103 protein-coding genes and 2 tRNA genes (1 of these 105 cut by a window edge) are annotated in these 113128 nt (G+C 65.9%); 62 read left to right on the top strand and 43 right to left on the bottom strand.

Translation table 11 applies throughout. From position 1 onward, the window contains the following. The 12 genes from oxc to fdhF form a co-directional block, all read left to right on the top strand. On the top strand, positions 1 to 1210 hold the 3' portion of the coding sequence (oxc, locus tag AAFN88_RS16305; RefSeq protein WP_347521470.1) for an oxalyl-CoA decarboxylase. The gene continues 533 nt to the left of window position 1, outside the view; the window shows 1210 of its 1743 coding nt (coding positions 534–1743); the start codon falls outside the window, past its left edge; the stop codon is at positions 1208 to 1210. A 42-nt stretch (positions 1211 to 1252) separates the two neighbouring features. Continuing rightward, positions 1253 to 2530 carry a formyl-CoA transferase gene (frc, locus tag AAFN88_RS16300; protein ID WP_347521469.1) on the top strand — a complete coding sequence of 426 codons (1278 nt, stop codon included), beginning with the start codon at positions 1253 to 1255 and terminating at the stop codon, positions 2528 to 2530. 95 nt (positions 2531 to 2625) lie between these two features. Then, complete coding sequence (locus AAFN88_RS16295) at positions 2626 to 3540, top strand: methionyl-tRNA formyltransferase (RefSeq protein ID WP_347521468.1); 915 nt, start codon at positions 2626 to 2628, stop codon at positions 3538 to 3540. A 63-nt stretch (positions 3541 to 3603) separates the two neighbouring features. Then, positions 3604 to 5277: a formate--tetrahydrofolate ligase gene (locus tag AAFN88_RS16290; protein WP_347521467.1), complete on the top strand. Its 1674-nt coding sequence runs from the start codon at positions 3604 to 3606 to the stop codon at positions 5275 to 5277. A gap of 116 nt (positions 5278 to 5393) precedes the next feature. Further along, positions 5394 to 6254 (top strand): universal stress protein, encoded by an 861-nt coding sequence (locus tag AAFN88_RS16285; RefSeq protein WP_347521466.1) that lies wholly within the window; start codon positions 5394 to 5396, stop codon positions 6252 to 6254. 596 nt (positions 6255 to 6850) lie between these two features. Continuing rightward, positions 6851 to 7849: a tripartite tricarboxylate transporter substrate-binding protein gene (locus tag AAFN88_RS16280; protein WP_347521465.1), complete on the top strand. Its 999-nt coding sequence runs from the start codon at positions 6851 to 6853 to the stop codon at positions 7847 to 7849. Positions 7850 to 8002: 153 nt separating this feature from the next. After that, positions 8003 to 8512: a tripartite tricarboxylate transporter TctB family protein gene (locus AAFN88_RS16275; protein ID WP_347521464.1), complete on the top strand. Its 510-nt coding sequence runs from the start codon at positions 8003 to 8005 to the stop codon at positions 8510 to 8512. A gap of 94 nt (positions 8513 to 8606) precedes the next feature. Then, complete coding sequence (locus AAFN88_RS16270) at positions 8607 to 10133, top strand: tripartite tricarboxylate transporter permease (RefSeq protein WP_347521462.1); 1527 nt, start codon at positions 8607 to 8609, stop codon at positions 10131 to 10133. 237 nt (positions 10134 to 10370) lie between these two features. Then, a complete protein-coding gene (sucC, locus tag AAFN88_RS16265; RefSeq protein WP_347521461.1) occupies positions 10371 to 11546 on the top strand; it encodes an ADP-forming succinate--CoA ligase subunit beta in 1176 nt (391 codons plus the stop codon). After that, positions 11546 to 12421 (top strand): succinate--CoA ligase subunit alpha, encoded by an 876-nt coding sequence (gene sucD / locus AAFN88_RS16260; protein WP_347521460.1) that lies wholly within the window; start codon positions 11546 to 11548, stop codon positions 12419 to 12421. The genes sucC and sucD overlap by 1 nt, the downstream gene beginning before the upstream one ends. Before the next feature lie 130 nt (positions 12422 to 12551). Next, positions 12552 to 14255 carry an NADH-ubiquinone oxidoreductase-F iron-sulfur binding region domain-containing protein gene (locus tag AAFN88_RS16255; RefSeq protein ID WP_347521459.1) on the top strand — a complete coding sequence of 568 codons (1704 nt, stop codon included), beginning with the start codon at positions 12552 to 12554 and terminating at the stop codon, positions 14253 to 14255. A gap of 5 nt (positions 14256 to 14260) precedes the next feature. After that, entirely contained in the window at positions 14261 to 17044 is a 2784-nt protein-coding gene (fdhF, locus tag AAFN88_RS16250; protein ID WP_347521458.1) for a formate dehydrogenase subunit alpha, read from the top strand. Between the two features lie 31 nt (positions 17045 to 17075). Here the strand turns inward: fdhF and AAFN88_RS16245 are convergent, their stop codons facing one another. The 5 genes from AAFN88_RS16245 to AAFN88_RS16225 form a co-directional block, all read right to left on the bottom strand. Next, on the bottom strand, positions 17076 to 18161 hold the full coding sequence (locus tag AAFN88_RS16245) for a diguanylate cyclase (RefSeq protein ID WP_347521457.1): 1086 nt from the start codon (positions 18159 to 18161) through the stop codon (positions 17076 to 17078). A 162-nt stretch (positions 18162 to 18323) separates the two neighbouring features. Further along, on the bottom strand, positions 18324 to 19445 hold the full coding sequence (locus AAFN88_RS16240) for a mandelate racemase/muconate lactonizing enzyme family protein (protein ID WP_347521455.1): 1122 nt from the start codon (positions 19443 to 19445) through the stop codon (positions 18324 to 18326). A gap of 39 nt (positions 19446 to 19484) precedes the next feature. Next, positions 19485 to 20645, bottom strand: a complete 1161-nt coding sequence (locus tag AAFN88_RS16235; RefSeq protein WP_347521453.1) for an iron-containing alcohol dehydrogenase — start codon at positions 20643 to 20645, stop codon at positions 19485 to 19487. Between the two features lie 99 nt (positions 20646 to 20744). Then, positions 20745 to 21965 (bottom strand): multidrug effflux MFS transporter, encoded by a 1221-nt coding sequence (locus AAFN88_RS16230; protein ID WP_347521452.1) that lies wholly within the window; start codon positions 21963 to 21965, stop codon positions 20745 to 20747. Between the two features lie 184 nt (positions 21966 to 22149). Further along, positions 22150 to 23439: a hypothetical protein gene (locus AAFN88_RS16225; protein WP_347521451.1), complete on the bottom strand. Its 1290-nt coding sequence runs from the start codon at positions 23437 to 23439 to the stop codon at positions 22150 to 22152. Between the two features lie 353 nt (positions 23440 to 23792). On the opposite strand from AAFN88_RS16225, the gene zwf reads away from it, so the two are divergent. The 5 genes from zwf to pgi are packed head-to-tail and all read left to right on the top strand — an operon-like array spanning position 23793 to position 30161. Next, entirely contained in the window at positions 23793 to 25268 is a 1476-nt protein-coding gene (gene zwf / locus AAFN88_RS16220; protein WP_347521449.1) for a glucose-6-phosphate dehydrogenase, read from the top strand. 20 nt (positions 25269 to 25288) lie between these two features. After that, positions 25289 to 25987, top strand: a complete 699-nt coding sequence (gene pgl / locus AAFN88_RS16215; protein WP_347521448.1) for a 6-phosphogluconolactonase — start codon at positions 25289 to 25291, stop codon at positions 25985 to 25987. Positions 25988 to 26026: 39 nt separating this feature from the next. Then, positions 26027 to 27871, top strand: coding sequence for a phosphogluconate dehydratase (edd, locus tag AAFN88_RS16210; RefSeq protein ID WP_347521447.1), 1845 nt, complete (start codon positions 26027 to 26029; stop codon positions 27869 to 27871). Then, on the top strand, positions 27868 to 28524 hold the full coding sequence (gene eda, locus AAFN88_RS16205; protein ID WP_347521446.1) for a bifunctional 4-hydroxy-2-oxoglutarate aldolase/2-dehydro-3-deoxy-phosphogluconate aldolase: 657 nt from the start codon (positions 27868 to 27870) through the stop codon (positions 28522 to 28524). The genes edd and eda overlap by 4 nt, the downstream gene beginning before the upstream one ends. Further along, positions 28521 to 30161 carry a glucose-6-phosphate isomerase gene (pgi, locus tag AAFN88_RS16200; RefSeq protein WP_347521445.1) on the top strand — a complete coding sequence of 547 codons (1641 nt, stop codon included), beginning with the start codon at positions 28521 to 28523 and terminating at the stop codon, positions 30159 to 30161. Before eda ends, pgi begins: the two co-directional genes overlap by 4 nt. Before the next feature lie 58 nt (positions 30162 to 30219). Here the strand turns inward: pgi and AAFN88_RS16195 are convergent, their stop codons facing one another. The 11 genes from AAFN88_RS16195 to AAFN88_RS16145 form a co-directional block, all read right to left on the bottom strand. Continuing rightward, the gene (locus AAFN88_RS16195; RefSeq protein ID WP_347521444.1) at positions 30220 to 31140 is read right to left on the bottom strand and encodes a sulfite exporter TauE/SafE family protein; all 921 of its coding nucleotides are present in this window, start codon (positions 31138 to 31140) and stop codon (positions 30220 to 30222) included. A gap of 203 nt (positions 31141 to 31343) precedes the next feature. Continuing rightward, complete coding sequence (locus AAFN88_RS16190) at positions 31344 to 31712, bottom strand: glyoxalase superfamily protein (protein ID WP_347521443.1); 369 nt, start codon at positions 31710 to 31712, stop codon at positions 31344 to 31346. 17 nt (positions 31713 to 31729) lie between these two features. After that, positions 31730 to 32473, bottom strand: coding sequence for an SDR family oxidoreductase (locus AAFN88_RS16185; RefSeq protein WP_347521442.1), 744 nt, complete (start codon positions 32471 to 32473; stop codon positions 31730 to 31732). 20 nt (positions 32474 to 32493) lie between these two features. Then, positions 32494 to 33489: a LysR family transcriptional regulator gene (locus AAFN88_RS16180; RefSeq protein ID WP_347521441.1), complete on the bottom strand. Its 996-nt coding sequence runs from the start codon at positions 33487 to 33489 to the stop codon at positions 32494 to 32496. Positions 33490 to 33529: 40 nt separating this feature from the next. Then, the gene (locus AAFN88_RS16175) at positions 33530 to 34123 is read right to left on the bottom strand and encodes a sarcosine oxidase subunit gamma family protein (protein ID WP_347521439.1); all 594 of its coding nucleotides are present in this window, start codon (positions 34121 to 34123) and stop codon (positions 33530 to 33532) included. After that, positions 34116 to 37082 carry a sarcosine oxidase subunit alpha family protein gene (locus AAFN88_RS16170; protein WP_347521437.1) on the bottom strand — a complete coding sequence of 989 codons (2967 nt, stop codon included), beginning with the start codon at positions 37080 to 37082 and terminating at the stop codon, positions 34116 to 34118. The genes AAFN88_RS16175 and AAFN88_RS16170 overlap by 8 nt, the downstream gene beginning before the upstream one ends. Next, positions 37079 to 37372 carry a sarcosine oxidase subunit delta gene (locus tag AAFN88_RS16165; RefSeq protein ID WP_347521436.1) on the bottom strand — a complete coding sequence of 98 codons (294 nt, stop codon included), beginning with the start codon at positions 37370 to 37372 and terminating at the stop codon, positions 37079 to 37081. Before AAFN88_RS16165 ends, AAFN88_RS16170 begins: the two co-directional genes overlap by 4 nt. Before the next feature lie 28 nt (positions 37373 to 37400). Next, positions 37401 to 38660, bottom strand: a complete 1260-nt coding sequence (locus AAFN88_RS16160) for a sarcosine oxidase subunit beta family protein (RefSeq protein ID WP_347521435.1) — start codon at positions 38658 to 38660, stop codon at positions 37401 to 37403. Positions 38661 to 38781: 121 nt separating this feature from the next. Beyond that, positions 38782 to 39201: a hypothetical protein gene (locus tag AAFN88_RS16155; protein ID WP_347521434.1), complete on the bottom strand. Its 420-nt coding sequence runs from the start codon at positions 39199 to 39201 to the stop codon at positions 38782 to 38784. A 142-nt stretch (positions 39202 to 39343) separates the two neighbouring features. Further along, positions 39344 to 39772, bottom strand: coding sequence for a hypothetical protein (locus AAFN88_RS16150; RefSeq protein ID WP_347521433.1), 429 nt, complete (start codon positions 39770 to 39772; stop codon positions 39344 to 39346). Positions 39773 to 39787: 15 nt separating this feature from the next. After that, complete coding sequence (locus AAFN88_RS16145) at positions 39788 to 40273, bottom strand: hypothetical protein (protein WP_347521432.1); 486 nt, start codon at positions 40271 to 40273, stop codon at positions 39788 to 39790. Positions 40274 to 40425: 152 nt separating this feature from the next. Between AAFN88_RS16145 and AAFN88_RS16140 the strand changes: the two genes are divergently transcribed. Next, positions 40426 to 41769: an FAD-binding oxidoreductase gene (locus tag AAFN88_RS16140; protein WP_347521431.1), complete on the top strand. Its 1344-nt coding sequence runs from the start codon at positions 40426 to 40428 to the stop codon at positions 41767 to 41769. 4 nt (positions 41770 to 41773) lie between these two features. On the opposite strand, the gene AAFN88_RS16135 is transcribed toward AAFN88_RS16140, so the two are convergent. From AAFN88_RS16135 to AAFN88_RS16125, 3 genes are all read right to left on the bottom strand, one after another. Then, positions 41774 to 42280 carry a PAS domain-containing protein gene (locus AAFN88_RS16135; protein WP_347521430.1) on the bottom strand — a complete coding sequence of 169 codons (507 nt, stop codon included), beginning with the start codon at positions 42278 to 42280 and terminating at the stop codon, positions 41774 to 41776. Positions 42281 to 42357: 77 nt separating this feature from the next. Further along, complete coding sequence (locus AAFN88_RS16130; protein ID WP_347521429.1) at positions 42358 to 42918, bottom strand: PAS domain-containing protein; 561 nt, start codon at positions 42916 to 42918, stop codon at positions 42358 to 42360. A gap of 128 nt (positions 42919 to 43046) precedes the next feature. Then, positions 43047 to 44693, bottom strand: a complete 1647-nt coding sequence (locus AAFN88_RS16125) for a glucan biosynthesis protein D (RefSeq protein ID WP_347521428.1) — start codon at positions 44691 to 44693, stop codon at positions 43047 to 43049. A gap of 318 nt (positions 44694 to 45011) precedes the next feature. Between AAFN88_RS16125 and AAFN88_RS16120 the strand changes: the two genes are divergently transcribed. The 12 genes from AAFN88_RS16120 (at position 45012) to AAFN88_RS16065 (ending at position 57535) form a co-directional block, all read left to right on the top strand. Further along, on the top strand, positions 45012 to 47426 hold the full coding sequence (locus tag AAFN88_RS16120) for an FAD-dependent oxidoreductase (protein ID WP_347521427.1): 2415 nt from the start codon (positions 45012 to 45014) through the stop codon (positions 47424 to 47426). 653 nt (positions 47427 to 48079) lie between these two features. After that, positions 48080 to 49219 carry a TRAP transporter substrate-binding protein gene (locus AAFN88_RS16115; RefSeq protein ID WP_347521426.1) on the top strand — a complete coding sequence of 380 codons (1140 nt, stop codon included), beginning with the start codon at positions 48080 to 48082 and terminating at the stop codon, positions 49217 to 49219. Positions 49220 to 49344: 125 nt separating this feature from the next. After that, positions 49345 to 49989 (top strand): TRAP transporter small permease subunit, encoded by a 645-nt coding sequence (locus AAFN88_RS16110; protein ID WP_347521425.1) that lies wholly within the window; start codon positions 49345 to 49347, stop codon positions 49987 to 49989. Then, positions 49986 to 51404 (top strand): TRAP transporter large permease subunit, encoded by a 1419-nt coding sequence (locus tag AAFN88_RS16105; RefSeq protein WP_347521424.1) that lies wholly within the window; start codon positions 49986 to 49988, stop codon positions 51402 to 51404. The genes AAFN88_RS16110 and AAFN88_RS16105 overlap by 4 nt, the downstream gene beginning before the upstream one ends. Before the next feature lie 4 nt (positions 51405 to 51408). Next, positions 51409 to 52755 carry an amidase gene (locus AAFN88_RS16100; RefSeq protein ID WP_347521423.1) on the top strand — a complete coding sequence of 449 codons (1347 nt, stop codon included), beginning with the start codon at positions 51409 to 51411 and terminating at the stop codon, positions 52753 to 52755. Positions 52756 to 52782: 27 nt separating this feature from the next. Continuing rightward, positions 52783 to 52959, top strand: a complete 177-nt coding sequence (locus AAFN88_RS16095; protein ID WP_347521422.1) for a hypothetical protein — start codon at positions 52783 to 52785, stop codon at positions 52957 to 52959. Between the two features lie 652 nt (positions 52960 to 53611). Continuing rightward, positions 53612 to 54430 carry a response regulator transcription factor gene (locus AAFN88_RS16090; protein ID WP_347521421.1) on the top strand — a complete coding sequence of 273 codons (819 nt, stop codon included), beginning with the start codon at positions 53612 to 53614 and terminating at the stop codon, positions 54428 to 54430. 121 nt (positions 54431 to 54551) lie between these two features. Beyond that, positions 54552 to 54863 carry a hypothetical protein gene (locus AAFN88_RS16085; RefSeq protein WP_347521420.1) on the top strand — a complete coding sequence of 104 codons (312 nt, stop codon included), beginning with the start codon at positions 54552 to 54554 and terminating at the stop codon, positions 54861 to 54863. A gap of 433 nt (positions 54864 to 55296) precedes the next feature. Continuing rightward, positions 55297 to 55611, top strand: a complete 315-nt coding sequence (locus tag AAFN88_RS16080) for a hypothetical protein (protein WP_347521419.1) — start codon at positions 55297 to 55299, stop codon at positions 55609 to 55611. Between the two features lie 120 nt (positions 55612 to 55731). After that, positions 55732 to 56106, top strand: coding sequence for a hypothetical protein (locus AAFN88_RS16075; RefSeq protein WP_347521418.1), 375 nt, complete (start codon positions 55732 to 55734; stop codon positions 56104 to 56106). 47 nt (positions 56107 to 56153) lie between these two features. Further along, entirely contained in the window at positions 56154 to 56852 is a 699-nt protein-coding gene (locus AAFN88_RS16070) for a C39 family peptidase (RefSeq protein ID WP_347521417.1), read from the top strand. 11 nt (positions 56853 to 56863) lie between these two features. After that, the gene (locus tag AAFN88_RS16065) at positions 56864 to 57535 is read left to right on the top strand and encodes a hypothetical protein (RefSeq protein WP_347521415.1); all 672 of its coding nucleotides are present in this window, start codon (positions 56864 to 56866) and stop codon (positions 57533 to 57535) included. A gap of 41 nt (positions 57536 to 57576) precedes the next feature. Here AAFN88_RS16065 and AAFN88_RS16060 read toward each other — a convergent pair whose 3' ends face one another. Together AAFN88_RS16060 and AAFN88_RS16055 are read right to left on the bottom strand one after the other, a co-directional pair. Then, positions 57577 to 58902 (bottom strand): transporter, encoded by a 1326-nt coding sequence (locus AAFN88_RS16060; RefSeq protein WP_347521414.1) that lies wholly within the window; start codon positions 58900 to 58902, stop codon positions 57577 to 57579. 22 nt (positions 58903 to 58924) lie between these two features. Continuing rightward, positions 58925 to 60163 (bottom strand): sigma-54 dependent transcriptional regulator, encoded by a 1239-nt coding sequence (locus AAFN88_RS16055; RefSeq protein ID WP_347521413.1) that lies wholly within the window; start codon positions 60161 to 60163, stop codon positions 58925 to 58927. Between the two features lie 406 nt (positions 60164 to 60569). Here AAFN88_RS16055 and AAFN88_RS16050 point away from each other — a divergent pair, with 406 nt between their 5' ends. Both AAFN88_RS16050 and AAFN88_RS16045 read left to right on the top strand, forming a co-directional pair. Further along, positions 60570 to 61520, top strand: coding sequence for a D-2-hydroxyacid dehydrogenase family protein (locus AAFN88_RS16050; protein ID WP_347521412.1), 951 nt, complete (start codon positions 60570 to 60572; stop codon positions 61518 to 61520). Between the two features lie 130 nt (positions 61521 to 61650). After that, positions 61651 to 62487: a DUF547 domain-containing protein gene (locus AAFN88_RS16045; protein ID WP_347521411.1), complete on the top strand. Its 837-nt coding sequence runs from the start codon at positions 61651 to 61653 to the stop codon at positions 62485 to 62487. Between the two features lie 57 nt (positions 62488 to 62544). On the opposite strand, the gene AAFN88_RS16040 is transcribed toward AAFN88_RS16045, so the two are convergent. Both AAFN88_RS16040 and AAFN88_RS16035 read right to left on the bottom strand, forming a co-directional pair. After that, positions 62545 to 63333, bottom strand: a complete 789-nt coding sequence (locus tag AAFN88_RS16040; protein ID WP_347521410.1) for a DUF1194 domain-containing protein — start codon at positions 63331 to 63333, stop codon at positions 62545 to 62547. Between the two features lie 116 nt (positions 63334 to 63449). Then, on the bottom strand, positions 63450 to 63764 hold the full coding sequence (locus tag AAFN88_RS16035; protein WP_347521409.1) for a hypothetical protein: 315 nt from the start codon (positions 63762 to 63764) through the stop codon (positions 63450 to 63452). Between the two features lie 395 nt (positions 63765 to 64159). On the opposite strand from AAFN88_RS16035, the gene AAFN88_RS16030 reads away from it, so the two are divergent. Continuing rightward, positions 64160 to 67075, top strand: coding sequence for an HD domain-containing phosphohydrolase (locus AAFN88_RS16030; RefSeq protein ID WP_347521408.1), 2916 nt, complete (start codon positions 64160 to 64162; stop codon positions 67073 to 67075). A 63-nt stretch (positions 67076 to 67138) separates the two neighbouring features. Here AAFN88_RS16030 and phnN read toward each other — a convergent pair whose 3' ends face one another. From phnN to AAFN88_RS16015, 3 genes are read right to left on the bottom strand one after another with little or no spacing between them, the layout of a single operon-like run. After that, positions 67139 to 67708: a phosphonate metabolism protein/1,5-bisphosphokinase (PRPP-forming) PhnN gene (phnN, locus tag AAFN88_RS16025; protein WP_347521407.1), complete on the bottom strand. Its 570-nt coding sequence runs from the start codon at positions 67706 to 67708 to the stop codon at positions 67139 to 67141. 1 nt (position 67709) lies between these two features. Continuing rightward, positions 67710 to 68309 (bottom strand): phosphonate degradation HD-domain oxygenase, encoded by a 600-nt coding sequence (locus AAFN88_RS16020; RefSeq protein ID WP_347521406.1) that lies wholly within the window; start codon positions 68307 to 68309, stop codon positions 67710 to 67712. Beyond that, a complete protein-coding gene (locus AAFN88_RS16015; RefSeq protein WP_347521405.1) occupies positions 68306 to 69076 on the bottom strand; it encodes a DUF1045 domain-containing protein in 771 nt (256 codons plus the stop codon). The genes AAFN88_RS16020 and AAFN88_RS16015 overlap by 4 nt, the downstream gene beginning before the upstream one ends. Before the next feature lie 339 nt (positions 69077 to 69415). On the opposite strand from AAFN88_RS16015, the gene AAFN88_RS16010 reads away from it, so the two are divergent. From AAFN88_RS16010 to AAFN88_RS15975, 8 genes are all read left to right on the top strand, one after another. Then, a complete protein-coding gene (locus AAFN88_RS16010) occupies positions 69416 to 70216 on the top strand; it encodes a UDP-2,3-diacylglucosamine diphosphatase (protein ID WP_347521404.1) in 801 nt (266 codons plus the stop codon). 14 nt (positions 70217 to 70230) lie between these two features. After that, the gene (locus AAFN88_RS16005; protein ID WP_347521403.1) at positions 70231 to 71238 is read left to right on the top strand and encodes a glycosyltransferase family 1 protein; all 1008 of its coding nucleotides are present in this window, start codon (positions 70231 to 70233) and stop codon (positions 71236 to 71238) included. Between the two features lie 344 nt (positions 71239 to 71582). After that, the gene (locus AAFN88_RS16000) at positions 71583 to 72281 is read left to right on the top strand and encodes a pentapeptide repeat-containing protein (RefSeq protein ID WP_347521402.1); all 699 of its coding nucleotides are present in this window, start codon (positions 71583 to 71585) and stop codon (positions 72279 to 72281) included. A gap of 642 nt (positions 72282 to 72923) precedes the next feature. Continuing rightward, positions 72924 to 75947, top strand: a complete 3024-nt coding sequence (locus tag AAFN88_RS15995) for a molybdopterin oxidoreductase family protein (protein ID WP_347521400.1) — start codon at positions 72924 to 72926, stop codon at positions 75945 to 75947. Continuing rightward, positions 75944 to 76696 (top strand): 4Fe-4S dicluster domain-containing protein, encoded by a 753-nt coding sequence (locus AAFN88_RS15990; protein ID WP_347521399.1) that lies wholly within the window; start codon positions 75944 to 75946, stop codon positions 76694 to 76696. Before AAFN88_RS15995 ends, AAFN88_RS15990 begins: the two co-directional genes overlap by 4 nt. Before the next feature lie 16 nt (positions 76697 to 76712). Beyond that, a complete protein-coding gene (locus AAFN88_RS15985) occupies positions 76713 to 77663 on the top strand; it encodes a DmsC/YnfH family molybdoenzyme membrane anchor subunit (RefSeq protein ID WP_347521397.1) in 951 nt (316 codons plus the stop codon). A 134-nt stretch (positions 77664 to 77797) separates the two neighbouring features. Further along, on the top strand, positions 77798 to 78718 hold the full coding sequence (locus AAFN88_RS15980) for a sulfite exporter TauE/SafE family protein (RefSeq protein WP_347521396.1): 921 nt from the start codon (positions 77798 to 77800) through the stop codon (positions 78716 to 78718). A 1-nt stretch (position 78719) separates the two neighbouring features. Beyond that, positions 78720 to 79463 (top strand): TIGR02186 family protein, encoded by a 744-nt coding sequence (locus AAFN88_RS15975; RefSeq protein ID WP_347521395.1) that lies wholly within the window; start codon positions 78720 to 78722, stop codon positions 79461 to 79463. Between the two features lie 802 nt (positions 79464 to 80265). Here the strand turns inward: AAFN88_RS15975 and mdoH are convergent. From mdoH to AAFN88_RS15960, 3 genes are read right to left on the bottom strand one after another with little or no spacing between them, the layout of a single operon-like run. Next, positions 80266 to 82347 carry a glucans biosynthesis glucosyltransferase MdoH gene (gene mdoH, locus AAFN88_RS15970; protein ID WP_347521394.1) on the bottom strand — a complete coding sequence of 694 codons (2082 nt, stop codon included), beginning with the start codon at positions 82345 to 82347 and terminating at the stop codon, positions 80266 to 80268. A gap of 20 nt (positions 82348 to 82367) precedes the next feature. Continuing rightward, on the bottom strand, positions 82368 to 82871 hold the full coding sequence (locus tag AAFN88_RS15965; protein WP_347521393.1) for a hypothetical protein: 504 nt from the start codon (positions 82869 to 82871) through the stop codon (positions 82368 to 82370). Next, positions 82868 to 84412, bottom strand: a complete 1545-nt coding sequence (locus tag AAFN88_RS15960) for a glucan biosynthesis protein G (RefSeq protein ID WP_347521392.1) — start codon at positions 84410 to 84412, stop codon at positions 82868 to 82870. The genes AAFN88_RS15965 and AAFN88_RS15960 overlap by 4 nt, the downstream gene beginning before the upstream one ends. A gap of 927 nt (positions 84413 to 85339) precedes the next feature. On the opposite strand from AAFN88_RS15960, the gene AAFN88_RS15955 reads away from it, so the two are divergent. Continuing rightward, positions 85340 to 85732 (top strand): hypothetical protein, encoded by a 393-nt coding sequence (locus tag AAFN88_RS15955; RefSeq protein WP_347521390.1) that lies wholly within the window; start codon positions 85340 to 85342, stop codon positions 85730 to 85732. Positions 85733 to 85966: 234 nt separating this feature from the next. Here the strand turns inward: AAFN88_RS15955 and AAFN88_RS15950 are convergent, their stop codons facing one another. Next, a complete protein-coding gene (locus tag AAFN88_RS15950) occupies positions 85967 to 86932 on the bottom strand; it encodes a patatin-like phospholipase family protein (RefSeq protein WP_347521388.1) in 966 nt (321 codons plus the stop codon). 220 nt (positions 86933 to 87152) lie between these two features. On the opposite strand from AAFN88_RS15950, the gene AAFN88_RS15945 reads away from it, so the two are divergent. The 4 genes from AAFN88_RS15945 (at position 87153) to AAFN88_RS15930 (ending at position 93004) form a co-directional block, all read left to right on the top strand. Beyond that, a complete protein-coding gene (locus AAFN88_RS15945) occupies positions 87153 to 88106 on the top strand; it encodes a metalloregulator ArsR/SmtB family transcription factor (RefSeq protein WP_347521387.1) in 954 nt (317 codons plus the stop codon). An 83-nt stretch (positions 88107 to 88189) separates the two neighbouring features. Beyond that, the gene (metF, locus tag AAFN88_RS15940) at positions 88190 to 89083 is read left to right on the top strand and encodes a methylenetetrahydrofolate reductase [NAD(P)H] (protein ID WP_347521386.1); all 894 of its coding nucleotides are present in this window, start codon (positions 88190 to 88192) and stop codon (positions 89081 to 89083) included. After that, positions 89080 to 92592, top strand: a complete 3513-nt coding sequence (metH, locus tag AAFN88_RS15935; protein WP_347521385.1) for a methionine synthase — start codon at positions 89080 to 89082, stop codon at positions 92590 to 92592. Before metF ends, metH begins: the two co-directional genes overlap by 4 nt. Before the next feature lie 34 nt (positions 92593 to 92626). After that, positions 92627 to 93004 carry a hypothetical protein gene (locus AAFN88_RS15930; RefSeq protein WP_347521384.1) on the top strand — a complete coding sequence of 126 codons (378 nt, stop codon included), beginning with the start codon at positions 92627 to 92629 and terminating at the stop codon, positions 93002 to 93004. A 15-nt stretch (positions 93005 to 93019) separates the two neighbouring features. Here the strand turns inward: AAFN88_RS15930 and AAFN88_RS15925 are convergent, their stop codons facing one another. Further along, positions 93020 to 93577, bottom strand: a complete 558-nt coding sequence (locus AAFN88_RS15925; protein WP_347521383.1) for a GNAT family N-acetyltransferase — start codon at positions 93575 to 93577, stop codon at positions 93020 to 93022. A gap of 88 nt (positions 93578 to 93665) precedes the next feature. On the opposite strand from AAFN88_RS15925, the gene AAFN88_RS15920 reads away from it, so the two are divergent. Further along, positions 93666 to 93980, top strand: coding sequence for a hypothetical protein (locus tag AAFN88_RS15920; protein ID WP_347521382.1), 315 nt, complete (start codon positions 93666 to 93668; stop codon positions 93978 to 93980). A gap of 249 nt (positions 93981 to 94229) precedes the next feature. On the opposite strand, the gene AAFN88_RS15915 is transcribed toward AAFN88_RS15920, so the two are convergent. Then, positions 94230 to 94439, bottom strand: coding sequence for a cold-shock protein (locus AAFN88_RS15915; protein ID WP_347521381.1), 210 nt, complete (start codon positions 94437 to 94439; stop codon positions 94230 to 94232). A gap of 582 nt (positions 94440 to 95021) precedes the next feature. On the opposite strand from AAFN88_RS15915, the gene AAFN88_RS15910 reads away from it, so the two are divergent. The 5 genes from AAFN88_RS15910 to AAFN88_RS15895 all read left to right on the top strand — a co-directional run bounded on the left by AAFN88_RS15910 (position 95022) and on the right by AAFN88_RS15895 (position 96972). Then, a complete protein-coding gene (locus tag AAFN88_RS15910; RefSeq protein WP_347521380.1) occupies positions 95022 to 95600 on the top strand; it encodes a hypothetical protein in 579 nt (192 codons plus the stop codon). After that, positions 95597 to 95905 carry a hypothetical protein gene (locus tag AAFN88_RS15905; protein ID WP_347521379.1) on the top strand — a complete coding sequence of 103 codons (309 nt, stop codon included), beginning with the start codon at positions 95597 to 95599 and terminating at the stop codon, positions 95903 to 95905. The genes AAFN88_RS15910 and AAFN88_RS15905 overlap by 4 nt, the downstream gene beginning before the upstream one ends. Beyond that, complete coding sequence (locus AAFN88_RS15900) at positions 95902 to 96099, top strand: hypothetical protein (protein WP_347521378.1); 198 nt, start codon at positions 95902 to 95904, stop codon at positions 96097 to 96099. Before AAFN88_RS15905 ends, AAFN88_RS15900 begins: the two co-directional genes overlap by 4 nt. Before the next feature lie 85 nt (positions 96100 to 96184). Next, positions 96185 to 96361, top strand: a complete 177-nt coding sequence (locus AAFN88_RS21955) for an FYDLN acid domain-containing protein (protein WP_367576143.1) — start codon at positions 96185 to 96187, stop codon at positions 96359 to 96361. A gap of 260 nt (positions 96362 to 96621) precedes the next feature. Then, positions 96622 to 96972, top strand: a complete 351-nt coding sequence (locus AAFN88_RS15895; RefSeq protein ID WP_347521377.1) for a hypothetical protein — start codon at positions 96622 to 96624, stop codon at positions 96970 to 96972. Here AAFN88_RS15895 and AAFN88_RS15890 read toward each other — a convergent pair. The 4 genes from AAFN88_RS15890 to ggt form a co-directional block, all read right to left on the bottom strand. Beyond that, positions 96969 to 97826 (bottom strand): putative zinc-binding metallopeptidase, encoded by an 858-nt coding sequence (locus AAFN88_RS15890; RefSeq protein ID WP_347521376.1) that lies wholly within the window; start codon positions 97824 to 97826, stop codon positions 96969 to 96971. The genes AAFN88_RS15895 and AAFN88_RS15890 overlap by 4 nt on opposite strands. Next, on the bottom strand, positions 97781 to 98038 hold the full coding sequence (locus AAFN88_RS15885; protein WP_347521374.1) for a zinc-ribbon domain-containing protein: 258 nt from the start codon (positions 98036 to 98038) through the stop codon (positions 97781 to 97783). Before AAFN88_RS15885 ends, AAFN88_RS15890 begins: the two co-directional genes overlap by 46 nt. A 102-nt stretch (positions 98039 to 98140) precedes the next feature. Continuing rightward, positions 98141 to 98845 carry a ribonuclease activity regulator RraA gene (locus AAFN88_RS15880; protein ID WP_347521373.1) on the bottom strand — a complete coding sequence of 235 codons (705 nt, stop codon included), beginning with the start codon at positions 98843 to 98845 and terminating at the stop codon, positions 98141 to 98143. 30 nt (positions 98846 to 98875) lie between these two features. Next, positions 98876 to 100471, bottom strand: a complete 1596-nt coding sequence (gene ggt, locus AAFN88_RS15875; protein ID WP_347521372.1) for a gamma-glutamyltransferase — start codon at positions 100469 to 100471, stop codon at positions 98876 to 98878. Positions 100472 to 100746: 275 nt separating this feature from the next. On the opposite strand from ggt, the gene AAFN88_RS15870 reads away from it, so the two are divergent. The 9 genes from AAFN88_RS15870 (at position 100747) to AAFN88_RS15830 (ending at position 108415) form a co-directional block, all read left to right on the top strand. Continuing rightward, positions 100747 to 101019, top strand: coding sequence for a hypothetical protein (locus tag AAFN88_RS15870; protein ID WP_347521371.1), 273 nt, complete (start codon positions 100747 to 100749; stop codon positions 101017 to 101019). A gap of 102 nt (positions 101020 to 101121) precedes the next feature. Continuing rightward, positions 101122 to 101688, top strand: a complete 567-nt coding sequence (rfbC, locus tag AAFN88_RS15865; RefSeq protein ID WP_347521369.1) for a dTDP-4-dehydrorhamnose 3,5-epimerase — start codon at positions 101122 to 101124, stop codon at positions 101686 to 101688. Between the two features lie 75 nt (positions 101689 to 101763). Continuing rightward, complete coding sequence (gene rfbB, locus AAFN88_RS15860; RefSeq protein ID WP_347521368.1) at positions 101764 to 102837, top strand: dTDP-glucose 4,6-dehydratase; 1074 nt, start codon at positions 101764 to 101766, stop codon at positions 102835 to 102837. Further along, positions 102838 to 103734, top strand: coding sequence for a dTDP-4-dehydrorhamnose reductase (gene rfbD, locus AAFN88_RS15855; RefSeq protein WP_347521366.1), 897 nt, complete (start codon positions 102838 to 102840; stop codon positions 103732 to 103734). Between the two features lie 10 nt (positions 103735 to 103744). Continuing rightward, positions 103745 to 104614: a glucose-1-phosphate thymidylyltransferase RfbA gene (rfbA, locus tag AAFN88_RS15850; RefSeq protein ID WP_347521365.1), complete on the top strand. Its 870-nt coding sequence runs from the start codon at positions 103745 to 103747 to the stop codon at positions 104612 to 104614. A gap of 123 nt (positions 104615 to 104737) precedes the next feature. Then, positions 104738 to 105007, top strand: coding sequence for a MoaD/ThiS family protein (locus AAFN88_RS15845; protein WP_347521363.1), 270 nt, complete (start codon positions 104738 to 104740; stop codon positions 105005 to 105007). 6 nt (positions 105008 to 105013) lie between these two features. After that, positions 105014 to 106090: a hypothetical protein gene (locus tag AAFN88_RS15840; protein WP_347521361.1), complete on the top strand. Its 1077-nt coding sequence runs from the start codon at positions 105014 to 105016 to the stop codon at positions 106088 to 106090. Positions 106091 to 106148: 58 nt separating this feature from the next. Further along, a complete protein-coding gene (locus AAFN88_RS15835) occupies positions 106149 to 107249 on the top strand; it encodes a tryptophan 2,3-dioxygenase family protein (RefSeq protein ID WP_347521360.1) in 1101 nt (366 codons plus the stop codon). Then, positions 107246 to 108415 (top strand): aminotransferase class V-fold PLP-dependent enzyme, encoded by a 1170-nt coding sequence (locus AAFN88_RS15830; protein WP_347521359.1) that lies wholly within the window; start codon positions 107246 to 107248, stop codon positions 108413 to 108415. The genes AAFN88_RS15835 and AAFN88_RS15830 overlap by 4 nt, the downstream gene beginning before the upstream one ends. 154 nt (positions 108416 to 108569) lie before the next feature. Here the strand turns inward: AAFN88_RS15830 and AAFN88_RS15825 are convergent, their stop codons facing one another. The 6 genes from AAFN88_RS15825 to AAFN88_RS15800 all read right to left on the bottom strand — a co-directional run bounded on the left by AAFN88_RS15825 (position 108570) and on the right by AAFN88_RS15800 (position 112499). After that, a complete protein-coding gene (locus AAFN88_RS15825) occupies positions 108570 to 109061 on the bottom strand; it encodes a histone H1-like repetitive region-containing protein (RefSeq protein WP_347521688.1) in 492 nt (163 codons plus the stop codon). Positions 109062 to 109165: 104 nt separating this feature from the next. Next, positions 109166 to 110656 (bottom strand): glycosyltransferase family 39 protein, encoded by a 1491-nt coding sequence (locus AAFN88_RS15820; protein ID WP_347521357.1) that lies wholly within the window; start codon positions 110654 to 110656, stop codon positions 109166 to 109168. A 163-nt stretch (positions 110657 to 110819) separates the two neighbouring features. Beyond that, complete coding sequence (locus AAFN88_RS15815; RefSeq protein ID WP_347521355.1) at positions 110820 to 111119, bottom strand: lipid-A-disaccharide synthase N-terminal domain-containing protein; 300 nt, start codon at positions 111117 to 111119, stop codon at positions 110820 to 110822. Further along, the gene (locus AAFN88_RS15810) at positions 111116 to 111913 is read right to left on the bottom strand and encodes a glycosyltransferase family 2 protein (RefSeq protein ID WP_347521354.1); all 798 of its coding nucleotides are present in this window, start codon (positions 111911 to 111913) and stop codon (positions 111116 to 111118) included. The genes AAFN88_RS15815 and AAFN88_RS15810 overlap by 4 nt, the downstream gene beginning before the upstream one ends. A gap of 243 nt (positions 111914 to 112156) precedes the next feature. Beyond that, positions 112157 to 112232 (bottom strand) — tRNA-Asn (locus AAFN88_RS15805). A 141-nt stretch (positions 112233 to 112373) separates the two neighbouring features. Beyond that, complete coding sequence (locus tag AAFN88_RS15800; protein ID WP_347521353.1) at positions 112374 to 112499, bottom strand: hypothetical protein; 126 nt, start codon at positions 112497 to 112499, stop codon at positions 112374 to 112376. Between the two features lie 315 nt (positions 112500 to 112814). Between AAFN88_RS15800 and AAFN88_RS15795 the strand changes: the two genes are divergently transcribed. Then, a complete protein-coding gene (locus AAFN88_RS15795) occupies positions 112815 to 112958 on the top strand; it encodes a hypothetical protein (protein WP_347521352.1) in 144 nt (47 codons plus the stop codon). Positions 112959 to 113011: 53 nt separating this feature from the next. On the opposite strand, the gene AAFN88_RS15790 is transcribed toward AAFN88_RS15795, so the two are convergent. Then, positions 113012 to 113085: transfer RNA gene (locus tag AAFN88_RS15790), tRNA-Cys, on the bottom strand. Positions 113086 to 113128 lie beyond the last annotated feature (43 nt).

Here is a 113128-nt window from a genome sequence, read left to right as displayed (position 1 = left end):
TCTGCCGGCCAAGTTGATGGGCCAGGTCATGGACGCCGAGGCCGGGCGCAAGTCCCTGGTCAAGGTGATCGACGCCGCGCCGGCGCAGATCCCGGCGCCGGACGCCGTCAAGCGGGCGCTCGATGTGCTGAAGGGCGCCAAGAAGCCACTCATCATTCTCGGCAAGGGCGCGGCTTATGCGCAGGTCGACGACGATATCCGCGCTTTGGTCGAGAAGAGCGGTATCCCCTACCTGCCGATGAGCATGGCGAAGGGGCTGCTGCCGGACGACCATCCGCAGTCGGCGGGCCCCGCACGCTCGCTGGTGTTGAAGGAGGCCGACGTCGTGATGCTGATCGGCGCCCGCCTCAATTGGCTGCTGTCGCACGGCAAGGGCAAGCAGTGGGGCACGGCGCCGAAGAAGTTCATCCACATCGACATCGATCCCAAGGAGATGGACAGCAACGTCGAGATCGCGGCCCCGTTGGTCGGCGACATCGGCTCCTGCGTTTCCGCCCTGCTGGAAGGCATGGGCGGCAACTGGGTGCAGCCGCCCGCCGAGTGGATCAACACGGTGAAGGAAAAGAAGGACGGCAACATCGCCAAGATGGCGCCGCGCCTGCGCAACAACAACGTGCCGATGGATTTCCACGGCGCGCTGGGCGCGCTGCGCGACATCATCGCCGAGCGGCCGGACACCATCCTCGTCAACGAAGGCGCCAACACGCTCGACTTCGCGCGTTCCATCATCGACATGTACAAGCCGCGCAAGCGCCTGGACGTCGGCACCTGGGGCGTGATGGGCATCGGCATGGGCCAGGCCGTCGCCGCGGCGGTGGAGACCGGCTGCCCGGTGCTGGCCGTCGAGGGTGACAGCGCCTTCGGCTTCTCGGGCATGGAGATCGAGACGATCTGCCGCTACAACCTGCCGGTCTGCGTCGTCGTCTTCAACAACAACGGCATCTATCGCGGCACCGACGTCAATCCCTCCGGGGGCAGCGACGCCGCGACCACGGTTTTCGTCAAGGATTCGCGCTACGACAAGATGATGGAGGCCTTCGGCGGCGTCGGCTATTACGCCACCTCGCCGGACGAGCTGAGCCGCGCCGTCAAGGAGGCCCTCGACTCCGGCAAGCCGTCCCTGGTCAACGCGGTGATCGACGAGAAGGCCGGCACCGAAAGCGGCCGCATCGGAAATCTCAACCCGCAGAGCGTGGTTTCCAAGAAATAATCGGGCTCGCGCGAGCCAGCTATTCAGATACAGGAGCAAAAGATGAAAGCTCTCGAAGGCGTCCGTATTCTCGATTTCACCCACGTCCAGTCCGGCCCGACCTGCACGCAGCTTCTGGCCTGGTTCGGCGCCGACGTGATCAAGGTCGAGCGTCCGGGCGTTGGTGACGCCACCCGCGGCCAGTTGCGCGACATTCCCGATGTCGACAGCCTCTACTTCACCATGCTGAACCACAACAAGCGGTCCATCACGCTCAACACCAAGAGCGAGAAGGGCAAGGAAGTGCTGACCAAGCTGGTGCAGTCCTGCGATGTGCTGGTCGAGAACTTCGCTCCCGGCGCGCTGGACCGCATGGGCTTCGGCTGGGACGACGTGCAGAAGATCAACCCGCGCATGATCTACGCCTCGGTCAAGGGCTTCGGCCCGGGCCCCTATGAGGACTGCAAGGTTTACGAGAACGTCGCCCAGTGCACCGGCGGCTCGGCTTCGACCACCGGTTTCCTGGACGGTCCGCCGACAGTCACCGGCGCTCAGATCGGCGATTCCGGCACCGGACTGCACCTCGCCCTCGGCATCGTGACGGCGCTGTTCCACCGCGAGAAGTCCGGCAAGGGCCAGCGCGTCCTGGCGGCCATGCAGGACGGCGTGCTGAACCTCTGCCGCGTGAAGCTGCGCGATCAGCAGCGCCTCGAGCACGGTCCCCTGAAGGAGTACAGCCAGTTCGGCCAGGGCATCGAGTTCGGCGACGCGGTGCCGCGGGCCGGCAACGACTCCGGCGGCGGCCAGCCGGGCTGGATCCTGAAGTGCAAGGGCTGGGAGACCGACCCCAATGCCTATGTCTACTTCATCACCCAGGCGGCCGTCTGGGGCAACATCTGCGACCTGATCGGCAAGCCGGAGTGGAAAGAGGATGCGGGCTACGCCAAGCCGGAGGCGCGCCTCGACAAGATCCCGCAGATCTTCGACACCATCGAGGAGTGGACCAAGACCAAGACCAAGTTCGAGGTCATGGAAGCCTGCAACCCGCTCAACATTCCCTGCGGCCCGATCCTCTCCATGAAGGAACTGGCCGAGGAGCCGAGCCTGCGCGAGACCGGGACCATCGTCGAGGTGGACCACCCGGAGCGCGGCAAGTACCTGACCGTGGGCTGCCCGGTGAAGCTGTCCGCCTCGCCGGCCGATGTCCAGCGGTCGCCGCTGCTGGGTGAGCACACCAATGAGATCCTCAAGGATGTGCTCGGCCTCTCGGACGAAGAGGTACAGGAAACTTGGGCGAGCGGAGCGCTCGGCGACACGCCGGAGCAGGCTGCCGCCGAGTGAATAATTCGCGTCGCGGCGGGACCAGACGCCGCGATGCGAGGTAATGCTCATCGATAACCGAGAGCATTGGTCTAGAGAGATACGGGGAATACGGGATGCGGATTGTCGTCCACGGCCAGCAGGCCTTCGGAAAAGCGGTGCTCGAGAAGCTTCTCGAGCGAGGTGAGAACGTCGTCGGCGTGTTCTGCGCGCCGGACAAGGAGGGGCGGCCGACCGACCCGTTGAAGGAGTTCGCGCTGGAAAAGGGCCTGCCGCTGCACCAGCCGTCGTCGTGGAAGACGCCGGAAGCGGAGGAACTGATGCGTTCCTTCAACCCGGACCTCTGCGTCATGGCCTACGTGACCCTCTTCGTGCCGCAGCCCGTGATCGACCTGCCGACCAAGGGAACCATCCAGTACCATCCCTCGCTGCTGCCGCTGCACCGTGGCCCCAGTTCGATCAACTGGCCGATCATCATGGGTGCGAAGCAGACCGGGCTGACCATCTTCGAGCCGGACGAGGGCCTGGACGAGGGGCCGGTCATCATGCAGAAGACGGTGGACATCGGCCCCGACGACACCCTGGGAACGTTGTACTTCAACCACCTGTTCCCGATGGGCGTCGACGCCATGTGCGAATGCGTCGACTTGGTGCGTGACGGCAAGGCTACCAAGACGCCGCAGGACCACAGCAAGGCGACCTACGAAAGCTGGTGCCGCAAGGCCGATGCCGAGATCGACTGGTCGAAGCCTGTGGACGAGGTCTATAACCTGATCCGCGGCACCAACCCGCAGCCCGGCGCCTGGACCACTTGCAACGGCAACGAGCTGAAGGTCTTCGACAGCCGCAAGGTCGACGGTTCCGGCGAGCCGGGCACCGTCCTGGCAGTGGACGGCGACAGCTTTACGGTTGCCGCCCAGGGAGGCGCGATTCGGATCGAGCGTGTGCGTCCGCACGACGACAAGAAGATCTCCGCCGGTGACTTCGCGGCGAAGTCCGGCCTTGCCGAAGGGGCAAAACTCGGCGGCTGAGCAGGAAGCGTTCCGGCCCGCCGAGACAGACAGCAATCATTAGAGAACAGGCAGAATAGCGCTATGCCCAAGTCCGACATCGAAATTGCCCGCGAAGCCAACATGAAGCCGATCACCGAGATCGGCGCCAAGCTGGACATGCCGGCGGAGGCCCTGATGCAGTACGGGCCGACCAAGGCGAAGGTCAGCTTCGACTATCTGGAGTCCATCAAGAAGAACAAGGACGGCAAGCTGATCCTGGTGACGGCGATCTCCCCGACGCCGGCCGGCGAGGGCAAGACCACCACGACCGTGGGCCTGGGCGACGGCCTGAACCGTATCGGCAAGAAGGCCATGATCTGCCTGCGCGAGCCTTCGCTGGGCCCCTGCTTCGGCATGAAGGGCGGCGCCGCCGGCGGCGGCTATGCCCAGGTGGTGCCGATGGAGGACATCAATCTTCACTTCACCGGCGATTTCCACGCCATCACCTCGGCCCACAACCTGCTCTCGGCCCTGATCGACAATCACATCTATTGGGGCAACGAGCTGGGCATCGATGCGCGCCGGGTCGCCTGGCGCCGGGTGCTGGACATGAACGACCGGGCGCTGCGCGACACCATCACCTCCCTGGGCGGAGTGGCCAACGGCTTCCCGCGTCAGACCGGTTTCGACATCACCGTGGCCTCGGAGATCATGGCGATCTTCTGCCTGGCCGACGGCCTGGCCGACCTCCAGAAGCGCCTGGGCGATATCGTCATCGCCTATACCCGCGACCGCAAGCCGATCTATGCCCGCGACGTGAAGGCCGACGGCCCGATGACCGTGCTGCTGAAAGACGCGCTGATGCCGAACTTCGTGCAGACCCTGGAGAACAACCCGGCCTTCATCCATGGCGGCCCCTTCGCCAACATCGCCCACGGCTGCAACTCTGTTTCCGCCACCAAGGCGGCCCTGAAGCTGGCCGACTACGTGGTCACCGAGGCAGGCTTCGGCGCAGACCTGGGGGCGGAGAAGTTCTTCGACATCAAGTGCCGCAAGGCCGGCCTCAATCCCGAGGCCGTGGTCATCGTCGCCACGGTGCGGGCACTGAAGATGCACGGCGGGGTCGCCAAGGACGCTTTGGGCGACGAGAACGTCGACGCCTTGAAGAAGGGCTGCGCCAACCTGGGCCGGCACATTGCCAACGTGAAGAAGTTCGGTGTTCCGGCCGTGGTCGCCATCAACCGCTTCATCAAGGACAGCGAAGCGGAGCTGGCGGCGATCCAGGAATTCGCCGAGAGCCAGGGCGTCGAGGCGGTGATCTGCGAGCACTGGGGCAAGGGGTCCGAGGGGACCGAGGAACTGGCCAACAAGGTGGTCGGCCTGCTCGATGCCGGCGGCGCCAAGTTCGCGCCGCTCTATGACGACAAGCTGCCTCTCTTCGAGAAGATCGATACGATCTGCAAGGAGATCTATGGCGCCTCCGGGGCCATTGCGGACAAGAAGGTGCGCGATCAGCTCAAGCAGTGGGAGGACGAGGGCTACGGTAACCTGCCGGTCTGCATGGCCAAGACGCAGTACAGCTTCTCCACCGATCCCAACCTGCGCGGCGCGCCGAGCGATCACGCGGTGCCGGTGCGCGAAGTGCGCCTTTCCGCCGGAGCCGGCTTCATCGTCGCCATCTGCGGCGAGATCATGACCATGCCGGGTCTGCCGCGCGTGCCCTCGGCCAACAGCATCCGGCTCGACGATGCCGGTCAGATACAGGGTCTCTTCTAGGGGCCGCTTACAACCCTCGGCGGCCGGCAAAGGGATGGCGAGAAATCCCGGCCGCCGAAGGGGCCGGTTGACACCTGCAAGAATAAGCCGAAGCAGGCTTACAGGGAGGAATCTGGATGACTTTGCGTTCGATCTTGGTGCCGGTTCGTGGCGACGGTAAGGGGGAGGGCGTGCTGGATCATGCCTTGAGCCTGGCCAAGCGTCACAATGCACATCTGGAAGTGCTCCATTGCCGGCCGAAGCCCGAGGACATGATCCCTTACGGCGTGCCGATCCCCTCCAGCCTGCGCAAGAGCATCGTGAGCTCCGCCAGCAGCCTCGCCGACGAGGAAGAGGAGAAGATCCGCAAGCTGTTCGATGACTACTGTGCGGATCGCGGCCTTCCGGAGGTCGACGGTTTTCCGTGGCCCCAGGACGCCGTATCCGCCACCTGGCGGGAAGCCACCGGCAAGCAGGCGAACGTGATCGGCCTGCGTGGGCGCCTGGTCGATCTTATCGCGGTGCCGCAGCCCGACCACGAGCAAGGCTTGGGCCTCAACACCCTGCAGGCCGCGCTGCTGGAGTCGGGCAAGCTGGTACTCATGTGTCCGGCGAAGCCGGTTTCGCAGTTGGGCGCCAAGATCGCCATCGCCTGGAACGGCAGCGGCGAGGCGTCGCGCGCCATGACCGCCGCCTTGCCGGTCTTGAAGAAGGCGGATGCGGTGGTGATTCTCGCGCCTTCGGGGAAGGCTCTGCCGATCTCCGCCGAGGAAGCGAAGGTCTACCTGGAAACCCACGGCGTTTCCTGCAGCTTGCAGACGTTCGAGCGGGGCTCTTCCTCGGTGGGCAAGGCGCTGCTCGAAGTCGCCAGGAACGCCGGCGCCGACTGCCTTCTGATGGGCGCCTACGGCCAGAGCCGGCAGCGCGAACTGATCATGGGTGGAGTGACGCAATATGTTGTCGATCACGCCGACCTGCCGATCCTGCTTATGCACTAGAGGGCGGAGGCGTTCCGACCTCCGCCGTCGGCCGCTCCGCGGGGCGGCCGCAGAGGGCAGGTAATGCCGTACCGTGCGACACCGGCCGTCCGGCCTTGTCCGCCAGGCGGGACGGCCTTGCCGGCTGCGTCCCTATCAACTTGTGGTTTAATTTTCAGACCAATGTCATTCCTCGCCGCTCGCGCCGGGTCGGCGTATGCTTATGCCCGGCGCGCGGCCGGCGCATTCGATGGTGCGCCTGCGAAGGGGTGTGGTCGCCCCGCGCGGGAAGCGGTGCCGGGGTATCCCGGAACATGCGGTCTAACTATTTGCTCAGTATTGAGAAACACAGAGAATGAGACATCTCTAAGGCTCAAAGTCGTAAAATGCCGCAGTGCAATAAAGGCCGCTAATTCCTGTTTCGACGATAAGAAGAGTAGACCTGGACCAAACTTGCCGGTATTTTGTATACCACACACCATGGATGGTCGTGTTGCGCCTATGGAACGCTAAGAAATAAGGAAAAGGATAAGGTTCAAGGTTCAGTTTGTTCTAGGGTTTCAACCCTATGGGGAATACCCTGAACGCCTATCCAAAACCACGGGAGGTAAATCAGCATGACAGTTACGAGAAGAGCTCTGACCGGCTGCGCGCTTGCGCTGGGCCTGAGCGTCGCGGTGTCGGGCGTCGTAACGCCGGCCCAGGCGTGGGAACCGAAGAAGCCCGTTGAGATGATCATCATGGCGGGCACTGGCGGCGGCGCCGACCAGCTCGCGCGTCTGATCCAAGGCATCATCGACCAGAAGAAACTGTCGCCACGGCCGTTCATCCCGATCAACAAGCCTGGTGGTTCGGGGGCCGAGGCCTTGCGTTATCTCCAGGACAAGGCTGGCGACGATCATACGGTTCTGGTCACGCTGAACAGCTATTACACCACACCGATCATCAACGAGGGCCTGGGTGTCGACGTGACGAAGTTCACGCCGATCGGCCTGATGGCGCTGGATACCTTCCAGCTTTGGGTGACCTCCGACAGCGGCATCAACTCGCTGGACGACTGGGTGAAGGCGGTGAAGGCGGCTGATACCTGGAACGTAGGCGGCACCGGCAAGGGCCAGGAGGATTCGATCCTCTTCGCCATGCTGCAGGCCGAATACAACATCAAGAACATCACCTACATTCCCTTCCCGGGTGGCGGCACCGTGGCCAAGAACCTGATCGGCAAGCACATCGCTTCGACGGTCAACAATCCCTCCGAGCAGATGGCTTTCTACAAGGCGGGACAGAGCAGGCCGCTGGTTCAGTTCACGGACGAGCGTCTCGCGGCCTTCCCGGACGTGCCGACGGCCAAGGAACTGGGCCACGACATCGTCTACTTCATGCAGCGGTCCTTCAATGCGCCTCCGGGCATGTCGAAGGAAGCTCAGGAGTTCTACATCGGTCTCTTCGAGAAGGTCTTCAAATCGGACGAGTGGCAGAAGTTCTGCACCGACGAAGGCCTGATGTGTGACAACTGGGTTGCCGGCGACGATTTGGCTGAATTCCACAAGAAGCAGCTGGCGCGCCACGAAGCTCTGATCGCGAAGGTCGGAGCCAAGGCCATCACCGGCGAGTAACTCACGTTATGGGGAAGGGGGAGTGACCTCCGGATCGCTCCCCCGTTCCTTGCGCAGTTGCAGCGGCCCTGCGGCCGCATCCGGACCCAACTCAAAGCTGTTCAGGTCTGTTCAGATCGTACTCGAAGCTGTGCGTTTTAAGGAGGCGCCGGTATGACGGTTCGTACTGCCGAAATCTTGGTCGCGGTCATCCTCGCCATCATGTCCGCCGGGATCATGTGGAAGAGCACGGAGCTCAACATCGGCTGGGTGCCTAAGAGCGGCCCTGGCGGCGGCGCTTGGCCTTTCTGGCTGGCAACCGGAATGCTGCTGTGCTGCCTCTGGACGATCTTCAGGTGGTTCCGCCGGGTGACGCCGCAGTCGCGCTCGGAGGAGCCCTTCATCTCCATCGATGCTTTGGCCGTCGTGGCCCCCGTCGCGGTGGGCTTGGTGCTGCTGTTGCTGGCGACGCACTTAGTCGGCATGTACATCGCGGTCTTCCTGTTCATGATCGCCTTCGTCCGTTTTCTCGGCCGTCATTCCTGGACCATGACCATGTCGCTGGCGATCGGCGCACCGGTGGTCATGTTCTGCCTGTTCGAGTGGGCGTTGAGCACCCCCTTGCCGAAGGGCCTGTCCGCACTCGAGCCGCTCTACTACCCGCTCTACGACCTCATCTACTGACTTCTGGCTCGGGCATATCGGTGGTATGCGCCGGGGCCGATGTCCGGGTCGCATACGCAGAGATCAAATAAGGAAACGCAGGCGGTAATCGGACATGGAAACTATCATCGAACCACTCATGGGCGGCCTGCTGGAGGCTGTTCAGCCGATCAACCTCACGATGATGGTCGTGGGCTGCATCGTGGGCCTCTTCGTCGGCGCCATGCCGGGCCTGGGCTCCGTGAACGGCGTCGCCATCCTGTTGCCGCTGACTTTTCTGGTGCCGCCGAATGCCGCCATCATCTTCCTGGCAGCGATCTACTACGGCGCCATGTACGGTGGAGCGATCTCATCGATCACGCTTGGGATTCCGGGAGCATCGACGGCCGTGGCGACGGTCTTCGACGGAAGACCTCTGGCCATGTCGGGCAGGGGCGACCAAGCGCTGATGGCCGCCGCCTTGGCGTCCTTTATCGGCGGCACAGTGTCCGTCGTGCTGTTCACCCTGGCCGCGCCGCCGCTGGCCGCCTTCGCCCTCAAGTTCGGCCCGCAGGAGGAATTCGCCCTCATGGTGCTGGCCTTCGCCACCTTCGTAGGCCTGGGCGGTGACGACATTCCGAAAACCCTGTTCTCGATCTTCATAGGTCTGGTGTTGGCGACGGTCGGCTTCGACATCATCTCCGGCAAGCCGCGCCTCGTCTTCTTCGACCTCTCCGCCTTCCAGCGCCAGATCAGCTTCCTGGTGCTCGCCATCGGCATCTACGGCATCGGCGAGATCCTTTGGACCATGGAGACCAGCGGCGGCAAGATGCAGGTCAACTACGTGAAGTCGACCTTCAGAAGCATCGTCGAGAACGTGAAGCGGGCCAGGGAGTACTTCTTCACCGCGGTGTGGAGCGGCCTGCTGGGATACTTCGTGGGCATTCTGCCGGCGGCCGGCGCCACGCCGGGCTCGCTGATGGCCTACGGCCTGGCGAAGACCTTCTCCAAGAACCCTGAGGCCTTCGGCAAGGGCAACGTCACCGGCGTCGCGGCGCCTGAGTCGGCGAACAACGCGGCCTCGACGGGGTCCATGCTGCCGATGCTGACGCTGGGCATTCCCGGCTCGCCGACCACGGCGATCCTGCTGGGCGGCATGATCATCTGGGGTCTGCGCCCCGGACCGCTGCTCTTCGTGGAGCACCCGGACTTCGTCTGGGGCCTGATCGGCTCGCTCTACATGGCAAACATCTTCACGGTCATCATCAACATCGCCTTCATCCCGGTCTTCGTGAAGGTGCTGGTGATGCCTTTCACCATCCTGGCGCCGATCATTTTCGTGCTGTGCCTGGTCGGCGGCTATTCCCCGAATGCGCTGCTGTCGGACGTCTGGCTGATGGTGCTCTTCGGCGTTGCCGGCTACATCCTGCGCAAGCTGGATTACCCCGTGGCGCCGGCGGTGCTGGCCATCGTGCTCGGCACCCTGGCGGAGCGCTCGCTGCGGCAGTCGCTGCTGTCCTCCCAGGGCGATCCCATGACCTTCGTGGAGCGTCCCATTTCCGGCATCATTCTGCTCTGCGCCGTCGGGCTGATCCTGGTGCCGGTGATCCGGAAGTTCCTGCCCAAGAAGGAGGCCGCTACGGCCGGCGCGTCGGAAGGTTGAGAAGGCGGGGGCGGGCCCGCGGCTGTGCGGGCCTGTCCCTCCCCAAAAACACCCTGGTCGCGGGCCTGGCGGATCGGATATCCATGGGTCCCGGTCAGCGTTCGAGGGGATAAAACGATTGCTGGTGGGAGGGCTTCTGGTATACCATATGCCAGAAAGCCAAATGCCGGGACCTCGTGAGAAAACGCTGTCTTAGTCATTGATTTTGCTTTCAAGGATGATGAGGCGGGCGGATCCATGAACCTCCATGAATACCAAGCCAAGGAACTGTTGCGGCGGCATGGTGTGAACAGCCCCGCCGGCCGGGTAGCGCGCAGCGCTGATGAGGCGGCTGAGGCCGCCCGGGCCATCGGAGGCGGCCGCTGGGTCGTCAAAGCGCAGATCCACGCCGGGTTGCGGCAGGACGCCGGCGGAGTGCAGCTCTGCGAGTCGCCGCAAGCCGTGGCCGACGCGGCGGCGGGCCTCCTGGGGCGCCGCCTCGTGACGCCGCAGACCGGCGCCAAGGGCAAGCTGGTGCGTTCGGTCTACGTAGAGCAAGCCGTCGATCATGACCGCGAGATCTACCTGGCGGCCCTGGTCAACCGCTCGGCGGGGCGGGTGGCGATTATCGCCGCGCGCGAGGGCGGCAACGATATCGAGGCGCGGCTGGCCGCGGCGCCGGACAAGATGCTGACCCTGGAGGTCGATCCCCTGGGCGGATTGCAGGACGCCGCCGCGTCGGCTCTGGCCGGAAAGCTGGGGTTGGAGGGCGCGGCCGCCGATCAGGCGGTCGGCCTGATGAAGGCGCTGAACGCGGCCTTCCAGGACTTCGACGCCAGCCTCATCGAGATCAATCCGTTGGCGGTGACCGCTGCGGGGGAACTCTTGGCCCTGGACGTCAAGATGGTGCTGGACGACAACGCCCAGTTCCGCCACGCGGACCTGGCCAATCTGCGTGACGAGGAGGAGGTCGATCCGGCGGAACTCGAGGCGCGGGACTACAACCTCAATTACGTCCGCCTGGAAGGCAATATCGGCGTCATGGTCAATGGCGCGGGGCTGGCGCTGGCCACCGTCGATCTGCTGACGGAGCAGGGCGGCGAGCCCGCTGACTTCATGGACGTGCGCCCGGAGGCGACCCGCGCGCAGATCACCCATGGCTTCAAACTGCTGCTGCGCAATCCGGAGGTGCGCGCCATCCTGGTGAACATCTACGGCGGCGGCATCCTGCGCTGCGACACCGTGGCGGAAGGCATTGCCGCGGCCTGCAAGGAGGAAGGGCTGCGCGTGCCGCTCATCGTCCGCGCCGCGGGGACCAACGGCGAGTTGGCGCGCAAGATCCTCATGTCGCAGGGCGTTCCCGTAACCTTTGCTCAGAGCTTGGGCCAGGCAGCCGCCAAGGTGGTGGAAGCCGCCGGCAGGAAGGCGGCGTGATGGCGGTTCTCATCGACAGCGACACCAAGGTCATCTGCCAGGGCTTCACCGGAGCCCAGGCGACCTACCACATGGAGCGCGCCATCGCTTATGGCACCAAGGTCGTGGGCGGGGTGGTTCCGGGCAAGGGCGGGCGCGGGCATCTGGGCCTGCCGGTCTTCGACACCGTTGCCGAAGCCCGTGCGGCCACCGGCGCGACCGCCTCGGCGGTCTTCGTGCCGCCGCGCAACGCGGCCGACGCCATCATCGAATCGATCGATGCCGGCATGGAGCTTCTGGTTTGCGTGACCGAGCGCATTCCGGTGCTGGACATGGTGCGCGTGAAGCAGCGCCTGGAAGGCTCCAACACCCGTTTGATCGGCCCCAACTCCCAGGGCATCATGATTCCGGGGCGCTGCAAGATCGGCGTCATGCCGGCGCACCTGGAGCGCCCGGGCAAGGTCGGCATCGCCTCGCGTTCGGCCTCGCTCACCTCCGAGGTCATCGAGCAGATATCGACCTACCGGCTCGGCCAGTCGGCCTCCATCGGGATCGGCGGAGACCCCGTACACGGCATGGGTTTCGTCGATTGCCTGAAGCTGTTCTTCGAGGATCCGGATACCGAGTGCGTTGTACTGCTGGGAGAGATCGGCGGCAGCGACGAGGAAGAGGCCGCCGCCTTTCTGAAGGCCAACCCGGCGCCCAAGCCGGTCGTCGCCTACGTCGCCGGCCTGCACGCCCCGACGGAGCGGCGCATGGGCCATGCGGGTACGGTGAACGTCTTCGGCCAGGGCGATGCCGCGGCCAAGATCGGCGCCTTGCGGGCGGCCGGTGTCACCATCGCGACCTCGGCGGCGGAAATCGGCCTGACCGTGCGTCAGGCGGCACGGGCCTGAGAGATCATTCTCCCAGGGCGGCGTGCAAATACGGAATAAACGGTCGGTATCGGTGAAGTCCGCAGCGACACCGATCGGCAGGGTAAGACGGCCTCCTGCGGGGGGACGTACAAGGATCGGAGACTAGTCTATGCCAGAGGGAACGCCGCGCCCGTTCGAGCGGCAGATTCATCCGGGTTCGGGACGCCGCAAGGCGCCGTTCACGCCCAAGGGCCGTCAGCTCGATGCGGACGCCCTGGAGGAGATCCAGGCGCTGCTCGGCGCCGCGCCGCGGCGGCCCGATTTGCTGATCGAGCATCTTCACCTGATTCAGGACAAGTACGGCCATCTCTCGGCGCGCCATATGCGGGCGCTGTCGGAGGAGATGAAGCTGCCGATGTCGGCGGTCTACGAGGTGGCGTCTTTCTATGCCCACTTCGACATCGTGCTGGATGGTGAAGCTCCGCCACCGCCGCTGACCATCCGGATCTGCGATTCCATCACCTGCGAGATGATGGGCGCCCAGGATCTTCTGAAGGCGTTGCCCCAGGAAGTCGGCAGTCAGGTCCGCGTCGTCGCCGCCCCCTGCATGGGACGCTGCGCCTGTGCGCCGGTGGCCGAGGTCGGGCACCGCCACGTGGACAACGCCACCGTGGAGAGCCTGACGGCGGCCGCCGCCGGCGATCATCACCCAGTCGTTCCGGACTACACGGACTTCGCGGCCTATGAGGGCGAGGGCGGCTACAAGCTGTTGCGCGCCTGCCTGGCCGGCGAACGCACGCCGGAGGAACTGATCGCGGCGCTGTCCGATGCCAGCCTGCGCGGCCTTGGCGGCGCGGGCTTCCCCACCGGCAAGAAGTGGGAGATCGTGCGCGGCTATTCCGGTCCGCGCCTCATGTCCATCAACGCCGACGAGGGCGAGCCCGGCACCTTCAAGGACCGCCATTACCTGGAGAGCGACCCGCACCGTTTCCTCGAAGGCGCGCTGATCGCGGCCTGGGCCGTGGGCTGCGAGCGCTGCTACATCTATCTGCGCGACGAGTACCCGGCGGTGCGCGAGATCCTGACCAAGGAGATCGCCAAGCTGGAGGCCGCGGGCCTCACGAAGCACTGCCCGCTGGAGCTGCGCCGCGGCGCCGGTGCCTACATCTGCGGCGAAGAGTCGGCGATGCTGGAATCCATCGAGGGCAAGCGCGGTCTGCCGCGCCACCGCCCGCCCTACATCGCCGAAGTGGGCCTCTTCGGCAAGCCGACCCTGAATCAGAACGTCGAGACGATGTTCTGGGTGCGCGACATCGTGGAGAAGGGGGCCGAATGGTTCGCTTCCCACGGCCGCAACGGCGGCAAGGGGCTGCGCTCCTATTCCGTCTCGGGCCGCGTCAAGTCGCCCGGCGTGAAGCTGGCGCCGGCGGGTATCTCGGTTCAGGAACTGATCGACGAGTTCTGCGACGGCATGGCCGAGGGTCACACCTTCCGCGCCTATCTGCCGGGTGGCGCCTCGGGCGGCATCCTGCCGGCCTCCATGGGCGACCTGCCGTTGGAGTTCGGCGCTCTCGACAAGTTCGGCTGCTTCGTCGGTTCCCACGCGGTGGTGATCCTCTCCGACAAGGATGACTTGAAGGCCGCGGCGCTCAATCTCATGCGTTTCTTCGAGGACGAGTCCTGCGGCCAGTGCACGCCTTGCCGCAACGGAACGGAGAAGGCGGTGCAGTTGATGAGCCGCGCGACCTGGGACGTCTCGCTGCTGGAGGAACTGGCGCAGGTCATGCGCGACGCCTCGATCTGCGGTCTCGGCCAGGCCGCGCCCAATCCTCTGTCCTCAATTCTCAAGTACTTCCCGGAGGAGCTGAAATGACCGGCATGAGCTCAGCACCGAAGACGGAAGTGGTTCGCTTCACCCTGGATGGACAGGACGTCGAGGCCCTGCCGGGCGAGACCATCTGGGAAGCGGCGGCGCGCTACGGCACCAAGATCCCGCACCTCTGCTACTCGCCGGAGCCGGGCTACCGCGCCGACGGCAACTGCCGCGCCTGCATGGTGGAGATCGAGGGGGAGCGCGTGCTGGCCGCCTCCTGCATCCGCGAGCCGCGCGACGGCATGGTGGTGAAAAGCGCCAGCGATCGCGCCGAGAAGGCACGCGAGATGGTCTTCGAACTGCTGGTCGCCGACCAGCCCGCGCGCGAGACCTCGCACGACCCGGAGAGCAAGTTCTGGAACTGGGCCTCCGACATCGGCGTTACCGAAAGCCGCTTTCCGGCGCGCGAGACCTGGGCGCCGGACAACAGCCACACCGCCATGGCGGTGAACCTGGACGCCTGCATCAACTGCAATCTCTGTGTGCGCGCCTGCCGCGAAGTGCAGGTCAACGACGTCATCGGCATGGCCTACCGCGGCCACGGCGCCAAGGTGATCTTCGATTTCGACGATCCCATGGGCAGTTCCACCTGCGTGGCCTGCGGCGAGTGCGTGCAGGCCTGCCCGACCGGGGCCCTGATGGAAGCCAATCTGCTGGACGACAAGGGCACGCGGACCGAATATGCGGACCGTTCGGTGGACAGCGTCTGTCCCTATTGCGGTGTCGGCTGCCAGACCACGGTCCACGTCAAGGATGACAAGATCCTCTACATCGACGGGCGCGACGGGCCGGCCAATCAGAATCGGCTCTGCGTCAAGGGGCGCTTCGGTTTCGACTACATCTACAGCCCACAGCGCCTGACCAAGCCGCTGATTCGGCGCGAGGACGCGCCGAAGAAGTGGAACGACCAGGTCGATCCCCTGAACCCCTGGACCCATTTCCGCGAGGCGAGCTGGGACGAAGCGCTGGACAAGGCGGCGGCGGGCCTGAAGAAGGTCTATGACGAGATGGGGCCTTCCGGCATGGCCGGCTTCGGTTCGGCCAAGGGCTCCAACGAGGAAGCCTATCTGTTCCAGAAGCTCATCCGCACCGCCTTCCACACCAACAACGTGGACCACTGCACCCGGCTGTGCCACGCCTCCTCGGTGGCGGCGCTAATGGAAGGGATCGGCTCCGGCGCGGTGACGGCGCCTTTCACGGCGGCCAAGGACAGCGACTGCATGATCATCATCGGTGCGCGCCCGGAGCAGAACCACCCGGTGGCCGCCACCTTCCTGAAGAACGCGGCGAAGCGCGGCGCGAAAATCATTCTGATGGACCCGCGCGGCCAGCAGATCAACCGCTACGTCTACAAGCACCTGCAATTCACGCCGGGCCGCGATGTGGCGCTGCTGAACGCCATGCTGCACACCATCATCGAGGAAGGCCTCACCGACGAGCAGTACATCCAGGCCCACACCACCGGCTTCGAGGATCTCAAGAAGACGGTGGAGGACTTCTCGCCCGAGGCCATGGAGTCGGTCTGCGGCATCGACGCGGCGACGATCCGCGACGTGGCGCGCACCTACGCGCGCTCGGAGCGGTCGATCATCTTCTGGGGCATGGGCGTCTCACAGCACGTGCACGGCACCGACAACTCGCGCTGCCTCATCGCGCTGACCATGACCACCGGCCAGGTCGGCCGTCCCGGAACGGGCCTCCACCCGCTGCGGGGGCAGAACAACGTGCAGGGTGCCTCCGATGCCGGCCTCATTCCCATGGTCTACCCGGACTACAAGTCGGTGGAACTGGATGAGGTGCGCGAACACTACGAGAAGTTCTGGGGCACCAAGCTGGATCCCAAGCGCGGCCTGACAGTGGTGGAGATCGTTGACGCCATCATCGCCGGGCAGATCAAGGGCATGTACGTCATGGGTGAGAACCCGGCGATGTCCGATCCCGACCAGGCGCACGCCCGAAAGGCGCTGGCCAAACTGGATCATCTGGTGGTGCAGGACATCTTCCTGACGGAGACCGCTTGGCACGCCGATGTGGTATTGCCGGCCTCCGCCCATGCAGAGAAGTGGGGCAGCTTCACCAACACCAATCGCGAGGTGCAGATCGGGCGGCCCGTGGCGCCGCCGCCTGGCGAGGCGCGCCAGGACTGGGAACTGACGCAGGAGTTGGCGAAGCGCCTTGGCCTTGACTGGACCTACAGCCATCCCAAGGACGTCTTTACCGAGATGACCGAGGTCATGCCTTCGCTGGCGAACATCACCTGGGATCGCCTGGTGCGTGAAGATTCGGTGACTTATCCTTGCGACGGTCCCGACGTGCCCGGCAACGAAATCCTCTTCGCCGAAGGGTTCCCGACCGCCGACGGCCGCGCCAAGATCGTGCCGGCCAAGCTGGTGCCGCCGGACGAATTGCCGGACGACGACTATCCGCTGGTGCTGACCACCGGGCGCATGCTGGAGCACTGGCATACCGGCGCGATGACCCGGCGTGCCACGGTGCTGGACAATCTGGAGCCGGAAGCCGTGGCCAGCCTGCACCCGCGCCAGCTCAGGACCATGGACCTGGAGCCCGGCGACATGGTCAAGGTGGCGACGCGCCGTGGCGAGATCGCGCTCAACGTGCGCTCGGACCGCGACGTGCCGGAGGGCATGGTCTTCATTCCCTTCTGCTTCAACGAAGCGGCGGCCAACATGCTGACCAATCCGCAGCTCGACCCCTTCGGAAAAATCCCGGAGTTCAAGTTCTGCGCCTGTAAGGTGGAGAAGCTGAAAGCCGCGGCGGCGGCGGAGTAGGGCGCCGCGGCGGGAGACCGGAGGCCGCCGTCTAGGCGTCGGGCAGTTCCTCGGCGAAGACGATGCGGTTTCGTCCTACGGCCTTGGCTTCGTACATGGCCTTGTCCGCCTGCTTGAGCAACTCGTCGCGACTGCCGGCGTCGGCGGGGAACAGGGCGACACCGATACTGGCCGTGACCGAGAGGGGCTGGCCGGAGTCCTGCACGGAAATGTTGAGCGCCTCGCGCAGGCGTCCGGCTACCACGCGTATTCCGTCGATGCCGCTGCCCGGCTTCATGCCGGCAATCACGGCGAACTCGTCGCCGCCCAGGCGCGCCACGAAGTCGCTGTCGCGCAGGCAGGAGGTCAGCCGCAGAGCCACCTTCTTCAGCAGGGCATCGCCCTCGTCGTGGCCCAGGATATCGTTCACCGGCTTAAAGTTGTCGAGGTCGATGAAAAGCAGGGCCTTCGGCGTATCCGCCTGGCTGGCGACCAGCAGGGATTGTTCCAGGAATTCGGTGAAGTAGCGCCGGTTGGGCAGTCCGGTAAGCTCGTCATGGCGGGCCTGGAAATCGCTCTGCTTGCGGCTGGCCTCGATCTCCTTGTTCTGCACGGCGAGCTGTTCGGCCATGTCGACGACCTGGACGGCCTGCTGCTCGACCATGGCCCGTTCCAGCTCCATGTCCTCGAGGTGGCGGGTGAGTTCCCTTTCCTTTTCCTCCAGGGCTTCCTTGGCCCGGGTGATCTCGGTCACGTCGGCATAGGTGGTGACGAAGCCGCCGGAGGCCAGCGGCGTGCCGATGATCTCCAGCACCGTGCCGTCCGGGCGTTCGCGGCGGAAGTTGTGCGGTTCGAACTTCCGTGCCAATGCCAGGCGTTCCTCGACCATCGCGCCGATGTCCCCCTCGCCGTACTCGCCGCGCTCGGCATTGAGGCGGAAAAGCGCTTCCAGGGGCGTGCCCGGCCGGCCCATCTCCGGCGGGAACGCGAGCAGGGTCATGAAGGCCTTGTTGACGGTGATCAGCCGCAGGCCGGCATCGAAGATGGAGATGCCGATATGCATGGCATCCAGGGCTTCCAGCACCGAAGCCTGGCAGCGGACCTCTTCGTCCGCGTCGAATGACTTTCCGTCGAACACGCGCGGTCCCCTTCGCGTGAAGCCCATCGTGCTGCATCGCAGCATTGTTTCTTTCCCGGCCCTGCTTACCGGGGGTGGGCATATTGACGGATTTGGGTGAATCCACCCTTAATCAATGCAACGAGAGGTTCTGCGCGCAGTGATTGTAATGCTGGAGATGACTCATCCGATTTTTGTGGCCGCCAGGGTGGCCTCGTCCAGCTCCACGCCGAAGCCGGGGGCCTCGCCGAGTTGTAGCCAGCCGTCCTTCTGGGCGAAGGGCTGGGTCAGCAGATAGTCGCGCCGCTCGAGGCTCCACTCCGGCGGATCGAAGGGGAACTCGATGAAGGCGGCTTCGCCCAGCCCGGCGGCAAGGTGGGTGTTGGCCACCACGCCGAAGCCGTTGGACCAGGTGTGCGGCGTGAAGGCGATACCGAACTCCCGCGCCATGACCGCCACCCGGCGCAGGCCGGTGATGCCGCCGACCAGGGCGCAGTCGGGCTGCACCACATCGAGGCAACCCTCGGCGATGAGGTCGCGGAACTCGTAGAGCTCGCGCGTCATCTCACCGCCGGCGATGCGCAGGTCGACGGAATTCCGCAGGCGTTTCAGCCCGTCGCGGTCGGCGCGGTGCAGCGGCTCCTCCATCCAGTAGACGTCCAGGCGCTCCAGTTCCCGCGCCACGGCGATGGCGTCCTTCAGCGTCCAGGGGGCCTCGGTGTCCCAGGGCATGCGCCAACCCTGGTTGCAGTCCACCATCAGCTCCAATCGAGCACCGACCCGCTCGCGCACGGATTCCAGCGCCGCGATGTCGTCGCGCCAGTCGCCCCCGCGATGCCCTCGATGGAAGCGGACCTTCATGGCGCCGAAGCCGGCTTCGGCGAAGCGCTCGGCGGTCTCCGCCATGGCCTTGGGGTCGCGCAGCACGCCGGAGGAGGCATAGGCCCGCACCCGGTCGCTGCGCCCGCCCAGCAGGCGCCACACCGGCTCTCCCGTGATCTTGCCGGTCAGGTCCCAGAGCGCCAAATCCAGCGGCCAGCAGCGCCCGTAGTGGAACTGGATGTGGGACAGCACCTCGTAGTGGCGCTCCACGCGGCGGGGGTCCTGGCCGATGAAGAGGTCCTCGTGTCCCTGCAGGCCGAGCAGCAGGTCGCCCGAGCCGATGCCGACGCGCCCCTCGTTGTCGGTGACCCGCACCACGGTGACGTCGAAGTGCTGGCGCGGGCGGCCGTCCCAACTCGCCACGAAAGGCGGGTCCAGGGGCAGGCGGTGGTGGCTGACGTCGATGCGGGCGATGATCGTCATGAGTAGGTCCGCTCTCCTTCGGCTCTCGGTCGGGCGACTCTAGGCGAGGGCCATCATAGCGCCGGCAAAGCGGTCGATGTCGGCTTCCGTGACCTCGCGGGCGCTGGCCAGGCGCATAGGCTGGTTCTCCGCGGCCCGCATCTCGGCGGCCAGGGCTGCGGCGTCGAAGCTTCGGAAGGCCTCGGGCAGGCGGCGCGCGACGCCGCAGCGGGTCATGAGGCCGCTGTACCAGCCGGGCAGGTCTTCCGCGCTCGTCAGGCCGCAGGCCCGCGCCGCGGCGGCGAAACAGCCGTCATCTTCCGCGGCGGACCAGGCGAGGGTGATTTCCAGGCCCAGGGCGGTGGCCAGGCCGTGGTGGATCGGCGCCAGGCCGGCCAGGGCATGGGAGATGTTGTGAGCGACGGCGGTGCCGCAGTTGTCGATGCCGATCCCGGCGAAGGCCGAGCCGAGCAGCATGTCGCCGCGCGCCGCCAGGTCGCCGGGACGCCTCACCGCCGTTTCCAGCGCCCCGGCGATCAGCGCCAGCGCCTTGTGGCAGGTCGGGCTGTTGCCCGGGTTGGCGTGGCGGTTGGTGCAGGCCTCAAGGGCGTGGACGAAGGCGTCGAGCCCGGTCCAGGCGGTGAGCTGCGGCGGCAGGGAGAGGGTCAGCTCCGGGTCCAGGATGACGCGCCGGGGTTTGGTTTCCTGGCCCCAGATCCACAGCTTCTTGCCCGCGGGGCCGCTGAAGATGTTGGTGGCCGAAAGCTCCGAGCCGGTGCCGGCGGTGGTCGGCAGGCAGATCGCCGGCAGGCCCCCGGCGGGCAGCGGCTGGGCGGCCAGAGCATAGTGCATGGCGTCTTTCCCTGCGGGCGCGATGGCGGCCGCAACCTTGCCGATGTCGAGGGCCGAGCCGCCGCCCAGGGCGACCACCGCGCCGGCGCCCAGGCGGCGGGCCGCTTCTGCGGCGGCGTCGATCTGCGCCGCCTTGGGCTCGCCGGCGATGTCCGCATAGAGCCCGACTGTCGCGCCGCTCTCCTCCAGGTTCCGCACCATTGGCGCGGCTGACCCGAGCTCCACCAGGGCCCCGTCGGCTACGAGCAGAACCTTCCCAGCGCCGGGGGCGACGGCCTGTACGTCGTCAGCCAGGCGGCGGCTGCGGCCGGCGCTGAAATGGATTTCCGGCACGGCGTTGAGGGAGAAGGGAGTGGGAGTCACGGTCATGGCGAGTCCTAAGCCAGGCGGTATCCTTTCCGCCCTTAGCGCAGGGCGCAAGCGGCGGCAAGTCTCTCGGCGACGGAATTTCGCTTTGCGCGCCTGACCTCAGATCTCGCCCTGGCGGCCGCGCCCTGCCGCCAGCACCAGAGCCAGGGAGCAGGCGCCGGCGATGAGGAAGCCGATGGCGAGCGGCACCACCGTCTGGTCGTAGAAGCGCCCGATGACGATGGAGAGGACCACGGCGACCAGGCTGGAGATCGAGGCGATCATTGAAGCGCCGAGCCCGGCGACGCGGCCCAGCGACTGCATGGCCATGGCGTTGAGATTGCCGAACAGCAGGCCGTTGCAGAAGAAGACGGCGAAACAGAGCGCCATGAAGAGCGGGAAGGGCGGCACACCGCCATGGCCGCGCGCCACCGCGAGCAACAGGCCGGCGAAGATGATCAGCCCCGCCAGGGCGGCGGTCGAGAGGCGGTACATGCCGTGTCGCATGACCAATTGACTGTTGGAGAAGGAGGCCAGACCGACGCTGAGCGCGATGATTGCGAAATAGAGGGCGAAGCGGTCGCCGACACCGTAGAGGTCGGTGAAGATGGCCTGGACGGTGCTGAGATACAGCAGCAGCGCGCCGAAGACCAAGCCGGCGGCGAAGGTGTAGGCCATGACCGGACCGTGGCGCAGGATCAGCAGGCCGTTGGCCAGGATCGATGCCAGGGAAAAGCGGATACGCCGCTCAGGCGTGAGCGTTTCCGGCTGGCGGACCTGCAGCCACAGGGCAACCACGGCGGCGATGGCCAGGAAGACGTTGAAGATGCCGCGCCAGTCGGCGACGGCCAGTATCGCCTGGCCCAGCGCCGGCGCCAGCATGGGCACCAGGATGAAGACCATCATGATGAAGGACATGATGCGCGCCATGGCCGCGCCCTCGAACTGGTCGCGGATCAGCGCCCGGCTGGCGATCTTCGGGCCGGAGACGCCGACCCCCTGGACGATGCGCCCCAGCAGCATCTGCTCCAGCGAGCCGGCGGTCATGGCGATGACGGTGCCGGCGCCATAGATCGCGAGACCCAGGAGGATCGCCTTCTTGCGCCCGATGGCGTCCGACAGCGGCCCGAAGAACAGCTCGCCGAAGACCATGCCGAAGATGAAGAGCGTGACGATGAGCTGGGTGTCGTTGGGATCGCCTACGGCCAGCGCCGTACCCATGTCGCTCAGCGCCGGCAGGATCGCGTCGATGCTGAAAGCGATCAGCGAGGTCGTCAGCGAGAACAGCGCGACGAATTCAGGCAGGCGCAGGGCCGGTTTGGCGAGGCTGGTGTCGGACATCTGAAAAGGCTGTCGGCAGGAAATCTTGAACGGCGTCAAGATTACCCGCTTCGGGGGCCCAAGTCCCAATGACGTTGCCGCAACCCCGTCATGCGGCCCGCCGGAAACCTGGGAACCGCGCTTTCAGGACGCGAAAAGGGCCCCGGGAAACGTCATTCCTCGGGGCCCGATGCGATGTGCCGGACTAGTCGGCGCGTGCGGGGCGCGACGGGGTCGGATCGACCGGCACCGCCCGTTTCGGCTTCACGGTGGGGCTGGGGCTGGCGCCGCCGCCCTGCTTGACGCCGCCGACCACGCCGCCGCTGAGGGTCGGGTTCACCTGCGGGGTGCAGCGGTGCTTCCACAGCGCGGCGTCCTTGTACTCATAGTGGCTCGGCCAGATCTGCTCGTCCGCGTCCTTGCCGCGCACGTAGACGCGCAGGTTATGCGCGACCGTCTTGTTAAGGTCGAACTTGGAGGCCTTCGGCGTCTCGATCTCGAAGTCGTAGAACTGCTTGCCGTTCTTCGAGTCGAAGGCGATCTTCTGGGAATCGTGGATGGTGGTGCCGCCATCGTTGATGCGGATGCGGATTTCGCCCTTGCCCTGGCCCATGTAGTTCACCCTGATCTTGGTTGTCGCCGGGCAGGCGCCGACATGGTGCGGCATGTTGGGCTGGAAGCTCATGCTGGTGATCTTGAAGGGCGAGGGACCGGCCTGAAACCCGTTCGGCGTATTGCCGCCGATCTGCGCGTTCAGGACCGGCGTGTCGTTGATCGCCGGATCGCCCTCGTAATGGATGGTCAGCGGCACCATGACGGTCTCCCAAGCGCCGCCGATCGTGTTCTTGTTCGGATTGTTGTAGTGGTACACACAGGTGGCGCCCAGGCTGATCGGACGGTCGACGGAGAAGCTGTGGTTCTGGCGCAGGAAGGCAACCTTGTCGCCTCCGCCGTCCAGGTGGTCCTGGAGTTTTTGATTGAAGATCGCCACCGGGTCGAAGCGCAAGTTGGCGGGGCCGTTCTTGACCTTGGCCAGCGGCACCACGAAAGGATCCTGATCCACCGAAGTGGTCTCCTTATGCGCTTTGGTGATCGGGTTGGCGCGATCCCATCCCGCATGGCTCGGCAGATAGGTCGCCTCGTAGAGAACGTTCTGTTCCCAGACCTGCCCGTGCCCCAGCCCAAGCGTGCCGAAGTACATCTTGGTTCCGTTGGGCGAGAGACGCGATTCGGCGAGCGCCGGTGGCTTCTCGCAGCTCACCCAACCGCTCAAGGAGATGCTGAGGTTCGGTTTCGTGGGCTGAATGTCGACGGCGTTGACGTGCTTGTTTGCCGAGGTGTTCTTGAGGACCACGGTGCCGCTGATCCCGTCCCGGGACAGCTGAATGCTGTAGACGTGGTCCGAGGTCTGGCCCGCCTGGGCCGGGGCGGTCAGGGCCGCAAGGCCCAAGGCAAGGGCCGACGCCCCTTGAGCGAAGGTCTTGAAGGAAGGCATTTTCTACTCCCACAGAAAGGCTGAATTCACGGTTCGGGACAGGAAAATCCCCCCGCTTCTGCCCATAGGTCGGCAAGGGGCGCGAAAAGGTTCAAAAGAAACTACCGACGGACCGGGGGCTTGAGAAGCGGAGCGGGCGCTTGAGGGTCCTGCACAAATTCCCGTCTTGACTGTAGGCGCGCCGGGAGGGGCGATGCGGGGTGGCACGGCGGTTGCCGCGCAGGTTCCTCAAGAAGATTGATTTAATGTCGGTCGAATCGGTGTAGTTTTCGGGGCGCCTTCGGGGAGACCCCTGCCGCTCCGCACCGATCGTTGAATTTCTCCCTGTACCAACAACTGGCAGCTAGACTCTTTTGACCGCACAGACCATTCCCGTAGATCCCTTCGAACTGATCGTCTTCGGCGGCACCGGCGACCTGGCTTTCCGTAAGCTGCTGCCGGCGCTGTTTCACCGTGACGAGGCAGGGCAGATCGTCGGACCTAGCCGGATTATTGCCGTCTCCCGGCGCCGCATCTCGGATGACGAGTACAAGGCCCGGACCCGCGAGGCGATCGAACGCTTCGTGGCCCCGGAGGATCGCGAGCCGGCCCAGGTCGAGGCCTTCGTCGACCGTGTCAGCTATGTTGCCGTCGACGGGGCCGGGCAGGACGGCTGGGAGGATCTGAAAGCCCGGCTCGGCGACACGGACGCCTTCGTCCGGGTCTTCTATCTGGCGGTCAATCCGGAGCTCTTCGGGCCGATTTGCCAGGGCATCGCGCGCAGCGGCCTCAACAGCCCGGACTCCCGCGTGGTCATCGAGAAGCCCATCGGCAAGGACTTCAAGACCGCCCAGTCGGTCAACGAAGCGGTCGGCGCCGTCTTCGACGAGCACCAGATCTACCGCATCGACCATTACCTGGGTAAGGAGACGGTGCAGAACCTCATGGCGCTGCGCTTCGCCAACGCTCTCTTCGAACCGCTGTGGAACAACGCCCACATCGACCACGTGCAGATCACCGTGGCCGAGGACATCGGCGTCGAGGGGCGCGCGGCTTACTACGATACCGCGGGCGCCCTGCGCGACATGGTTCAGAACCATATCCTGCAGCTGCTCTGCCTGGTCGCGATGGAGCCGCCGACCTCCATGGACGCCGATGCCGTGCGCGACGAGAAGCTGAAGGTGCTGAAGGCCCTGACGCCGATCGACGGGCGAAACGTCGAGCGCCTGACGGTACGCGGGCAATATGCGGCCGGAGCCTCGGCCGGCGGCGCCGTGAAGGCCTATGCCGAGGAGATCGGCAACGGTTCCCTGACCGAGACCTTCGTCTCCCTGAAGGCGGAGATCGCCAACTGGCGCTGGGCCGGCGTGCCCTTCTACCTGCGCACCGGCAAGCGCCTGGCCAGCCGGGTGTCGGAGATCGTCGTCGCCTTCCATGAGATACCCCACTCCATCTTCGGCAGCGACGCCGGCGGCGTGGTGGCCAACCACCTGGTGATCCGCCTGCAGCCCGACGAGGGCGTGAAGTTGTGGATCATGATCAAGGACCCGGGCCCCGGCGGTATGCGCCTGAAGCACGTGCCGCTGGACATGTCTTTCGCCCAGGCCTTCGGGGGGCGCAATCCGGACGCTTATGAACGTCTCCTCATGGACGTGGTGCGCGGCAATCCGACGCTGTTCATGCGCCGCGACGAGGTCGATGCCGCCTGGCGTTGGATCGACCCCATCCTCGAGACGTGGAGGAGCAAGGGCGATGCCCCCAAGCCCTACACCTCGGGCACCTGGGGGCCCAGCGCCTCGGTGGCGCTGATCGAACGCGACGGCCGTACCTGGTACGAGGACGTGGCCTGATGGGGCTGCAAGGCCCTCAGATGACTATACCGCGTCGCGACTTCGAGACGCCGGATGGCTTGGCCGCGGCGCTGGCGGAAGCGGTGGCCGACAAACTGCGGGCGGGGCTGGCGGCGCGCGGCACGGCCTGCCTGGCGCTTTCCGGCGGCCGCACGCCGGCGCGCTTCTTCGCCGCCCTGGCGCGCCAGGAACTCGACTGGTCCAAGGTCTCGGTGACTCTGGTGGACGAGCGTTGGGTGCAAGTGGACAGCCCGCGCTCCAACGAGGCCCTGCTGCGCCGTGGCCTGTTGCAGGGGCCCGCGGCGGCGGCACGGGTGGTGAGCCTGGTGACCTCCGATGCCGGCCCGGAAGAGGGGCTGCGCGAGGTGACGGCCCGCATCGCGGCCTTGCCCTTGCCTTTCGACGCCGTCGTTCTCGGGATGGGGGCCGACGGGCACACGGCCTCCTTCTTTCCCGGCGGCGACCGCCTGGCGGAGGCGGTCGACCCGGCCGGCAGCGCCCTGGTGCTGCCGCAGCGCGCGCCGGGCGCGGAGGAGGCAAGGATCACCCTGACTTTGCCCCTCATCGCAGCGGCCCGGAGCGCTTATCTTCACATCGAAGGGGCGGAGAAGGCGGCGGTGCTGGAAACTGCGCTGCAGGGCGGCCCGCTGACAGATATGCCCGTGCGCGCCGTTCTGCGCCATCCCGGACTGCCGCTTGAGATCTACTGGTGCCCTTGACGGCATCGCCGCCAGGGACGCCGAGCGAGGAGGACAGCCATGACCCTGCATGACCGCGTGGCCGAGGTGACGGAGCGCCTGCGCGCGCGCAGCCACGGCAGCCGCCAGGCCTATCTGGAGCGGATCCGCGCTGCCGGGGAGAGCGGCCCGCGGCGGAGCACGCTATCCTGCGGCAACCTGGCCCACGGCTTCGCCGCCTGCGGCCTCGCCGACAAGGCCGCCCTCAAGGGCGATGTGGTGCCGAACCTCGCCATCATCACCGCCTACAACGACATGCTCTCGGCTCACCAGCCCTTCGAGCGCTTTCCGGAACTGATCAAGCAGGCGGCGCGCGACGCCGGCGGCGTGGCGCAGCTGGCCGGCGGCGTGCCGGCCATGTGCGATGGCGTGACGCAAGGCCAGCCGGGCATGGAATTGTCGCTCTTTTCACGCGACGTCATCGCGATGGCCGCGGCGGTGGGGCTGTCCCACAACATGTTCGATGCCGCGGTCTTCCTCGGCGTCTGCGACAAGATCGTGCCGGGCCTGGTGATCGCGGCGCTGTCCTTCGGGCACCTGCCGGCGGTCTTCGTGCCGGCTGGCCCCATGACCTCGGGACTGCCCAATGACGAGAAGGCGCGCATCCGCCAGCTCTACGCCGAGGGCAAGATCGGCCGCGACGAGCTGCTGGAGGCGGAGTCCAAGTCCTACCACGGTCCGGGCACCTGCACTTTCTACGGCACTGCCAACTCCAATCAGATGCTGATGGAGATCATGGGCCTGCATCTGCCGGGTGCTTCCTTTATCAACCCCAACACGCCGCTGCGCGACGCTCTGACGGCGGAGGCGGCCAAGCGGGCGCTGGCCATCACGGCGCTGGGCAACGCCTATACGCCGGTCGGCGAAATGATCGACGAGCGCGCGGTGGTCAACGGCGTGGTCGGCCTGCACGCCACCGGCGGCTCCACCAACCACACTTTGCACCTGGTGGCCATGGCCGCGGCGGCGGGCATCAAGCTTACCTGGGACGACATCGCCGACCTGTCCGAGGTGGTGCCGCTGCTGTGCCGCATCTATCCCAACGGCCTGGCCGACGTGAACCGCTTCCACGCTGCCGGCGGCATGGGCTTTCTGATCGCGGAACTGCTCGACGGCGGTCTGCTGCATGGTGACGTCGCCACGGTCTGGGGGCAGGGGCTCGAGTCCTACCGCCAGGAGCCGAAGCTGACCCATGACGGCTCGGTGGTCTGGGAGCCGGCGGCCAGCAAGAGCCACGACGAAGAGGTGCTGGCGCCACTGGGGCAGGCTTTCTCGGCCAGCGGCGGCCTCAAGATGCTGGACGGCAACCTGGGCCGCGCGGTGATCAAGGTCTCGGCGGTGGCGCCGGAGCGCCACGTCATCGAGGCGCCGGCGGTGGTCTTCCAATCCCAGGACGACCTCATGGCGGCCTTCAAGGCCGGCCAATTGGAGAAGGATTTCGTCGCTGTGGTGCGCTTCCAGGGGCCCAGGGCCATCGGCATGCCGGAACTGCACAAGCTGACGCCGCCGCTGGGCGTGCTGCAGGACCGCGGTTTCAAGGTGGCGCTGGTGACCGACGGGCGCATGTCCGGCGCCTCCGGCAAGGTGCCGGCCGCCATCCATGTGACGCCGGAGGCCGCCGCGGGCGGCCCCATAGCCAAGCTGCGCGACGGTGATATGGTACGTCTCGATGCGGTGGCGGGGACCTTGACGGCGCTGGTTCCGGAGGAGGTCTGGTCGGCGCGTGAGGAAGCCCAAGCCGATCTTTCGGCCAGCCAAGCTGGCCTTGGGCGCGAACTTTTTGCATCCTTCAGGGCGGCGGCGGGGCCCGCCGACCAAGGCGCTCATGTTTTTGGGGGCGCGGACGTTTTCGGAGGGGGATCGTGACGGAAGGCCAAAGGGGGATCGAAGCGGTCCTCAAGCTGGCGCCGGTGGTGCCGGTGCTGGTGATCGACGAGTTGGCGGCGGCGGTGCCGCTGGCGCGGGCCCTGGTGGCCGGCGGTCTCAAGGCCATCGAGGTGACCTTCCGCACGCCGGCAGCGCTGGAATCGATCCGTGCCATCGCCGCCGAGGTCGAGGGTGCGGTGGTCGGCGCCGGGACGGTGCTGACGGCCAGGCAGGTGGAGCAGGCGGTCGAGGCCGGCTGCCGCTTCATGGTCTCGCCCGGCGCTTCCCCGGACCTTCTGGCGACGGTCGAGGACGGCCCGGTGCCGTTGCTGCCCGGGGCGGCCACGGCCTCGGAGGCCATGGCCCTGCTGGAGCGGGGCTACCGCTTCCAGAAATTCTTCCCGGCCGAGCCCGCGGGCGGCGTCGCTTACCTGAAGGCGCTGGCCTCGCCGTTGGCCGGCATCGCCTTCTGCCCGACCGGCGGCATCTCGCGCGCCAGCGCCGGCAGCTACCTGGCGCTGCCCAACGTGGTCTGCGTTGGCGGTTCCTGGGTGGCGCCGGGCGACAAGGTGGCCGCCGGGGCCTGGGACGAGATCGAGGCCCTGGCCCGCGATGCGGCCGGGCTGACAGCCTGCGGACAAGAAGCGTTATGACAGCAGCGGTCGCGAAAGCCTTCGAGGATCTGCGGGCCCATCACTGGGAGATGAAGGGCCGGCGGCTGCGCGACCTCTTCGCCGAGGACCCGGAGCGGTTTACGCGCTTCTCGCTGCAGCTCGACGATCTGCTGCTCGATTATTCCAAGAACCTCGTCCTGCCCGAGACCATGGAGAAGCTTTTGACCCTGGCGCGGGCCGCCGATATCGAGGGCGCGCGCGAGGCCATGTTCGACGGCGAGAGGATCAACAGCACCGAGGGGCGGGCGGTCCTGCACACGGCGCTGCGCAACCGCTCCGAACGCCCCGTGCTGCTCGACGGTCACGACGTCATGGGCGATGTGCGCGAAGTTCTTGCGGCGATGGGCGACTTTGCCGAGGCGATCCGTGACGGCGCCGCCGGCGGGACCACGGGCGAGCGTTTCACCGATGTGGTGAACATCGGCATTGGCGGCTCCGACCTGGGGCCGTCCATGGTGACCCGGGCACTGTCGCCCTATGGACGGCCCGAACTGCGCTGCCACTTCATCTCCAACGTCGACGGTGCGCACCTGAGCGACACCCTGCGGGGGCTCGACCCGCGGCAGACGCTGTTCCTCGTTGCCTCCAAGACCTTCACGACCCAGGAGACCATGACCAACGCCCGCTCGGCGCGGGCCTGGCTGGTCGAAGCCCTGGGGGAGGCGGCGGTGGCCGATCACTTCGCCGCCGTTTCCACCAACCTGGAAGCGGTGGCCGAGTTCGGGATATCGGAAAACCGCATCTTCGGGTTTTGGGATTGGGTCGGCGGACGCTACTCGGTGTGGTCGGCCATCGGCCTGCCGGTGATGATCTCCATCGGCCCGGCGCGCTTCGGTGAGTTCCTGAAGGGCGCTTTCGAAATGGACGAGCACTTCCGCTCGGCCCCTTTGGCCGCCAACCTGCCGGTGGTGCTGGCGCTGCTCGGCGTCTGGTACCGCAACGTCTGGGGTTTCGCTTCCCACGCCGTGTTGCCGTACGACCAGCGCCTGGAGCGCTTCGCCGCCTACCTGCAGCAGCTCGATATGGAATCCAACGGCAAGGGCGTGAGCCTGACCGGCCATCCGGTGGCCGAGGCGACCGGCCCTCTGGTCTGGGGCGAGCCGGGCACCAACGGTCAGCACGCCTTCTATCAACTGCTGCATCAGGGCAGCGACGTCATCCCTTGCGATTTTCTCTTGGCCGCCGAACCGCAGGAGCAATTGGGCGATCACCATGCACTGCTGGTTTCCAACTGCCTGGCGCAGTCCGAGGCGCTGCTGCGCGGCAAGACCGCCGAGGAGGCGCGCGAGGAGCTGGCGGCCGCAGGCCTGGACGCGGCCCACGTCGAGGCCTTGGTGCCGCACAAGGTCTTCCCCGGCAACCGGCCGTCCAACACCCTGCTGTACCGCAAGCTCTGCCCGCGCACCCTGGGCCGGCTCATTGCCCTCTACGAACACAAGGTCTTCGTTCAGGGCCGCATCTGGGGGATCAACTCCTTTGACCAGTGGGGCGTGGAGCTGGGCAAACGCTTGGCGGGCGAGTTGCTGCCGATGGTGAAGGGGGAAGCCGCCGCCGACGGCCGGGACGGCTCGACCATCGGCCTCCTGAAGACCTTGGCGAAGCTGCGCGCTGGCTAGATCGGAGTCACAGGGACGGTGGATCGCCTTGGGCGATTCCAGCCGACCCTGATCTGCTCTAGGAAGCGGTCCCGCTGATCGAGTAGATATCCTCGGGCGGGACCGCCAGCTCCAGAAAAACTTCAATGCTCATGGCCAGCACCATGAGGGCCAGCAGGATGCGCAACTGCTCGGTGCGCAGGCGCGCGCCGACGCGCGCGCCGATCTGTGCCCCGACCGCACCGCCGACCAGCAGCAGCAGGGCAAGCAGGGCATCCACGGTTTGGTTGGTGACGGCCTGCAGCACCGTGACGTTGGCACTGACGAAGATGATCTGGAACAGGGAGGTGCCGACCACCACGGAGGAGGGCATGCCGATCAGATAGATCATCGCCGGAACCATCACGAAGCCGCCGCCCACCCCCATGATGGCCGAGAGGAAGCCGACGAAGAAGCCGACGCCGGCCGGGACCAGCGCCGAGATATAGAGCTTCGAGCGCCGGAAACGCATCTTGTAAGGCAGGTGGTGGATCCAGGTGTGGCGGTGGGCGCCGCGCGCCACCGCCGTGCCGCCCTTGCCCCTGCGGTAGAACATCTTCAGCGCGTCGACCAGCATGAGGGTGCCGAGGGCACCCAGCAGGACGACGTAGCAGAGTGAGATGGTCAGTTCGATCTGGCCGAGGGCGCGCAGCAGGCGGAACACCCAGATTCCCACCGTCGAGCCGGCGAAGCCGCCCAGAAGCAGGATCATCCCCATCTTCAAATCGACGTTGCGCCGCGCCCAGTGCGCCATGCAGCCGGATACGCTGGCGCCGATCACCTGATTGGCCGCCGAGGCCACGGCCACGGGCGGCGGGATGCCGATCTGCATGAGCAGCGGGGTGAGCAGGAAACCGCCGCCGACGCCGAACATGCCTGAGAGCATGCCAACCCCCGCGCCAAGCCCGAGAATGAGAAAAAGGTTCTCGGAGATGCCGGCGATGGGGAGATAGATTTCCATAGAATGAGCTTGGAGCTTTCCCTCGTCAGAGGACGTTACCGCGGTACGCTCAACGCAATTACACCGCCGGCCGGGCCGGCGGTGCCGGGGAGGAGAAGTGGATCGGGTCGGGCCGGGAACCGCAGCGGCTGCGGCGTGGCGGGACCGTCTTTTCTTCTAGTCGAAGCATGGCTGGCTGTCGACCCGTTTGCCCTGGAAGGCGCCTATGCCACCGGGCTGGAGAATGTAAGGCGGTTGCCGAAGGGGTCGCTCAGGGTGATCTCCCGCGTGCCCCAGGGCATCTGTTCCGGGTCGCCGGGCCGGGCGTAGTTGTAGGGCCGGGCCTGCAGCCAGGCGGCGAAGCGGTCGATGTCGTCGCACTCGATGCGCAATCTGGCCCCCGGCGTGGAATCGCCATGATGCTCGGAGAGATGCAGCAGGCAGCCGTCCTTCGACACCTGCATGTAGAGGGGCAGGTTTGCTTCGAAGCGGTGCTCCCAGTCGACGGCGAAGCCGAGCCAGTCGACGTAGAACTCCTTGGCCTTGGCTTCGTCGAAGATGCGCAGGATGGGCACTGGCGTCGAGAGCTTCATGCGGCCTTTCCTTTGCTTTAAAACGCCGCGCCGCCGCCGTCGGCCGGAATGATGGCGCCGTTGACCAGGCTGGCTTCGTCGGAGGCCAGGAAAACGGCCAGTTCGGCGACCTCCAGCGGCTGGCCGGGCGCGACGCGCCACTGCGGGTCGATCTCGTCGGTCATGCCGAGGCCGCGGGTGCGGTCGGTCAGCACCGCCCCCGGAGCGATGGCGTTGACGCGGATGCCCAGCGGCCCGCACTGCAGGGCCATAGCCCGGGTCAGCGCGACGATGCCGCCCTTCGCGGCGGAGTAGGCGTCGGCCCCCCGGGTCCCTTTCAGGGCGCGGATCGAGGCGGTGTTGATGACCGCGCCGCCGCCGGCCTCCTGGATGTAGGGCACGGCGATGCGGCTGGCCAGGAAGGTGCCGTAGAGATCCACCGAGACCGTGCGCCAGAACTCCTCCAGTGGAATGTCGAGGAAACTGCCGTCGCGCGGTGCGGCGCCCCCGGCGTTGTTGTAGAGCACGTCCAGTCCGCCGAAGGTGCCGGCCGCCTCGTCGATGGCGTCCTCCACATCCTCCGGCTCGCTGACGTCGGCCTGCAGGAACAGAACCTCGCCGCCCTCGGCCTCGGCCGCCGCCGCGGCGCGCTCGCCGGCCTCGCGGTCGGTGTCGAGGATCGCCACCTGGGCACCTTCGCGCACGAAGAGCATGGCCGCGGCGGCGCCGATGCCGTTGCCGCCCCCGGTGATGATCGCGCGCTTGCCGTGCAGCCTTGCCATTGTCCCCCCTATATCGGTCTTCAGCCGCGCCCCTGGATGCTGCGCAGTAGCGGCGCGCCGTCTTCCGGCCAGACGATGCTCTCCGCCAACCAGGGAAGAGGCCCGTAAAGCTCAGGCAGGCGGCGGCGCAGGATGTCACGGATGGCGGCGGCCAGCATCTCGGGCGTCGCCCCCAGATCGCCGCGCCGGGCCACCAGGGAAATGGGGCGCGAGAAGCGGCCGCGGCGCAGCGGTTCGATGCGCAGGCGCTCCAGGCGGCCGACTTCCTGCAGCAGGCAGAGCGGTGTGGTCATGCTCCAGCCCATGCCGCCGGCCACCGCCGAGAACTGGCTTATGGCGGTGTCGAACTCGGCGTCGATGGGCACGTTGAGGCGCAGGCGATTGAGCTGTCCCTCGATCTGGCGGCCGATGGCCGAGCGCAGGGAGTAGCGCACGAATGGCATGCCGGTCAGTGCCTCCAGAGGCTCGCTGGGGCCATCGTAGTTCGCGGGGAAGACCAGAACGAAGGGCTCCGTGAGAAGGGCGTGGCTCTCCAGGCCCTCGACCCCGTCCAACTCGTCGGTGGTGGTGACCACCGCATCCACCGTGTGGTTCATCAGCAAGGCGTGATTGTCCGGCGAGATGCCGGCCCAGATGCGCCAGCGTTTGGCGAGGCCGCGCTGTTCGGCGACAAGCTGCGGGCCGACCGAGTTGGCGATGCTCTCGGCCATGGCCAGCGTCAGGCTGGAGAGCTGCTTCAGCTCGCGGTCGCGCAGGTCGCGGTAGAGGTCGCCGGCCTCGGCCAGCATGGCCCGGCCGCGCTCGTAGAGCGTGGTGCCGGCGGCGGTCAGCGCCAGGGGGCGGACCGAGCGGTCGAAGAGGGTGCTGCCGAGCGCCTCCTCCAGATTGCTCACGATCTGGGAGACGCTGGACTGGGTGAGGCCGAGTTGCTTTGCGGCCGAGGTCATGCCGCCGGCCTCCGCCACCATGACGAAGACGCGGATCGACTTCAGGTCGAAGCCCTGCGGCAATTCCATCGAACAATCGGCCCCTTTTAATGAGGCCGTGGGAACGGCCTCAGGCGCTGCCGGGCGGATCGACGCGGTAACCTGTCTCCGCCGCCGCCTCGGTCAGCCATTCCCAGAACGATAGCGCGAAGCCCCGGTAGACATAAAGGTCGAAGCTCTCGGTCCCGAGGCGGCGCAGGATCACGCCCATCTCGTGGGCTGCCGACTGTGCCACCTTCAGCGGCGGGAAGGCTTCGGGGTGCAGGTCGAGGGCGAACCCCTTGGCCAGCACCCAGGCGGCCTTGGGCCCGGCGATCCGGATGGCGATGCGGGCGTGGGAGAGGTCGGTGACGGCGCCCAGAGCCGGCGGGATCTGCCCGCAGAGCTGCTGGGCGAGACGGGGATCGCTGCTCTCCACCAGCCAGCGCCCGGGGCTGAGCGCCAGGATGGCACCTCCGGCACCGCCGCTGGATCCCGAAGGCCCCTGCGGCGGCGCGCAGCCGACCAGGGAGGCGATGATGCCCTCGACCTGTTCGGCGGTTTCCGGCCAGGCGGCTACCTGCACCAGGGAGATCAGCTTGCGCTCGGTGAGTGTGACGCCCGCTTCACCTGTGGGCACGCGGGCTTCGTTATGGCCCTTCAGAGGCGAGAGAACGTCAGACATGCATGCGGCTCCCGTCGGGATCGAAGAAGTGGGAAGAGACCACCTCTACCTCCACGCTGATGTTCTTCAGGGGGTAGGTGGCGAGGAGCTTTTCGCCGATGCGCTCCGGCCCGTTCTCCAGCAGGCCGAGGGCGATGTACTTTTCCAGCGCCGGGCTGTAGGTGGTGGAGGTCACGTGGCCGAGGCTGCGTGGCGGAGAGGCGGCATCCTCGGCGGCGATGAGGTGCGCGCCGGCGCGGATCCTGCCGCCGTCGGCGGAGACGAAGCCGACCAGTTTCAGCCGCGCCGGATCGGAGAGCCCATCGCGCTCCAGCATCGACGAACCGATGTAGTGCTTCTTGCGCGAAGTCATGCCGCCCAGGCCCAGGTCCGCCGCCGTGGTGCGGCCATCCAGCTCCGGCCCGGCGACGTGGCCCTTCTCGATGCGCAGGGTGCCCAGCGCCTCGACGCCGTAGGGGATCATGCCGAAGGGTTCGCCCGCCTCCAGAATGCGGGTCCACACTGCTTCCCCGTGATGGGCGCCGCAGTAGACCTCGTAGGCCAGTTCTCCGGAGAAGGAGAGCCGGGCCACCAGCACCGGCAGGCCGCCCAAGTGCCCCTTGCGCACGCCCATGAAGGGCAGGGCCTCGTTCGACATGTCGACATCGTCGAGGACGGCGGCGAGAACGTCGCGGCTCTTGGGGCCGGAGACAGCCATGCCCGCCCACTGCTCGGTGACAGAGGTGACGGCGACCTTCAGTTCCGGCCAGACCGCCGCCAGCAGGAACTCCAGTTGCGAGAGCACCGGCGCGGCGTTGGCGGTGGTCGTGGTCATGAGGAATTGGGTCTCGCTGAGTCGCCAGGTGGTTCCGTCGTCCCACAGGAAACCGTCCTCGCGCAGCATCAGGCCGTAGCGCGCCTTGCCTTCCGGCAGCTTCAGGAAGCCGTTGGAGTAGACTCGGTTCAGGAACTCCGCCGCGTCCGGACCCTGCACGTCGATTTTGCCCAGAGTCGAGACATCGACCAGGCCCGCGCTCTCGCGTACCTGGCGCGCCTCGCGGATATAAGCCTGTTCCACCGTCTCGTTGCTTCCGGCATAGGTGCGAGGGCGCAGCCAGAGTCCGGCGGCCTGCATCTCGGCACCGTTTGCGAGGTGCCAGTCGTGCAGCGCCGAGCGCCGGGTCGGCCGGAAGTGGGCGCCGCGTGCCTGGCCCGCCAGCGCGCCGAGGGAAACCGGCGTATAGGGCGGGCGGAAGCGGGTGGTGCCGACTTCGGGGATCGAGAGCTTGAGCTCCCGCGCCATGAGCGCCAGCCCGGTGACGTTGGAGGTCTTGCCCTGGTCGGTCGCCATGCCCAGCGTGGTATAGCGCTTCAGGTGTTCCACCGAACGGAAGCCCTCGCGGTGGGCGAGGGAGATGTCCGAGGCCGTGACATCATGCTGTAAATCGACGAAGGCCTTGCCCTTGCCGTGCGGGGGGCGGGCGTCCCAGACCGGCAGCGGCGCGTCGGCCAGGGGTTCGTCTTCCGCGCCCGCCAGGGCCGCCGGATGGGGCGAAAGTCCGCAGGCGCGCGCCGACTCCGACCCGGCTTGCGCACCCTCGGCGAGGGCGGCGGCGGTCCCGAGCGCCCCGTTGCAGGCTCCCGCGGCACGCCAGGGCTGCGAGGCCTCGCCCGGCAGGAAGGCGGTCAGGGTGTCGTCCCAGCGCGCCGGGCCGCCGGCCTGGCTCGCCAGGTGGATGGTCGGGGTCCAGCCGCCGGAGACCAGCAGGCAGTCGGCGCCGATCTGGCGCTGGGCGCCGTCACGCGCGCCTTGGATAGGATCGAAGGCCGCGACTTCTATGCCGCTGAGCCGCTGACCGCCGAGCGCGCGCGTGACCGCCTGACCGAGCAGCAGTTCCGCGCCGCTCTCCACGGCGATGGCCTGCGCCTCGGCGCCGATCTCCCGGCGGGCGTCGACGATGGCGCTCACGGCCACGCCGGCGGTGGCCAGCGCCGCGACGCTGCGATAGGCGCCGTCGTTGTTGGCGAAGAGGGCGACTCGGCGGCCCGGAGCGACGCCGTGGCGCTCGATATAGAGGCGGCCGGCGTCGGCCAGCATGACGCCCGGCTTGTCGTTGTCGCCGAAGACGATGGGCCGCTCGATGGCGCCCGTGGCCAGCACCACTTGCCTGGCGCGGATGGTCCAGTGCCGTTCGCGCGGCTGGCCTTCGGCCGGGGCCGCGACGTGGTCGGCAACGCGCTCCACGGCGCCCAGGGTGTTGTCGTCGTAGTAGCCATAGACCGTGGTGCGCGGCAGCAGGGTGACGTTGTCGAGCGCCGCCAGCTCAGCAAGGCTGTCCTGGGCGCTGGCTGAGCCGCGCAGGTTGCCACCCAGGCTGACCTGCTCGTCGGCGAGGATGACGCGCGCGCCGCTGGAAGCCGCGGCTGTGGCGGCCATGAGGCCGGCCGGGCCCGCGCCGACCACCAGCACATCGCAGAAGGCGTTCATCTCCTCATAGCGGTCCGGGTCGGGCAGCTTGGTCCCGGCGCCGAGGCCGGCCGCCTTGCGGATGAAGTGCTCGTAGAGCATCCAGGCCTTGGCCGTCGGGCCCATGAAGGTCTTGTAGTAGAAGCCCGCCGAGAGGATCGGCCCGGCGAGTTGGTTCATCGCCATGACGTCGAAAGCGAGGGAAGGCCAGCGGTTCTGGCTCGTCGCCTCCAGCCCGTCGTAGAGCTCGATCACCGTTGCGCGGGTGTTGGGCTCGGCGCGCGCGCCGCTGCGCAGCGTGACCAGCGCATTGGGTTCCTCGACGCCGGCCGAAAAGAGGCCGCGCGGGCGGTGATACTTGAAGCTGCGCCCGAAGAGGTCGACGCCGTTGGCCAGCAGGGCCGAGGCCAGGGTGTCGCCCTGATAGCCTTGATAGCGCTTGCCGTCGAAGGTGAAGCTCAGCGGCTTGCTGCGGTCGATCTGCCCGCCGGAAGAAAGGCGATAGCCGCTCATGCCACGTCGCGCCCTTGCTTCGGCGCCGATTCCGCCCAAGGGCCGACGAGCTCGGTGCCTTCGATCTTGTGGGTCACGGTATCGCGCGTCACCTTCAGCCATAGGCGGCAGCCCTGGCCGTGGTGCCAGTACTCGACGTGGCGGCCGCGCGGGTTGTCGCGGTGGAAGACGTAATCGCACCAGTCCTCGGCGCTGGCGCTTTCGGGATCGGGACGCTCCTTGGTGGCGTCGCCGCCGTAGGTGAATTCACCGACGTCGCGCGGGCCGCAATGGGGGCAGGGGATCAGCATTCTTGCGGCCTCCTAATGCAGTATGGCTTTAGTGAAGTTCGGGGCGCGGGCCGGCGCCGCGCTCGTCGATGACGCGGCCCTGGCAGAAGCGCTCCAGGGTGAAGGCGGCGTTCAGCTCGTGCGGGGCGTCGTTGGCGATGGTCGAGGCGAAGCACCAGCCCGATGCCGGGGTCGCCTTGAAGCCGCCGTAGCACCAGCCGGCGTTGATGTAGAGGCCGTCGACCGGCCCCTTGCAGATGATCGGGCTGCCGTCCATCGACATGTCCATGATGCCGCCCCAGGAGCGCAGCAGGCGCAGGCGGGCGAGGTTGGGGAAGAGCGTGACGGCGGCTGCCGCCACGTGCTTCACGATGGGCAGGTTGCCGCGCTGGGCGTAGGAGTTGTAGCCGTCGATATCGCCGCCGAAGACCAGGCTGCCCTTGTCCGACTGGGAGATGTAGAGGTGTCCGGCGCCGAAGGTGACGACGCCGTCGATCAGCGGCTTCAGTGCCTCGGAGACGAAGGCCTGCAGCACGTGGCTTTCGATGGGAATGTTGTTCAGCCCTGCCTTCTGCAGCACTACCGAGGAGTTGCCGGCCACGGCGACGCCGACCTTGCCGGCGCGGATGGTGCCGCGCGTGGTTTCGACGCCGACGATGGCGCTGCCCTCGCGGATAAAGCCGGTCACCTCGCAGTTTTCAATCAGGTCGACGCCCTGACGGTCGGCGCCGTAGGCAAAGCCCCAGGCCACCGCGTCGTGGCGCGCGGTGCCGGCGCGCGGCTGCAGCAGGCCGCCGGCGATGGGGAAGCGCGTGGTCGGGGACATGTCGATGCCGGGCGCGTATCTGGCGACCTGATCGCGGTCCAGCAACTCGGCGTCGATGCCGTGCAGGCGCATGGCGTTGCCGCGCCGCGCATAGGCGTCCATCTGGCTTGGGCTGTGCGCCAGGTTCAGCACCCCGCGCTGGGAGAACATGACGTTGTAATTTAGGTCCCGGGAGAGTCCCTCCCACAGCTTCATCGAGTGTTCGTAGAAATGGGCGTTGGCCGGCAGCATGTAGTTGGAGCGCACGATGGTGGTGTTGCGCCCGACGTTGCCGCCGCCCAGCCAGCCCTTTTCCAGCACCGCGACGTTGGTGATGCCATGGTTCCTGGCCAGATAGTAGGCCGTGGCCAGGCCATGCCCGCCGCCGCCGATGATGATGACATCATAGGCCGGCTTGGGCTCAGGTGAGCGCCATACGCGCTCCCACTTCCTGTTGCCGCTCAGGGCGTTGCCGAGCAGCGAAAAGACCGAATATCGCGCCATATCCAAAGGGTTCCTGGGAACTGAGGTCGGGCCATTAGGCCGCGGCGGCCCGCCTAGGTCCAGCGCCGGGCGGTACTATCGGATTATTCAATCTCGGGAATCGGCAGGGGTGATGGAGGGGCTAGCGGCCCAGATCCTGCTCCGGGCCGAGCGGCCGGGGCTGCTCCCGGATCCGCTGCTCGAAACCGCTGGCTGCGAAGGCGATCCGGCCGTTGTCGCAGTCGATTTCATAGTCCCGGAGGGTGACTTGCCCATAGGGAGAGGGGCGCGGATCGCCGCGCTTCAGCTCCATGATGAAGAGCTGCATGTAGTCTTTGAAGTCGACCCCGGCCTTGAAGTCCGACACGTTCCGGAAGACCAGTTCGCAGGGCGAGACCCAGAACCGGAAGCTGCCGTCCGGCAGCTTTTCCCAGCGGAAGATATAGTCGATATCCAGCGTCAGCCGGTGTTCGCTGTCCGGAAACCGCACAGCGTAGATGCGGCAGTCGTGCCAACCCATCTGGTCGAAGTCCGCATCGGTCCAAAGCTCTTTGACTTCCATGCCTATCGCCTCGGGGTCCTGGGGCAGGGATGCGCTCCCGCTTACACTAGTCGCAAAGCGGCCTTGGTTCCTCTAATTCGCCCTTCCATCAAGGGGGCCGATGAAGGGGCCGGCAGGAGCGGCGGCAAGCCACTGCCCAAACTTAGCGAAAGATCGTGGGCATGCTGAAGCCGTCGATCTCCTGACAAAGCATCGTATCGTAACTGGGCGAAATTCTCTGGGCCACGAATTGCTCGAGCTTCACAGGCAAATCACCCGAAGCTTCCTTGTTCATTGGAACATAGGACAAGATCGATCCGAACTCCGCCATGCCGTTACGCAAAGCGATCATGGCGGAATCATCAGAAGTCACGTAGTAGCGGCCGCCAGGATCGGTGGTCTCAAAGGTCAGACCGGCATTGAGGGCAAAGCCATCCAGGCGGCTTACGAGAGCTTCAGTTTCTTCGATAGTCACGCTGATCGTTACGCAGTAGGTCGCCGGAGTTTGCTCCGCCGCGGCTGCGGAGGGGAGAGCTGTAACGCTCAGGGTAAGCAGGGCCGTAAGGCATTGAAGGGCTTTGGTCTTCATCATCCGCCCCGTCCCATATCACCGACCCGCCAGATCAAGCGCTTCGCGGAGCGCTGCGCCGACCTCCTGCGCCGAACCATCGAGGATCGAAAGCGCGGAGCCTTGCATATCGACGAAGCCACTCTTCGTACCCTGGTTTTCCATCGGCGTGAAGAATGTTGTGTTTTCGCGCTGTCTGAGGCTTACCGACGATGTGTCACGCGCGAAGGTGTTCCATGACTTCACTTTGGCCGCTTTCAGCAGCGGCGTGACGATCTTGCTCCTTTTCGACTGGTTCGGATGAGGCACATTCTCCTTGGACCCGGCCAAGGCTGCGAGGACGGCCTCGCCCAACTCCTGGTCGGACGAATCCGATGCCAGCGTGAGGAAAGGGGCGCAAGCGATCCAGACACCGACATCCGTCTTTGACTGGGAGTGCAAGACTATCTGCGCGTCGCGCAGGTATACCGCCGCACTGGGTTCCTGAGCTCTGCGGGGCCGGGTACCAAAAAACGGAAGCTTCATTCCTGCAGTTTAGCGCGAAAGCGACCTCCGCCACCCTGATTTTACCGGTCATCGCTTCAGCCGATGCAGGGTTATCGTTCTCGCCGATTGTGCGCCCAAGGCCCCGGAAAGATCTTAGTCTCTCCCGGAAATCAGCCCCCTGGAGGAGTTCCATGGCCTTTCCGGACAGCAGCCGCTACGTGATCATCGGCGCCGGTATCCACGGTCTCTCGACCGCGCTGCACCTGGCGCAGGCGCTGGAGGCGCGGGGCCAGGGCGGCGGCAAGGACGTGCTCGTTATCGACAAGGGCGGCATCGCCGCCGGGGCCAGCGGCATCGCCTGCGGGGTGGTGCGCAACAACTACTTCCAGCCGGCCATGCGCGAGCTCATGGCGCACTCGGTCGCGGTCTGGGAGAGCGACCCCAAGGCCTACAGCTACCACCCCGTCGGCTATATGCAGATCAGCCCGGAGGTGATGCACGAGGACGTCGCCTCGATCTACAAGCAGCAGCAGGCCATCGGGTACGAGTCGGTCTTCATCGAGGGCGCAGGCGATTCCGACCGCTACATGAAGGGGCTCTTCGACGACTGGCAGGCCAAGGGCATCACTTCGGTCCTCCACGAGAAAAAGGGCGGCTACGCCAACAACACCGCGGCGCTCTACGGCCTCGCCGGCAAGGCCGAGGCGCTGGGCGTGCGCGTGCTGACCGGCGTCACCGTCACCGGCTTCGAGTTCGGCCACAATTCGGAGGCCGTGGCCGCCGTCGAGACCGACAAGGGGCGCATCGCCTGCGACCAGCTCGTCATCGGTACGGGTCCCTGGGTGCGCGACTTCTGGGACATGCTGGAGCTGCCCAAGAGCGTCGCCATCAAGGGCAAGGACGGCACGCTGCACGAGGACGTGCCCATGTGGCGCTACTGGCAGTTGGAGGAGGGGGTGCTGGGCGTCGAGCCGGGCACCCTCACCACCAACGACGGCGCCATGCCGCCGGTCATGCACGTGGATACCGACGCGCCGCTCCATTCCGACGTCGACGGCTCACTCATCACCGACCAGCTCTGGGGCATCTACTACAAGCCGGATTTCCATTTCAACGGCGTGCAGGGCGGCGCCTCGCCCTACGAGGTCACCACGCCGGTCGACGATGTCGCCATCGACCCCTATGGGCCGTCCTCGCCGGAGTTCGTCGCCTCGCCGGAGTTCGTGCACATGTGGTGCTCGGCCCTGGCGCATTGCCACAAGCGCTTCGAGGGGAAGATCGGCCTCTACAAGAAGGAGCCCTCGGGCGGCATCGGCTGCTTCACGCCGGACTCCTTCCCGGTCTTCGACCGCTTCCGCGAGAACGCCTACGTCATCGCGGACTCCAACCACGGCTACAAGATGATCGGCGTCGGCAAGCTGGTGGCCGAGGAAATGCTGAACGGGACGCCCGAACTGTTGAAGCCCTTCCGCTTCTCGCGCTACGCCGAAGGCGACCTGCACCCGGTCTCCCACAGTCCTTTTCCTTGGAGCTGAGGCCTCAAGGAATCTCTTCGACGGGGATAGCCTTGACGTCGATGGCCCTCATCTCCTCGGTAACCTCGCCCGTCACCCAATTGGCGACCGTCATGCCCAGCAGGCCGGTGACCGGCCCCCCGGCCTCGTCGGCCAGCGGCAGCAGCAGGCGTTCGCCGATCGAGGTCCGGTCGACGCCGTGGTAGACCATGCCCGACATGCAGACGACGCTTTGATCCTCCGCCACCCGCGTCCAGGCGCTTTCGATCAAGGCCAGGCGCTCCGGTTTCACCACGTCGCGTAGGTTCAGCCCCTTGAGGTTGGAGTGCCCGAAGACGCTTGAGACCTCCGTGCCCGCCAGCCGGTAGGTGAAGCCCTCGGCGGGCCGGTAGTCCATGAGGAAGACCCGCGACAGAGCCCAGCCGATATCCAGCGGGTCGATGTCGTTCTTCGACGGCATGAGGCGTCCCCGGCGCAGGGACCGCCAGTAATCGAACAGCCTGCGCAGGTCCGGCTTCTCCAGGAAGGACACGGCGGGAGACTCTCCGGTGCTTGGGCCAGGCCGCTCCCTATTCGCCGCCATGGACGCGCCCTCTCGATGTTGCGATTTCAGGGCAGGTCATCGACCGGAACGAAATGGTCCTTGGGATAACTCATTCCGATGGGGCCTTCCGGAGCGACCGAGTGGACCACGGTCATGCCGAGAATCCCGGTGACCTCGTTCCCCGCGTCGTCGCCGAGCGGCAGGAAGAGGCGTTCGCCCGTGGGCACCCTGTCTGCGCGCAGGTAGATCAGTCCTTTCATCCACATGACGCAGCGCTCCTCGACGACCCGGCGAAAGAGCCCTTCGACCATGACGGCACGATCCGGCGGCAGGAAGTCGCGCGGTTTCAGGCCTTTGAGGTTCGCCCGCCCGAAGACTCCGGCCACTTCCACCCCCGCCAGGCAATACACGAAGCCCGCGGCGGGCGTGTAGTCGAGCAGGTAGATCCGCGACAGCGCCCAGCCGATATCCAGCGGGTCGATGTCGTTCTTCGACGGCATGGAGCGTCCCTGGCGCAGGGACCGCCAGTAATCGAACAGCCGGCGCAGGTCGGCATCCTCGATGCGGACTGAGGTGTCCGTGTCTCCGCCATCCATGGGTTCCTGGGTGGTCTTCTGCCCCGGCATAGATTTTCCGCCCTCAACCATCATCAGATTGATTAATCCAATTGACGATAGTCGGCGTCGCTTGGCCGGATCAAGGCGTATCCCTTGCGTGCTTTGCACGCGGAAGGCGTCTGGGGTGACTTTGCGCCTTAGCTGGGGGGCTCGCGGTCCGGCCGGTACTGGTAGAGCCAGGTCTCGCTGAGCGGCTGGTCGCCCAGCGCCAGATACATCCGCAGTTCCACCGGCTCTTCGCTCCCGATGCCTCCATAGTCGAGTTCAAGATCGAAGACGGCGCGCCACGTATCGCTGCCCGGCACCGGCTCGGCAAAACTGCGGGAAACGTTGCCGCGTGAGGCGGTGACCACCGGTTCCGGCTCGCTTCCGGCCGACAGGCCCGGCAGGCGCCCGCCGTCGAAATCCACCACGAACTTGGTGAGCCCCGGCGGTCGCGGCTTGCCGGGCTGGCCGCCGCGGCCCAGGCGCGAGGCTGTCACCCGGGCGAAGTCGCGGGCCGGATAGGGTTCTTCGGCCAGCCAGTGGAGACGGTAGGTCAGATGCCGGCTGTCGCCCGCTCTTGCCGCCGCTTGCGGTACCCAGCAGGCGACGATGTTGTCGTGGATCTCGTCGTCGGTGGGAATCTCCAGCAACTGGACGCTGCCGGGACCCCAGTCGCCCAGCGGCTCGACCCAGAGGCTGGGGCGGCGCTCGTAGCGGACGCCGTCAAGGTAGTGGTCGAAATCGCGATCGCGCTGCAGCAGGCCGAAGCCGCGCGGGTCGTCGTCGAAGAAAGAGGAAAGGGTGACCCGTTGCGGATTGTTGAGGGGCCGCCAGAGGCGCTCGCCCTTGCCGGTCCACAGCGCCAGGCCGTCGGAATCGTGAATCTCCGGGCGCCAGTCCACGCGGGCGGGACGGTCGCCCTCCGCGTACCAGTACATGGAGGTCAAGGGCGCCAGGCCGAGCCGCGCCACATCGCGGCGCAGGAAGAGGTGCTTCTCCACGTCCATGGTGACGCCCGCGTTCCTCGTCAGGGAAAAGCGGAATGCGCCGGTCAGGCTGGGGCCATCCAGCAGGGCGTAGACAGCCACCGCATCGCCGGGCCGCGCGGCCGGAGCGATATAGAACTCGGTGAAGTCGGGGAACTCCTCGGGGCCCGAGAGCGTCGGGTTCACCACCACGCCGCGCGCCGAGAGGCCGTATTGCTCCAACTCGCCGATGGCGCGGAAGTAGGATGCGCCCAGGAAGGCGATCCAGTCGTGGGTCCGCCAGTCGTCGCGGCCCGTCGATTCCTGCAATCTAAATCCTGCGAAACCGGAATCCTCGGGCAGTTCGCGGGCGACGGAGTCCGGCGGCATCTCGAAATAGTCAGGCGCATAGAGGATCTCCCGCGCGGCCATGCCGCCTGCGCTGTCCCGCAGGTCGTGCATCTTCACCGACTTGCCGAAGAAGCGGCCGAGATGGAAGAAGGTCGCCGGATAGGCGCTCTGCGGTCCGGACGCACCGGGGCCGTAGAGCGCCCGGCCGGGGTCGAAGCGGATCTTGCCGTGAGCCTCGTAGTCGATCTGCTCCACCACTTCCGGCGCCGGGCGATAGGGCGGCCGGTAAGGCCCGGCGGCAGCCTCTTTCGCACGCCCGGTCAGCGCCTCGAAGCTGAAGGGCCGCGCCGGGCCGAAGCGCAGGCCGGCGGTGCTTTGCGCCCAGGCCTCCAGCGGCCCCAGCAGGGCAGGACCGGCGGCGCCGCAGGCGGCCCCCAGGGTGGCCAGTTCCAGCAGCCTGCGTCGGGAAAACGGTCTCGGCATGAGGCGGTCTCGTGTCTCTGTCTGTCGGAGGGGCGGGAAATGCGGGCAGACCCTAAGCGACGGCGCCGCGTCCCGGCCAAGGGCAATTTCCGGGCAAAAGACGGTGGCAAGCGGCCGCAACGGGCGCCGTCGTCAAGACTGACGCCACAGCGGAGGAAATGTTCCATTTCCCGCTGCCGCGCCGCCCCGCGCCTTATCCTCTCCGCGCCACGGATGGTCGCTTGCGGACCTGAAAGGCGGATGGCAGCCGACTATTCCTGGAACTGGCGGATCCCGGGAGGGGAATAGAAGAACAGGCGGTAACACAAGGAAGTTTTTATGAAATCCCATGCTCAGGCCGTTGTTATCGGCGGCGGTGTCGTCGGTTGCAGCGTCCTTTACCACCTGACCAAAGCCGGCTGGCGCGACGTGGTGCTGCTGGAGCGCAGCGAGCTGACCTCGGGATCGACCTGGCACGCCGCCGGCGGCATGCACACGCTGAACTCCGACCCCAACGTCGCCAAGCTGCAGAGCTACACCATCAGCCTCTACAAGGAGATCGAGGCGATCTCCGGCCAGTCCTGCAGCGTGCATATGCCGGGCGGCCTGATGCTGGCGGACACGCCGGAATGGCTGGACTTCCTGAAGGTGACCCAGGGCAAGGCGCGGGTCTTGGGCCTGGAGACCGAGCTCATCTCCATGGAGGAGGCGAAGGATCTGCATCCTCTCATCAACGAGAAGCGCTTCCTCGGCGCGCTCCACGACCCGATGGAGGGCCACGTCGATCCCTCAGGCGTCACCCACGCCTACGCCAAGTCGGCGCGCCTGGGCGGCGCCGAGATCGAGCGCTTCACCCGCGTGGTGGATCTGCAGCCGCTGAGCGGCGGGGGATGGGAAGTCGTTACGGACAAGGGCGGCATCAAGGCCGAGCACGTGGTGAACTGCGGCGGCCTCTGGGCGCGCGAGGTCGGCCGCATGGTCGGCTTGGAACTGCCGGTGCTGGCCATGGAGCACCATTACCTCGTCACCGATGAAATGGCGGAGGTGGCGGGGCGCGACCAGGAACTGCCGCACTGCATCGACTTCGGCGCCGAGATTTACATGCGCCAGGAGCGCGGCGGCCTCGTGATGGGCACCTACGAGCGCAACTGCGTGCCCTGGTCGCCCAAGCAGACACCCTGGGACTTCGGCCATGAGCTGTTGCCGCCAGACCTCGACCGCATTTCCGGCAACCTCGAGCTTGCCTTCGACCACTTCCCGGCGCTGGAGACGGCAGGCATCAAGCAGGCCATCAACGGCCCCTTTACCTTCGCCCCCGACGGCAACCCGCTGGTCGGCCCGGTGCGCGGTCTGAAGAATTTCTGGGTCGCTTGCGGCGTCATGGCCGGTTTCAGTCAAGGCGGCGGCGTCGGCCTGGCGCTCTCCAACTGGATGGCCGAGGGCGATCCGGGCTTCGACGTTTTCGCCATGGACGTATCCCGTTTCGGCGATTTCGCGACCATGGCCTACACCAACGCCAAGGTGCGGGAGAACTACGGCCGCCGTTTCCGCATCACCTTCCCGAACGAGGAGCTTCCGGCGGGGCGGCCGCTGCGCACCACGGCGATCTACGATCGCCTGAAGGAGGAAAACGCCGTCTTCGGCGCGTCCTACGGCATGGAGCACGCTCTGTGGTTCGCCCCCGAGGGCGAGGAGCCCATCGAGACCCCGACCTACCGCCGCTCCAACGCTTTCGAGACCGTGAAGGCCGAGTGCAAGGCGGTGCGAGAGGCGGTCGGCATGACGGAGACGGCCATCTTCGCCAAGTACGAGGTGACGGGACCCGGGGCCGAGGGCTGGCTCTCGCAGTTGCTGGCCAACCGCATGCCGCGGGAGGGCCGTCTGGTGCTGACGCCGATGCTGAACCCCGCCGGCAAGATCATCGGCGACTTCACCGTCGCCAAGGCGGGGCCGGAGCGCTTCTTCATCTTCGGCTCGGGCCCTGCCGAGGACTATCACATGCGCTGGTTCGAACAGCACCTCCCCGACAGTGGAGTGACGCTGCGCGCGCGCAGCCGCGATATGCACGGCTTTATCGTCGCCGGGCCGAAGTCGCGGGAGCTGCTGGCGCGGCTCACCGATGCCGACGTTTCCAACGCGGCCTTTCCCTTCATGGATTTCCGGCGGATGGATCTCGGCATGGTGCCGGCCTGGGTCGGGCGGATCAATTTCACCGGCGACCTGGGCTATGAGCTTTGGGTGGCCCCGGACGATCTGCGCCGCCTCTATGACGACCTCTTGGCGGCCGGCGGGGACCTCGGCCTGCGGCAATTCGGCCTCCGCGCCATTCTCTCCCTACGCCTGGAGAAGAGCTATGGCACCTGGGCGCGCGAGTACCGCCCGATCTACACCCCGGCGGAGGCGGGGCTCGGCCGCTTCGTCGACCTGCGCAAGAACGACTTCATCGGCCGCGACGCGGTGCTGAGAGAGAAGGACGCCGGCCCCAGGCTGCGTCTCGTCACTTTCGTCGTCGATGCGGCCGGCGCCGACGTGGTGGGCGACGAGGCGGTGTGGCACGACGGCGGGGTGGTCGGCTGGGTCACCTCCGGCGGCTACTGCCACTGGGCCGACTGCTCGGTGGCGCTGGCCTATGTGCCGGCGGAGCTGGCGGCGGCCGGCGGCGGCTTTCAGATCGAGATCCTGGGGGACCTCCGTGCGGCGCGACTGCAGCCGGAGCCGCTGTTCGACCCCCGGCGCGAGCGGATGCTGGGGTAGGCGGGGCCGGCAGCCGGCATCGCCATTCTCGCCGGAGCGATTGCGAGATGGCCGATAGCGACGAATAAGTTGTCTTCCGCTATGGTCATGGTTGTGGCGGCGGCGTAGTATTCCGGCCGGCCTTAAAGGGCGTATCGGGCCAAAACTGGTATGGAAAACAACCCGCTGCAGGACCAATTTTCGACCAATTTCTGTTGTGGTTACGAAGATTTGTCGTGCAGTATGAAGCGGGTTCCCGGACTGCGGGAATCAGCCACGGTGAAAGCCTCGGGAAACAGGGGCGGTGGAACGAAATGGTACTTAGGGAGGAAAGCAACAGCGCGCCGCAGGACCTTGGGTAGCGCCGGTATCGCGCGGTCGTGGCGAGGGCTGTCGCACCGCCGGTGACGGTCGCCTGCGACCAGGAATTTCAGTCAATTGATCGCCGCAATACCGCCACGGCGCCGCCACGCGGCCGCTGGTGCGGTGGCCGGGTTGTCGCCTGGTCGGTTCCGTTTCGGTTCTGCGGTATGTTCACGATTTGTGGATTTGCACAAGAATCGAAGGTGGTTTGTGCTAGTTTTGAAGGGTTGGTGACGTCCGGTCTCGATGCCAGCCAAAGTCCGAGGAGGACCGGCCCACGACGGGTCATCAATAAAAATGGGAGGAAAGCTGTGAAGAATAAGTCCGAAACAAAAGCAGTATCGCGCCGCAAGCTCCTGAAAGGCGGCGCCATTGCCGCCGGTGCGACCGCGGCGAGCACGCTGGCGGCGCCGGCTGCCATCGGCCAGGCCCCGCTGGTTGTGAAGATGCAGACGTCCTGGCCGGCCTCCGATATCTGGATGGATTTCGCCCGCCAGTATGTCGAGCGCGTGGAAAAGATGTCCGGCGGCCGCCTGAAAGTCGACCTCTTGCCTGCTGGCGCCGTGGTCGCGGCTTTCCAGGTGCTGGACGCGGTGAACGACGGCGTGCTCGATGCCGCCCACACCGTGCCGGTCTACTGGTACGGCAAGCACAAGGCCGCCTCGCTGTTCGGCACCGGTCCGGTGTTCGGCGGCAGCGCCAACACCATGCTGGCGTGGTTCTATGCCGGCGGCGGCAAGGAGCTCTACGCGGAACTGACCCAGCAGATTCTCGGCCTCAACGTCTATGGCTTCTACGGCTTCCCGATGCCGGCTCAGCCTTTCGGCTGGTTCAAGGAGCCGGTCAGCAAGGTGTCGGACCTGCAGGGCTTCAAGTACCGCACCGTGGGCTTGGCCGCCGATCTCATGCAACGTCTCGGCATGAGCGTGGCCCAGTTGCCGGGCGGTGAAATCGTGCCGGCCATGGAGCGCGGCGTGATCGACGCCTTCGAGTTCAACAATCCGTCGTCCGACATGCGCTTCGGTGCTCAGGACGTGGCCAAGAACTACATGCTGTCGTCCTATCACCAGGCCAGTGAGTCGTTCGAATTCCTCTTCAATAAGGATTTCTTCGACGACCTGCCGGACGATTTGTCGGCCATCCTGCAGTACGGCGTGGAGGCGGTCAGCACCTCCAATACCGCGCTCGCGCTGGATAACTATTCTTCGGACCTGCAGAAGCTGCAGTCCGAACATGGCGTGACCGTCCACCGGACCTCCAAGGAGATCCTCGACGCCGAGCTGAAGGCCTGGGACGAGTTGATCCCGACCCTGGAAGAGGACGCCTACATGAAAAAGGTCCTCGACAGCCAGCGCGCCTGGGTTGAGCGGGTTGTGTTCTACGAGTTGATGAACTCGCCGGACTACGCGCTTGCTTATAACCACTACTTCCCTGGCAAGCTGAAACTGTAAGCTGCGGGATTTCTGCATGACCGCTCCGGCTGCTCGGTCCACAATACCGGCGCCGGAGCGGATTGCTGATTGCCCCCGGCAAGCAGTTGGTTTTCGAAGCATTCAACAATGGCTGAGATGAGGCGATGATCCGCTACATCAGGTTTGCCGACCGGCTTTCGGCCTGGTTCGGCAAGGCCTTTGCCTGGACGATCCTGGTAATGACCTTCGGCATGGCCTATGAGGTTTTCGTGCGTTACCTGCTGAACGCGCCGACCTCCTGGTCGCTGGACGTCTCCTTCATCATGTACGGCACGCTCTTCATGATGGGCGGCGCCTACACGCTGTCGCGCGGCGGCCACGTGCGCGGCGATTTCATCTACCGGCTCTGGCAGCCGAAGACCCAGGCGAAGGTGGAACTGGTCCTCTACTTCATCTTCTTCTTCCCCGGCGTTCTGGCCCTCGTTCTTTCCGGATGGAAGTATGCCGCGCGTTCCTGGGGCTATCTGGAGGTCAGCGTAAACAGCCCCGCCGGCGTCCCCGTCTTCCAGCTGAAGTCGGTGATCGTGGCGGCGGGCCTGCTGCTGGTGGTCCAGGGTATCGCCCAGATCATGCGCTGCATCCTCTGCATCCGCACAAACGAATGGCTGCGGGCAGCCGACGACATCGAGGAAACCGAGGTCATGCTGATGGACAAGAAGGCGCACGAGGTGCTCGACCACGGTTCCGAGGCCATCGACTACGTAAAGCCGTTGGACCAAAACACCGGCCGGGGTGACACGCGCTCATGAGCGATCCGCAAATTGCCCTCTTCATGCTGGGCATCTTCATTATCATCATCTTCCTGGGCTTTCCGATCGCCTTCACGCTGATGGCCATGGGCATCAGTTTCGGCTACTACGCCTACTTCGACGGCCCGCGCATGTGGCGGGCCTATAACCGGGCGGTGGAAGGGGGCGCGGATTCCTGGACCCAGGCGGAGCTCTGGGTCGAAGGCCTGTTCAACAACCGGATTTTCGACCTCTTCATCAATCAGACATACTCGGTGATGACCAACGAGGTCCTCACGGCGGTGCCGCTGTTCCTCTTCATGGGCTATATCGTGGAGCGCGCCAATATCGTCGCGCGGCTGTTCTCCACCCTGAACATCGCCTCGCGGCGGATTCCCGGCTCCATGGCCGTGGCGGCGCTCATCACCTGCACGCTCTTCGCCACCGCCACCGGCATCGTCGGCGCGGTGGTGACGCTGATGGGGCTGCTGGCGCTGCCGGCCATGTTGAACGCGCGCTACGAGAGCAGCTTCGCGTCGGGCATCATCTGTGCCGGCGGCACGCTGGGCATCCTGATCCCGCCGTCGATCATGCTGATCGTCTATGCCGCTTCCTCGGGTGTGTCGATCGTGCAGCTCTATGCCGGTGCGATCCTGCCGGGGCTTCTGCTCTCGGGACTCTATCTTTGCTATGTGGTGGGGCGCGCTATCGTGCAGCCGCAAGTGGCGCCGCGACCAAGGGCCGACGAGGTGCCGGACATTCCTTTCTTCAAGCTCGTCGTGTTGCTGCTGACGTCGTTCTTCCCGCTCGCCTTTCTTATCCTGGCGGTTCTGGGCGCTATTCTCTTCGGCCTGGCGACGCCGACAGAAGCGGCCTCGATCGGCGCGCTGGGCGGCCTGGTCCTGGCCGTCGCTTATCGGGCGCTGACCTGGAATCGGTTGCGGGAATCGGTCTACCTCACGGTGCGCACGACGGCGATGGTCTGCTGGCTCTTCGTCGGGTCCTGGACCTTCTCCTCGGTCTTCTCCTACCTGGGCGGTGAGCAGGTCATCAACGAGTTCGTCACCGGCCTCAACATCTCGCCACTGCAGTTCCTCTTGCTGGCCCAACTCATCATCTTCCTGCTCGGCTGGCCGCTCGAGTGGTCGGAGATCATCATCATCTTCGTGCCGATCTTCCTGCCGCTGCTGCCGCACTTCGGCATCGACCCGCTGTTCTTCGGCATTCTCGTGGCCCTGAACCTGCAGACGTCCTTCCTGACTCCGCCGATGGCGATGTCGGCCTACTACCTGAAGGGGATCGCGCCACCTCAAGTGCAGTTGGTGCAGATATTCAAGGGCTGCTTCCCCTTCCTGCTGCTGGTGTTTGTTGCCATGGCGGTGCTCTACCTGCAGCCGCAGATCGCCTTCTGGCTGCCTGGCCTGATCTACGGGTGAGCCGATGGTTGTGGTGAACGACGATATCCTGAGGCTCGATGCGGTCGAACTGCGCGACCGGCTCGCCGGTGGCGCGCTTAGGGCCGTGGAATTGGCCGAGGCTTGCCTCGGCGTCGTCGGCCGCCGCGAGGAGGACGTCGGCGCCTGGGCCTGGCTGGATGGCGACCATGTGATGCAGCAGGCCCGCCGGCTGGACGAGCATCGCGCGGCCGGGCGCCCCATCGGACCGTTGCATGGCCTGCCGGTGGGTTTGAAGGACGTCATCGACACCGAGGGGATTCCCACCGAGAACGGCACGCCGCTGGATGCCGGCCGCAAGCCGTCAGCCGATGCCTACGTGGTCAAACGTCTGAAGCAGGCCGGCGCGCTCATCATGGGCAAGACGGTGACGACCGAACTGGCCCTGCGCAGTCCGGGCAAGACGCGCAATCCCCATGATCCGGCCCACACTCCCGGTGGCTCCTCCTCGGGGTCCGCCGCCGCGGTGGCCGCGGGCATGGTGCCGCTGGCGCTGGGCACTCAGACCGTGGGCTCGGTGATCCGGCCGGCGTCCTTTTGTGGCGTGGTGGGCTACAAGCCGACCTTCGGCGCGATACCGCGCAGCGGGGTGCTTTCCCAGGCGCCGTCGCTGGATACCCTGGGCGTCTTCGGCGCCAGCATCGGCGCGGCCGCCTTGCTGGCCGACAGCCTCTTCGGCCAGGACGACGGCGATCCGGCGACCGCCCTGATGCCGTCGCCGCGCCTGCCGGAGACCGCCGCGTCCGCGCCGCCGGTGAATCCGGCCTTCGCCCTGGTGCGCCAGCCGGCCTGGGACACCGCTTCGGCCGACGTTCACGACGGTTTCGCCGAGTTGTCGGAGGCCCTGGGCGAGAACTGTGACGAGGTGGAACTGCCGCCGGTTTTCGCACAGGCGCTGCAGCTCTGCGAGTTGGTGCAGCTCGCGGAGCTTTCCAAGTCCTATCACCACTATGAAAGGCGCGGCCGCGACAAGCTGAGCGGCGAGATGCAGCAGGCTATAGACGAGGGCCGGCGTATCCTGGCGCACGATTACCTGGCGGCTCTCGACTGGCCGCGGCTGTTGAACGATGCGCTGGAGGCGATCTTCAGCCGATACGATGCGATTCTCACGCCGGCTTCCCCGGGGGCGGCGCCGGAAGGGCTGAGTTCCACCGGCAGCCCGGCCTTCAACGGCATCTGGACTTTCTGCGGCACGCCCGCGGTGACGCTGCCGCTGTTGCAGGGGGAGAATGGCTTGCCGGTCGGCGTGCAACTGGTCGGCCGGCGCGGCGACGACGGCCGTCTGCTGCGCAGCGCGCACTGGCTGGCCGGATTTCTTGCCGAAGCGGCATAGAACGCGCGATGCAGAGGGTACGAAGATATGATAATTGATAAGGTGATTGGCGTCTTGGCCGTGGCTGTGCTGCTCGGATTCTTCGGTATCCTGGTCGGCTTTGTCCCCGATCCCGAACTGATCGCGGTGATCGTCGTCGTCGCCGTGATGGCGATCTATGAATTCTATGTCATGCTCTTCAAGACAAAGAACGGCGGGCAGTAGAGCAAGGAAACCGCTAGGGCTGATCAGGGCCGGCGGGAATCGCCAGAGGCGATCCACCGCCCCTGTGGATCCGATCTGGTCTCCCTTGTTGTGGCGAATCGGCCTTGGCGCGGTAGAAGGCGGGGCCGGACCTGCTGCTTCCTGTGTTTCACCAAACAGTTTCCTAAAAATTGCGAATGTATTCCGCCGCCTCTGACTTTTCTTTTCATTTCGTACTGCCTCAGGAATATTTTTCGATTACGTTCGCCGGAAAGTCACGTTGCTCCGTGAAAGTCATTGTATTTGTTTCGGCGGCAGCGTTATCCTTCCTGTCAGGAGTATTCGGAAAGCGGAGCCTCGCGCTTCCGAGCAGCTTGGCGGCTGCGGCAGCGCGAAACGTGAGCGAAAGGGCTCATGCCTGACTTTCTGAATGAAGCGGCCGTGCGATCTCCGGTCTGATTATCGCCGGAGCCGCCGCTCCCGGATTGGATCATAGTCGATGCATCAAGCCTACTTGCCTGCCTTGCGGGGGTGCGTGCTGTGAGAAATCGCTTTCGAGAGGGCCCGTATCCGGAACCCCCGGCGGCGCGGCGGCAAACGCTCGTGAACCGGGCGAGATGTCTCTTCCGTAGAACTCCGTAGGCGATGCTCGCAGGTGGAGGAGGGGTGATCGATGAAAGTTGCCCTGGCCGATGACCATGCGCTCTTTCGTGCGGGGCTGCGATGCGCGCTGAGCGATGCCTTCGGCGACGAGATAGAGGTGGTGGAGGCATCCGATTATAACGGGCTGCAGACTATTCTCAGCGGATCCGGCGACCTTGACCTGATACTCTGCGATCAGTGCATGGCGGGAATGGATCCTGACAAGAGCATTCGCCGTCTCGTCGAATTGCGCCCGGAAACGCCGCTTGTCGTGGTCTCCGCTTCGGAGAGGCCGCTCGATGCCCGCCGATCGATCCAGCAGGGCGCCAGGGGGTACATCTTCAAAAGTGACAGTCTCGCGGTCTTGGAGCGGGTTCTGGAACTGGTGTTGGCCGGAGGCGCCTACGCGCCGGTTTCGGCCTTGATGGCGTCATCGGAACCGTCTTGCCGTACTGCGCCGGCCGGTGGCGAACCCGGCGCCGGTGAAGTGGAGAAGCCGGTTCAGTCTCTGAGCCGCCGTCAGACGATGATCTTCGAGCGGCTGGTGGACGGAAAATCCAACAAGCTGATCGCGCGCGAACTGGGCATCGCCGAAGGTACGGTCAAGGCTCAGTTGCGCACGGTCTTCCGCAAGCTGGGGGTTCACAATCGCACCCAGGCGGCGCTTTTCGCCGCGCAGGTCTTCGGGACGGAACGTCGCGGCGGCGGCCGGGCCGCGGACGATTGGGCGGAAGGCGACGGCAGCCAGGACGCTTCGCCGGCCCCGCGGCAGAACGCGGACGGCAGGGTGAGGTTTACGAATTGCCCCGGGGGCTCGGTCTTTCCGGTTGGCCGCGCCGGTCTGGCGTAGCCGCGATGTAGATCCTCGATGGTTCGGACGACGCTGGCACATTGATTGCTTTCGTCACTGCGGGACGACGGGACATCGCGCCGGACAACCGGCGAAGCCGAGCGGAACCGCGGAGGACCAGATGATCAAATGGGCAGTCGCCGCCACGCTGGTGCTTGCGTCGGCTCTGTTGGCGCCGGGCAGCGGCCGGGCTTGGCAAAATCAAACCGGAGACGCTTTGCTGCTGCTGGATGCGGCACCGCTCGACGCAGGGGCATTGAGCCGGGAGGCCGCGCGCGGCGCCGGCCTTGAGATGCAGCCTGTGCCGGGCCCGGTCAACGACTTCGGGGTCATCCTCTGGGACGAGATGAAACAGGGCCGGCCGCCTGCGCCGCAGCCGCGCGTGATGTCCGGCGGGCAGGGAATGAACTCGGTCAGTGCGAAGTCCCGATAAAGGGGCCGGGTCTTCTCCGCCCTTCGCTGAAGGCCGTCAACGCCAACTGCAGGGTCCGTCGTCCTTACACCGTAAAGCTCTCGATACGTTTCAGCCGCGAGACCGGTTGCGGCGCCGGCTGTTGCACAAGCGGACGGACTGTAAAGCCAGATGAACCCCTGCCGTCGGGTTCTGAAACCCCATCGAAGCCGGGGGCCGCGGCGGCCCGTCCATGACCCAAGGGAATCCAGGCCAAAGAGGAGACCGGCGCGCTGTGGCACGGCTGTTGCTTCTTGTCCGGGGGAAGGCGTGCGAAGCAGGCCTTCATGCGGGAGGTCCCACAGGGCGGCCGGCCCCTTCGGGGGTGAAGGCGGCCGGCGAGGGAACCTTCCGGCAAGCCACGCTTCCCGCGTGGAAGCGAAGGACCGGAAAAAGCAACACTAGGAGACCGATCATGAAGAAATCTCTTATCGCAGCCGCCTCGGCTTTCGCCCTGATCATTGGCGGGACGAGCCCGTCCTGGGCCTTCCTCGACGACCAGGAGAATACCGCCGTGGCCGTCAGCGTCCTCGGTCAGACCCACACCAACAACGGGAACGTCAACACCATGAACGCCCTCCTGCAGGCGCAGGGCAACGTTCTGAACAACAACTTCGGCAACAACACCTTCCGCGCCCAGGTGCTGAACCAGCAGAACATCAACTCGGGCGTCAACTCGGCCCTGCAGGGCGCCAACTCGGTGGCCATCGGCGCCAACGTGATGAACTGACCCTTTGAGATCGTAAAACGGCTTCTGCGAGGAGGCCTGTCCGGTGCGCTCCCGTCCGGGGGGCACCGGACCCCCCCGCGGAGACGATCTCGCAACCTGCAATGCTTGGGAGGCGTTGCCATGTTGTCCAAGATGCAAAGGCTCGCCTTTTCGGCAGCCATCGCCGGCGCCGGCGTTCTCTGCAGCGCGGTTCCGGCGGCGGCGGAGAGCGCGTTCCTGGATTGGGGAGCGGTGCCGGCGCAGGAACTGGCCGAGGAGCGCGGCATGGCCCTGGCAATCGATGAGGCCGAGCTCGCCAAGGCCATCGGCGCGCAGCAACAGACCGTCGACATCACCGGAGATGTGCTGGCGGCGGCCGGTGACAACAATTTCGGATCTCATACCTTCGCCGGCCAGATAATGTCGGTGAACATCTTCAATACCGGCCACAACAACGCCATACAGGTCCAGAACGTCATAGCGGTGACCGTGCTCGACAGCACGGTCTCGCCATAGGGGCGGGCGCAATGGGACAGGCACAGAGCATTACGGCCCTTCGGCATGTGGCCTGCCTGCTGACGGTCGCCGGCCTGCTGGCGGGATCGAACCTCTCATTGTCCGTTGCCAGGGGTGCGGAGGCCCGTTTCGTCTCCGCCGGCGGCATGGCGTTCAATCTCAAGGTAAAGAGCTTCAGGGAGCGCAAATGGGAGTCGGTGATCCGGCAGGAGCGCGACTTTTCTTGCGGTTCGGCCGCGGTCGCGACTTTGCTCTCCTATCATTACAATCGCCCCACCCATGAGGAAGAGGTCTTCCAAGCGATGTTCGCCGCCGGGGATCGCGAGAAGATCATGGCCCAGGGATTCTCGCTGCTCGATATGAAACGGTACCTGGACACCCAGGGCTATACGGCCGACGGCTTCCGGGTCTCTCTCGATAAGCTGGCCGAGGTCGGCGTCCCGGCGATCGTCCTGCTGAACATCAGCGGCTATCGGCACTTCGTCGTGATCAAGGGAATCTCCTCAGAGGATGTCCTTGTCGGCGATCCGTCGCGCGGCATTCAACGGTACAAGCGGGCGGCCTTCGAGGAGTTTCTGGAAAACGACATCGTTTTCGTCGTTCGCACCAAGGTCGACGTGGCCAAGGCGAACTTCAACCTCGTCGAGGATTGGGCCGCTCATCCCAAGGCGCCGCTAGGGCCGGCGGTTGCCCAGAGCAACCTGGCGAACATCACGATCTATCTGCCCGGATCGGGCTTGCGCTGAGGAGGCATCCGATGTCCAGCAGAGTCGTACCGACAGCCCATAGAAAGACCTTCGGACGTGCCGGCCGGGCGGTGAGAGGCTGCGTATTGGCGGCCGTGGCGGCGCTGGGCGTGGCAGCCTGCTCCAGCGTAACAAGCCACCAGGCCTTGCGGGCTGCCCAGCCCTGCGGCCCCGGAGACGGCGCGGCCGAGGCCGGATCCGGATGTCCCGGGCAGGGCAACGTGCTGGTGGCCATGGCCAGCGGGCAGCCGATCGCGCGGGACGACGTGGTCGAGCGCCGGGTTCTTGACCAGCAGCGCGGCGGTTACATCGTCGCCGGCGGAATGAGGATCGATTTTGGTTTCAGGTTCGAGACCATCGTCAACGGCGTTCCCCAATTGACCTCGGTTCTGACCTACGATGAGATCCTCGCCAATCACGGGCGTTTCGCGAATCCCAGTTCGATCGTCCTGGGCGGGGGTGAACTGGGAACCACCCGGATCATTCACGCTGTTGGCGGGCCCAATGGGATCGGCACCACGATCATCACGGACCAGAGCGGTATCGATATCCGTAGCGTCTCGGTTCTGGCCATCGATATCCTCAATCTCACGCGGCTCCACAAAGGCGGGCCGAACATCGGCAGGGGGCATCGCCCGCTGCCGCTCGAACTCCACCAGGCCTTCGTCAATTCTCTGCAGTAGTTCGGGCGGGCGATCCGTCGCCGCCGGTCGCCGGGGCCTCGTCAGTTCAGGTCGAAAGTGATGGGGGTGCGCAAGGTCAGCACGACGTCCGGGGCATCCTCGGTAATGCCGACCTGGGTGTTGAGGTTGATGTTGATGTCGTCGGTGAGGGCGTAGGAAAAGCCCAGGCTCAGTCGCCCGACATCGAAGCTGTCGGACTTGATGGTGGTGCCGTCGATCTCCTGCTCCGTCTCGAAGACGAAATCGTGAGCGTAGCCGACGCTGAAGGACGCCTTGTTATTCAGTGCAAATCCCATCCCGAAGCCGAAGCCGACAACGTCGCCGGGCTGAACGTCGCCGACATGAGAGTCGCCAATCGTCTCGTCCACGTCATAGCCAAAACTGTGAGTATAGCTGGCATTGGCGAAAAACACCGCCGGATCGCTCGGATAAATGACCGAGACGCTGGGCTGGACGGCCCAGAAGCCGGATCCGGTGGAAAGCTCCGTCTCGATTCCGTCCTCATCGCGGTCGACGTCGAAGGGGCCGCGCCCGGTGGGAGACTTCACCCGGGCGTTGGCGACGAAGATGGGCCAATCGTCCTGCCCGGAGTTCAGTTGATAGCGGAAGGTGGCTTCGATATCGCCAAGATTGGCCGCATCGAGGCTGCTGGCTTCCGAGCCGCCGCCGCCGCCGACCACGTCGCGGGTCACATCGTCGTTGCGGTAAACGAAGGGGACGCGGACTTCGACTTCCGAGCGGTCGGTCACGCCGTAACGTACCGTGCCCGCGGCGGTTATGGTATCGCGGTCGGCGTCCGATACTTCGATGTCGCCGACCAGAACGGTCTCGATGATTTCGACGCCGTCGAAGAAGAAGCGAGTGCTTGTGGTGTTTTCGTATTCGATCGACGGTTCTACTACCAGGTGGTTCCTGCGGGTCAGGACGCCGCCGATGTCCTGCACGCCGGACACGTCGATACGCCGGCGTTGAGCGTCGGGGTCCTCCTCGCCGACGGGCCGGTCCGGCGTCCCGCCCTGCGCTTGCTGTGGCCCGGACGGAGCGGTCACGTAGATAACGCCCGGTGCCGCGTTGCGGCCGGAGCTGGGCTGTGGGTAAGGAGAGCCGCTATCGGCGCCGGGCGCGATCTGGTAGGGCGGCTGTCCGGATATTCCCCGGATGGCATGTTCCAGTTGGTCGATCCGGAGGCGCTGCGCTTCCAACTGCTCGCGCTGTTTCTCGATCAGATCGTACAACTGTCCGACGGTGTAGATCACCGGCTGGTGCTGCGGGATGTCCTGGGCAAAGGCGGTGCCGGAGAGGAGGGCAATGCCGAGGGAGCTCACCACTGCCGATCCGATCGAGCGTCCGGGATTGACTGTAGGCATGACCACTTCCTCTGTTTCGATTCTAGTTGGCCCGCGTCGGTGCGGCCCTGCTGCGGATGTGATATTTGTCGATCAGCCGGTAGAGCGTGACGCGGGAGACACCGAGAGCCCGCGCGGTCGAGGTCACGTTCTGGGCGTGCCGGCCCAGGCTTTCGCGAACCATCCGTTCCTCCACGCGCGCCTTTACCTGTTCCAATGTGGTTGTCCGGCAGTCGGTGGGGCGCCGCGAGATCTCCTCCGAATCGGGCGGCGCTGCGCGTTCCGTCGCTTGGCCGGCTGCATGATCGTTGGCGCTATCGGGAATCGCGTTGCCGTCGAGCCCGAGGTTGCGGGGCGATAGGAGCGGGTCGTCGGCCATCACTATCGCGCGCCTGACCCTGCTGATCAGCTCACGGACGTTGCCGGGCCAGGAATAGAGGCGAATGGCTTCCACGGCCGGGCTGCTCAGGCGATAGTCGCCACGGTCCATCTCGGCGGAGAAGCGCCTCACAAAGAACTTTGCCAGCAGAATGATATCATCCCCGCGCTGGCGCAGCGGCGGGATGTCCAGCCGCAAGCAGTTCAGGCGATGGAAGAGATCCTCGCGAAACGCGCCGCGGCGCACCTGCTCCTCCAGCTTGTGATTGGTTGCAGCGAGGACCCTTAGCGTCAAGGGCACCGGCTTGTTGCTGCCGACCCTTTCGATGGTCAGTTCCTGCAGGAAACGCAGCAAGTGAGGCTGCAAGTCCAGCGGCATGTCGCCGATCTCGTCGAGCATCAGGGTGCCGCCGTTGGCTGCTTCGATCTTGCCGATCTTGCGTTGATGCGCGCCGGTAAAGGCGCCCTTCTCGTGCCCGAAGAGTTCGGAGGCGACGAGAGAAGAAGGCAGGCCGCCGCAGTTGATCGCCACGAAGGGGCCGGCGGAGGCGTCCGAGCGTTCGTGTATGGCCTGCGCGGCGAGTTCCTTGCCGGTGCCGCTCTCGCCTTCGATGAGGACCGGAGCATCGGTGCGCGCAAAGCGGCGAATCGCTTCGAATACCGCTTTCATCGCTGGGCTCTCGCCGACCATGAAGGGCTCCGCGAAGGCTGAGGATGGTCGCTCGGCAGCGGTCTGGCCGTGCCTCTGCGGCTTCAGCCCGCGCAGCAGGGCGTTCAGATTGGGGTCGGTCTGACACAGTTTGACCAGAAGATCGGCCAGCTCCGCGTGGCCAATCGCCATTATCTCGGACCGCCCCAACTGGCCGTCTGCTTGGGCCGTGCTCTCGATCCGCTCCGGCTTCATGCTCTCCCCTGAACCGGCTGGTATTCGTTCTGCTTCGGTGCCGGTTGCATCAACGCCTGGCTAGTAGCGAAGTGTAGCTTTTATGTGTAATGCTCACGACGGTGCATAAGCGCTATGATTGTTCCGGTGGCGGCGCAAACGGCTCTAAACCTAAACCAAAGGCCTACTTCGCCGGAGGCGGGGGAGGGGGCGGGAAGGCGCTCTGCGTGCTGGGATTGCGGCGCTGCGTGTCCCTTGGATATCGAACGCCGTGACGAACGCCGGACGCGGCGATGGCCTGCCGCGGGAGTATCTAAGGTGCTATTCCTTTCGGCCTTTCCGGTGCCGCCTCGGAGGAGGCCTCGGTACTGGGTCGAGATGGCCGCAGAGCAGGCGGAGAAGCGATAATGAGGTTAGGACGATAGGCATGAAGATCGCACTCTTGGACGATTATCAGGGGGTGGCGTTGAGCAGCGCCGATTGGTCGGCGGTGCACGCCAAGGCGGCGGTGACGGTGTTCCGCGACACCATCGTGGACCCCGATGCGCTGGTGGCGCGGCTGTGCGATTTCGAGGTCGTTTGCATTATGCGGGAGCGCACACCCTTTCCCAGGGCCTTGCTGGAGCGTCTGCCCAAGTTGAAACTGTTGGTCACAACAGGTCACCGCAACGCTTCCGTCGACGTGGCCGCGGCCAAGGAACTGGGCATCGCCGTCAGCGGCACGCCGTCCTCGGCCCATGCGGCGGCGGAGCTGACCTGGGCGTTGATCATGGCGGCGGCCCGGCGCCTGGATATGGAGAACCGTTCGTTCCGCGCGGGCGGTTGGCAGGCTGGCCTTGGACGCGACTTGAACGGAGCCACCCTGGGCGTCGTCGGCTTGGGACGTCTGGGCAGCCTGGTGGCGGGCTATGGCCGTGCCTTCGGAATGAGGGTCGTCGCCTGGAGCCAGAACCTGACGCCGGCGCGAGCCGCGGAATGCGGGGCCGAGGCTGTCGAAAAGGATACGCTGTTCGGTCAGGCCGATTTCATCACCTTGCACCTCAAGCTCAGCGAGCGCAGCCGCGGCTTGGTGGGCGCGCGCGAACTGGCGTTGATGAAGCCGGATGCTTGGCTCGTCAACACTTCGCGCGGGCCGATTGTCGACCGCTCCGCCCTGCTGGCGGCCTTGGAGGCGGAGCGCATCGGCGGCGCCGCCCTGGATGTTTTCGATGAGGAGCCATTGCCGGCCGACGATCCGTTGCGCCGCCTCGACAACGTGGTAGGGACCCCGCACATCGGCTACGTGTCGCGGGAGAACTATCGAACGATGTACCGTGTGACGGCCGACAACGTCCTCTCCTTCCTGGATGGCAGGCCGCAGAACCTTATCGAGCCTTGAGGCGGGGCGCGGCGGCTGTCCGCGCAGTGCCGGCACCCTGTGCCAAACAGATCGCGCAGGATTGAATTTGCGTGGCGGCCGGTGGGCGGCAGACTGAAAGGGCCTTCGTCTCCAGAAATTTGGACGATCCATGTATCGCGCCGCCCTGCTGTTCCTCCTGATCCTCCCCCTTGGCGGATTTGGTTCCGCCGAGAGGCTCTTCGCCCCCTCGGCGGAGCGTTGGCCGCGTTGGGAACGTCATGCGCCGGACAGCCGCGAAAGATTGGAATTCGTCGCCTGGGACGCCCTGCTGCGGCGGGTCGTGACGGGCAGCGGGGACGGGATCAACCGGGTCGACTACCGCAGCCTCGCCGGCGCGGAAGCAGAGACCCTCGCGGGCATCGTTGCGGAGCTGGAGGCGGTTCCGGTCAGCACTCTCAACCGCAGCCAGCAGCTTGCTTACTGGATCAATCTCTACAATGCGGTAACGCTGCAGGTGGTCGCGCGGCACTATCCGGTGGCGTCGATCCGCGACATCGATATTTCGCCCGGCTGGTTTGCCGACGGTCCCTGGGATGCCGCGTTGGTCACGGTAGAGGGCGTGGCCTTGACTCTGAACGACATCGAGCACCGCATTCTACGGCCGGTCTGGAGCGACCCGCGCATCCACTATGCCGTCAACTGCGCCTCTCTCGGGTGCCCCAACCTTGCGCCGACGGCCTACCGGGGCGGGGATGCCGAACGGCAGCTCGCGGAGGCGGCCCGAAGCTACGTCAATCATCCGCGTGGCGTAACCGTCGCTGGCGGCGAGGTCGTGGTCTCGAAGATCTACGACTGGTTCCTGGAGGACTTCGGGGGGTCCGTCGAGGGTCTGCTGGCGCATCTGCGCCGCTATGCGTCGCCGGATCTGGCGGCGGCCCTGGCGGAAAAGAGAGAGATCGGCGGCACGGTCTACGACTGGGCGCTGAACGATACAGCGGACCCCTAGACCGCGAGCCGTAACAGGTGGCGGTAAAGGGGATGGGCAGGCAGGCTCCGGATCGGGTCAGCCGGCCGCCGGCGTGGGCAGTTCCGCGACCAAGTCCTGCCAGAATTTCTTCTCCAGGGCGACCGGCAGGTCCGATGGCTTTCCGACCGTCATCAGGAAGGCGCCGGGGCCGCCGACGATGTTTCGGCGGAAGTAGTCCGGCAGGTCGGGCATGTTTCCGAACACCACGCCGTTGATCGTCACCCCCTGGCGGATCGCTTGATCCCGCACGGCACGCGGGTCTTGACCGTCGTTGTCGACGCCGTTGCTGAGGACGTTGATGACCGAGCGGTGGGCCGGGAAGGGCGCGGCCATGCTGATCTCGAGCGCCGACCTTACGGCTTCGGCGATATCGGTCATCCCGCGGGCGCCATGGTCCATGCTGGAGGGACGAAAGATGCCGTAGCCTCTGCGGTCGATCCGCGGCGCGGCGTCGAGAAGAGACGCGACACGGGTGGCGTCGGCATGGTTTTCGATCACCGTCCAGGGGACGACGATCTTTATGTCGCCGCCGCTGGACCAGGTGAAGGCGAAGAAGCCGACCCGCTGCCGCCGGCCCTCTGAGACGCGGGCAAGGAAACGCGGGTCGACCACGCCGCGTGACAGGCCGTCGTATTGCAGCGCCTCTTCTTGCTGGGTGATCGAGTCGGAAACGTCGATGGCGGTAATGATGTTGATGTCCGTCGCCTCGGGCATCGGATGATCGCGCGAGGCCAGCCTTTCGGCGGCAAGATCCTGTGCCGACGCCGGATAGGCGGCGGCCAGGAACAGCCCGAAAAGAGCGGCGGCAGCGCGTCTGAACATCATGGCCAAGACAGCTTCGATGGTGCTTCTCGGCGTCGAGTACAGCAGACAGATGAGAAAAAGCGGTTAACGGGCCGCTAAGTATAAAGTCCCGCCGGGGGCGGCAACGCCGCTGGGCCTCAGGCGGCCATCCCCGCGGCCGGCCGGGCCTTCGGCAGGCTGAAGCGCTTGGTCAGCGGATTGAACATGATCCGGTAGGCGGCCGCCAGTTTGTCCAGATGGCCGGCGGCAGTCTCCGGATCCAGCCCCGTCGCTTGCGCGATCTCCTCGGCCGTTGACGGCGGCATGTCGGCCAGGACACGACAGATCAGCAGGCGCGGATCCTGGGAAGCGGGTTTGCTGTCCATGTGGAGGCCAACCTTGTCGCGTGAACGGAACTTGCGCCTGGCGAAGCAGGCGCAGAGTGAGACAGCGCGACTTTCAACGGCAAACATATAACGCTTCCTTAACCAAAAGAGCTTTCTCGGCAAATACCCCTTTCGGGTATTCGCGGCAAGCGCGGGTGGGTTTCTGTTCTGAGTTACGCCCGGCGCCGCCACAGGGTTTCACCGGCCACCGGAATTTTCACGTCTCCATAGCGGGAATAATTCATTAGTCAAATCAATTTTAGGGCGTTTTCCGCTCCCGAGGGCCGCGGCGCGAGCCGCCGCAGTCAACCGATAGGCACAGGGGAGCAGCGCGTGCACGCAAGCCACGGTCGTGAATTGCCCTTCACTTCTCTAAATGGATGTGTCTATGCTCTTTTTCACGCTTATGGGGTAGGTGGCGTGAAGGTGTGATTTTGACATTCGGTCAATCGGACCCTTGATCGTGACAAGGACGCGCGCCGATGAGAGCCTTTGCCCTTCCGCTGGTCGTCCACCTGTCGGCCCTCTTCGGTCTCTTGACCGTTATGACCGTCGCGGTGCTGACCTGGGTCGGCTATCAGCGCACGACGGAACTGATGGAAAACGACGGGGCGCAGCTCGCCGAGCGCTCCGCTATGGAAGTGCGCCAAGCCTTCGACAGCCTGGTTGAACCTGTCGAGTTGGGAGTGGCCCTGATCGGCCAGCACCAGGTCAAACAAGAAGCGACGTGGAGAGGGCGCCTCGACCACTTCCCCGTCTTCGCCCAAGCACTGGGATCTTCGCGCGGCGTCAACGCCTATTACGTCGGCTACCGCGATGGCGATTTCTTCTTGGTGCGCAGCCTACGAACGGAGATGGAGCGCTTTCTGTTCGACGTTGCCGACAACGTCCGCTACGTCGTCCAGAGCATCGACCGGGAGCAAGGCAAGGCCGATGGACGGTTCATCTACCTCGACGCTGCGGGAGACGTCGTCGGCCAGGTCGTCAAACCGGATTACCCGGACGAATACGATCCGCGCCGGCGTCCGTGGTACCGCAAGGCGTTGACGACCACCGGCATTGCCAGGACGGAACCTTACATTTTCGCAACGACCCATGAGCTGGGGATGACTTTCGCCATCGGCGGCAGCCAAGGCGACGCCGTCGTGGGGGCGGACTACAGCCTCGCCGCGGTGGCCGAGTTGCTCAGCACACGCAAGCCGACGCCGTCGTCGCGTGTTGTCCTGGCGACCGAGAATGGAGACGTAATCGCCGCCGATGATGCGAGCCGCCTGATCGTGGCCAGAACCAACCACGTTCTGGACATGACGACCCTCGAGAACTACGCCTCGGAGTCGATAAGGGCTTTCAGCGAGCTTGGCCTGGGCGAGGAAGGGCTGCGGCGGTTCGACGTCGCCGGGGAAGCCTATCTCGGTTGGAATTTCCTTGTCCGGTTGCGGGGAGGTGCCGCCCACCACCTGATCATCACCATCCCGGAGCGTGAGCTCCTGGCCGAGGCCTATGACACCATGCGGGAGATGCTGGAGTCCTCGGCCCTGGTTTTCGTGATCGCCCTCTTGCTCACCTTTCTTGCCGCATTTTCGATCAGCCGCTCGCTGGCGAGATTGACGGCCGCCGCCGAGCGGTTCCGGAAGTTCGACTACGGCACACCGCTGCCAAGCCGTTCCCGGATCGTCGAGGTCCGCAATCTCACGGAGGGTTTTCAGTCGCTGCAGGCGACCTTGAACCGCTATTCCCATCTGCTTGACCTGATTTCCCGGGAGAAGGATATCATTTCCCTTCAGCCGACCATTCTCAGTGAGCTGTCGGCGGTCCTGGGCGTCGAGAAAGCCGTTCTTTACGTGATGCCGCAACAGGCCGACGGCCTGGCTCCGGTGGCCTACAAGGACGGCCGGCGCATCGAGCGGATGGAGCTGGAGAAAGACAGGACCTATCCGGTGCCGCTTCTGGTCAGCGAAGCTCTTCAATCCGGGCAGCGCAGCGCGGTGAAGGGCGAGGTCGGCGCCGCCGAGATGGATCTGCCGGGGCTCGCGAAGATCGAGGGCCACGAGTGCTTCGGGAAGGCACTCTGCTATCCGCTGCGTGACCGCAAGAACGAGGCGATTGGCGCCATCCTGTTCCTCGATGCCGGGCAGGCCGGCCCCGGCGCCCAGGCGCTGGTCGGGGCGCTGACCGGCATCGCCGCCGTGTCCTTGGAAACACGGCAGCTCATCGCCTCGGAAAAACTGCTGTTCCGGGCTTTCATTGCCCTCATTGCCGGGGCCATCGATGCGAAGAGCCCCTATACCGGCGGGCACTGCGAGCGCGTTCCGCAGTTGACCAAGATGCTGGCCGCGGCCGCGGAGAAGGCGACTTCGGGACCGTTCCAGGATTTCTCCTTGACGGAAGACCAATGGGAGGCGGTCCATGTCGCTGCCTGGCTGCACGACTGCGGCAAGATCACCTCGCCTGAGTACGTCGTCGACAAGGCGACCAAGCTGGAGACCATCTATGATCGGATCCACGAAGTCCGCATGCGCTTCGAGGTCCTGAAGCGGGACGCCGAGATCGCCAGATTGCTGGCGGTTCTCTCGGGCGAAGACCCGGCAAAGGCCGAGGCGGTGCGGGACCAAACCTGGCGGCAACTGGACGAGGAATTTTCCTTTGTCGCGCAGTGCAACGAAGGCGGCGAGTTTCTCGGCGACGATAAGCTCGGACGGCTGCGCGAGATTGCCCGCCGCACCTGGGCGCGGACTCTGGACGACACCATCGGCACCTCCAAGGACGAATGCAACCGCAAGCGCTCCGCGCCGCGACCGGTACTGCCGGCGGTCGAAGCCCTGCTGGCGGATCGTCCCGACCATATCATCCCGCGGCCGGGGCGGGAGGTGTTGGGCGCGGACAACGAATGGGGCTTCAAGCTGAAGCAGCCGGAGCATCTTTACAACCGCGGTGAGCTCTACAACCTCTCGGTACGGCGCGGCACCCTGAACGACGAAGAGCGTTACAAGATCAACGACCACATCATCCAGACGATCGTCATGCTCTCCGCCTTGCCATATCCGCGACATCTGCGCGACGTGCCGGAACTGGCCGGCGGCCACCACGAGCGGATCGACGGTGGCGGCTATCCACGTAAACTCAAGGGCGACCATATGAGTCCCGTTGCCCGCATGATGGCCATCGCCGACATCTTCGAGGCGCTGACCGCTGCGGACCGCCCCTACAAGAAAGGCAAGCCCCTCTCGGTGGCGATCAGGATCATGGCAGGCATGGCCGCCGAAGGACATGTCGATCCCGACCTCTTCGACCTCTTCCTCACCTCGGGCATCTATCGCACCTACGCCGAGCGCTATATGTCGAAGGAGCAGATCGACGAGGTGCGGATCGACGACTATCTCACCTCGAAGGCGGCGTAGAGGAAAGACCGGCGTCCTCACGGCCTTTGCCCGGAAGCATCCCCAGGCGGCTCCGCCGCCGGATCAGGCGTCTGCCGATGATCTCAGAACGGCGACAAAGCGCTCTACCGCGCTTTCCAGGGGGCCGTCGTTGACGACGGTGACCACCTCGGCTCCATCCGGTAAGGCGGCGCTGCGGTCCAGGCGGCGCGTGACCGCGGCGGCATCCTCGCGCCCGCGCGCCAGCAGCCGGCGCTCCAGGACTTCCGGCGGGGCGGTGACGAAGACGACGGTGGTCATCGGGTGGCGCCGGCAGGCCTCGGCGATCACCTTGCGCGAGACGTTGGCGACGACCGTGCCGCCGCCGGCCAGTGCATCGGCGATGGATCCGGGCAAGGCGTAGCGCAGATCGTGTGCGTCCCAGTGCAGGAAGAAGGCGCCGGCGGCTCGCTGCGCGTCGAACTCCGCTTCGCTGAGGGTGGCGTGATCCTCGCTGCCCGGATCGCTGCGCCGGGTGATTATGCGCCGGGGGAAGGTGAACTGCGGCAGGTCGGCGAGGGCACGGCGTGCACCCTCGATCAAGCTGTCCTTGCCGGCGCCGCTGGGGCCCACCACAAGGAACAGATGACCGGGCCCGCCGTCTGCCTGCGGCATATCAGGCGCCCCGGCGCTGGGCGCGCTCGAGCACCGGCCGGAAGTCCTCCAGGCAGGGCGTCGCCATCTCGGGATCCTTGGCCAATTCATCCCATCGCCTGAGCGCCACCGCGTCCTGAGCGTAGGGGCGGGCCAGGAACTCGGCGGCCTGCTCAGCGGAGAAGGGGCCGCCCTGAACCGCAAGGCTGCGCACGGACTCCTCCGACAGGCGGGCGAAGTAACCCCGCTCGGCGTGGCAGAGGTAGCGTTTGGCGGCCACGTGCTGTGCCACCGGCGCGGTGACTGCCGGCCCGAACCAGCGTGCCAGGTAACCCGCACCGATTTTCTCGTGGGCTGCGTCGATGCCGCGCAGGGTCGCACCTTCATCGTGAGGATTCACCAAGTGGCCGATATCGTGCAGCAGGGCGGCGGCGACCAGACTGTCGGGGGCGTCCGCGCGCTGGGCGAAGGTCGCACATTGGAGCGCGTGGGCGAGTTGTGTCACCTCTTCGCCGCCGTAACGCTCCGCGCCCAGCCGATCCAGCATCGATAGGAGGTGGCTGACGGGATCGCCCGGCATCGCGTCGCCGCCGCGGCGTTCGGATTTGGGGATCTGGGTCATGAGAGCGTTGCTCCTGATGCACCGCCGGCGCTTTTCTCGAAAGGGGCGGCGGGCTCGCCGGCGAGGCGGAACCGGTCCACCAGGGTGAAGGGCGCCTCGGTCGAGTTCTGACTATAGAGGCATATCTCGGTAACCGGAACGGGGTCCGCAAGCACCGGCCGGAACAGGGTTTGCAAATCGTTCCGCAGTGCCTCGCGCCGCCCCTGGTCGGCGATCGGGCCGGTGAGGGTCATATGGAACCGGAACTCGTCCAGCACGTAAGGATAACCCCAGGTCCGCAGCAGTTCCTCCTGGCGGAGCGACAGTTCTGCCGCGAGGCGCCGCTGCAGGTCGGCCTCGCTCGGTGGGGCGCGCAGGCCGTCGAGGTCCCGCACCGATGCTGCGGCCAAGCTCTCCATCTCCGGCGACGCCGTTGAGAGGGTCAAGGCAAGAAAGGGCCCGATGGCCGAGACCTCCAGCGGCGGGGCCAGGAAGGCCTGCCGTCCGGCGGCGAAGGCGCCGAGACTGTCGTGGAGGTGCCGGAGGGAGGCTCCGGGCGCCAGCCGAAAGGGAGCTTTCAAGGTTGCATGGAAGCCATAGTGCCGCGGGCTGCCGGTGAACGACGAGATGTCCTCGGCGGTCCAGCCCTCCAGCAGCGGCTGCTCGAGCGTTTCGCCGCTCTCGCAGTCGCGTCCCAGCCAGCGTTGCGCCAGGCGCCACAAGGCGCAGGCGCGCGGCGGCGCGTAGTAGACCGCATAGCGGGGCTGGGGCGGTTGGGAGACGGTCACGGCAAGACTCAGCTCGTTCTCGGCAGGGGGGAGGCTGACTTCTTGTAGCCAGTGCCGGGGCCGCCGTACAGGCCCCTAACGCTTACCGTTTCGTGACAAGAAGTCCCCGATGCCGATTCGAGACGGCCTTGCCACGGCCGCAGCCCGCCGTCACCCTTTACCGGCCGGAACCCCCCAAGACAAAGCCAAGATGACACTTCAGTGATGGTATCATGACCCTGCCGTTATAATTGCGCCAACTTGGCCCCGGTAGCCTTGTACTGTAACGGGCTGTTGCTATAAGCCGCGGAAAGATCGCTGGTTTTCCTGCGATCCACTCGATTTCTGCGGATCCGGAACATGGACGGCCTGACACGCTATTCCCGACCTTCGCGCTACCGTGCGGTCTTCATCTCCGACATCCACCTCGGGACCCGCGGGTGCAAAGCGGACTACCTGCTGGACTTCATCAGGCACACCGACTGCGAGACCATGTATCTGGTCGGCGACATCGTCGACGGCTGGCGCCTGAAGCGCACCTGGTATTGGCCCCAGGCACACAACGACGTGGTGCAGAAGCTGCTGCGCAAGGTGCGCAAGGGCATGAAGCTCGTCTACGTGCCCGGCAATCACGACGAGTTCCTGCGCGACTACCTTGGGAGTCACTTCGGCGGTGTCGAGGTGAAGAAGGAGGCGGTTCACGAGACCGCCGACGGCAAACGCCTGCTGGTGATCCACGGCGATGAGTTCGACGGTGTGGTGAAGTATGCGCGCTGGCTGGCGCTGCTGGGCGACTGGGCCTACGTCACCATGCTGCACGTCAACACCTGGTTCAACTACCTGCGCCGCAAGCTGGGCTTCGGCTACTGGTCGCTGTCGGCCTACCTGAAGCACCGGGTGAAGAACGCTGTCCAGTTCATCAGCAATTTCGAGGAAGCGGTGGTCGACGAGGCGCGGCGCCGGGGCGCCGACGGCGTGGTCTGCGGCCACATCCACTTGGCGGAAATGCGCATGATCGACGGCATCCTCTATATCAACGACGGCGACTGGGTGGAGAGCTGCACCGCCCTGGTCGAGCACATGGACGGCCGGCTGGAGATCCTGCCCTGGGCGGAGCTGCGCGCCTTCCCGATGCTGGAGCCGGTCACGGTGGCGGCCTGAGGTCTTCAGAACACATGAAAATCCTGCTGGCGAGCGACGCTTGGCACCCGCAGATCAACGGCGTGGTGCGGACCCTGAACCGCGTGCGCGAGGAACTGGAGGCCCGGGGCCACAGCTTCGAGGTGATCTGCCCCGGCCAGTTCCGCACCTTTCCCTGTCCGTCCTATCCGGAGATCCGCTTGGCGGTGCTGCCCGGGATCGGCATGGCCAAACGCATCGAGGCGCTGGGCGCCGATGCCATCCACATCGCCACGGAAGGCCCCATCGGCCTGGCGGTCAGGAACTACTGCGTGAAGCGCGGGCTGCCCTTCACCACCTCCTACCATACGCGCTTTCCGGAGTACCTCAGCGCGCGCCTGCCCCTGCCGGTCTCCTGGGGTTATGCCTTCATGCGCTGGTTCCACAAGCCCTCCAGGGCCACCATGGTGGCGACCGATTCCATGAAGCGCGAACTGGAGGCCGAAGGCTTTCGGAACCTGGCCGATTGGACCCGCGGCGTCGACACGGCGCTGTTCCGCCCCGCGGCGCCCAAGGCGCTGGACGGCCTGAATCTGCCGCGGCCGGTTCATCTCTACGTCGGCCGCGTGGCGGTGGAGAAGAATATCCGCGCTTTTCTGGAGTTGCCGCTGCCCGGCTCCAAGGTCGTGGTCGGCGACGGGCCGCAGCGCGCGGAACTGCAGGCGGCGTTCCCCGAGGTCTATTTCGCCGGCGCGCAGCAGGGCGAGGAACTGGCCGCGCACTACGCTTCGGGCGATGTCTTCGTCTTTCCCAGCAGGACCGATACCTTCGGCCTGGTGATGCTGGAGGCCCTGGCCAGCGGCCTTCCGGTCGCCGCCTATCCGGTGCCGGGCCCGCTCGACATCGTCGACGGCGCGGGGGTCGGGGCGCTGAACGAAGACCTGAGGATGGCGGTCGATGAGGCGATCAAACAGCCACGCTCGGCCTGCCGTTCCCACGCCCTGCGTTACTCCTGGGCAGCCTGCGCGGAGATGTTCCTGCAGAACCTCAGCCCGCTGCGTTGAGCGATGCGGCGCGCCCGCTGGCAAGCGGTCTTTACCCGCGCGGGAACGGCGGTGAGGGGACTTGCGCGGAGCTTCCGGGCCTTCGCCAGGATGCCGAACCCCGGATCGGGTGGAGAGTGGGAGGCCGGAGACATTCAACCCCGGATTTCCACCAGGGCCGCCGCCGGTGGGCGCAAAGGCTATGAAGAGCCTTGCCGAGGCGCGGCGGCTGCAAGGAGGACGCTGAGGGTCTCTTGGGTTGTGAGGGCATTCGATCACGAGGCAGCGAGCATAGCTGTTCAAGGCGGTACTCCTTCGCTACCATCCTTCGCAAGAACCGCAACAGAATGGAGCTCGGCGGCGGCATGAAGTACGCAATTCGCAGTCTCGCCCTCGGCCTGGCGGCCGTGCCGCTTTCCCTGGCTGTCCTGTCCGGGCCGGTGTCCGCCGGCTGCGGCGACAGCCCGGCTGCGGGGGTGGATTGGACGAAGTGCGAGAAACGGCGATTGATCCTGCGGGAGCGCGACCTTAGCAAAGGAACCTTCTTGCGCACTGACTTCAGCCGCAGCGATCTGGCCAAGGCCAAGCTGATGGGCGCCGACCTGACCGAAGCCAACTTCGAACATGCACGTCTGGCGGGGGCCGATTTAACGGGCGCGGTGCTGATCAAGTCCAGCGGGGACCGTGCGAACTTCAGCCAGGCCGTCCTTCGCGGGGCTGACATGAGCAAGGCGGAGATGGCGCGGACCGACTTCACCGGGGCGGACTTCAGCGGTGCCAGGCTGGAGAAGGCCGAATTGGGCCGCGCCGTCATGGTCGACGCCAATCTGGAAGGGGCCAACCTGCAACGCGCCGAGATCGCCCGCGCGGTTTTCAAAGGGGCCAAGCTGGGCGGCAGCGACTTCACTGGCGCCTACACCTATCTGACCCACTTCGAGGGTGCCGACCTCTCGCCGGTGAAGGGGCTCACCCAGCATCAGCTCGATGTCGCCTGCGGCGACGCCGAAACCAAACTGCCGGCGGGGCTGAGCGCGCCGCAGAACTGGCCCTGCGGCGGGGAGTGAACCCGCGGGCTTCCAGGCCTCCGCCAGAGCCCGGTGTTTGGAGCGAGAAAGAGGCAGAGACTCTCCCCGGTGGGTGGAAGTGACCACCGCCCTTGGCGCCGCTCTGCCGTGAACGGTGGCCACTTCGCCTGAAGGCAGGGGAAGTCTCCGCTGCTTCAGTCCCGTGTCGGGGGCCTCCATCCAAAGGGCCGCCCTTTGCCGGCGCCGCGGGGCGAACCCCGTGAGGCCCGGCTGTTCATACCTACGCGGGCAGGCCGCGATAGGTTTCATCTCTGGTGAAGTCTCTTCGTGGCGGGGGAGGTCCGGGCGGAAGCGCCGGGCCGGTGCGGCGGATTCCCACATTTGAGAAAGGCTTGGACTGACGGAAAGGCCGGTGGCGCATTTTCTGTATCCAGGCGCAAACAATTTATGGGGCCAGGGGCTGAATCGCCCGGAATACCTGTTATCTTCGACGAAGCAATTAGATAGAAGCGCCGAACGGGCGTTCGACTAAGCTGTGGTACCGAAGACCGGCCGTGATCGGGCTCGGCGATTCCCTGCTGTGGCGGCGGCAGGGCGCCGGAGCGAGGGTTGGTCTGATGAAGGTCGCGCGGCGGCTTTCGGCGCGGGGCGAACCGGGCCGGGTGGGGACTTGGAGGATCGATGATCAGGAGTGAGTTGGATACCGGGCAGGAAACCGTCAATACCTGTCCGGAAGTCGCCGACGAAATTAAGCAAACCACCTGCTACATGTGCGCCTGCCGTTGCGGCATCAACGTCTATCTGAAAGACGGCAAGGTTCGCTACCTGGAAGGAAACCCCGACCACCCGGTCAACAAGGGCGTGCTCTGCGCCAAGGGGTCGGCGGGGATCATGCAGCACTATTCGCCGGCGCGCCTGTCGAAGCCCCTGCTGCGCACGGGCGAGCGCGGCAGCGGCGAGTTCAAGGAAATCGAGTGGGACGAGGCCCTGGCCCTGGCCACCGAGTGGCTGGGCGAGGTGCGCAGTACCGATCCCCGGCGCTTCGCTTTTTTCACCGGCCGCGACCAGAGCCAGTCCCTGACCGGCTGGTGGGCGATGCAGTACGGCACCCCGAACTTCGCGGCCCACGGCGGTTTCTGCTCGGTCAACATGGCAGCGGCCGGGCTCTATTCCATCGGCGGCTCCTTTTGGGAGTTCGGTGAGCCGGACTGGGATCACACGCGCTACTTCATGCTGTTCGGCGTCGCCGAGGACCACGATTCCAACCCCATCAAGGCCGGCCTCGGCCGCATGAAGACGAAGGGCCAGGCCAAGTTCGTCTCGGTCAACCCCGTGAAGACCGGCTATTCGGCGGTCGCCGACGAGTGGATTGGCCTGCGTCCCGGCACCGACGGCCTCTTCGTGCTGGCGCTGGTGCACGAACTCCTGAAGGCGGAGAAGATCGACTGGGACTTCCTGGGCCGCTACACCAACGCCACCTGGCTGGTGATCGACGATCCCGGGGGGCCGGAAGATGGACTTTTCGCGCGCAACGCGGAAGGCGCCACCCTGTGCTGGGACATGGCCCGCGGGGCCCCGGCACCGACCTCAGACGTAACCGCCAAGGCTGCCGTGGTCGGGCGCTACAGGTTGCCCGACGGCCGCGCCGCGGTACCGGTCTTCGAGATCCTGGCCAAGCGCTACCTCGACCCGGATTACGCGCCGGAGGCGGTGGCCGGGCGCGTCGGCCTTCCTGTGGCGACGATCAAGCGCATTGCCGCCGAGTTGGCGGAGGCCGCCTTCGAAAAGGAGGTGGTACTGGACGTCGCCTGGACCGACTGGGCCGGGCGCAAGCATGACAAGATGATCGGCCGTCCGGTCTCCATGCATGCCATGCGCGGCATTTCGGCCCACTCCAACGGTTTCCACACTTGCCGGGCCATTCACCTGCTGCAGATGCTGCTGGGCTCCATCGACTGCCCCGGCGGCTTCGGCTACAAGGCGCCGTTTCCCAAGCTGATCCCGCCCAGCCCGCAGCCTGCCGGCAAGACGGCGGCGCCGGAGCGTCCGCTGCCCGGCATGCCGCTGGGCTTTCCTCTCGGGCCGGACGACCTTCAGGTCGACGCCGAGGGGCGGCCGACCCGCATCGACAAGGCCTATAGCTGGGAGTTCCCCCTGGCTGCCCACGGCCTGATGCACATGGTCATTCACAACGCCTGGGCGGGCGACCCCTATCCGATCGACGTGCTGATGATGTACATGGCGAACATGGGGTGGAATTCCTCCATGAACGTCCAGGGCACCCTGAAGTACCTGACCGATAAGGATCCTGAGACCGGCGGCTATAAGATTCCCAAGATCATCTACTCCGACGCCTATTACTCGGAGATGGTGCCTTACGCGGACCTGATTCTGCCGGATACCACCTACCTGGAGCGCTGGGACTGCATCTCGCTGCTCGACCGCCCGATCAGCAGCGCCCATGGCCCGGCCGACGCCATCCGCCAGCCGGTCTGCCCGCCCGATCGCGACGTACGGCCCTTCCAGGATGTGCTGATCGACCTGGCGAACCGCCTGCAGCTTCCCGGCTTCGTCTACAACGATGGCGAGCCGAAATACCCGGGCGGCTATCCGGATTATATCGCCAACCACGAGCGTTCGCCCGGCATCGGTCCCTTGGCCGGCTGGCGTGGCCCGGAGGGCAAACAGCAGGGCACCGGCGCTCCCAATCCCGATCAGCTGCAACGCTATATCGACAACGGCTGCTTTTGGGTCCATCACCTGACTCCGGACCAGCTCTACTTCAAACATGCCAACAAGAGCTATCTGAGCTACGCCAAGACCATGGGCTGGATCCCGACGGAAGAGCCCATCGTCATGCAGCTCTACAGCGAGATCCTGCAGAAGTTCCGCCTCGCCGCGCGGGGCCACGGCAAGGTGCAGCCGCCCGCCGGCGACCGTGCCCGCGTCGAGGCCTATTTCGATCCGCTGCCGATCTGGTATCCGCCCCTGGAGGAAGCCGCGGTCGACGGTGAGGAGTTCGTCCTTCACGCCATCACCCAACGCCCGATGCACATGTACCATTCCTGGGGGTCGCAGAATGCTTGGCTGCGCCAGATCACCGCGCGCAACCGGCTCTATGTCCACCCCGACACCGCGGCACACTTCGGCGTCGCCGACGACGACTGGGTCTGGGTCGTCAGCCCCCACGGCCGGGTGAAGGGGCAGGTGCGGCTGATGTACGGCGTCAATCCGTCGACGGTGTGGACCTGGAACGCCATCGGCAAGCGCCGCGGCGCCTGGGGCCTGGACCCGGAAGCGCCGGAGAGCAACCGCGGCTTCCTGCTGAACCACATCATCTCGGAACTGCTGCCGGAGCGTGAAGGCGGCCACCGCTACTCCAACTCCGACCCGGTGACCGGCCAGGCCGCCTGGTACGATCTGCGCGTCCGCCTGGAACGCTGCCGGCCTGGCGAGGAGGGCGCGACGGACCCGCTGATGGACCCCGTGAAGGCGCCGCCGCGGCGCGGCCTGGATGAGGGCGGCAAGCTGCGCTACGGCGCCGACTTGAAGGATCGCCGCCCCGCCGGCGCAGGACAGGGCGTGCGCTTCCGCGAATGGATCGGTAACCGCCACGAGGTTTCGGTCACCGTGCCAGGCGTTGCCGACGGCAAGGGCAACGTGAAGAAGCCGGAAGGCGAGAGCGGCGGAGGAGAGGGCGCATGACCAGTCTGCCGCGCGACCCCGGCCCGGTGAAACTGGGTCTGGTCATCGACCTCGACATCTGCGTCGGCTGTCATGCCTGCGCGGTGAACTGTAAGGAGTGGAACACCTCCGGCCATTCGGCGCCGCTGACCGACAGCGATCCCTACGGGGCCGATCCCAGCGGCGTCTGGTTCAACCGCATCCACACCTTCGAGGTGGTGGACGAGACCGGCGACAGCCGCACCGTTCATTTCCCCAAGTCCTGCCTGCACTGCGAGGACGCACCCTGCGTCACCGTCTGCCCGACCGGTGCCTCCTACAAGCGCCAGGAGGACGGCATCGTACTGGTCAATGCCGAGGCCTGCATCGGCTGCAAGCTCTGCTCCTGGGCCTGCCCTTACGGCGCGCGGGAGTACGACGAGGATGCGGGCGTGATGAAGAAGTGCACGCTTTGCGTCGACAAGATCTACAACGAGAACCTGGACCCGCGCAGCCGCGTGCCGGCCTGCGTCTCGACCTGTCCGGCGGGCGCGCGCCACTTCGGCGATCTCGGCGATCCACAGTCTGAAGTCTCCTTGCTGGTGGCCGCGCGCGGCGGCTACGAGCTCATGCCGGAGCAGGAGTGCAAACCGGTGAATCGCTATCTGCCGCCGCGCCCCAAGCGCCAGACGCCGGAGGCCGGCTCCGGCGCCGCCCTGCAGCCCGCCACGCCCGAGGGTGAGCCGGCGGGGATGTTGGCCCGCTGGGTCGACCGCGTGCTCAGTCGCTAGGAAAGGGGACAGGCTAGTGCATCCGGCGAAATCGGTCATTCTCTTCACCACCGCCTCGGGCGCGGGCTACGGGCTGCTCGCCTGGCTCGGGCTGCTGGCGGCCTTCGGCGGGCTGCCCGCAGAGCGCTGGTTCGGGCTCACGGCCTTCGTACTGGGCCTCGGGCTGGTGGTGACGGGCCTCCTGTCCTCCACCTTTCACCTCGGCCACCCGGAGCGCGCCTGGCGGGCGCTGACCCAGTGGCGGTCGTCCTGGCTGTCGCGGGAAGGCGTGGCCGCCGTGACGACCTTCTTGCCGGTCGGTCTCTTCGCCTTCTATTGGGTGATCGCGGGAACCAACAGCGGTACGGCGGCGGCCGTGGGGCTGCTGGCCAGCCTCTGCTGTCTGGTCACCGTGATCTGCACGGCGATGATCTATGCCTCGCTCAGGACGATCCGCGCCTGGGCCTCCGCCTGGACCCTGCCGGGCTATCTTGTGCTCTCGGCGCTTTCGGGCGCGGTGCTGTTGAATTTGCTGCTGCAGGTCTGGGCCCTGCCGCTCCGGGATGGTTTTCCCTGGCTGGTGGTGCTGCTCTTCGGGCTCTCCGCGCTGGTCAAGCTGGCCTATTGGAGCGATGTGGCCCGGGCGGCGCCCGCCGGGACGGCGGAGTCGGCGACCGGCTTGGGCCCGCAGGGCAGGGTGCGCCTGCTCGAAGCGCCGCACAGCGAGTCCAATTATCTGATGCAGGAGATGGGCTTCCGGATCGCCCGCAAGCACGCCGCCAAGCTTCGCCGCCTGACGCTGCTGCTGGGGTTTCTGGCGCCCCTGCTGCTGACCGGCCTGGGCCAGGCGTTGCCGGGGGTCGGCAGCCTGCTGGCCGCGGTGGTGAGCGTGCCGCTGTTGGCCGCCGGGCTGGCGGTCGAGCGCTGGCTGTTCTTCGCCGAGGCCAAGCACGTGGTCACCCTTTATTACGGAGAGAGCCGTGCATGAGCCGATCCGCGCTGTAATCGGGCTTTGGACGCCTATTTAATAATGCTTTTATTGCAATGCTGTATCTACGAAAGCTAAGCTCGGAACACTAAGTTTAGGCCCTGCCGCGCACGGCCGATCGAAAGCCGATTTTGATGAATATCTATCTGCCCATCGCAGAGATCTCTGTGAATGTCTTTCTTCTGTTGGGCATGGGCGGTGCCGTCGGGTTTCTTTCCGGGTTGTTCGGTGTGGGCGGCGGCTTCCTGATGACGCCCTTGCTGATCTTTATCGGCGTGACGCCCGCGGTGGCGGTGGCCACGGAGGCCAACCAGATCGTCGCCTCCTCGGTCTCCGGCGTGCTGGCGCACTGGCGCCGCGGCAACGTCGATTTCCGCATGGGGTTCGTGCTGCTGATCGGCGGCACCCTGGGCTCTCTGTTTGGCGTCTGGCTCTTCACCGTCCTGCGCGGCCTCGGCCAGCTCGATCTGGTGATCTCCCTTTGCTACGTGGTCTTCCTGGGCATCGTCGGCGGCCTGATGTTCATGGAGGCCAGCCGCGCCATGTTCCGCCGCCGCCGGCAGGTCGACGTCCGCCGCAAGCTCCACCAGCATCACTGGATGCACGGTCTTCCGTTCAAGATCCGATTCCGCAAGTCGAAGCTCTATATCTCCGCCCTGCTGCCCATCTTTATCGGCTTCATCGTCGGTATTCTGGCCGCCATCATGGGTGTCAGCGGCGGCTTTATCATGGTCCCCGCCATGATCTACCTGCTGGGCATGCCGACCTCCGTGGTGGTCGGGACCTCGCTGTTCCAGATCATCTTCGTCACCGCGACGGTGACCTTCCTGCAGGCCTCGCAGAATCAGACCGTTGATGCGGTTCTGGCCCTCATCCTGCTGACCGGCGGGGTGATCGGCGCCCAGATCGGCACGCGGGCGGGCACCCGCCTGCGCGGCGAGCAGTTGCGCATCCTGCTCGCGCTCATGGTCCTGGGGGTCTGCGGCAAGCTGTTGTTCGATCTGGTGGTGACGCCGGACGATCTCTATGCCATCGGCGCGGGAGGGGCGCATTGACATGAACCTCCGTGCCGTCTTCCTCTCGATCGCCGTTTTCCTGCTGGCCATGCCGGGGGCCGCGCAGACCCCTCTGATCGCCGACCTCTCCGAGCATCAGATCCAGATCACCACCGGCTTCGTGGGCACCGAAGTGCTGCTGTTCGGCACGGTGGAGGCGAACAGCAACGTGGTCGTCGTGGTCCGCGGCCCGGAGGAGGAGACGACCGTCTGGCGCAAGGGCCGCTATGCCGGCGTCTGGATCAACGACCGCCGCGTGGTCTTCGAGCGGGTGCCGAGCTTCTATGCCGTGCGCAGCAGCGCGCCCCTGGACGAGATCGCCAGCGAGGTGACGCGCATGCGCCACGGCATGGGGGCTCAGTTCCTCCGCCTGCGCAGCCTCGACGACGATGTCGGCGAGGCTGATCTGGCGAAGTTTCGTGCCGCTCTGATCCGCAATAAGGAGCGCCAGGGCCTCTTTGCCGCTGGCGCCACGGATATTTCCTTCCTGGGCGGGCAGCTCTTCCGCACCCGGCTGCACTTCCCGGCCAACGTGCCCACTGGCTTCTACGACGTGGAAGTCTTCATGCTGCAGGACGGCCGGGTGACGCACGCCCAGACGACGCCGCTGATCGTCCGCAAGGCCGGACTGGGTGCCGACGTCTTCTTCTTCGCCTACAACTACTCGGCCCTCTACGGCATCATCGCGGTGCTGCTGGCGGTTGCCGCCGGCGCCCTGGCGGCCTTCGTCTTCCGGAAAGGCTGAGGGTCGCGTGGTTTCGCGTGCGGGAGGGGGCACGTCATCTGGAGCAAGCGACGTAGTCATTCAGATCGGCATCTGCCTCTATGCCGGCACGGTTCCGACAGAAGTTCGGATTGTCCGGATGGAGGTCACCTATGGCTCTGGCGATCTCGACGATCCGCCGGACGTTCGTGAGGATCGGAAAGCCCCCTGCTTCATCATTCAGTGGGGCTCACCGGGCGAACAGGGCATGTTCCGGGCCGCATCAGAACCCCACGCAACGCTCCAAGAAGCGGTTCGGGCCGCGGAGTCCCTGATGCCAGGAATTAATTGGAAACCTGCTGACTGACCTTGTGGTCAGCAGCTTCTGTGATCGCGCTGGCCGTGCCTTCCCACGCTACACTGTCACCCTCGGGACATGTCCACGGCTGTCCGGTTTAGAACTAGGCAGTTGCTTGAATTGGATTCCGCTTCAGTGGTTTGACGACAGCGGTTGTGACGGAGACAGGAAAGGTGCCTGGCCAGGCTGGCGGCTGGAGGCGGCTAGGGTGTCACCCCCACCCTAGCCCTCCCCCATCGAAGGGGAAGGGGATAATTTGTTGGGGCGCCTGACAAAAGTCCCTCCCCCCTTGATGGGGGGAGGTTAGGAGGGGGGGTGGAGGCCGAAGGCCTTCCTTTCATCTTGCGCCCTAAACCGGACAGCCGTGGGCTTGACCCGAGGGTCCAGGGGCAAGCGCTCGAGCGCCCGCCTCTGGATCCCGGCTCGCGCTCGCTAACGCTCGCTTGCCCGGGATGACAGTTAGAATAGGTGACGGCGACGGGCGTCTCAGGCCGTCACCGCGCCGTGAGGGGCGGTGCCATCGCCCGGCGGCTGGTCCTCGCGTCCCTGCCAGGCTAGGGCGTGCAGGGTGGCCATCGAGGTGGGATCGCTCAGCAGGTCGCGTTTTTCGTCCCGGCTGAGGCAGCCGGGGCCGCCCTCCTGCCAGCGGGCAATCAGGCCGTCGAGGCGCAGGCGTTCGCTCTTGGCGCGCGGCTCACGCTCCAGAAGGGTCCGGTGCAGCGCGTTCATGAAGGGATCGCCGATCGCCTGCTCGAAGAGCGAGAGGCCTTCGGGCGCCTTGGCCTGCGGGTCCTCCGCCGATTTCTCCGCCAGCTCCTCCGCCAAGCGTTGCAGCACTGCCGGCGGCTCGCTCTCGCAGGGCGTGAGGAACAGTCCCCAGTCCCGCAATTTGCGTCCGACGTCGGCGCGGCTGGTGAAGCGTGACAGCGGGATGGAGAGCAGCGGGCCCGCCAAAACCGGAGTAAGCCACCAGAAGAAGTCGGGGACCAAGGCATAGCTGACGCCGCCGGCCAACAGGGCGAAGGCAGTATGGCCGCTGTGCGCGGCGACGGCTTCGCGCCATGACGTCTCGTCGTCGTCGCGCTGCTGCGGCGCCCAGCGCACGCTGCGGCCGGCCAGGATGGAGACGATGAAGCCGCTCTGGAACAGCATGAGAATGGGCGATAGCAGGATCGACATCAGGCTTTCCAGGACGACGCCGAGGGCGGCCTTCAGGGCGCCGCCGTGGGCGGCCAGGCGCCGCCGGTCGCCGAGCAGCGTGAGATAGCCGAAGACCTTGGGCAGGTAGAGAATGCCCAAGGTGATGGCCAGCAGGGTGGTCGCCTCGAAGGCGTAGGATACCGGCCAATTGGGGAAGAGATCGCCGTCGATGAAATAGCTGTGCTCGGTACGCTCCTGGCGCCAGGCCTCCAGTCCGGAGAGGGCCAGCAGCAAGAGCCACAGCAGCGACGAGAGGTAGGACATCACGCCCATGACGAAGTGCAGCCGGCTGAGCGGCCGCAGTCCCCGCGCTGCGACCACGCCCAGGTGCTGCAGGTTGCCCTGGCACCAGCGGCGGTCGCGCTTGGCGTGGTCGATCAGGGTCGGCGGCGGCTCCTCGAAACTGCCGTCTAGGTCGTCGGCCAGCCAGACTTCCCAGCCGGCCCGGCGCAGCAAGGCGGCTTCGACGAAGTCGTGACTGAGGATTTCGCCGCCGAAGGGCTCGCGTCCGGGCAGTTCGGGCAGGCCGCAGTGGTCGGTGAAAGGGGCGACGCGGATGATGGCGTTGTGGCCCCAATAGTTGGAATCGCCCTCCAGCCAGTAGGCGAGGCCGGCGGCAAAGGGCGGACCGTAGACGCTGCCGGCGAACTGTTGGCTCCGGGCGAAGAGGGATTCGCGCAGCACCGGCAGTGGCGGCACCTGGATCAGGCCGACGCGGGGGTTGGCGTCCATGCGGGCCGTCAGTTCGACCAGGCAGGCCCCGGTCATGATGCTGTCGGCGTCGAGAACCACCATGTAGTCGTAGCGGTAACCCCAGGACTCGCAGAAATCCGCGATGTTGCCGCTCTTGCGCGCCAGGTTGCGCGGCCGGTGGCGGTAGAAGACGGAGACGCGGTCTGCAAACTCGCGGTTCAGGCGGCTCCAGGCCAGTTCCTCGGCAAGCCAGGTGTCCGGGTCGGTCGTGTCGCTCAGCAGATAGGCATCGAAATGGCCTTCCGGCCGTTGCGCACAGAGCGAGTTCAGGATGGCGCGCAGACCGGCGACGACGCGGTCGGGGTCCTCGTTGTAGATCGGCATGACCAGGGCAGTGGAGCCGCGGCGCGCGGGGGCCGCGGCCGGGCGGTCGTTCTGCCGCCCGGCAAGACCCAGCCGGCGCACCGCGAAGCCGAGCAGGGAGAGCCAGAAGGCGGTGGTGATCCAGGCGAAAAGCGCGGAGAAAAGAAAGAGGATGCCCAGTTCCAGCAGCGAAAAACCGTCTGCCGCGAGGATGGTGCCGAGCACAAATGCCGCCGCGCCGGTCGATGCCACGACCAGCAGCAGCAGGACTTGGCGCCGGAGGCGGGGGCGTGCGTCTGCGGGATTGGACATCCTTGTCTCGGCCTTGGGCTTCACGGAATGATCAGGACCGCCAGCCAGCAAAGGCAGGCGGCCAGACCCTGCATCGAACGGCTGATCCGATAGCGGTACAGCCAGGCGGCGTCGCCCCGCAACTGCGGCCGCCACAATGAAAGGCTCTGTGCGCGCATATGCCGGCGTTGGCGTGGCGGTGCAGCCCATGTGCCCTCGGCGAGGGTGCCGGTGGCCCGGTCCAGCTTCAGCGCCACCCGGCCGCGGGCGCTCTGCGCGCCGATGCCCGCACCGCAGGCCTCGGCCGCCAGGCAGCTATCGACGGCCGCGATGATTTCCGCCCAGCCGGGCCGGGCCCGGGCGTGTGGCCCTTCGCCGCGCCGCTCGGCCAATAGCTGGAGGGCGGCGGCGAGCAGGCGCCGGCGGCGTCCGCCGTCCTCGGCCCCGGCGGCCCGCAGATAGGCGTCCAAGCGCTCGCTCAAAGCCGCAGGGTGGGATCCGCTGCCGCCGCCGGGCAGGCTCCGATCAATAGAAATGTCGATCAACCGCGTTTCCACAGATAACTCCAGGTTTCGGTGAGGGCATGGTCCCGGTCTTTCAGGAAGGCGCGCAGTTCCACCGCGTCCTCTCCTTCCGGGTCCAACTCGAAGTGGGCGAACCAGCTTCCGGTCGCGGCGCTGCGGCGGCTTTCGGACTTCAGAATCTTGCCGTGTGAGGTGCTGACCACCAACTGTACGGGCGAGTCCGGGGTGAGCTCGCTCAGGGGACCGCCGCCGAACTCGATGGCGAAGCGGCGCAGGCCTTCGTCGCTGCCGCTGGCTTCGCGGGTGGCCAGGGCGCGGCCGTTGGCGGGGAAGTCGGGGTAGCTGCTGGCGAAGCGCAGGCGGTAGGCGAAAGGCCAGGTCTGCCCCGCCTCGACGGGGCGGTCCGGCACCCAGAAGAGGCCGATGTTGTCATAGCGCTCGGAATCGCTGGGGATCTCGATCAGTTGGGCCACCCCCTTGCCCCAGGCGCCCTGCGGCTCGACCCAGGCGCAAGGCCGGCGCTCGTAGTTGAAATCCAGGTCCTGGTAGTGGCGGCTGTCGCGGTCGCGTTGCATCAGGCCGAACCCCCGGGGGCTCTCGTCGGCAAAGGACGAAATTTCCAGGGCGTCGCGGTTGGCCAGGGGACGCCAGATCCACTCGCCATGACCGCTGGCCATAAGCATTCCATCGGAATCGTGGACTTCCGGGCGCAGGTCGTCGATCGGCCGGGAGGTGTTCTCGCCGAACAGGAACATGGAGGTGAGCGGGGCGAGACCGAGTTTCTCAACCGCACTGCGGGTATAGAGGCGGCAGCGCACGTCCATGACGGTTTCGCTGCCGGGGGTGAGGCGGAAGTGGTAGGCGCCGGTCAGGCTCGGGCTGTCCAGCAGGGCGAAGATCTCGATACTGCGCGCGCTGCGTTGCGGCTTGCGCAGCCAGAACTCGCGGAAGTAGGGAAACTCCTCTTTCTTGGCGAGGCCGGTGTCGATGGCCAGCCCCCGTGCGGAGAGGCCGTAGTGCTGTCCGGCGGCCAGCACGCGGAAGTAGCTGGCGCCCAGAAAGACGGCCAACTCGTCGAGTCGTTCTTCACCGTTCAAGGGGTACATGAGACGGAACCCGGCGAAGCCGAGATCCTGAGGCGGCATCTCCGACAGGCCGGCGCCGGAAAAATCGAACACGTCGGGCGAATAGGGCAGCGGCGTGACGCTGTCCCCATCGAGGACGTTCACGGTCACGGCATGGTGGAAGTAGGAGCCGCGAGGAAAGAACTGCACCTCGAATGAGACGTCCTCATCCCGCCACAGGCTCGCTTCGGGGCGAAAGCGGATGGCGTGGTAGTCCTGCGGAGTGAGCTGAGCCATGGCTTCGGGAAGCGGCTTGGCATTCGGGCGCATCGGCGTCTCGGCGAGGGTGGCCGCCATGTCGTCGACCTGCTCGAAGCCGAAGGCGGTGCCGGGCATTGCCGGGGTCCAATTGCTTTCCGCCCGCGCCGCGGCCGGCAGCAGCCAGCCGACACCTGCTCCCGCGAGAAACGTTCGCCGGTCGAAGTAACGAGATGACACGCTTTCCCTTTCACTCTGAATGGCCCATCACGCGGACCCGGGCGCCCGGCCGCTTTGCTCTCCCAGGCGGCCAAGGCTACCGGCGCGGCTCGCACGTCGGCGTGCCCGCTTCGGGCACCGCGTGCCGTTGGGAGTACAGACCGGCGCGCCCCCGGGTTTGTTCCAGGAGATGACAGGCTCCGCGCCGCAAAGCATGGCTAGGCGATTGAAATAACGGCCACTTAGGGGCTTGATTGCATCTTCGGTCCCGATATACGCCGCCGCTGCGAGAAGGCGGAAGAGTCAAGGAAGTGGCATTGCGGGCATTCTCGGCCAGCCGGCTTTGAGGGGCCGACGGCGCCGCTGCTTGGCGCCCATGGGACGCAACTTCCGAAAGGCTTCATAGGGCAGGGGGTGTCCGTCCCGGGAGTGAACGGAAGGCCGTGGCCGTACGCTGCAAGTGTGTTCCCCACGACCGCAATCGGAGTTCTCGGCAGAGTGGCGGGGGGTGGTCTGCCGTCTGCCGCGAAGGCGGGAAGTGAAGGCCGGCGGGTCTCTTTCTCGGACAATACTTCACCGTCTTCGAGAGCTTTGGTGAGGACATTGGCGCGCCTGCCGCCGGTGCCGAATAAGGTGTCCTAGAAGCGGAACGCGAAGCCGCGTGTCGCGACAGAAGTCGCTAAGCAATGCGCCGGTGAAGTTGGTGCGAGACTGCTCGTTCCTCGCCGCCCGTAAAGCATCGGGCGGCGCGCTGTCGGCGTCGAATGGATGAGTCGCTTATCGCGATGTTAAAGATCATCTGGGAAGGTGTCTCACCACTGGTGAGAAAACGCTTGCTCATTGCTTCGTTATGTTCTCTCTTTTCTTGTCAGTGCTTCGTCAAGAGTGCACAATTCGCATCGCAGGGTGGCATCACCGGATTCGTTCTTACGTTAGGGGATTAGACAATTGGCAACCACGACCACGAAGAAGAAGCCTGCGAAGAAGAAAGCGCCGGCTAAGAAACGCGCAGCCAAGAAGAAGACGGCTGTGAAGAAGAAGAGTGCCGCCAAGAAGACGGCGCGGAAGACCACCGCTAAGAAGCGCACCGCCAAGAAGACCGTGCGCAAAGCTGCGAAGAAGCGGCCTGCGAAGAAGGCTGCTAAGAAGAAGGTCGCTAAGAAGAAGGCCGTCCGCAAGACCGCTGCGAAGAAGCGTCCTGCGAAGAAGGCCGCCAAAAAGAAAGTCGCTAAGAAGAAAGTCGCTAAGAAGAAAGCCGTCCGCAAGACCGCTGCGAAGAAGCGTCCTGTGAAGAAGGCTGCTAAGAAGAAAGCGACCAGGAAGAAGGCTGCCAAGAAGTAGGCCGCCGTTAAGGATTGTTCAAAAAAAGGTTTTTAGGACAAGGCCTTATAAAGAATTCAGAGATGGCTTCGCACTGTCTCTGACTACCGGAAACGGTAGAGCGAAAATTGAAATCGGCGGCCATCCTAAGGGTGGTCGCCGTTTTCTTTTTTGGCAGTCGGCGCAGTCATGGAGATGCGGTGTCGTCAATGAGCGACAAGCGCGGGGCTTCGCCGGTACGCCGCGGAGGAGCGTTCAGTTGTCTCCGACGTGCATGTCCTGACCGAAGATCGAAATGGCGTCGTGCAGGTCGGGCAGGACTCGTTCCACCGCCGCTTCTCCTTCGGCGATGATCTCGTCGGCGCGATCGAACTCGAAGAGTCCGACGGTGCCCAGCCGCGGTGTGATGTGAACGTCGGGCGGCTCGCCCGCGAGGCGTGATCGCGAGATGCGGTCTTGAACGATACCGAGAGAGGAGATCATGACTCCGAACATACTCGGGTGCGTCGGCTCGCGCCGGAAAAGGCGTCGGGCCAGAGTCCCGATTCGCGACGGCTTCGAAGATTCTTCGCCCTGCTGGAGCTCATTCAGAAGGTCGAACCCGGCCACCGTCGGCACCGGCGCGCCGGCGCGGCGCTCCTTGCCGATGATGTCGGCGTTGAGGTTCACGGCGATGGTCATCTGCGCGCCGAGCGCCCGGCAGACGGAAACCGGAACCGGATTGACGAGGGCGCCGTCGACCAGCCAGCGATTGTCGCGCTGCATCGGTTCGAAGACACCGGGCAGCGAGAAGGAGGTGCGCATGGCATCGATCAGATCGCCTTCACGCAACCAGACCTCGTGGCCGGTGACCAGGTCGGTGGCGACCGCCGCGAAGGGAATGCCAAGATCTTCGATGCGCAGGTTGCCGAGGTTCTCGCGCAGCGCATCGACCAAGTGACGGCCGCCGATCATGCCGCCGTTGCGCACGCGGAAGTCCATGTAGGAGATCATGCGCACCTTGGTGAGCGAGCGCGCCCAGCCTTCCAAGGCGTCGGCCTTGCCGGCCAGATGAACGCCGCCGACGACCGCACCGATGGAGGTGCCGACGATAACGTCCGGCTCGATGCCATGGCGGCCGAGGGCGCGGATCACGCCCAGGTGCGCCCAGCCGCGCGCCACCCCACTGCCGAGGGCGAGGCCGATACGTGGTCGCGACTGCGGATGCAGAGCTTGGACCATGGCAAATCATACTGCCGTGCGGTTTAACGAATCATAATTAAGCACCGCCCGCGCCTCATACCAGGGCGGGGCGGTTTTCCGGGCAACCTTGGGGTTAATCGCCGGCCCGCCGCCCACGCAAAGAGGCTGCCGGTCAAGCTTCTCCTCTTGACATAACAATATCTTTATATCCTTATTATGGCATCTTGATCCCAGGAGACGGCACCCGGGGAGGGCGCCCATGGACAACCTTCTCTCCGCCATGAAGGCGGCCGCAGATCCGACCCGGCTTCGGCTGCTGGTGCTCTGCGCCCATGCCGACCTGACGGTATCGGACCTGGTTCACATTCTCGGCCAGAGCCAGCCGCGGTTGTCGCGCCACCTGAAACTGCTGACCGAGGCCGGCTTGCTGGACCGCAACCGCGAGGGCAGTTGGGTCTATTTCCGGCTGACCCACGAGGGGGCTTCGGCGGCGCTGGCGCAGACCTTGGTGGATGCTTTGCCGGAAGACGATCCGACGGTGCTGCGCGACCTGGCGCGCCTGGAGGCGCTGATGAGCGAGCGGGCCCGGCGTGCGGAGGACTACTTCCGCAAGGTGGCCGAGCAATGGGACGAGTTGCGTGCTTTCTATGTGCATGACGACGAGGTCGAACAGCAGCTCAGCGCGCTCATCGGCGAAGAGAAGGTGACAGACCTTCTGGACATAGGGACTGGGACCGGCCGCATCCTCGAAATCCTCGCCGACAAGGTGGAGCGTGCGGTGGGCATCGACCTTTCCCCCGACATGCTGTTGCTGGCGCGCTCCAAACTGGAGCGGGCGCGCCTGCGCAACTGCGTGGTGCGCAAGGGCGACATGCACCATCTACCTCTGGGAGAGCGCAGCTTCGACGCCATAACCATTCATCAGGTGCTGCACTATGCCGAGCGCCCGGCGGCCGCCATTCAGGAGGCCGCGCGGGTGCTGCGCCCGGGCGGGCGTCTTTTCATCGTCGATTTTCAGGCGCACGGCCTAGACATCCTGCGCAGCGAACACGAGCATCGCTGGCTGGGTTTCGAAGAAGAAAAGATGGCCGACTGGCTGAAGTCGGCAGGCCTGAGGCCGGAAGGCTGCCGCCGCTTGAAAGGCGATCCCTTGACCATCTGCATCTGGACGGCGCGCCAGCCGCAACTGCGCGACCGCTCCCGGGCGGCGTAAGGGGAGACAGGGTCTTGGCCGACGCTTTCCGCGAGAACCGTACTACCGTATCCGGCACTGCCGGACCCAAGGGAGAATCCGTTTTGCCCCGCTTTTCCTTCGAATTTTTTCCGCCGGCCACGCCGGCGGCCGAAGCGCGTTTCCACGAGGCGGCGGCCAAGCTGTCCGCCCTGGCGCCCGATTTCGTTTCCGTGACCTACGGCGCCGGGGGCACGACCCAGGAGCGCACTTTCAAGGCGATCGACTGGGTGCAGAAGGAAACCGAGTTGGAGCCGGCGGCGCACCTGACCTGCGTCGGCGCCAGCCGGACCCAGATCGACGCCATCGCCGAGCGGTATTGGGCGGCGGGCATCCGCCGCATCGTCGCGCTGCGCGGCGACGCGCCGCAGGGCAGCGAAGGATATCGGCCGCACCCGGAAGGCTATGCCTATGCCGCCGACCTGGTGGCGGGCCTGAAGCGGGTGGCCGATTTCGACATTTCCGTCTCGGCCTACCCCGAGGTGCACCCGGAGGCCCGCGACGCCGTCGCCGACCTGGACAACCTGAAACGCAAGATCGACGCCGGCGCCAGCCGCGCCATTACCCAGTTCTTCTTCGATCCCGACGACTACCTGCGCTTTCTCGACCGGGCCCGGGCGGCGGGGATTACCGCACCGATCATTCCGGGCATCCTGCCCATCGTGAACTTCGAGCGCGCCAGCCAGATGGCCGAAAGCTGCAAGGCCGCGGTCCCGCAGTGGTTGAGAGATCTCTACAGCGACTTGGAGGACGATGCTGCGGTACGTTTGCCGGTCGCGGTCTCGGTCGCCGCCGACCTCTGCCGCTATCTCGTGGCGCGCGGCGTCGAAGACTTTCATATCTACACCCTGAACAGGGCCGACCTGACGGCGGCGATCTGCCGCCTGCTGCGCAACGACAAGCGCTCGGGTCAGTCCCACAACGAGCAGCCAAAGCTCTTGGCCGGAGGCCTTTCGTGAGTCGTTTCCTTGATCATCTTTCCGACCGTGTCTTGCTGTGCGACGGCGGCATGGGCAGCCGCGTCCAGGCCATGGATCTCTCCTTGGAGGAGGACTACTGGAACCAGGAGAACTGCACCGAGGTCCTGAACCTCTCGCGCCCGGATATCGTGCGGGAAATCCACCGCGGCTACTTCGAGGCCGGTGCGGATATGGTGGAGACCAACACCTTCGGCGGCTCCCCGATCACCTTGGGAGAATTCGGCCTCAGCGAGCGTGCCTTGGAGATCAACCGCCGGGCTGCGGAGATCGCCCGCGAAGCGGCGGAGCTCTTTGCCGCCGACGGGCGCGACCGCTTCGTGGTCGGCTCCGTCGGGCCGGGCACGCGGTTGCCGTCGCTCGGCCATATCGACTATGACGCGCTGGAGAGCGCCTTCGCCACCCAGTGCGAAGGCCTCATCGCCGGCGGCGCCGACGCCATCCTCATCGAGACATGCCAGGACCCCTTGCAGGTGAAGGCGGCCGTGAACGGCGCCAAGGCGGCCCGCAAGGCCGCCGGCCCAGGTGTTGAAGCAGATCTGCCGATCATGGTGCAGGTGACGGTCGAGACCACCGGTACTCTGCTTGTCGGCGCGGACATCGCCGCCGCCGCGACGGTGCTCAAGGCGCTCGACATCCCGGTCATGGGCATGAACTGCGCCACCGGTCCGCAGGAAATGGCCCCGCATCTGGAGTGGCTGGCGGAGAACTGGTCGGGCTTCCTATCGGTGCAGCCCAACGCCGGCCTGCCCGAACTGGTCGACGGCCAGACCCGCTATCCCCTGCAGCCCCAGGAGCTGGCCGGCTGGCTCGACCGCTTCATCGAGGAGGATGGAGTGAATCTGGTCGGCGGCTGTTGCGGCACGACCACCGAACACATCGCCGCCCTGGACGCCATGCTGCGCCGCCGCGCCGGAGAGGAAGGCAGGCTGCGTCCGGCGCCCAAGCAGCGCCAGTCCTTCTGGGTGCCCTCCGTCGCCTCGCTGTACAGCCAGGTCGGCCTGCGGCAGGAGAACGCCTACCTTTCCATCGGCGAGCGCTGCAACGCCAACGGCTCCAAGAAGTTCCGCGAACTGCAGGAAGCCGGTGACTGGGACGGCTGCGTCGCCATGGCGGTCGACCAGACCAAGGAAGGCTCCCACACCATCGATGTCTGCACGGCCTTCGTGGGCCGTGACGAAGTGGCGGAGATGACCGAAGTGGTGAGCCGGATGAGAGGCTCCGTCAGTGCGCCGCTGGTCTTCGATTCCACCGAGCTGCCGGTGCTGGAAGCGGCGATGAAGCTGTACGGCGGTAAGCCGATCCTGAACTCGATCAATTTCGAGGACGGTGAGGAAGCCGCGCACCAGCGCCTGGAGCTGGCCCGCCGCTTCGGCTCCGCGGTCATTGCCTTGACCATCGACGAGGAGGGCATGGCCAAGAGCGCGGAACGCAAGCTGGAAGTCGCCAAGCGGCTGCACGACTTCGCCTGCCTGGGGCACGGCTTGCCGGCCAGCGATCTGATGATCGATCCGCTGACCTTCACCATCTGCACCGGCAACGAAGACGACCGAAAGCTGGGTCTCTGGACCCTGGAGGCGATCGAGTCGATTTCCCGCGAGCTGCCGGACTGCCAGATCCTGCTCGGGCTCTCGAACATTTCCTTCGGGTTGAATGCCGCGGCGCGGCATGTGCTGAACTCGGTCTACCTCGACCACGCCATCAAGCGCGGCCTCACCGGCGCCATCGTCCACGTCAGCAAGATCATGCCGCTGCACAAGATCCCTGAGAAGGAGGTCAAGGTTGCCGAAGACCTGATCTTCGATCGCCGCAGGGAAGGCTATGACCCGTTGCAGGCCTTCATGGCCCTCTTCGAGGGGCGCAGCGCGGCGGCCAGCGAGAAGCGCGCCCGGGCCGAGGACGTGGAGACCCGGCTCAAGGACCGCATCGTCGACGGCGACCGCCAGGGCCTCGAGGACGACCTGAACGAGGCGCTCGAAAAGCATTCGCCCCTGGACGTCATCAACGTTCACCTGCTGGCCGGCATGAAGGTGGTGGGCGAGCTCTTCGGTGCCGGCAAGATGCAGCTGCCCTTCGTGCTGCAGTCGGCGGAAACCATGAAGGCCGCGGTGCGCTTCCTGGAACCCTTCATGGAGAAGGTGGAAGGCCAGGAGAAGGGCACCATCGTTCTGGCCACGGTGAAGGGCGACGTGCACGACATCGGGAAGAACCTCGTCGACATCATCCTCACCAACAACGGCTACAAGGTGGTGAACCTGGGTATCAAGCAGCCCATCGACAACATCCTGGCCGCCGTGGTGGAGCATGGCGCCGACGCGGTGGGCATGTCCGGGCTGCTGGTGAAGTCCACCGTGGTGATGCGCGAGAACCTGGAGCGCATGACGCGCGATCAGGTCAAGGTGCCGGTGATGCTGGGCGGCGCGGCCCTGACCCGCAACTACGTGGAGACCGACTGCGCCGCGGCCTACGCCACGGGCCAGGTGGCTTACGCCCGCGACGCCTTTGACGGTCTCTCGCTGATGGACAAGGTGGTCAACGGCGATTTCGGCGCTCTTGTCAGCGAACGTCAGGAAAAGCGCCAGGCGCGTCCGAGCAACAACAACCGCACCCTGGGCAAGCCCAACCGCGCCGACCAGCGCCCCGTCGACCTGGAGGAAACCCGCCTGCGGCGCGACGAGCTGGCCGCCGGGGTGATGATTCCAGAGCCGCCGTTCTGGGGGCCGCGCGTGCTCGCGCGGGTGCCGCTCGACGCTCTGGTGCCTTTTCTCAACGAACGCATGCTCTACCAGTTCCAGTGGGGTTTCCGGAAGCAGGGCCGTTCCCTGGAGGACTACATGGCCTGGGCGCGCAAGGAACTGCGGCCGACCCTGAAGAGGATGTTGGATGTCTGCAAGCAGCAGGACATCCTGGTGCCGCAGGCGGTCTACGGCTACTGGCCGGCCAATGCGGAGGGCAACGACGTCATCCTCTTCGACCCCGCGGAACATGACCGTGAGGTCGGGCGCTTCACCCTGCCGCGCCAGGCCCGCGCCGGCGGCCTCTGCATCGCCGACTTCGTGCGCGACGTCACCTCGGGCGAGCGCGACGTCATCGGCCTGCAGATCGTCACGATGGGGCAGCACGCATCCGACGTGGCGCGCGAGTGGTTCGCCGAGGATCGCTACCAGGACTATCTCTACCTGCACGGCCTGGGCGTCGAGATGGCTGAGGCCTTGGCGGAGTACGTTCACAAGCGCATTCGTGCCGAGCTCGGCTTCGGATACGAGGACTCCCGCGACCTGGATGCCATGCTGCAGCAGGGCTACCGCGGCTCGCGCTACTCCTTCGGGTATCCCGCCTGTCCCAATCTGGAGGACCAGGAACAGCTCCTGCGCCTCTTGAAGGCGGGGGAGATCGGCGTTGAAATGTCCGATGAGCATCAACTGCATCCGGAGCAGTCGACCTCCGCCATTGTCCTGCACCACCCACAGGCCAAGTACTTCTCGGTCTAGCCGGCCCGATGCCTAGATGAAGGGAGTTCCCCCGATGGCCGCAGAAAAGAATGTTTTCGATCTCGAGGCCTACCGCCGGGAAGAGGACGAGGCGGTGCGCGAGGCGGCCCGGGCCTCGGCCTGGTGGGAAGACGAGTGGCTGAGGTTCCCCACCGTTACCCGGGACGCGGAGGGTGGCTGGCACTACTGGAGCGTTCCGGCGGACAGTGGCGTCTATCAGGACGACTGGCCGCTGGGCGAGCGCCTGGCGCGGGAGACCGTGGCCCATATGCGGAGTTTCCCGGAAGGCAGCACGGTGCTGCGCCGCATCCTGCGCGAGATGGACCCGGAATCGACGGTGGGGCAAGGCTTCCTGACCGCGATCGAGGAGACGCTGTGCCAGAGTCCGCCGCCGCCGCTTCAGCAGCTCTGACCCGGCTTGCGGGCGTCAACCGGTCTCGCGGGCCGGGTCGCGGGTAGGGTCGGGGGCCGGGTCGCGGAACGACGCCTCTGACAGCCGCTTTTCCATGTCGGCGGCCGGGATCATCAGCCCGCCGCGGGTGCGCCAGTGGCGGTGCCGGATCACCCTGTAGCCCCGTGATTCGTAGAACGGCAAGCCGACCAGGCTGGCGCCGATGACGATCTTGGCGTGGCCCGCCGTTGCAATGTCCGCCTCGGCACGCTGCAGCAGGGCGGTGCCCAGGCCCAGGCGCGACCAGTCCGGGTCGATGTAGAGGCTGCGAACCTCCTCGTCCTTGTAGGCGCAGAAGCCGACGATGCCGCGCAGCCGTGCCACCGCGACCAGGAATTGTTCCCTGTCCTCACGCATGGCGGCGACGTAGCGTTCCGGGCTGTTGCCCTGGACCCAGCTTTCCACTTGACTGTCGCTGTAGACCCCGCGCGCGAGCTTCCGCACGGCCCGGTCTTGGACAGCGAGGAGGCTCTGCGCATCCGACGGCTTGCCCGGGCGCAGGCGGTAACGAGGTATGAGCTTTCCCAACGCCATGCGCGAAGCCTAGGCAGGGATGTTCACCCAGGCAAGCACGAGAAATGGGGAGGGCGCCGGGTGTTTGGGGTTCTTAAGATCTGTGAGTATGGACCCGGGGCAGGCGCGGCTTGGCGGCTTCGGCTTCCGCGACGGGCTTGGCCTCGGTGGCCGTCTTGGGTCCTGTGTCTGGGATCGTCTCGGGGACGGCGGCGGTTTCGAGAACGGGGGTGGCTTTGTGGGCCGGGGTGTTCTGGGCGTTCTCCGGCTGTCCGGCGGCGGCGGCCTCAGTCGCTTCCTTGGCAAGACGCAGTGCGCGCAGCCGCGCCATGCGGTCGTCGCGCTCGCGCTGGGTCTTCTCTTTTTGCTTGATCAGCGTCTGATCTCTTTTCTGTCCGGCGGCGAATTGCTGCTCGGCCCGTGACCTCGACGGCTTCCACATCGCGATACTCCTTGTTCGGTTCACGCGAATCGGGCGATGACCTCCGTCGGCCGCGCGGGCAGAATGGCCAAGGCTGGACGACCGTGGGGTCGCCGGCACCGGGCCGGGCTGCGGGGCACACAGAGGTGGCGGCGACGAATGCGCCGCCGTATGACCCGGTCGAAACGACCGGGTCTTATGGCCTGGGCTTGAGCGCGCGCCCCACAGTACGAGAGGGGGCGCGGTCAATGCCTAGTCGATGACGGACAGGTTCTCGGCGGAAGACTTGCCGTTCTGTCCCGGCTGCAACTCGTAGGAAACCTTCTGGCCCTCGCGTAGTGACGTGAGGCCTGCGCGCTCAACGCTCGAGATATGCACGAAGGCGTCTTTGGAGCCGTCCTCAGGCTCGATGAATCCGAAACCCTTGGTGGCGTTGAACCATTTCACGGTACCAGTTGGCATGTCGTTTTTTCCTCTGACGGGAGTGTGGGGGCGGCTTTCCGCGATAGGCGAAAGGCGGCCGGTGAAACGCTCACAATGTCATCGGATATCTAAGTCAGTCGGCGTACCGGTGTATTAGGCAGCGTCCGACATATGCGTCGCGTATGCCCGAAAGTTAGACACTATCCCGAAGAAGTCAATCCGATAGGCGAGGGGGAACCGAAACAGGCGAGGCGGTGGTGTTCCCCCGCAAGGCATCGCCACGGAGCATTGGCGGCTGTGAATTCTTGGCTCCCTGGTTCGGGTGACAATCTATTCCAATCTATAGTGCAAAATAAACATCTTAATCTTGATGCTTTTGGGTGCCGATAATATTTAATTTTCACAGAAAATATCAAAGTAATCTTGAAATATTCTATGTAAAGACTATATATTTGAATTGATATTGGCGCCGAACCGCATGGCGGCGGCGCACGGCCTTTGGCCTTCGACCCAAGGGGGACTTCGTGGGGCGGCGTCATCGCGCCTGCTGTTCAGCAGCCGAAACGATGCATCGTTCAGCTTCTGCCCTTTTAGGCAAACCCTCTGGAAAGGCCCGCCCTTATGCACCGAACCCCCTTCCATTGCGGCCTCCCGGCCTTATTGCTGTTGGTGTTCCTGGCCGTTACGGCCACTGGCGGACCGGCGGCCGCGGGGACGGGAAGCCTGCCGGTCAATGCTGCCGCGAAGAGCTACGGTAGCGGCTGGGAATGCAACCGGGGATTCCGTGAATCCAACGGCGCTTGCGTCGCGATCCGGATCCCTGCCAATGCTTTCGCAACGAAGACATCCTATGGGCGTGGCTGGGAATGCAAGCGCGGCTATCAGGAAAGAAGGGATGGCTGCCTGCCCATTCCGGTGCCCGCTAACGGCTACCTCAACGCCTCTGGAACCCGTTGGGACTGCGAGCGCGGTTACCGGGAAGCCGATGAAGCCTGCGTCGCCATCGTGGTACCGCGCAATGGTTTCCTGACGGAATCCAACTACGGGCCCGGCTGGAAATGCGAACGGGGGTATCGTCCGGCTGAGGGCAGCTGCCTTCCCGTGGAGGTGCCCGTGAACGCTCATCTCGACTATGCCGGCAACGAATGGGAATGCGACCGGCCGTTCGAGCGGCAGGAAGACCGTTGCGCGCTGCCATGACCGACAAGCCGGTTGACCTGGACGCCCATCGCGGTTTCGCCGCCATGAAGGCGACCGAGATTCGTCGCCAGCGGCTCTACGAGTTCCAGATCGACCAGGAGGCGCTGCGTGTCCGCCAGGAAGAGCTCGAAAAGGCGCTTTCCCAACCTGCGGAAAGCTGGCTGGAAGCGGCCGGTAAGGCGCAATACCTGCTACAGATTTTCGCCACCACGCCGGAGGCTCAGGATCCGCACCGTCAGGCGCTTATCGCCAGAACGCTCGATGATCTGGCGAAGCTGTGCGAACGCTCGAAGGAGCGGCCATGACCAAGTTCTCGCTAAGCGACCTGCAGGATGATCAACTGGGCCAGGACGATCCCAAGACCCGCCAGTGCCTGCGCTGCCGGGGCGTCTTCGAGAGCCAGTGGGCCGGCGAGCGTATCTGCGCGCGCTGCAAGAGCTCGAGTACCTGGCGTAGCGGCTTGCCGGTGCGGGCTTCCAGTTCCGGCGGTCGGCGCTAGCATTTCCGGACCCGTGCCGACGCGAAGCGGCCGAAGCCTGCGGTTCCGCGACCGGCGTCTTTCACGACCAAAAAGGATTCAAGAGATGGATAGATCGGACCGCGGGCGCAAGCATCTCTGCCCCGACTGCGGATGCAAATACTACGACATGCAAAAGAAGGTCGTGACCTGCCCGAGGTGCGGCGCCAAGGAGCCGGCGAAGAAGCTGCCCCGATCAGGCAGGCCGCTGCGCGCGGGGCGCGGCTTTGCCTTCCGGGGCTGATGCCGGGCACGGTCCTCCGTCCCATGAGTGCTGCTGCGGAGCCGGCCGGCTGAGGCGTCAGTCTCTGGATGTGGCGAAGTTCATCCTCTTCGGTTCTCCTGGGAAAAATAATAATGACGATACAATTCAATAATATAACTGATAATTATTTTTATTTTTGATACATTTCAAAATAATATCCGTGATCGGTATGTATTTTTCTGTATAGTTGTAAATATACAGGGAGAAATGGTTTTTCCCTAAGTGGAGGACCTCAAGATATGAACGCTCCCGAATGGCTCAAACCCGCAGTCTATGGCGCCGCTGTCGGCGCCATCGCCCTGGCCATCGCAGGATTTTCCTGGGGCGGTTGGGTGACCGGCGGCACCGCCAACAAGATGGCCGCTGAAAAGGCGCGTCATGAAGTGGTCGCCGCCCTGGTGCCGATCTGTCTCGAGCAGTCCAAGCAGGACCCGCGCTTGACCGAGACCCTGGCCCAACTGAAGGCTGCCAGCAGCTACAAGCGCAGCGACATGCTTATGGACGCCGGCTGGGCCACCATGCCGGGATCCGAAGATCCGAACCGTGCCGTGGCAAGTGCCTGCATAGAAAAGCTGGCCGACCAGTTCTAGGTCGTTGCTGGATGCACGAGGCCATGGACAAAGCGAAGCTTGCCCATGGCTTCTGGCGCCAGAACGAAGGGGTAGAGGTCCGGCTGACCCATGCTGTGGTTGAGGCTGTTCACCGCCGAGGTGAGCGTCAGCCAGGCTGAGACCAGCGCGTCGAAGTCGTCATGGCGGCAGGGATCGAAGTCGATCTCCATCTTCAACGGCGCCAAGCGGCCGGCTTTGACGTCGATGCTCAGGCCGAAGGCAGCGGCCGTTTCCAGTGTGTCCACCATGTGCAGGTAGTGCGCCCAGGTCTCCGCGAAGCCTTCCCAGGGATGGGCGCTGGCGTAGCTGCTGACGAAGTGTTGCTGCCAGCCGGGCGGCGGCCCTCCGGTGTAATACGCCTGCAGAGCGGCCCCGTAGTCGCGGCGCTCGTCCCCGAACAGCTCACGAAAACTGTCGTGCCAGGCGCCGCCGCGGACTAGGCGCTCCCAATAGTGATGGCCGATCTCGTGGCTAAAGTGCCCCAGGATCGTGCGGTAGCTCTCGGCCATGTCGCGGCGGTGGCGTTCGCGCTCGACGTCGTCGGCCTCGGCGAGGTTGATGGTGATCTGGCCCTCGGCATGACCGGTCATCACCTGCGGACCTTCATGAAAAGCCGTGCCGCTGTCGGAGAGGAAATCGAAGACGAGCCCCTTTTCCGCATCGTCGTGCCGGCTGCTCAGCGGCAGCCCGAGGCGCAGCAGGGCATAGACCAGCCGGTGCTTGGCGGATTCCATGCGCTGCCAGAGCAAGAGGTTGTCGGCACTGTCGAGGTCGGGGATCGTCCGGTTCAGCCGGCAGGCGCGGCAGAAGGCGTCGCCGCTATCCGCCGGCACCAGCCAGTTGCAAGCATCGTAGTTGGAGTTGGCGCAGAAGCGGAACAGGTTGCGGGGACGGCCAGGGCGTACCAGGTGTTATCTCCGCTCGCCGCCAGGGCGCTCAGCTCGGCAAGGTCGCTGAGGTAGCCGAGCAGCCGCCCGCAGTGCTCGCAGCGCGTATTCTCGAAGAACAGCAGCTGACCGCAGTCCTGGCACTCGAAGACCTTCATGCGGAGACTTTAGCTCCTGGGCCTGCCGGGTGCGATGTTAATCCGAACGGTCCCGGCGCATGTCGGGTCCGCGACCATCCTTTCCCTTGCTTTCCGGGAAGTTCAGCCGCCCTTCTTCATTTCCGCTTCGTAGCGGGCGCGGGTTTCCTCGTTCATGGGGTAGAGGCCGGGCAGGCTGGCGCCGTTTTGGACCTCTTTCATGATCCAGGCTTCCTGGCGCTCCTGCTCGATCCCCAGTGCGGCTACTTCCTCGATCAGGTCCTTGGGGACGACCACGGCGCCGTCCCTGTCGGCGACGATGAGATCGTCGGGGAAGACCGCGACGCCCCCGCAGGCTATGGGCTGCTGCCAGCCGACGAAGGTCAGGCCGGCGACCGAGGGCGGGGCGGCGATGCCGCTGCACCAGACCGGCAGGCCGCTGTCCTCCACGCCGTCACGGTCGCGCAGCGCGCCGTCGGTGACCAGCGCGGTGACCCCGCGCTTGCGCATGCGCGCGCAGAGGATGTCGCCGAAGATGCCGGCGTCCTGCACCCCCATGGCGTCGACCACGGCGATGGCGCCCCCGGGCATCTCCTCGATGGCGGCACGGGTCGAGGTCGGCGAGGACCAGGAGGCCGGCGTCGCCAGGTCCTCACGCGCCGGCACGAAGCGCAGGGTGAAGGCCGGGCCGGCCAGCCGTCCCCAGGAGCGCAGGGGCTTCGGCCCGCGCAAGCTGACGTTGCGCAGGCCTTTTTTCAGCAGGATGGTGGTGATGGTCGCGGTGGTGATGCTCTCGTAGGCTTCACGCAGTGCTGAATCGAGGGCCACGGGACGATACCTCCCTGCTTGGTTTGGCAATCAATAGCCCAGGGCGCAGCCGTCCTTGCGCGGATCCGAGCCGCCGGCCAGTGTGCCCTGGTCCCAGTCGATCTGAATGGCCTGGCTGCCGCCGATCGGCTTGTCGGGCGGGCAGAAGCGGTGGCCCATTTCCTCCAGCTTGGCCAGCACTTCGCGGGGGATGCCGCTCTCGGCCTCCACTGCTGTCTCGCCCGGCGCCGGGAAGCTGCGCGCCAGATCCATGGACTGCTGCACGTCCAGACCGTAGTCGAAGAGGTTGGTGAGGAAGCGCGCGTGGCCGCAGGCCTGATACTGCCCGCCCATGACGCCGAAGGGCATGATCGCGCGTCCGCTCTTGGCCACCATGCCGGGAATGATGGTGTGCATGGGGCGCTTGCCCGGGGCGATGCAGTTCGGGTGCTCCGGATCGACGGAGAAGGCGGCGCCGCGGTTCTGCAGGATGATCCCCGACTTCGGGCCGCAGATGCCGCTGCCGAAGCCGTTGAAGGTCGAGTTGATGAAACTGACCGCGTTGCGGTCCTTGTCCACCACGGAGATGTAGACCGTGTCGGCGTGCTCGGCGACCGGCGCTGCGGCGCTGGGGATGCCGGCGCGGGATGGATCGATCCGGCGGCGCAGCGTTTCGGCGTAGTCCTCGGAGAGCAGCTGCTCGACCGGGACCTCCGCCTGGGCCGGGTCGGCCACGTAGGCGTTGCGCGCTTGGTAGGCGAGGCGGGTAGCCTCGATCTCGAGGTGCAGACGCTCGGCGCTCATGGCGCCCAGGGCCGGCAGGTCGTAGCCGGAGAGGATGTTCAACAGCAGCAGGGCGATGATGCCTTGGCCGTTGGGCGGGCACTCGTAGACATCGTAGCCTTTGTAGCCGGTCTTGATGGGATCGACGTATTCGCCGCTGGCGGCGGCGAAGTCCTCCAGGCTGTGCAGTCCGCCCAGTTCCTTGAGGTGCGCCACAAGGTCTTCGGCGATGGCGCCTTTGTAGAAGGCGTCGCGGCCCTGTTCGGCGATCAGCTCCAGGCTGGCCGCCAGGGCCGGCTGGCGGTGGACGCTGCCCAAAGCCGGCGCCTTGCCGTCCACCAGGAAGATGCTGCTGGCCGCCGGGTCGTGGGACAGGGCCTCCACCTCGCTGGCCCAGTCCGTCGCCACGCGCTCGGTCACCACATAGCCGTCGCGGGCGAAGCGGAGTGCCGGCTGCAGCATGTCGCCCAGGCTGCGGGTGCCGTGGTCGCGCAGCAGCTGCGCCCAGGCGTCGACGGCGCCGGGCACGGTGACGGCGTGGGGGGTGTAGCGTTCGATCTTGGCGATGCCCTGGTCGGCGAACCACTTTGCGGTGGCCGCCTGCGGTGCCCGGCCCGAGCCGTTGAAGGCGACGATGTCGGCGCTGCCCTTGGGGGCGTAGAGCACGAAGCAGTCGCCGCCCAGGCCGGTGGATTCCGGCTCCACCACACCCTGGACCGCACAGGCGGCCACCGCCGCGTCCATGGCGTTGCCGCCGTCCTGCAGGACGTTGACGGCCGTCAGGGTCGCCAGGCTGTGGGACGTTGCCGCCATCCCGTTGAGCGAGCGGGCGACCGAGCGGCCGGGGAGTTCCAGATTTCTCATAAGTGATTGAGTTCCTTTGTCACAGCAGTCCATCCCGATGGGCAAAGCGCACCGCTGGCCTTATCGGAAGACCAGTTTCCCATCGCACCAGTGCCTTGATGTAGCCGTCCTGTGGGGTCTTGGGAAGTCCTCTCTCAGGTCTTCCGTGAACGAATCCTGCGGGAATGATTTGCTTTTTTCCTCACAGCTCCTCATCACATCGATTATAGTGACCTTGTTGCAATCAGAGCCACGGCTCCGCCAGCAGGCATCAGCGGGAATGAGGCTGCGTCGGGATGCACGGTCTCAAGAACTACAATCTCGTCGTTGAACCCTGGCCGGGAAATCCCGGCCCGAACGGTCCGCGTGGACGCCGGGGCTATCGCTGGCGGGTGGCCTGGAAGCGGCAGGGCGAGTTCTATGCCGAAGGCTTCGAGGATTCCCACGCTTCGGCGCGCGCCGCGGCGGAGGCCTACCTCGCCGAGCAGGGCATCCAGATCATGTCGTTGAGCCGGCCGGTCCCGCCCGCCGCCCAGCGGCCCGCGGCGAACAAGGCCGGCGGCGCCTGAGCACAAGCAGCCGAATTGCAGTATGATCCAGCGCGGGACTCGGGCGCCGCGCCGGTGCCTGCCCGCGCTTCTTCTGCTGCCGTTCGCTGAGAGACCTGATGTATGGACGTTGAAAGCCTGGCCATCCCCGAAGTGCTGTTGATCAAGCCGGTGCGGCACGGCGACCATCGCGGTTTCTTTTCGGAGACCTACAGCAAGCAGGACTTCGCGGCAGCCGGTATCGGCATGGAATTCGTGCAGGACAATCACTCCCTTTCGGCGCAGGCGGGCACCTTGCGCGGCCTGCACTTCCAGGTGCCGCCGCGGGCCCAGGCGAAGCTGTTGCGGGTGATCCGAGGCTCGGTCTTCGACGTGGCGGTCGACCTGCGCTGGGGCTCGCCCACCTATGGCCGGCACGTCAGCGCCGTGATCTCCGCCGAGGCTTGGAACCAGATCTTCATTCCCGTCGGTTTCGCCCATGGCTTCTGCACCCTGGAGCCCGACTGCGAGGTCCTCTACAAGGTCAGCGACTTCTATGCGCCGGAGGCCGAGCAGGGCTTGCTGTGGAACGACCCCGAGTTGGGGGTCGATTGGCCGGATGGGGCCGGCGCGTCCCTCTCGACGCGCGACCGGAGCTGGCCGGGGCTAAGGGATTTATCAAGAGTTTTTCAATATGACCAAGGACGTTAGAAGGTTTCTTGCAGCCGGCCTGGAAAGGTTCCCCGGGGCATTTCAGGGCGGGCGCGGAAGGGCGAAGGGGCGCGCATGAAAATCCTGGTCACCGGCGGCGCCGGCTTCATCGGCTCGGCCGTCGTCCGCCACCTGATCGGGGACGGCGAGACGGCGGTGGTGAACGTCGACAAGCTGACCTACGCGGCGACGCCGGAGGCGCTGGAAGACGCCGCCGAGAGCCCGCGCTATGCCTTCTCCAAAACCGATATCTGCGACGGCCCGGCGCTGCGCCGCCTCTTCGCCGAGCACCGCCCCGACGCGGTGATGCACCTGGCGGCGGAATCCCATGTCGACCGTTCCATCGACGATGCCGCGGACTTCATTGAGACCAACGTGGTCGGCACCTACCGTCTGCTGGAGACGGCGACGGCCTACTGGCGCGAGCTGGAAGGCGCGGAGCGGTCCGCTTTCCGCTTTCACCACATCTCCACCGATGAGGTCTTCGGCGCCCTGGGACCGGAGGGCTATTTCACCGAGGAAACGCCCTATCGGCCGAATTCGCCCTATTCGGCCAGCAAGGCGTCCTCCGATCACTTCGTGCGCGCCTGGCACCAGACCTACGGATTGCCGGTGGTGACCAGCAACTGTTCGAACAACTACGGCCTCTATCAGTTTCCGGAGAAGCTGATCCCCTTGATGATCATCAACGCCCTGACCGAGAAGCCGCTGCCGGTCTACGGCAAGGGCGAGAATGTGCGCGACTGGCTGCATGTGGACGACCACGCCTGCGCGCTGGTCGCGGTGCTGACCCGGGGCCAAGTCGGCGAGACTTACAACGTCGGCGGCGACAGCGAGCTGCGCAACATCGACGTGGTCAACATGATCTGCGATCTGGTCGATGAACTGCGCCCGAGGCAGGGCGGCGGCTCGCGGCGCGATCTCATCACCTACGTCACCGACCGGCCGGGACACGATTTGCGCTATGCGGTGGACGCCTCGAAGGTCAAGCGGGAGCTGAACTGGGCGCCGCAGGAGAGCTTCGCCTCCGGCCTGCGCAAGACCGTCGCCTGGTACCTGGATCATCAGGACTGGTGGCGCGGCATCCTGGAGCGCCGCTACGCCGGCGAGCGTTTGGGCCTCTCCAAGGCCGGTCAGAAAGCCGGCTAGATGGCTGCCGGCGGACTGCTGCTGCTCGGCGCGGAGGGGCAACTCGGCCAGGAGATACGCAGGCTGGCGGGCAGCCGCGATCTGGCGCTGACCGCCCTCAACCGCAAGCAGCTCGATATCACCGACGCCGGCGCCGTGAAGCAGGCGCTGGAGCGCGGCTATGGCACGGTGATCAACGCCGCCGCCTATACCGCCGTCGACAAGGCCGAAAGCGATGAGGCACTGGCCATGGCGGTCAACCGCGACGGCGCGGCCCACTTGGCCCAGGCCTGCCGCGACGGCGGCGCGGCGTTGATTCAACTTTCCACGGACTATGTCTTCGATGGTTTGAAGGGTGCGGGTTATCGCGAGGGCGACCCGGTTCGTCCGCTGAGCGTCTACGGCCGCGGCAAGTTGGCCGGCGAAGAGGCCGTGCGCGCGGCCCTGCCTGCGCACGTCATCCTGCGTACCTCCTGGGTGTTTGGCGCCTGGGGCACCAACTTCGTGAAGACCATGCTGCGCCTCGGCGGCGAGCGCGAAGAGCTCTCCATCGTCGCCGACCAGTTCGGCTGTCCGACGCCGACGGCGGCCCTGGCCGATGCCGTTCTGGCGGTGGCCGAACGGCTGGCGCCGGAGACCTACGGCTCCTACCACTGTGCCGGGGCGGAGCGCACCTCCTGGTACGACTTCGCCCGGGCGATCTTTGCCGGGCAGGAGGAACTCACCGGCCGCAAGGGGCCGAAGCTGCGCCCCATCGCCACCGTGGACTATCCGACCGCGGCCCGCCGCCCCCCGGATTCCACGTTGGATTCCGGCCTATTTCAGGCGACCTTCGGGCAGGGGCCGATCGACTGGCGGCGCGGTTTGTCGACTGTGTTGCAGGAACTGCTGGTTCCGCAGGAAAAGGGCCAGGGCTAAGGGGGAAGGTATGAAAGGTCTCGTTCTCGCCGGCGGCTCCGGCACCCGGCTGCACCCGGTGACCCGGGCGGTCAGCAAGCAGTTGCTGCCGGTCTACGACAAGCCGATGATCTACTATCCTTTGTCGGTGCTGATGATGTCGGGCATCCGCGACATCCTGGTGATCACCACGCCGCATGACGCGCCGCTGTTCCACGAACTGCTGGGCGACGGCAGCCAGTGGGGAATCAATCTCAGCTACGCCGTGCAGCCCAAGCCGGAAGGCCTGGCCCAGGCCTTCCTCATCGGCCGCGACTTCATCGCCGGGGACAAGTGCTGCCTGATCCTGGGCGACAACATCTTCTACGGCCAGGGTCTGCAGGACGTGCTGATGCGCGCCGCCGCCCTGCGCCGGGGCGCGACGGTCTTCGGCTACCAGGTCTCCGATCCCGAACGCTATGGCGTGGTTGAGTTCGACGCCGCCGGGCAGGCTGTCAGCCTGGAGGAAAAGCCGCGCCACCCGAAGTCGCGCTTCGCCGTCACCGGGCTCTACTACTACGACGAACAGGTGGCGGACATCGCCGCCGACCTGAAGCCCTCGGACCGTGGGGAGCTGGAGATCACCGACCTCAACCGGCGCTACCTGGAGGCCGGGCAGTTGCAGGTCGAGCGCCTGGGCCGGGGCTATGCCTGGCTGGACACCGGCACCCACGACAGCCTGATCGACGCTGCCCAGTTCGTGCAGACCATCGAGCACCGCCAGGGCCTGAAGGTCGCCTGCCTGGAGGAGATCGCCTTCCGCAAGGGCTTCATTTCCGCCGACGCGCTGCGGGCACTGGCCGAGCCGCTGCGCAAGAACGACTACGGCCTCTACCTGCTGCGCGTCGCCGAGGGGCTCTGACGGGCCGGCGCCTTTTTTTCGCAGTTGCGGAAATACGCCACCGCTCCTGGGTACTGTTGTCAGTTTGTTGGCAATTGAATTCTAGAAGCCGTGGAGGCAGGCTCTCCGTGGAGGAGTGGTGCGGTGCCTCAGGTAACCTTTACGGCCAACTTGCAACGCCATCTCGACGTCCCGTCGCTGGAAGTGGACGGCACGCGGGTCGGCGACGTCCTGGCGCAGGTCTTCAAGCGTAAGCCCCGGTTGCGCTCCTACATCGTGGACGACCAGGGGCGCTTGCGTCGTCACGTGAACGTCTTCGTGAACTCGCAGATGATCGCCGACCGGGAGGGCCTCAGTGACACTGTGCGGCCGGACGATGAAGTCTTTGTTTTCCAGGCACTCTCGGGCGGGTAGGAAGAAATGGCCGATGCGATCTATGTTGCGACCCGCAAAGGGCTTTTCGAAGTAAGCTATGATGGCGATCCGCAGACGCGACCCATTGCTTTTCTCGGAGATCCGGTCTCTGCCGTGCTGCAGAACGAGCATGACGGGGCGATCTACGCCGCGCTGAACCTTGGCCATTTCGGCGCCAAGCTGCACCGTTCCGAAGATTTCGGTCAGACCTGGCAAGAGCTGCCGTTGCCGTCTTATCCGCCGAGCGAGGGCGACGACGCCGCGAGCCTGAAGTTCATCTGGACCCTGGCCCGAGGCGGCCTTGAACAGCCCAAGCGCCTTTGGGCCGGCACGCTGCCGGGGGGCCTCTTCCGTTCCGACGACCGCGGCGAGTCCTGGGAACTGGTCGAGAGTCTGTGGAACCAGCCCTCCCGCAGCGAGTGGTTCGGCGGCGGTTACGACGAGCCGGGCATCCACTCCATCAACGTTGATGACAACGGCAGGATTATCGTCGGGATTTCCTGCGGCGGTGTCTGGATCAGCGAGGACGACGGAGATAGCTGGACCCTGGGCGGCAAGGGGTTGGCCGCCGACTACATGCCGCCCGACCGCCGGGACGATCCGACCATTCAGGACCCGCACCGCCTGGCCGTCTGCCAGGACGCGCCCGACACGGTCTGGTGCCAGCACCATTGCGGCATCTTCCGCTCCGACGACGGGGGCCACACTTTCACGGAAATCAAGGAGGTGGCGCCCTCGGCCTTCGGTTTCGCCGTCGCGGCCCATCCGCAGGACCCTAAGACCGCCTGGTTTGTTCCGGCGGTAAAGGACGAATGCCGCGTGCCGGTCGAAGGGCGGTTCGTGGTGACGCGCACTCGCGACGGCGGGACGAGCTTTGAGATCTTTTCGCGAGGGCTGCCGCAGGAGAATGCCTACGACTTGGTTTATCGCCACGCCCTGGAGGTAGGTCGAGCCGGCAAATTCCTCGTTATGGGCTCGACCACCGGCGCGCTCTGGTTCAGCAAAGACGCCGGCGAGTCATGGAGGCTGCTGACCGGACACCTGCCGCCCATCGCGCAGGTCTGTCTCGTCGGACTGCCTTGATCCCTTTTGGGATATGGGTTTCGCTGGCATTGTCACCATCGCCGGAGGAGTCCGAGTCGTGAGCGAAGACAAGAAGCCGCTCTACTACGCCGACTACCTGCAACTCGACCGGCTGCTGAACGCCCAGGCGCCGGAGAGCGCACGGCAGGGCAAGCCGGCCCACGACGAGATGCTGTTCATCGTCGTGCACCAGGCCTACGAGCTGTGGTTCAAGCAGATCCTGCACGAGATGGCGCGGATCGACGCGATCTTCGCCGCCGAGAACCTGGACGACCGCGACATTGGACGTGCGGTGGCGGCGCTGGAGCGCATCGAGCGCATCCTCAAGCTGCTGACGGCTCAGCTCGACGTGCTGGAGACCATGACGCCGCTGGACTTCCTGGAGTTTCGCGACCTGCTGTTCCCGTCCTCCGGCTTCCAGTCGCTGCAGTTCCGCCTCATAGAGATGGGGCTCGGCCTGCGCCGCCAGGACCGCATCGGCTTCGAAGCCAAGCCCTTCGACGCTCGGCTCAGCGATGCGGACCGGGCGAAGCTGCGCGAGGCCGAGAAGCGGCCCAGTCTTAGCGACCGCATCGAGGCCTGGCTGGAACGCACGCCCTTCGTCGAACTCGGGGGCTATAAGTTCCAGGAGGCCTACCGCGCCGCCGTGGCCCGCATGTTGGATCAGGATACGGCAACGCTGGGCGGCAGCGCCGCGATCCCCGAAGCGGAGAAGGCTTCCGGCCTCGCCGCCCTGGAGGCGGCACGGGCGCGCTTCGAGGCCATCTATGACGAGGCACGCCATGCGGAACTGGTGAAGGAGGGAGCTTGGCGTTTGTCCTGGCGGGCGCTGCAGGCGGCGCTCTTCGTCAACCTCTACCGTGATGAGCCGGTATTGCAGTTACCCTTCCGCCTGTTGAGCCTGCTGATGGATATCGACGAGACCATGGCCGCCTGGCGCTACCGCCACGCCCTCATGGCCCAGCGCATGATCGGCATGAAGCTCGGCACCGGCGGTTCCTCCGGCCACGACTACCTGGCCGAGGCGGCGCGGCGCTACCGCGTCTTCGGCGACCTCTTCGCGCTCTCGACCTTCCTCATCCCGCGCTCGGCCCTGCCGCCGCTGCCCGAGCCGCTGCGCAGCGCCATGGGCTATACCTATTCGGCAGGCGGCAGGTGAGCGGCAGCTACAAGGCGCACTTCCGCCGCTTCCTCGAGGCCGCGCCGGAGCGCCTGCACTTCGCCGCGCACAGCCACCACTACTGGCCCGACGTCACCTTCGAGGCCCAGGTGCAGTGCTGGGAGGACGCGGCGCGCCTGACCGGAGGCAAGTGGGAGGTCGTCCTGGGGGAGGTCTTGCCGGAGGTGCAGCGCGGCATCGCCCGTCATCTGAACTTGCCCGATCCTTCGAGCCTCGCCTTCGCGCCCAACACCCATGAGTTCGTCAAGCGCCTGCTGTCCTGCCTGCCGGCGGAGAGAGTGCCGCGCATCCTGACCAGCGACGGCGAGTTCCACAGCTTCACCCGTCAGATCGCGCGGCTGGAGGAGGATGGCCTGGCCGAGGTGACGCGGGTGGCGGTCGAGCCCTTCGACAGCTTCGCCGAACGTTTCGCGGCGGCCGCGTCGAAGGGCGGTCACGACATGATCTTCGTCAGCCAGGTCTTCTTCAATTCAGGCTTCGCCCTGACCGGCCTGACGGCCCTGCTGGCCGGCCTGCCGGCGGAACCCTTTGTGGTGATCGACGGTTACCACGGCTTCCTGGCACGGCCGACGGACCTGGACGCCGTCGCCGCGCGGGCCTTCTACCTGGCCGGCGGCTACAAGTACGCCATGTCCGGGGAGGGCGTGTGCTTCCTTCATGCGCCCCCGGGCTATGGGCTGCGCCCGCGTGACACCGGGTGGTATGCCGCCTTTGGAAAGCTGACCCAGGCCGGCGGCGGTGTCGCCTATGCCGGGGACGGCGGGCGCTTCTTCGGCGCCACCTTCGACCCGGTCGGGCTCTACCGGATGCGGGCCGTGCTGCGCCTGCTGGAGGATCTCCGGCTGGATGCGGCCGGCATCCACGCCCATGCGCGCGCGCTGCAGGACCGTTTCCTCAAAGGACTGGAGGCTTGGCCGAACTCGGTCTTGCCCCTGGAACGGCTGGTGGTCGATCCCCGGGTCCAGCCTTGCGGCAACTTCCTGACCTTCGACCTGGGGGACGAGGCGGCGTCCGGCCTTCATGCCGGCCTCGCGGCCGCTGGCGTGGCCACCGACTATCGCGGCAGCCGCCTGCGTTTCGGCTTCGGGCTCTATCAGGACGCGGTAGACGTCGACGCGATTCTGGGGCGCCTGGCGGCCATCTAGGTTCGGGGCGGGATCTGCGGGGCTGTCCTGCGGCTCCGCCACGCAGGCGGCTCGGGGCGCTGGATCTTCGCAGGTTGCCGACGGGGCACGTGGCCTGGGTCCGCGCGGCAACCTGCTGAAGGGAACAGGCCGGGCTTTCCGCCCGCTTGCCGCTTTACTTGGCCGCGGTGGCCTTGCGCGCGGCTTTGCGTACAGCTGCCTTCTGCGCCGTCCGCTTGCTCGCCGCGATCTTCTTGGCGCCGGCCTTCTTGGCCGCGGACTTCTTCTTCACTTCGCTCTTGATTGCGCCGGCCTTGGCCGCCGTGCTGCGCTTGGCCGCCGTCTTCTTGGCGGCGATCTTCTTGGCGCCGCTTCTCTTGGCGCCGGTCTTCTTGGCAGCCGCTTTTTTCGGAGCGGCCTTCTTCGCGACCTTCTTCTTGGCCGCTGCCTTCTTTGTCGCGGTCTTCTTGGCCGCGATCTTCTTGGTCGCCGCTTTCTTGGCGGCGGTAGGTTTGGTTGCCATGCAGGTCCCCCTAAATGCTCCTAGTGTCCCTCGGACGAGCTGGTTGAGGCGGAATACTTCACACGGATCACTATGGCGGCCTCTCTGTGCCGGGCCTTCGAGAAAGGTCTTGCGACTCGGCACGCGGATACTGCCGCCGCGCATCTTCAAGCAAATCGAAGCCATTCTTCAAGAGGCAACAACGTTGTTGCGGATCGATCGCCGCCGCCTGCGGCAGGCGTGCCACAGAGGCCTGCCGTGCGCCCGTACTAGCGGCACTGCTCCGGCGCGCCCGGGGAGATCCATAGGGCCATCGTCTTGCCGCGGTAGGGCATCGCCTCGTCGGGTGGCGGCAGCGAGTCCCGCGCGCCGGGAGCAAGACCCTTGTTGATGGCGACGCCGCCGGGGTGCGCCGCGAGCCATCCCTCCAGGCTGTCGGGATTGGTACGGGAAACGGGTTCGGTCACACGCGCGAGATAACCGAACTCGCCGGAGTAGTCGCCGAACCAGGCCAGGCCGCAGGACTGACGGCGGTGCACGGTATCGGCAATGCGCGACCAGTCGTAGGTGGCGAAGGCCGCTGCGGCGATCATGTGGCCGGCGGACAGGGCCAGGGCAACGGCGCCGGCGATGGCGCCCGCCTGTGCCTTGGCGCGGCGCGGCGTCGCGAAGAGCAGCAGGCTCAGGACCGCGAGCAAAGCCCAACCGGGCCAGTCGCTGCGCAGGCGCTCCAAGTAGGCCTGGGCCTGTGGCAGCCGCCCGGGGAGTTCCATGGCGTCGGCGAGCTCCATCAGCGGCGCGGAGAGGCCGACCAGGATCATCGGCAGCAGCGGCAACAGGAGATCGCGCTGGCGCAGCACGGTATCGCCGCTGGCGACGATCGCGCGCGCGGCGATCAAGGCCAGCGCCGGCAGCGCCGGCAGCAGATAGTGGATCTGCTTGCCGGAGATCAGCGAGAAGGCGACGAAGACCGTAGCGAACCAGATGGCGCAGAAGCGCGGGGCCTGAGTGCTGCCGCGCCAGGCGTCGCGGCGCAGCCAACGCCACAGGGGCGGCCACCAGCCCCATGGCAGGGCGAAGAGCGGCAGCAGCGGCAGGTAGTACCAGAAGGGCCGGGCGTGGGCGAAGGACTTCACCATGCGCTCTGCGGTCTGGCCCCAGAGGATCATTTCCCGATACTCGGGCCCGCCGAAGATCGCCGCCGGCACCGCCCAGGCAAGCGCGATGGCTATGCCTCCCACGACGGCGGCGCCGAGGCCCAGGAACCAGCCACGCAGTCCGCCCGGCGTCTCGCGCGCGAAGACCAGAGAGGCGAGCGCGCCGACGGCGAGAAGGTGGAGCAGGGCGACCGGTCCTTTTGCGAGAATCCCGAGACCCAGGCCGATCGCCACCAGCGCCCACCAGGACCGCTTGCCGCGCCGCCATACCAGCAGCAGGCCGCAGGTGCTGAGCAGCAGGCAGGCGGTCAGCAGGCCGTCGAACATCACCAGGCCGGTGAATACCGTCACCAGGCCGATGGCGGCGAAGGTCATGACCGACCAGGGGCCGATGCCGGGCAGCCGCGGCCACAGCAGCCGCGCGGCCAGGCCGGTCAGCGCCGCCGAGGCGATGCCCGTCGCCAACACTACCAGGCGGGCGGCCAGCGTGCTGAGGCCGCCCAGGCTCCAGGCGAGGTTGATCATCCAGAACAGCAGTGGCGGCTTGTGCGAGTAGGGCTGGCCGTTCATCTGCGGCACCAGCCAGTTGCCGGAGGTGTACATCTCCCAGGCAACGGTCAGGTAGCGCGTCTCGTCGACCGGCAGGATGGGGCGCAGGGAAAAGGCGGCGATCTGCGCCGCCCAGATCAGCAGCGCGAGTGACAGCGGCAGCAGACAGAGCTCGAAGGAAACGCCGGCGGCCGGCTCTGTACCTTGTTTGGCGGCTTCAGACAGGTTTCCGTTCCTCGCGTCTCTCGCGAAGGCGGAACTGGAGATTGCGCAGGTAGATGACCAGCCCCGTCCCCTGGCCGACGATGAAGACCGGGTCCTGACGCCAGATCGCGTAGGACAGCAGGACCGCGCCGCCGGCGAGGCTGAAGTACCAGAACGCCAGAGGCATCACGCTGCGCCTTTGACGTTCGCTCGATATCCACTGGACCAGAAAGCGGAGGCTGAACAGGGCCTGGCCGAGGAAGCCGATGGCGAGCCAGGTGGCCTGGGCGTTGATGGGCATTAGCTGGGTCATGGGTCGTTGCTCGATACTTCCGTGCGATTGCGTCTTTTCATCAGCCACATGACCCCGAAGAGGTCGACGATGCCGACCCACAGCCGGTCCCAGGTGCCGTATTTGGAACGGCCGCGGGTGCGCGGCCGGTGGTGTACGGGCAGCGCGATCACCCGGTAGCCTTCGCGCCGCAGCAGGGCCGGGACGAAGCGATGCAGATGGTCGAAGAAGGGCAGCCTGAGGAAGGCCTCGCGGGTCACCAGGCGGATGCCGCAGCCGCTGTCCGCGGCATCGTCGCCCAGGCAGTGCCGCCGCACCGCGTTGGCGATGCGCGAGCCCCAGCGCTTGGCGAGATTGTCGTGGCGCTTGGCCCGCACGCCGGTGATAGCCTGCACCTTCGAGGGACCGCCGACCTGGGACAGGGCATCCAGCATACGGGGGATGTCGGCGGGATCGTTCTGGCCGTCTCCGTCCAGGGTGGCGATCAGGTGGCCCCGCGCCGCCAGTACGCCGCTCAGCACCGCGCCGCTCTGTCCGATGCTCTCGGCGTGGTGCAGCCAGCGCAGCTCCGGCAGGCGCTCCGCCGCGTCCGTCAGGGCCGCCGCCGTTCCATCCCGGCTGCCGTCGTCGACGTAGATGAGCTCATAGCGAATCCGCCCTTGCAGCGCGGCGCGGATCTCTGCGGCCAGAGCCGCGATGTTCTCCGCCTCGTCGCGTACGGGGACGATGACGGACAGTTCGACGTCGCCCGCCGCGAGAGACCGCGCAGGCGAGTCTGCCGCACGGAGGGCGCCGTCGTGAGCGGGGAGGGTCATGTTCGTCAAAGCGTTCGTTATGTCGCCCCCAAGCAACCGAGGGTGCGATCAGGAAACCGTGTCGCTGACAGAGAATCGCGAAAACCTGACGGGGGCCTGACGAAATCGGAAAACGCCGCGCCGCCGCAAAGGGGGCGGGACTGGAAGCGGGCGCGTGACCGATCCTGGGCGGCGGCGCGGGACAGCCCGGAAGGGCGGCAAAGAAAAAGGGGCCCGGCCATTCGGCCTGGGCCCCTTTTCGATTGGCTCCGCGGGCAGGACTCGAACCTGCGACCCGGTGGTTAACAGCCACCTGCTCTACCAACTGAGCTACCGCGGATCAGGATCTGATCGGCGTTGCCGGGCTGCCCCGGCGCGGCGAAGCGGGGTTATATCAAACCGCTCGCGGCGCTGCAAAGATTTTGCGGCAGAAAAATCGCCAAGGCCGCCCGCCCGGGGCGCGCACTCCTGAAGATCGCCCTCAGGCTCCGGCCACCACGGCCAAGAGGCACTTCGCGACCGGCAGATAGGCGGAATTCGGCATGTGAAACCAGCGCAGGAACTCAGCCGTCGTCATCTCGCCGGCCAGCCAGTGCTCCAGGAACATTCGGCTCACCGGGTGCAGGTGATCGGGCAGGCAGACGAGGATGTCCTGTCGAATGGTTCCGGCTCCCGGTTGCTGATGGGGCCTTTCCGGTGCCGCAGCGGACGAATCCAACGGCGCCGGCCTTGGATTCCGCGGCGCCCGCGCGCCGCGGGGACCGCTCTGCGGACAGTTTAAGGGCAGGGGACGGCCGCCGGCAACAGCAGGCGTTATCTTGAATGTTCATGATTTGTTCTTGACTTGGCCTCGATCGTCTGTAAGCTTCGCAATCAACGTCACCGGCGCCCGCAAGGGGTGCCCGCTTTGGGGAGAAGCATCATGTACGGTTCGGAGATGAACGGCTTTCAGCCGCCGCTGTGGGAACGTCTGGCCAGCGCCCTGGCGGCGCTCGGCACCTTCGCCTTCTTTTTCTCCGCGGTGGGCTACGGCTGGTACAGCCTGCTGCTGGCCATGGCGCGCTAGCCTCGCCATGGAGTCCCTGCCGGGCCGGAAATCGTCATCGGAAAGAAGGGGGATGGAGGCCCGGGCCGGAATCGAACCGGCGTGCAAGGATTTGCAGTCCTCTGGATAACCACTCTCCCACCGGGCCGTCGGCGGAGGGGCGAAGCTATACTTCCGCCTCCGGCCTGGGT

This window comes from Pelagibius sp. CAU 1746, from assembly GCF_039839785.1.
Lineage (GTDB): Bacteria > Pseudomonadota > Alphaproteobacteria > Kiloniellales > Kiloniellaceae > Pelagibius.
The sequence above is the reverse complement of the archived record's forward strand: the minus strand, read 5'-3'. Positions and strand labels throughout refer to the sequence as shown.

What these genes read in the sequence shown, in the direction of transcription:
- frc (WP_347521469.1), top strand. Translation starts at nt 1,253, where the DNA reads ATGAAAGCTCTCGAAGGCGTCCGTATTCTCGATTTCACCCACGTCCAG.
- AAFN88_RS16295 (WP_347521468.1), top strand. Translation starts at nt 2,626, where the DNA reads ATGCGGATTGTCGTCCACGGCCAGCAGGCCTTCGGAAAAGCGGTGCTC.
- AAFN88_RS16290 (WP_347521467.1), top strand. Translation starts at nt 3,604, where the DNA reads ATGCCCAAGTCCGACATCGAAATTGCCCGCGAAGCCAACATGAAGCCG.
- AAFN88_RS16285 (WP_347521466.1), top strand. Translation starts at nt 5,394, where the DNA reads ATGACTTTGCGTTCGATCTTGGTGCCGGTTCGTGGCGACGGTAAGGGG.
- AAFN88_RS16280 (WP_347521465.1), top strand. Translation starts at nt 6,851, where the DNA reads ATGACAGTTACGAGAAGAGCTCTGACCGGCTGCGCGCTTGCGCTGGGC.
- AAFN88_RS16275 (WP_347521464.1), top strand. Translation starts at nt 8,003, where the DNA reads ATGACGGTTCGTACTGCCGAAATCTTGGTCGCGGTCATCCTCGCCATC.
- AAFN88_RS16270 (WP_347521462.1), top strand. Translation starts at nt 8,607, where the DNA reads ATGGAAACTATCATCGAACCACTCATGGGCGGCCTGCTGGAGGCTGTT.
- sucC (WP_347521461.1), top strand. Translation starts at nt 10,371, where the DNA reads ATGAACCTCCATGAATACCAAGCCAAGGAACTGTTGCGGCGGCATGGT.
- sucD (WP_347521460.1), top strand. Translation starts at nt 11,546, where the DNA reads ATGGCGGTTCTCATCGACAGCGACACCAAGGTCATCTGCCAGGGCTTC.
- AAFN88_RS16255 (WP_347521459.1), top strand. Translation starts at nt 12,552, where the DNA reads ATGCCAGAGGGAACGCCGCGCCCGTTCGAGCGGCAGATTCATCCGGGT.
- fdhF (WP_347521458.1), top strand. Translation starts at nt 14,261, where the DNA reads ATGAGCTCAGCACCGAAGACGGAAGTGGTTCGCTTCACCCTGGATGGA.
- AAFN88_RS16240 (WP_347521455.1), bottom strand. Translation starts at nt 19,445, where the DNA reads ATGACGATCATCGCCCGCATCGACGTCAGCCACCACCGCCTGCCCCTG.
- AAFN88_RS16235 (WP_347521453.1), bottom strand. Translation starts at nt 20,645, where the DNA reads ATGACCGTGACTCCCACTCCCTTCTCCCTCAACGCCGTGCCGGAAATC.
- AAFN88_RS16230 (WP_347521452.1), bottom strand. Translation starts at nt 21,965, where the DNA reads ATGTCCGACACCAGCCTCGCCAAACCGGCCCTGCGCCTGCCTGAATTC.
- AAFN88_RS16225 (WP_347521451.1), bottom strand. Translation starts at nt 23,439, where the DNA reads ATGCCTTCCTTCAAGACCTTCGCTCAAGGGGCGTCGGCCCTTGCCTTG.
- pgl (WP_347521448.1), top strand. Translation starts at nt 25,289, where the DNA reads ATGACTATACCGCGTCGCGACTTCGAGACGCCGGATGGCTTGGCCGCG.
- edd (WP_347521447.1), top strand. Translation starts at nt 26,027, where the DNA reads ATGACCCTGCATGACCGCGTGGCCGAGGTGACGGAGCGCCTGCGCGCG.
- pgi (WP_347521445.1), top strand. Translation starts at nt 28,521, where the DNA reads ATGACAGCAGCGGTCGCGAAAGCCTTCGAGGATCTGCGGGCCCATCAC.
- AAFN88_RS16195 (WP_347521444.1), bottom strand. Translation starts at nt 31,140, where the DNA reads ATGGAAATCTATCTCCCCATCGCCGGCATCTCCGAGAACCTTTTTCTC.
- AAFN88_RS16190 (WP_347521443.1), bottom strand. Translation starts at nt 31,712, where the DNA reads ATGAAGCTCTCGACGCCAGTGCCCATCCTGCGCATCTTCGACGAAGCC.
- AAFN88_RS16185 (WP_347521442.1), bottom strand. Translation starts at nt 32,473, where the DNA reads ATGGCAAGGCTGCACGGCAAGCGCGCGATCATCACCGGGGGCGGCAAC.
- AAFN88_RS16180 (WP_347521441.1), bottom strand. Translation starts at nt 33,489, where the DNA reads ATGGAATTGCCGCAGGGCTTCGACCTGAAGTCGATCCGCGTCTTCGTC.
- AAFN88_RS16175 (WP_347521439.1), bottom strand. Translation starts at nt 34,123, where the DNA reads ATGTCTGACGTTCTCTCGCCTCTGAAGGGCCATAACGAAGCCCGCGTG.
- AAFN88_RS16170 (WP_347521437.1), bottom strand. Translation starts at nt 37,082, where the DNA reads ATGAGCGGCTATCGCCTTTCTTCCGGCGGGCAGATCGACCGCAGCAAG.
- AAFN88_RS16165 (WP_347521436.1), bottom strand. Translation starts at nt 37,372, where the DNA reads ATGCTGATCCCCTGCCCCCATTGCGGCCCGCGCGACGTCGGTGAATTC.
- AAFN88_RS16160 (WP_347521435.1), bottom strand. Translation starts at nt 38,660, where the DNA reads ATGGCGCGATATTCGGTCTTTTCGCTGCTCGGCAACGCCCTGAGCGGC.
- AAFN88_RS16155 (WP_347521434.1), bottom strand. Translation starts at nt 39,201, where the DNA reads ATGGAAGTCAAAGAGCTTTGGACCGATGCGGACTTCGACCAGATGGGT.
- AAFN88_RS16150 (WP_347521433.1), bottom strand. Translation starts at nt 39,772, where the DNA reads ATGATGAAGACCAAAGCCCTTCAATGCCTTACGGCCCTGCTTACCCTG.
- AAFN88_RS16145 (WP_347521432.1), bottom strand. Translation starts at nt 40,273, where the DNA reads ATGAAGCTTCCGTTTTTTGGTACCCGGCCCCGCAGAGCTCAGGAACCC.
- AAFN88_RS16140 (WP_347521431.1), top strand. Translation starts at nt 40,426, where the DNA reads ATGGCCTTTCCGGACAGCAGCCGCTACGTGATCATCGGCGCCGGTATC.
- AAFN88_RS16130 (WP_347521429.1), bottom strand. Translation starts at nt 42,918, where the DNA reads ATGCCGGGGCAGAAGACCACCCAGGAACCCATGGATGGCGGAGACACG.
- AAFN88_RS16125 (WP_347521428.1), bottom strand. Translation starts at nt 44,693, where the DNA reads ATGCCGAGACCGTTTTCCCGACGCAGGCTGCTGGAACTGGCCACCCTG.
- AAFN88_RS16120 (WP_347521427.1), top strand. Translation starts at nt 45,012, where the DNA reads ATGAAATCCCATGCTCAGGCCGTTGTTATCGGCGGCGGTGTCGTCGGT.
- AAFN88_RS16110 (WP_347521425.1), top strand. Translation starts at nt 49,345, where the DNA reads ATGATCCGCTACATCAGGTTTGCCGACCGGCTTTCGGCCTGGTTCGGC.
- AAFN88_RS16105 (WP_347521424.1), top strand. Translation starts at nt 49,986, where the DNA reads ATGAGCGATCCGCAAATTGCCCTCTTCATGCTGGGCATCTTCATTATC.
- AAFN88_RS16100 (WP_347521423.1), top strand. Translation starts at nt 51,409, where the DNA reads ATGGTTGTGGTGAACGACGATATCCTGAGGCTCGATGCGGTCGAACTG.
- AAFN88_RS16095 (WP_347521422.1), top strand. Translation starts at nt 52,783, where the DNA reads ATGATAATTGATAAGGTGATTGGCGTCTTGGCCGTGGCTGTGCTGCTC.
- AAFN88_RS16090 (WP_347521421.1), top strand. Translation starts at nt 53,612, where the DNA reads ATGAAAGTTGCCCTGGCCGATGACCATGCGCTCTTTCGTGCGGGGCTG.
- AAFN88_RS16085 (WP_347521420.1), top strand. Translation starts at nt 54,552, where the DNA reads ATGATCAAATGGGCAGTCGCCGCCACGCTGGTGCTTGCGTCGGCTCTG.
- AAFN88_RS16080 (WP_347521419.1), top strand. Translation starts at nt 55,297, where the DNA reads ATGAAGAAATCTCTTATCGCAGCCGCCTCGGCTTTCGCCCTGATCATT.
- AAFN88_RS16075 (WP_347521418.1), top strand. Translation starts at nt 55,732, where the DNA reads ATGTTGTCCAAGATGCAAAGGCTCGCCTTTTCGGCAGCCATCGCCGGC.
- AAFN88_RS16065 (WP_347521415.1), top strand. Translation starts at nt 56,864, where the DNA reads ATGTCCAGCAGAGTCGTACCGACAGCCCATAGAAAGACCTTCGGACGT.
- AAFN88_RS16060 (WP_347521414.1), bottom strand. Translation starts at nt 58,902, where the DNA reads ATGCCTACAGTCAATCCCGGACGCTCGATCGGATCGGCAGTGGTGAGC.
- AAFN88_RS16055 (WP_347521413.1), bottom strand. Translation starts at nt 60,163, where the DNA reads ATGAAGCCGGAGCGGATCGAGAGCACGGCCCAAGCAGACGGCCAGTTG.
- AAFN88_RS16050 (WP_347521412.1), top strand. Translation starts at nt 60,570, where the DNA reads ATGAAGATCGCACTCTTGGACGATTATCAGGGGGTGGCGTTGAGCAGC.
- AAFN88_RS16045 (WP_347521411.1), top strand. Translation starts at nt 61,651, where the DNA reads ATGTATCGCGCCGCCCTGCTGTTCCTCCTGATCCTCCCCCTTGGCGGA.
- AAFN88_RS16040 (WP_347521410.1), bottom strand. Translation starts at nt 63,333, where the DNA reads ATGATGTTCAGACGCGCTGCCGCCGCTCTTTTCGGGCTGTTCCTGGCC.
- AAFN88_RS16035 (WP_347521409.1), bottom strand. Translation starts at nt 63,764, where the DNA reads ATGTTTGCCGTTGAAAGTCGCGCTGTCTCACTCTGCGCCTGCTTCGCC.
- AAFN88_RS16030 (WP_347521408.1), top strand. Translation starts at nt 64,160, where the DNA reads ATGAGAGCCTTTGCCCTTCCGCTGGTCGTCCACCTGTCGGCCCTCTTC.
- phnN (WP_347521407.1), bottom strand. Translation starts at nt 67,708, where the DNA reads ATGCCGCAGGCAGACGGCGGGCCCGGTCATCTGTTCCTTGTGGTGGGC.
- AAFN88_RS16020 (WP_347521406.1), bottom strand. Translation starts at nt 68,309, where the DNA reads ATGACCCAGATCCCCAAATCCGAACGCCGCGGCGGCGACGCGATGCCG.
- AAFN88_RS16010 (WP_347521404.1), top strand. Translation starts at nt 69,416, where the DNA reads ATGGACGGCCTGACACGCTATTCCCGACCTTCGCGCTACCGTGCGGTC.
- AAFN88_RS16005 (WP_347521403.1), top strand. Translation starts at nt 70,231, where the DNA reads ATGAAAATCCTGCTGGCGAGCGACGCTTGGCACCCGCAGATCAACGGC.
- AAFN88_RS16000 (WP_347521402.1), top strand. Translation starts at nt 71,583, where the DNA reads ATGAAGTACGCAATTCGCAGTCTCGCCCTCGGCCTGGCGGCCGTGCCG.
- AAFN88_RS15995 (WP_347521400.1), top strand. Translation starts at nt 72,924, where the DNA reads ATGATCAGGAGTGAGTTGGATACCGGGCAGGAAACCGTCAATACCTGT.
- AAFN88_RS15990 (WP_347521399.1), top strand. Translation starts at nt 75,944, where the DNA reads ATGACCAGTCTGCCGCGCGACCCCGGCCCGGTGAAACTGGGTCTGGTC.
- AAFN88_RS15980 (WP_347521396.1), top strand. Translation starts at nt 77,798, where the DNA reads ATGAATATCTATCTGCCCATCGCAGAGATCTCTGTGAATGTCTTTCTT.
- AAFN88_RS15975 (WP_347521395.1), top strand. Translation starts at nt 78,720, where the DNA reads ATGAACCTCCGTGCCGTCTTCCTCTCGATCGCCGTTTTCCTGCTGGCC.
- mdoH (WP_347521394.1), bottom strand. Translation starts at nt 82,347, where the DNA reads ATGTCCAATCCCGCAGACGCACGCCCCCGCCTCCGGCGCCAAGTCCTG.
- AAFN88_RS15950 (WP_347521388.1), bottom strand. Translation starts at nt 86,932, where the DNA reads ATGGTCCAAGCTCTGCATCCGCAGTCGCGACCACGTATCGGCCTCGCC.
- AAFN88_RS15945 (WP_347521387.1), top strand. Translation starts at nt 87,153, where the DNA reads ATGGACAACCTTCTCTCCGCCATGAAGGCGGCCGCAGATCCGACCCGG.
- AAFN88_RS15930 (WP_347521384.1), top strand. Translation starts at nt 92,627, where the DNA reads ATGGCCGCAGAAAAGAATGTTTTCGATCTCGAGGCCTACCGCCGGGAA.
- AAFN88_RS15925 (WP_347521383.1), bottom strand. Translation starts at nt 93,577, where the DNA reads ATGGCGTTGGGAAAGCTCATACCTCGTTACCGCCTGCGCCCGGGCAAG.
- AAFN88_RS15920 (WP_347521382.1), top strand. Translation starts at nt 93,666, where the DNA reads ATGGACCCGGGGCAGGCGCGGCTTGGCGGCTTCGGCTTCCGCGACGGG.
- AAFN88_RS15915 (WP_347521381.1), bottom strand. Translation starts at nt 94,439, where the DNA reads ATGCCAACTGGTACCGTGAAATGGTTCAACGCCACCAAGGGTTTCGGA.
- AAFN88_RS15910 (WP_347521380.1), top strand. Translation starts at nt 95,022, where the DNA reads ATGCACCGAACCCCCTTCCATTGCGGCCTCCCGGCCTTATTGCTGTTG.
- AAFN88_RS15905 (WP_347521379.1), top strand. Translation starts at nt 95,597, where the DNA reads ATGACCGACAAGCCGGTTGACCTGGACGCCCATCGCGGTTTCGCCGCC.
- AAFN88_RS15900 (WP_347521378.1), top strand. Translation starts at nt 95,902, where the DNA reads ATGACCAAGTTCTCGCTAAGCGACCTGCAGGATGATCAACTGGGCCAG.
- AAFN88_RS21955 (WP_367576143.1), top strand. Translation starts at nt 96,185, where the DNA reads ATGGATAGATCGGACCGCGGGCGCAAGCATCTCTGCCCCGACTGCGGA.
- AAFN88_RS15895 (WP_347521377.1), top strand. Translation starts at nt 96,622, where the DNA reads ATGAACGCTCCCGAATGGCTCAAACCCGCAGTCTATGGCGCCGCTGTC.
- AAFN88_RS15885 (WP_347521374.1), bottom strand. Translation starts at nt 98,038, where the DNA reads ATGAAGGTCTTCGAGTGCCAGGACTGCGGTCAGCTGCTGTTCTTCGAG.
- ggt (WP_347521372.1), bottom strand. Translation starts at nt 100,471, where the DNA reads ATGAGAAATCTGGAACTCCCCGGCCGCTCGGTCGCCCGCTCGCTCAAC.
- AAFN88_RS15870 (WP_347521371.1), top strand. Translation starts at nt 100,747, where the DNA reads ATGCACGGTCTCAAGAACTACAATCTCGTCGTTGAACCCTGGCCGGGA.
- rfbC (WP_347521369.1), top strand. Translation starts at nt 101,122, where the DNA reads ATGGACGTTGAAAGCCTGGCCATCCCCGAAGTGCTGTTGATCAAGCCG.
- rfbB (WP_347521368.1), top strand. Translation starts at nt 101,764, where the DNA reads ATGAAAATCCTGGTCACCGGCGGCGCCGGCTTCATCGGCTCGGCCGTC.
- rfbD (WP_347521366.1), top strand. Translation starts at nt 102,838, where the DNA reads ATGGCTGCCGGCGGACTGCTGCTGCTCGGCGCGGAGGGGCAACTCGGC.
- rfbA (WP_347521365.1), top strand. Translation starts at nt 103,745, where the DNA reads ATGAAAGGTCTCGTTCTCGCCGGCGGCTCCGGCACCCGGCTGCACCCG.
- AAFN88_RS15840 (WP_347521361.1), top strand. Translation starts at nt 105,014, where the DNA reads ATGGCCGATGCGATCTATGTTGCGACCCGCAAAGGGCTTTTCGAAGTA.
- AAFN88_RS15825 (WP_347521688.1), bottom strand. Translation starts at nt 109,061, where the DNA reads ATGCGCGGCGGCAGTATCCGCGTGCCGAGTCGCAAGACCTTTCTCGAA.
- AAFN88_RS15820 (WP_347521357.1), bottom strand. Translation starts at nt 110,656, where the DNA reads ATGTACACCTCCGGCAACTGGCTGGTGCCGCAGATGAACGGCCAGCCC.
- AAFN88_RS15815 (WP_347521355.1), bottom strand. Translation starts at nt 111,119, where the DNA reads ATGACCCAGCTAATGCCCATCAACGCCCAGGCCACCTGGCTCGCCATC.
- AAFN88_RS15810 (WP_347521354.1), bottom strand. Translation starts at nt 111,913, where the DNA reads ATGACCCTCCCCGCTCACGACGGCGCCCTCCGTGCGGCAGACTCGCCT.
- AAFN88_RS15800 (WP_347521353.1), bottom strand. Translation starts at nt 112,499, where the DNA reads ATGTTCCTGGAGCACTGGCTGGCCGGCGAGATGACGACGGCTGAGTTC.
- AAFN88_RS15795 (WP_347521352.1), top strand. Translation starts at nt 112,815, where the DNA reads ATGTACGGTTCGGAGATGAACGGCTTTCAGCCGCCGCTGTGGGAACGT.